89 protein-coding genes and 10 pseudogenes (2 of these 99 cut by a window edge) are annotated in these 115,343 nt (G+C 72.7%); 70 read left to right on the top strand and 29 right to left on the bottom strand.

Annotation, left to right across the window (positions count from 1 at the left end; translation table 11 throughout):
• The 9 genes and pseudogenes from Q3Y56_RS06560 to Q3Y56_RS06520 form a co-directional block, all read left to right on the top strand.
• Window positions 1-473, top strand: partial view of a CTP synthase gene (locus tag Q3Y56_RS06560; RefSeq protein ID WP_304461012.1) — the end only. Its footprint begins 1,204 nt before the window's first position; only the last 473 of its 1,677 coding nucleotides appear in the window; the start codon falls outside the window, past its left edge; its stop codon occupies window positions 471-473.
• A 137-nt stretch (window positions 474-610) separates the two neighbouring features.
• Entirely contained in the window at window positions 611-1,243 is a 633-nt protein-coding gene (locus Q3Y56_RS06555) for an NUDIX hydrolase (RefSeq protein WP_304461011.1), read from the top strand.
• A 2,059-nt stretch (window positions 1,244-3,302) separates the two neighbouring features.
• A complete protein-coding gene (locus Q3Y56_RS06550; protein ID WP_304461010.1) occupies window positions 3,303-6,800 on the top strand; it encodes a tetratricopeptide repeat protein in 3,498 nt (1,165 codons plus the stop codon).
• A 132-nt stretch (window positions 6,801-6,932) separates the two neighbouring features.
• Window positions 6,933-8,048 carry an alanine dehydrogenase gene (gene ald, locus Q3Y56_RS06545; RefSeq protein ID WP_304465492.1) on the top strand — a complete coding sequence of 372 codons (1,116 nt, stop codon included), beginning with the start codon at window positions 6,933-6,935 and terminating at the stop codon, window positions 8,046-8,048.
• Window positions 8,049-8,512: 464 nt separating this feature from the next.
• A complete protein-coding gene (locus Q3Y56_RS06540; RefSeq protein ID WP_304461009.1) occupies window positions 8,513-9,670 on the top strand; it encodes a ParA family protein in 1,158 nt (385 codons plus the stop codon).
• Window positions 9,655-10,233 carry a hypothetical protein gene (locus Q3Y56_RS06535; protein ID WP_304461008.1) on the top strand — a complete coding sequence of 193 codons (579 nt, stop codon included), beginning with the start codon at window positions 9,655-9,657 and terminating at the stop codon, window positions 10,231-10,233. The genes Q3Y56_RS06540 and Q3Y56_RS06535 overlap by 16 nt, the downstream gene beginning before the upstream one ends.
• A gap of 271 nt (window positions 10,234-10,504) precedes the next feature.
• The gene (locus Q3Y56_RS06530) at window positions 10,505-11,590 is read left to right on the top strand and encodes a ScpA family protein (RefSeq protein WP_304461007.1); all 1,086 of its coding nucleotides are present in this window, start codon (window positions 10,505-10,507) and stop codon (window positions 11,588-11,590) included.
• Complete coding sequence (gene scpB / locus Q3Y56_RS06525; RefSeq protein WP_304461006.1) at window positions 11,587-12,264, top strand: SMC-Scp complex subunit ScpB; 678 nt, start codon at window positions 11,587-11,589, stop codon at window positions 12,262-12,264. Before Q3Y56_RS06530 ends, scpB begins: the two co-directional genes overlap by 4 nt.
• Window positions 12,264-13,363, top strand: a pseudogene (locus tag Q3Y56_RS06520) (pseudouridine synthase). Before scpB ends, Q3Y56_RS06520 begins: the two are co-directional and overlap by 1 nt.
• 12 nt (window positions 13,364-13,375) lie before the next feature.
• On the opposite strand, the gene Q3Y56_RS06515 reads toward Q3Y56_RS06520, so the two are convergent.
• Window positions 13,376-13,738, bottom strand: a complete 363-nt coding sequence (locus Q3Y56_RS06515) for a DUF952 domain-containing protein (RefSeq protein WP_304461005.1) — start codon at window positions 13,736-13,738, stop codon at window positions 13,376-13,378.
• A 121-nt stretch (window positions 13,739-13,859) separates the two neighbouring features.
• Between Q3Y56_RS06515 and aroH the strand changes: the two genes are divergently transcribed.
• From aroH to der, 5 genes are all read left to right on the top strand, one after another.
• The gene (gene aroH, locus Q3Y56_RS06510; RefSeq protein ID WP_304461004.1) at window positions 13,860-14,222 is read left to right on the top strand and encodes a chorismate mutase; all 363 of its coding nucleotides are present in this window, start codon (window positions 13,860-13,862) and stop codon (window positions 14,220-14,222) included.
• Window positions 14,219-15,304 carry a prephenate dehydrogenase gene (locus tag Q3Y56_RS06505; RefSeq protein WP_304461003.1) on the top strand — a complete coding sequence of 362 codons (1,086 nt, stop codon included), beginning with the start codon at window positions 14,219-14,221 and terminating at the stop codon, window positions 15,302-15,304. Before aroH ends, Q3Y56_RS06505 begins: the two co-directional genes overlap by 4 nt.
• 123 nt (window positions 15,305-15,427) lie before the next feature.
• Window positions 15,428-16,144, top strand: coding sequence for a (d)CMP kinase (gene cmk, locus Q3Y56_RS06500; RefSeq protein WP_304461002.1), 717 nt, complete (start codon window positions 15,428-15,430; stop codon window positions 16,142-16,144).
• Between the two features lie 86 nt (window positions 16,145-16,230).
• A complete protein-coding gene (locus tag Q3Y56_RS06495; RefSeq protein WP_304465491.1) occupies window positions 16,231-16,830 on the top strand; it encodes a 1-acyl-sn-glycerol-3-phosphate acyltransferase in 600 nt (199 codons plus the stop codon).
• A gap of 49 nt (window positions 16,831-16,879) precedes the next feature.
• Window positions 16,880-18,340 carry a ribosome biogenesis GTPase Der gene (gene der, locus Q3Y56_RS06490; protein WP_304461001.1) on the top strand — a complete coding sequence of 487 codons (1,461 nt, stop codon included), beginning with the start codon at window positions 16,880-16,882 and terminating at the stop codon, window positions 18,338-18,340.
• Between the two features lie 23 nt (window positions 18,341-18,363).
• Here the strand turns inward: der and Q3Y56_RS06485 are convergent, their stop codons facing one another.
• Entirely contained in the window at window positions 18,364-18,714 is a 351-nt protein-coding gene (locus Q3Y56_RS06485) for a hypothetical protein (protein WP_304461000.1), read from the bottom strand.
• Window positions 18,715-18,968: 254 nt separating this feature from the next.
• Window positions 18,969-19,787: a hypothetical protein gene (locus tag Q3Y56_RS06480; RefSeq protein WP_304460999.1), complete on the bottom strand. Its 819-nt coding sequence runs from the start codon at window positions 19,785-19,787 to the stop codon at window positions 18,969-18,971.
• 295 nt (window positions 19,788-20,082) lie between these two features.
• Between Q3Y56_RS06480 and Q3Y56_RS06475 the strand changes: the two genes are divergently transcribed.
• From Q3Y56_RS06475 to Q3Y56_RS06465, 3 genes and pseudogenes are all read left to right on the top strand, one after another.
• Window positions 20,083-21,333 (top strand): glycosyltransferase family 4 protein, encoded by a 1,251-nt coding sequence (locus Q3Y56_RS06475; RefSeq protein ID WP_304460998.1) that lies wholly within the window; start codon window positions 20,083-20,085, stop codon window positions 21,331-21,333.
• A gap of 139 nt (window positions 21,334-21,472) precedes the next feature.
• Window positions 21,473-22,228 carry a hypothetical protein gene (locus Q3Y56_RS06470; RefSeq protein ID WP_369696717.1) on the top strand — a complete coding sequence of 252 codons (756 nt, stop codon included), beginning with the start codon at window positions 21,473-21,475 and terminating at the stop codon, window positions 22,226-22,228.
• Window positions 22,229-22,289: 61 nt separating this feature from the next.
• Window positions 22,290-23,246: pseudogene (locus Q3Y56_RS06465) on the top strand (helix-turn-helix transcriptional regulator); the annotation flags it as partial.
• On the opposite strand, the pseudogene ctaD reads toward Q3Y56_RS06465, so the two are convergent.
• Window positions 23,218-24,926, bottom strand: a pseudogene (gene ctaD / locus Q3Y56_RS06460) (cytochrome c oxidase subunit I). The pseudogenes Q3Y56_RS06465 and ctaD sit on opposite strands and share 29 nt — an antisense overlap.
• 479 nt (window positions 24,927-25,405) lie before the next feature.
• Here ctaD and Q3Y56_RS06455 point away from each other — a divergent pair.
• The gene (locus Q3Y56_RS06455) at window positions 25,406-25,621 is read left to right on the top strand and encodes an I78 family peptidase inhibitor (RefSeq protein WP_304460996.1); all 216 of its coding nucleotides are present in this window, start codon (window positions 25,406-25,408) and stop codon (window positions 25,619-25,621) included.
• Between the two features lie 90 nt (window positions 25,622-25,711).
• Here Q3Y56_RS06455 and Q3Y56_RS06450 read toward each other — a convergent pair whose 3' ends face one another.
• The gene (locus tag Q3Y56_RS06450) at window positions 25,712-26,740 is read right to left on the bottom strand and encodes a phosphatase PAP2 family protein (protein ID WP_304460995.1); all 1,029 of its coding nucleotides are present in this window, start codon (window positions 26,738-26,740) and stop codon (window positions 25,712-25,714) included.
• 284 nt (window positions 26,741-27,024) lie between these two features.
• The gene (locus Q3Y56_RS06445) at window positions 27,025-28,218 is read right to left on the bottom strand and encodes a hypothetical protein (protein ID WP_304460994.1); all 1,194 of its coding nucleotides are present in this window, start codon (window positions 28,216-28,218) and stop codon (window positions 27,025-27,027) included.
• A 306-nt stretch (window positions 28,219-28,524) separates the two neighbouring features.
• Between Q3Y56_RS06445 and Q3Y56_RS06440 the strand changes: the two genes are divergently transcribed.
• Window positions 28,525-30,246 carry an MFS transporter gene (locus Q3Y56_RS06440; RefSeq protein ID WP_304460993.1) on the top strand — a complete coding sequence of 574 codons (1,722 nt, stop codon included), beginning with the start codon at window positions 28,525-28,527 and terminating at the stop codon, window positions 30,244-30,246.
• 131 nt (window positions 30,247-30,377) lie between these two features.
• Complete coding sequence (locus Q3Y56_RS06435) at window positions 30,378-31,565, top strand: acyl-CoA dehydrogenase family protein (RefSeq protein WP_304460992.1); 1,188 nt, start codon at window positions 30,378-30,380, stop codon at window positions 31,563-31,565.
• A 45-nt stretch (window positions 31,566-31,610) separates the two neighbouring features.
• On the opposite strand, the gene Q3Y56_RS06430 is transcribed toward Q3Y56_RS06435, so the two are convergent.
• Complete coding sequence (locus Q3Y56_RS06430) at window positions 31,611-32,045, bottom strand: cell division protein SepF (RefSeq protein WP_304460991.1); 435 nt, start codon at window positions 32,043-32,045, stop codon at window positions 31,611-31,613.
• A gap of 232 nt (window positions 32,046-32,277) precedes the next feature.
• Between Q3Y56_RS06430 and Q3Y56_RS06425 the strand changes: the two genes are divergently transcribed.
• The 4 genes from Q3Y56_RS06425 (at window position 32,278) to Q3Y56_RS06410 (ending at window position 37,345) form a co-directional block, all read left to right on the top strand.
• Entirely contained in the window at window positions 32,278-33,660 is a 1,383-nt protein-coding gene (locus tag Q3Y56_RS06425) for a DUF5685 family protein (RefSeq protein WP_304460990.1), read from the top strand.
• Window positions 33,661-33,922: 262 nt separating this feature from the next.
• Window positions 33,923-34,831, top strand: coding sequence for a S1 family peptidase (locus Q3Y56_RS06420; RefSeq protein WP_304460989.1), 909 nt, complete (start codon window positions 33,923-33,925; stop codon window positions 34,829-34,831).
• Window positions 34,832-35,004: 173 nt separating this feature from the next.
• Window positions 35,005-35,985 (top strand): slipin family protein, encoded by a 981-nt coding sequence (locus Q3Y56_RS06415; protein ID WP_304460988.1) that lies wholly within the window; start codon window positions 35,005-35,007, stop codon window positions 35,983-35,985.
• A gap of 286 nt (window positions 35,986-36,271) precedes the next feature.
• Entirely contained in the window at window positions 36,272-37,345 is a 1,074-nt protein-coding gene (locus tag Q3Y56_RS06410; RefSeq protein WP_304460987.1) for a S1 family peptidase, read from the top strand.
• A 243-nt stretch (window positions 37,346-37,588) separates the two neighbouring features.
• On the opposite strand, the gene Q3Y56_RS06405 is transcribed toward Q3Y56_RS06410, so the two are convergent.
• Window positions 37,589-38,026 (bottom strand): subtilase-type protease inhibitor, encoded by a 438-nt coding sequence (locus Q3Y56_RS06405; RefSeq protein WP_304460986.1) that lies wholly within the window; start codon window positions 38,024-38,026, stop codon window positions 37,589-37,591.
• Window positions 38,027-38,332: 306 nt separating this feature from the next.
• Complete coding sequence (locus tag Q3Y56_RS06400) at window positions 38,333-39,406, bottom strand: DUF3533 domain-containing protein (protein WP_304460985.1); 1,074 nt, start codon at window positions 39,404-39,406, stop codon at window positions 38,333-38,335.
• 201 nt (window positions 39,407-39,607) lie between these two features.
• Here Q3Y56_RS06400 and Q3Y56_RS06395 point away from each other — a divergent pair, with 201 nt between their 5' ends.
• The 3 genes from Q3Y56_RS06395 to Q3Y56_RS06385 all read left to right on the top strand — a co-directional run bounded on the left by Q3Y56_RS06395 (window position 39,608) and on the right by Q3Y56_RS06385 (window position 45,340).
• A complete protein-coding gene (locus Q3Y56_RS06395; protein WP_304460984.1) occupies window positions 39,608-43,300 on the top strand; it encodes a DNA polymerase III subunit alpha in 3,693 nt (1,230 codons plus the stop codon).
• Window positions 43,301-43,815: 515 nt separating this feature from the next.
• A complete protein-coding gene (locus tag Q3Y56_RS06390) occupies window positions 43,816-44,871 on the top strand; it encodes a helix-hairpin-helix domain-containing protein (protein ID WP_304460983.1) in 1,056 nt (351 codons plus the stop codon).
• Window positions 44,872-44,929: 58 nt separating this feature from the next.
• Complete coding sequence (locus Q3Y56_RS06385) at window positions 44,930-45,340, top strand: VOC family protein (RefSeq protein ID WP_304460982.1); 411 nt, start codon at window positions 44,930-44,932, stop codon at window positions 45,338-45,340.
• A 159-nt stretch (window positions 45,341-45,499) separates the two neighbouring features.
• Here Q3Y56_RS06385 and Q3Y56_RS06380 read toward each other — a convergent pair whose 3' ends face one another.
• Window positions 45,500-45,910, bottom strand: a complete 411-nt coding sequence (locus Q3Y56_RS06380; RefSeq protein ID WP_304460981.1) for an organic hydroperoxide resistance protein — start codon at window positions 45,908-45,910, stop codon at window positions 45,500-45,502.
• A 144-nt stretch (window positions 45,911-46,054) separates the two neighbouring features.
• Between Q3Y56_RS06380 and Q3Y56_RS06375 the strand changes: the two genes are divergently transcribed.
• The 3 genes from Q3Y56_RS06375 to Q3Y56_RS06365 all read left to right on the top strand — a co-directional run bounded on the left by Q3Y56_RS06375 (window position 46,055) and on the right by Q3Y56_RS06365 (window position 48,044).
• Window positions 46,055-46,546 carry a MarR family winged helix-turn-helix transcriptional regulator gene (locus tag Q3Y56_RS06375; protein ID WP_304460980.1) on the top strand — a complete coding sequence of 164 codons (492 nt, stop codon included), beginning with the start codon at window positions 46,055-46,057 and terminating at the stop codon, window positions 46,544-46,546.
• A gap of 146 nt (window positions 46,547-46,692) precedes the next feature.
• Window positions 46,693-47,592, top strand: a complete 900-nt coding sequence (locus Q3Y56_RS06370) for an RNA polymerase sigma-70 factor (protein WP_304460979.1) — start codon at window positions 46,693-46,695, stop codon at window positions 47,590-47,592.
• Entirely contained in the window at window positions 47,580-48,044 is a 465-nt protein-coding gene (locus Q3Y56_RS06365) for an SRPBCC family protein (RefSeq protein WP_304460978.1), read from the top strand. The genes Q3Y56_RS06370 and Q3Y56_RS06365 overlap by 13 nt, the downstream gene beginning before the upstream one ends.
• A 77-nt stretch (window positions 48,045-48,121) precedes the next feature.
• Here Q3Y56_RS06365 and Q3Y56_RS06360 read toward each other — a convergent pair whose 3' ends face one another.
• Entirely contained in the window at window positions 48,122-50,032 is a 1,911-nt protein-coding gene (locus Q3Y56_RS06360) for an ABC transporter permease (RefSeq protein WP_304460977.1), read from the bottom strand.
• Window positions 50,033-50,163: 131 nt separating this feature from the next.
• On the opposite strand from Q3Y56_RS06360, the gene Q3Y56_RS06355 reads away from it, so the two are divergent.
• From Q3Y56_RS06355 to ppk2, 3 genes are all read left to right on the top strand, one after another.
• Window positions 50,164-51,450 carry a sensor histidine kinase gene (locus Q3Y56_RS06355; RefSeq protein ID WP_304460976.1) on the top strand — a complete coding sequence of 429 codons (1,287 nt, stop codon included), beginning with the start codon at window positions 50,164-50,166 and terminating at the stop codon, window positions 51,448-51,450.
• The gene (locus Q3Y56_RS06350) at window positions 51,417-52,082 is read left to right on the top strand and encodes a response regulator transcription factor (protein ID WP_304460975.1); all 666 of its coding nucleotides are present in this window, start codon (window positions 51,417-51,419) and stop codon (window positions 52,080-52,082) included. The genes Q3Y56_RS06355 and Q3Y56_RS06350 overlap by 34 nt, the downstream gene beginning before the upstream one ends.
• Window positions 52,083-52,309: 227 nt before the next feature.
• Window positions 52,310-53,200 (top strand): polyphosphate kinase 2, encoded by an 891-nt coding sequence (ppk2, locus tag Q3Y56_RS06345; RefSeq protein ID WP_304460974.1) that lies wholly within the window; start codon window positions 52,310-52,312, stop codon window positions 53,198-53,200.
• Window positions 53,201-53,284: 84 nt separating this feature from the next.
• Here the strand turns inward: ppk2 and Q3Y56_RS06340 are convergent, their stop codons facing one another.
• Window positions 53,285-54,277 (bottom strand): 2-hydroxyacid dehydrogenase, encoded by a 993-nt coding sequence (locus tag Q3Y56_RS06340; RefSeq protein WP_304460973.1) that lies wholly within the window; start codon window positions 54,275-54,277, stop codon window positions 53,285-53,287.
• 238 nt (window positions 54,278-54,515) lie between these two features.
• Between Q3Y56_RS06340 and Q3Y56_RS06335 the strand changes: the two genes are divergently transcribed.
• Both Q3Y56_RS06335 and Q3Y56_RS06330 read left to right on the top strand, forming a co-directional pair.
• A complete protein-coding gene (locus tag Q3Y56_RS06335) occupies window positions 54,516-56,426 on the top strand; it encodes a hypothetical protein (RefSeq protein WP_304460972.1) in 1,911 nt (636 codons plus the stop codon).
• A 55-nt stretch (window positions 56,427-56,481) separates the two neighbouring features.
• Window positions 56,482-57,396 carry a hypothetical protein gene (locus Q3Y56_RS06330; RefSeq protein WP_304460971.1) on the top strand — a complete coding sequence of 305 codons (915 nt, stop codon included), beginning with the start codon at window positions 56,482-56,484 and terminating at the stop codon, window positions 57,394-57,396.
• A gap of 40 nt (window positions 57,397-57,436) precedes the next feature.
• Here Q3Y56_RS06330 and Q3Y56_RS06325 read toward each other — a convergent pair.
• Window positions 57,437-57,571, bottom strand: a pseudogene (locus Q3Y56_RS06325) (chitin-binding protein); the annotation flags it as partial.
• Between the two features lie 174 nt (window positions 57,572-57,745).
• On the opposite strand from Q3Y56_RS06325, the gene Q3Y56_RS06320 reads away from it, so the two are divergent.
• Window positions 57,746-58,726, top strand: a complete 981-nt coding sequence (locus tag Q3Y56_RS06320) for an SMI1/KNR4 family protein (RefSeq protein WP_304460970.1) — start codon at window positions 57,746-57,748, stop codon at window positions 58,724-58,726.
• Window positions 58,727-59,047: 321 nt separating this feature from the next.
• On the opposite strand, the gene Q3Y56_RS06315 is transcribed toward Q3Y56_RS06320, so the two are convergent.
• The 3 genes from Q3Y56_RS06315 to Q3Y56_RS06305 form a co-directional block, all read right to left on the bottom strand.
• On the bottom strand, window positions 59,048-60,397 hold the full coding sequence (locus Q3Y56_RS06315) for a HEAT repeat domain-containing protein (protein WP_304460969.1): 1,350 nt from the start codon (window positions 60,395-60,397) through the stop codon (window positions 59,048-59,050).
• A gap of 327 nt (window positions 60,398-60,724) precedes the next feature.
• On the bottom strand, window positions 60,725-60,853 hold the full coding sequence (locus tag Q3Y56_RS06310; protein WP_304460968.1) for a hypothetical protein: 129 nt from the start codon (window positions 60,851-60,853) through the stop codon (window positions 60,725-60,727).
• Window positions 60,854-60,963: 110 nt separating this feature from the next.
• Window positions 60,964-61,113, bottom strand: coding sequence for a hypothetical protein (locus Q3Y56_RS06305; RefSeq protein WP_304460967.1), 150 nt, complete (start codon window positions 61,111-61,113; stop codon window positions 60,964-60,966).
• A 414-nt stretch (window positions 61,114-61,527) separates the two neighbouring features.
• On the opposite strand from Q3Y56_RS06305, the gene Q3Y56_RS06300 reads away from it, so the two are divergent.
• Window positions 61,528-61,713, top strand: coding sequence for a hypothetical protein (locus Q3Y56_RS06300; protein WP_304460966.1), 186 nt, complete (start codon window positions 61,528-61,530; stop codon window positions 61,711-61,713).
• 322 nt (window positions 61,714-62,035) lie between these two features.
• On the opposite strand, the gene Q3Y56_RS06295 is transcribed toward Q3Y56_RS06300, so the two are convergent.
• Window positions 62,036-62,542 (bottom strand): MarR family winged helix-turn-helix transcriptional regulator, encoded by a 507-nt coding sequence (locus Q3Y56_RS06295; protein ID WP_304460965.1) that lies wholly within the window; start codon window positions 62,540-62,542, stop codon window positions 62,036-62,038.
• A gap of 126 nt (window positions 62,543-62,668) precedes the next feature.
• Here Q3Y56_RS06295 and Q3Y56_RS06290 point away from each other — a divergent pair, with 126 nt between their 5' ends.
• The 3 genes and pseudogenes from Q3Y56_RS06290 to Q3Y56_RS06280 all read left to right on the top strand — a co-directional run.
• A complete protein-coding gene (locus Q3Y56_RS06290) occupies window positions 62,669-63,259 on the top strand; it encodes a malonic semialdehyde reductase (RefSeq protein ID WP_304460964.1) in 591 nt (196 codons plus the stop codon).
• Between the two features lie 53 nt (window positions 63,260-63,312).
• Complete coding sequence (locus Q3Y56_RS06285) at window positions 63,313-64,521, top strand: MFS transporter (protein WP_304460963.1); 1,209 nt, start codon at window positions 63,313-63,315, stop codon at window positions 64,519-64,521.
• A gap of 271 nt (window positions 64,522-64,792) precedes the next feature.
• Window positions 64,793-65,043 (top strand): annotated as a pseudogene (locus tag Q3Y56_RS06280) (transposase family protein); the annotation flags it as partial.
• A 173-nt stretch (window positions 65,044-65,216) separates the two neighbouring features.
• On the opposite strand, the gene Q3Y56_RS06275 reads toward Q3Y56_RS06280, so the two are convergent.
• Complete coding sequence (locus Q3Y56_RS06275) at window positions 65,217-66,209, bottom strand: lytic polysaccharide monooxygenase (protein WP_304460962.1); 993 nt, start codon at window positions 66,207-66,209, stop codon at window positions 65,217-65,219.
• A gap of 177 nt (window positions 66,210-66,386) precedes the next feature.
• Here Q3Y56_RS06275 and Q3Y56_RS06270 point away from each other — a divergent pair.
• From Q3Y56_RS06270 to ddaH, 7 genes and pseudogenes are all read left to right on the top strand, one after another.
• Window positions 66,387-68,080: pseudogene (locus Q3Y56_RS06270) on the top strand (carboxyl transferase domain-containing protein).
• Window positions 68,081-68,177: 97 nt separating this feature from the next.
• Entirely contained in the window at window positions 68,178-69,449 is a 1,272-nt protein-coding gene (locus Q3Y56_RS06265) for an acetyl-CoA carboxylase biotin carboxylase subunit family protein (RefSeq protein WP_304460961.1), read from the top strand.
• 143 nt (window positions 69,450-69,592) lie between these two features.
• A pseudogene (locus Q3Y56_RS06260) lies at window positions 69,593-71,402 on the top strand (IucA/IucC family protein).
• Window positions 71,403-71,445: 43 nt separating this feature from the next.
• Complete coding sequence (locus Q3Y56_RS06255) at window positions 71,446-73,206, top strand: IucA/IucC family siderophore biosynthesis protein (protein ID WP_304465490.1); 1,761 nt, start codon at window positions 71,446-71,448, stop codon at window positions 73,204-73,206.
• A 1-nt stretch (window position 73,207) separates the two neighbouring features.
• A complete protein-coding gene (locus Q3Y56_RS06250) occupies window positions 73,208-74,434 on the top strand; it encodes a type III PLP-dependent enzyme (RefSeq protein WP_304460960.1) in 1,227 nt (408 codons plus the stop codon).
• 63 nt (window positions 74,435-74,497) lie between these two features.
• Window positions 74,498-74,875 carry a GntR family transcriptional regulator gene (locus tag Q3Y56_RS06245; RefSeq protein ID WP_304460959.1) on the top strand — a complete coding sequence of 126 codons (378 nt, stop codon included), beginning with the start codon at window positions 74,498-74,500 and terminating at the stop codon, window positions 74,873-74,875.
• A 38-nt stretch (window positions 74,876-74,913) separates the two neighbouring features.
• Window positions 74,914-75,690, top strand: coding sequence for a dimethylargininase (ddaH, locus tag Q3Y56_RS06240; RefSeq protein ID WP_304460958.1), 777 nt, complete (start codon window positions 74,914-74,916; stop codon window positions 75,688-75,690).
• A gap of 19 nt (window positions 75,691-75,709) precedes the next feature.
• On the opposite strand, the gene Q3Y56_RS06235 is transcribed toward ddaH, so the two are convergent.
• From Q3Y56_RS06235 to Q3Y56_RS06225, 3 genes are all read right to left on the bottom strand, one after another.
• Window positions 75,710-76,312 (bottom strand): hypothetical protein, encoded by a 603-nt coding sequence (locus tag Q3Y56_RS06235; protein ID WP_304460957.1) that lies wholly within the window; start codon window positions 76,310-76,312, stop codon window positions 75,710-75,712.
• A gap of 213 nt (window positions 76,313-76,525) precedes the next feature.
• Entirely contained in the window at window positions 76,526-77,614 is a 1,089-nt protein-coding gene (locus Q3Y56_RS06230; protein WP_304460956.1) for a DUF5925 domain-containing protein, read from the bottom strand.
• A gap of 152 nt (window positions 77,615-77,766) precedes the next feature.
• Window positions 77,767-79,014, bottom strand: a complete 1,248-nt coding sequence (locus tag Q3Y56_RS06225; RefSeq protein WP_304465489.1) for a S8 family peptidase — start codon at window positions 79,012-79,014, stop codon at window positions 77,767-77,769.
• A 228-nt stretch (window positions 79,015-79,242) separates the two neighbouring features.
• Here Q3Y56_RS06225 and Q3Y56_RS06220 point away from each other — a divergent pair, with 228 nt between their 5' ends.
• Both Q3Y56_RS06220 and Q3Y56_RS06215 read left to right on the top strand, forming a co-directional pair.
• A complete protein-coding gene (locus Q3Y56_RS06220) occupies window positions 79,243-80,052 on the top strand; it encodes an SGNH/GDSL hydrolase family protein (protein ID WP_304460955.1) in 810 nt (269 codons plus the stop codon).
• Window positions 80,053-80,252: 200 nt separating this feature from the next.
• Window positions 80,253-80,516, top strand: coding sequence for a hypothetical protein (locus tag Q3Y56_RS06215; protein WP_304460954.1), 264 nt, complete (start codon window positions 80,253-80,255; stop codon window positions 80,514-80,516).
• A gap of 135 nt (window positions 80,517-80,651) precedes the next feature.
• Here the strand turns inward: Q3Y56_RS06215 and Q3Y56_RS06210 are convergent, their stop codons facing one another.
• The 3 genes and pseudogenes from Q3Y56_RS06210 to hmgA form a co-directional block, all read right to left on the bottom strand.
• A complete protein-coding gene (locus Q3Y56_RS06210; RefSeq protein WP_304460953.1) occupies window positions 80,652-81,884 on the bottom strand; it encodes a type ISP restriction/modification enzyme in 1,233 nt (410 codons plus the stop codon).
• Window positions 81,885-81,906: 22 nt separating this feature from the next.
• Window positions 81,907-82,656: a GntR family transcriptional regulator gene (locus tag Q3Y56_RS06205; RefSeq protein WP_304460952.1), complete on the bottom strand. Its 750-nt coding sequence runs from the start codon at window positions 82,654-82,656 to the stop codon at window positions 81,907-81,909.
• 21 nt (window positions 82,657-82,677) lie between these two features.
• Window positions 82,678-84,017, bottom strand: a pseudogene (hmgA, locus tag Q3Y56_RS06200) (homogentisate 1,2-dioxygenase).
• A gap of 132 nt (window positions 84,018-84,149) precedes the next feature.
• Between hmgA and Q3Y56_RS06195 the strand changes: the two are divergent.
• From Q3Y56_RS06195 to Q3Y56_RS06165, 7 genes are all read left to right on the top strand, one after another.
• Window positions 84,150-84,776: a TetR/AcrR family transcriptional regulator gene (locus tag Q3Y56_RS06195; protein WP_304460951.1), complete on the top strand. Its 627-nt coding sequence runs from the start codon at window positions 84,150-84,152 to the stop codon at window positions 84,774-84,776.
• Window positions 84,777-84,892: 116 nt separating this feature from the next.
• Complete coding sequence (locus Q3Y56_RS06190; protein WP_304460950.1) at window positions 84,893-87,118, top strand: molybdopterin oxidoreductase family protein; 2,226 nt, start codon at window positions 84,893-84,895, stop codon at window positions 87,116-87,118.
• Between the two features lie 164 nt (window positions 87,119-87,282).
• Window positions 87,283-88,722: a CitMHS family transporter gene (locus tag Q3Y56_RS06185; protein ID WP_304460949.1), complete on the top strand. Its 1,440-nt coding sequence runs from the start codon at window positions 87,283-87,285 to the stop codon at window positions 88,720-88,722.
• 131 nt (window positions 88,723-88,853) lie between these two features.
• On the top strand, window positions 88,854-89,804 hold the full coding sequence (locus Q3Y56_RS06180; protein ID WP_304460948.1) for a hypothetical protein: 951 nt from the start codon (window positions 88,854-88,856) through the stop codon (window positions 89,802-89,804).
• Entirely contained in the window at window positions 89,794-90,438 is a 645-nt protein-coding gene (locus Q3Y56_RS06175) for a class F sortase (protein WP_304460947.1), read from the top strand. Before Q3Y56_RS06180 ends, Q3Y56_RS06175 begins: the two co-directional genes overlap by 11 nt.
• 86 nt (window positions 90,439-90,524) lie before the next feature.
• Entirely contained in the window at window positions 90,525-91,943 is a 1,419-nt protein-coding gene (locus Q3Y56_RS06170) for an aldehyde dehydrogenase family protein (protein WP_304460946.1), read from the top strand.
• A gap of 95 nt (window positions 91,944-92,038) precedes the next feature.
• Complete coding sequence (locus tag Q3Y56_RS06165) at window positions 92,039-93,121, top strand: zinc-binding dehydrogenase (protein ID WP_304460945.1); 1,083 nt, start codon at window positions 92,039-92,041, stop codon at window positions 93,119-93,121.
• 10 nt (window positions 93,122-93,131) lie between these two features.
• Here the strand turns inward: Q3Y56_RS06165 and Q3Y56_RS06160 are convergent.
• Window positions 93,132-93,778, bottom strand: a pseudogene (locus Q3Y56_RS06160) (TetR/AcrR family transcriptional regulator).
• 80 nt (window positions 93,779-93,858) lie between these two features.
• Between Q3Y56_RS06160 and Q3Y56_RS06155 the strand changes: the two are divergent.
• Together Q3Y56_RS06155 and Q3Y56_RS06150 are read left to right on the top strand one after the other, a co-directional pair.
• Window positions 93,859-95,010, top strand: a complete 1,152-nt coding sequence (locus tag Q3Y56_RS06155; protein WP_304460944.1) for an acyl-CoA dehydrogenase family protein — start codon at window positions 93,859-93,861, stop codon at window positions 95,008-95,010.
• Between the two features lie 33 nt (window positions 95,011-95,043).
• Window positions 95,044-95,703 (top strand): TetR/AcrR family transcriptional regulator, encoded by a 660-nt coding sequence (locus tag Q3Y56_RS06150; protein WP_304460943.1) that lies wholly within the window; start codon window positions 95,044-95,046, stop codon window positions 95,701-95,703.
• A gap of 12 nt (window positions 95,704-95,715) precedes the next feature.
• Here Q3Y56_RS06150 and Q3Y56_RS06145 read toward each other — a convergent pair whose 3' ends face one another.
• Window positions 95,716-96,177, bottom strand: coding sequence for a MaoC family dehydratase (locus Q3Y56_RS06145; protein WP_304460942.1), 462 nt, complete (start codon window positions 96,175-96,177; stop codon window positions 95,716-95,718).
• Between the two features lie 241 nt (window positions 96,178-96,418).
• Complete coding sequence (locus tag Q3Y56_RS06140) at window positions 96,419-97,030, bottom strand: hypothetical protein (protein ID WP_304460941.1); 612 nt, start codon at window positions 97,028-97,030, stop codon at window positions 96,419-96,421.
• A gap of 203 nt (window positions 97,031-97,233) precedes the next feature.
• On the opposite strand from Q3Y56_RS06140, the gene Q3Y56_RS06135 reads away from it, so the two are divergent.
• Window positions 97,234-100,032 carry a penicillin acylase family protein gene (locus Q3Y56_RS06135; protein ID WP_304460940.1) on the top strand — a complete coding sequence of 933 codons (2,799 nt, stop codon included), beginning with the start codon at window positions 97,234-97,236 and terminating at the stop codon, window positions 100,030-100,032.
• A gap of 26 nt (window positions 100,033-100,058) precedes the next feature.
• Here the strand turns inward: Q3Y56_RS06135 and Q3Y56_RS06130 are convergent, their stop codons facing one another.
• On the bottom strand, window positions 100,059-101,462 hold the full coding sequence (locus Q3Y56_RS06130) for an erythromycin esterase family protein (protein ID WP_304460939.1): 1,404 nt from the start codon (window positions 101,460-101,462) through the stop codon (window positions 100,059-100,061).
• 177 nt (window positions 101,463-101,639) lie between these two features.
• On the opposite strand from Q3Y56_RS06130, the gene Q3Y56_RS06125 reads away from it, so the two are divergent.
• From Q3Y56_RS06125 to Q3Y56_RS06075, 11 genes and pseudogenes are all read left to right on the top strand, one after another.
• Window positions 101,640-102,404 (top strand): SDR family oxidoreductase, encoded by a 765-nt coding sequence (locus Q3Y56_RS06125; protein WP_304460938.1) that lies wholly within the window; start codon window positions 101,640-101,642, stop codon window positions 102,402-102,404.
• 112 nt (window positions 102,405-102,516) lie between these two features.
• Window positions 102,517-104,171 (top strand): annotated as a pseudogene (locus Q3Y56_RS06120) (AMP-binding protein).
• A gap of 28 nt (window positions 104,172-104,199) precedes the next feature.
• The gene (locus tag Q3Y56_RS06115; RefSeq protein ID WP_304460937.1) at window positions 104,200-104,793 is read left to right on the top strand and encodes a TetR/AcrR family transcriptional regulator; all 594 of its coding nucleotides are present in this window, start codon (window positions 104,200-104,202) and stop codon (window positions 104,791-104,793) included.
• 112 nt (window positions 104,794-104,905) lie between these two features.
• Window positions 104,906-105,448, top strand: a complete 543-nt coding sequence (locus Q3Y56_RS06110) for a hypothetical protein (RefSeq protein WP_304460936.1) — start codon at window positions 104,906-104,908, stop codon at window positions 105,446-105,448.
• Window positions 105,449-105,575: 127 nt separating this feature from the next.
• Window positions 105,576-109,007: a CHAT domain-containing protein gene (locus Q3Y56_RS06105; RefSeq protein ID WP_304460935.1), complete on the top strand. Its 3,432-nt coding sequence runs from the start codon at window positions 105,576-105,578 to the stop codon at window positions 109,005-109,007.
• On the top strand, window positions 109,004-109,684 hold the full coding sequence (locus tag Q3Y56_RS06100) for a hypothetical protein (RefSeq protein ID WP_304460934.1): 681 nt from the start codon (window positions 109,004-109,006) through the stop codon (window positions 109,682-109,684). The genes Q3Y56_RS06105 and Q3Y56_RS06100 overlap by 4 nt, the downstream gene beginning before the upstream one ends.
• Entirely contained in the window at window positions 109,684-110,349 is a 666-nt protein-coding gene (locus Q3Y56_RS06095) for an RES family NAD+ phosphorylase (RefSeq protein WP_304460933.1), read from the top strand. The genes Q3Y56_RS06100 and Q3Y56_RS06095 overlap by 1 nt, the downstream gene beginning before the upstream one ends.
• A 40-nt stretch (window positions 110,350-110,389) precedes the next feature.
• The gene (locus Q3Y56_RS06090; protein WP_304460932.1) at window positions 110,390-111,550 is read left to right on the top strand and encodes a macro domain-containing protein; all 1,161 of its coding nucleotides are present in this window, start codon (window positions 110,390-110,392) and stop codon (window positions 111,548-111,550) included.
• Between the two features lie 41 nt (window positions 111,551-111,591).
• Window positions 111,592-112,272 carry a VWA domain-containing protein gene (locus Q3Y56_RS06085; RefSeq protein WP_304460931.1) on the top strand — a complete coding sequence of 227 codons (681 nt, stop codon included), beginning with the start codon at window positions 111,592-111,594 and terminating at the stop codon, window positions 112,270-112,272.
• A gap of 236 nt (window positions 112,273-112,508) precedes the next feature.
• Window positions 112,509-113,267 (top strand): protein phosphatase 2C domain-containing protein, encoded by a 759-nt coding sequence (locus tag Q3Y56_RS06080; RefSeq protein ID WP_304460930.1) that lies wholly within the window; start codon window positions 112,509-112,511, stop codon window positions 113,265-113,267.
• Window positions 113,264-114,868: a DUF4189 domain-containing protein gene (locus Q3Y56_RS06075; RefSeq protein ID WP_304460929.1), complete on the top strand. Its 1,605-nt coding sequence runs from the start codon at window positions 113,264-113,266 to the stop codon at window positions 114,866-114,868. Before Q3Y56_RS06080 ends, Q3Y56_RS06075 begins: the two co-directional genes overlap by 4 nt.
• Window positions 114,869-114,883: 15 nt before the next feature.
• On the opposite strand, the gene Q3Y56_RS06070 is transcribed toward Q3Y56_RS06075, so the two are convergent.
• A protein-coding gene (locus tag Q3Y56_RS06070) for an acyl-CoA dehydrogenase family protein (protein ID WP_304460928.1) crosses the window boundary here: on the bottom strand, window positions 114,884-115,343 show its end. It continues 755 nt past the right edge of the window; 460 of the gene's 1,215 nt are visible here — the last part of the coding sequence; the start codon falls outside the window, past its right edge; its stop codon occupies window positions 114,884-114,886.

Genomic DNA, 115,343 nt, shown 5'->3' with positions numbered 1-115,343 from the left:
CGAACTCCACCGAGTTCGAGGCGGCCGCGAGCGACCCGGTGATCTCCACGATGGCGGAGCAGCTGGACATCGTCGCCGGTGAGGGCGACATGGGCGGCACCATGCGGCTGGGCATGTACCCGGCCAAGCTCGCCGAGGGCTCGATCGTGCGCGAGGTCTACGGCGACGAGCCGTACGTCGAGGAGCGCCACCGCCACCGCTACGAGGTCAACAACGCCTACCGCGGTGAGCTGGAGAAGAAGGCCGGGATCCTGTTCTCCGGCACCTCCCCGGACAACAAGCTGGTCGAGTACGTCGAGTACCCGCGCGAGGTGCACCCCTACCTGGTCGGCACCCAGGCGCACCCCGAGCTGCGCTCCCGCCCGACCCGCCCGCACCCGCTGTTCGCGGGCCTGGTGAAGGCGGCCGTCGAGCGGCAGCAGGCGGCGAAGGCCGCGAAGCCCGCGGAGCCCGCGAAGTCGGCCAAGGGCTGACCGATGCAGCCCGCGATGGGCTGACCGATACGGTGGTGAACGCCGGGGTGCGGGTCGCAGCGGCCCGCACCCCGGCGTTTTCCTTCCTGTACGAAGACTGAGGACGCATGGGCGCCTGCACGAAGACTGAGGGACGCATGGGCATCTCCGACACCCAGGAGGAGTGGCAGGTCACCGAGACCGCCACGCCCTTCACCGGCAACAAGACCAGCGTGCGCACGGACCGCGTCGTCATGCCCGACGGCTCCACCGTGACCCGTGACTACCAGGTCCACCCCGGCTCGGTGGCCGTCCTCGCCCTGGACGAGGCCGGGCGGGTCCTTGTCCTGCGCCAGTACCGCCACCCGGTACGGCACAAGCTGTGGGAGATCCCGGCGGGTCTCCTGGACGTCCCCGGGGAGAACCCGCTGCACGCCGCCCAGCGCGAGCTGTACGAGGAGGCGCATGTGAAGGCCGAGGACTGGCGGGTCCTCACCGACGTCTTCACCACGCCGGGCGGCTGCGACGAGGCCGTACGGATCTTCCTGGCCCGCGGTCTGTCCGAGGCCGAGGGCGAGCGCTTCGAGGTCGCGGAGGAAGAGGCCGACATGGAGCTGGCCCGGGTGCCGCTGGAGGAGCTCGTACGGGGCGTGCTCGCCGGCGAGCTGCACAACAACTGCCTGGTCGTCGGGGCCCTGTCGCTCCAGGCCGTGCTGTCGGGCGAGGGTGGTGGCGTGGAGTCGCTGCGTCCGGCGGAGGCGCCGTGGCCGGCGCGCCCGTTCGAGGCGTAGACCGCTCTGACTGACTGAGACTGACTGACTGTCTGCCCGACTGTCTACCGGGGTGCACCTGTCTGCCTGTCTGCCTTTGTCCGGCGGCTCTTCGGGGCCGCCGGACGGCGTGTTCGCCGTCTTCGTGGGTGTTCTTTTCTGACGATCATCGGATCCGATCAGGTGATCTTTGTGCGGTGGCACCGGCCGGGAGTGCCGTGTACCTGACCCCGCGTGAACTACGCTCATACCGACCCGGACCGCGGTCGCGGCGGGCTCGAACGCGCAGGTGGACGGGAGTGGCCCGTGGCGGAGCAGGTGGTCGGCACGGAGGGGGCGTCCGGCACGCCCCGGAACCGGCGGGTTACCGCCGCTGCCCCGAGCGACGAGCGACGTACGAGCGCGGTCGACGGCCCCGCCGATGAGCGGACCGACGGCGTCGGCGACGGTGTCGGTGATGGCGACGGTGTCGGCGTCGGTGACGGCTCTGCATGGGCCGCGACCGGGAAACCGGAGGCCAAGGGGCGGGCCGGTGATGGCGCGGGGAGCCCGGAGGGCTCGGTCGGTTCCCGTCCTGCGGATGGTTCCGTGGCCGCGGATGGCTCGGGTGCTGCGGAGGCTTCCAGCGTCTCGGACAGCGACAACGACGGCGAGAGCGGCCGCGGCCGCGGCGTGGCGCGTACGGGAGCCGGCGCTGACGCGCCGGCCCACAACCGTCGAGCGGCGGCGGCCGACGCACGGGCCGCCGCCGTCGCCGACACGGAGGGCTCCGGCCGCCCGGCCACACCTGATCGCCGCCCGCGCGGGACGCGCGGCACGAAGGGCCGTGCGCGAGCGGCGGCCGCACGGTCGGGTACGGGCGACCCCGGACCTGGGGGCAAGGCGACGCACGACGACCAGAGCCCGCCCGCCGGTGGAGCCGGCGCGCGACGGCCGGTCGCTGAGGAGGAGCGCGGCGCGAGGGACCGAGTGGAGGCGCGCGGCGGGGTCGAGCATCAGGCGCAGGTGCACGGTGCGCAGGAGCGCGATGCGGAGGCGCGCGGCGCGACGGATCGCGGTACGGACGCGCGCGCTACGGATGGTCGTTGTGCGGATGGTCGTGGTGCGGGCGACCGCGGCGGAGCCGAGCGTGCTGCGACGGAGCGCGGTGCGAACGGGGGAAGCCGCAGTGAGTCCCGTGCCGACGAGTACGAGGCAGACGCTCGTAGCGCGGACGGACGGGGCGGACGTGAGCCCGCTGCGGAGGAGGCCCGCTCGGGAGAGCGCCCCGCGGTGCTGCGCCCTGCGGGTGGGCGCGGTGTAAAGGAGGCGGGCGGGCCTGTTGCGGATGGCGGCCGTACGGGTGGGCGTCCTGCGACGGAGCGCTCCGCGGACGTGGGCCGTGCCGTGGAGCGTGGCGCAGGCGCGTGCGGTGCGGACGCGCGCGGGCCGCGCGGGTCCGAATCGGAGGCGGCCCGTCGAGGGGGCGTTCTGCGGATGGGTGCGACGCAGGCGAGCGCATGGCCCAGGTGAGTGGTGGGGATGCGAGCGGTGTGAAGGAGCGCGGCGCTGGGGGGCCTGCCGTGGAGGGTGGGCGTTCCGCGGATGGGCACCGTGTCGGCGAGCGCATTGCCGAGACGGGTGGCGCGGACGCGCGCCGTGCCGCTGAGGGCGGCCCGGGCGAGCGCGGGGAGCAGGGACGGGATGCGCGTGAGCGCGGCATCGGCGAGCGCGGGGCGCGGGGGCAGGATGCGCGCGAGCGCGGTGTGGACGAGCGGCCGACTCAGGGGCCGGACGCGGGTGAGTACCGCATGGGCGGCCAGCTGACGCCGGGGCCGGATGCGGGTGAGCGCCGAGTGGGCGCGCGGCCGGTGCCGGGTGCGGGTGAGCGTCGCGTCGCCGAGCGCCGGGCGCAGGGGCAGGAAGCGCGTGAGCGTGGCCCCGGCGAGCGCGGGGCGCAGGGGCAGGAGGCGCGCGAGCGCGGCACTGGCGAGCGCGGCACGAGGGAGCGTGGCACCGAGCGCGGGGGCCGGGGCAGGTTGCGCGTGAGCGCGGTGTGGGCGGGCGGCCCGGGCCGGAGCCGGACGCGGTTCAGCGCCGCATGGGCGGGCGGCTGGCGCCGGACCCGGAGGCTGGTGAGCGCCGCATGGGCGGGCAGCCGACGCCGGGCCCGGTGGCGAGTGAGCGCCGGGTCGCCGAGCGCCGGTCGCAGGGGCAGGACGCGCGTGAGCGCGGCGCCGGCGGCAGCGGCGCGAAGGGGCGCGGCGGGGATGAGTGCCGCACGTCGGTTGCCGCCGAGCCGAGCGGGTTCTGGGGGCGGTCGCGGGAGCTGTCCGCACTGCGGGAGGACATCGGTCGCCCCGGCCTCGATACGCTCGCCGGCCGCGGCATCCCCCACGGCCGGGTGCTGCTCATCGCCGGGCGGCCGGGTTCGGGGCGGACCGCGCTGGCCGAGGAACTCGTCCGGCAGCTGCGCGACGAGTATCCCGACGGGCTGCTGCGGGCCCGCCTGACGACCGCGGGCGGCGAACCCGTGCTGCCCGCGCGGATCGCCCGTGACTTCCTCCGCTCGCTCGGGGCGCCCATTCCGCCCGGCGCCGACGAGGAGGAGCTCTCCGACCGGTTGCGCGACGCGATGCGCGGGCGGCGGGCGATCGTCCTGCTCGACGACGCCGACAGCGCCGACCAGGTGGAGCTGCTGCTGCCGCACGCCCCCGGCTCTCTGGTCGTGGCCGTCGCGCAGGGGCCGCTCACCGGCATCCCCGACGTCCGGCCGTGCACCCTCGGCGGACTGGAGACCGCGGCCGCCGTGAAAATGCTGGCCAGTGTGGCCGGCCATCGGGTCATCAACGACCCGATCGCCGCGGAGACCATCGTGGAGCTGTGCCGTGCGCAGCCCGCCGCGCTGGCGCTCGTCGGCGGCTGGCTCGTCGCCCGCCCCAAGACCTCCGTCGCGACTGCGGCCAAGGAACTGCGCGAGGTACCGCCCGGCGACGAGGATGCGGCGGACCGGCCGCTGAGCCGCGCCTTCCGGTTGGCGTACGGCGGGTTGCCGCCGCTCGCCGCCCGGATACTGCGGCTGCTCGTCCTCGCGCCGGACGCCACGGTGGACGCGCAGAGCGCGTCCGCGCTCGCGGGCTGCTCGGTACCGACGGCGCAGTCCGCGCTGGAGGACTTCGCGACCTGCGGGCTGCTGCGGCCGCTGCCCACCCAGCCCGCGGCCGTCGGCCGCGCCCCGGCGACCGGTCAGTCCCCGGTGGTCGGTCAGGCCCCGGCGGTCGATCAGTCCTCGGCGGTCAGGTCGGCCCAAGGGGTCGGCTCGGATCGTAGAGTCGGCTCGGCCCAGGGGGCCGGCCAGGGGTCGGTGGCCGGGGCAACCCAGGGAGGCTCGGACCGGGGAGTCGGCCGGCGGTCGGCGGTCGGCGCAACCCAGGGGGCCGTCGCTGTCGCGTCCACCGGCCAGGCCGCGGAGGCGCGGCAGGTCCCGGAAGGGCGCCAGGGCCCGGGGACCGGGGTGCGCCAAGAACCCGCGGTTCGCCAGCCCTCGGCATCTGGTGCTGTCCCTTGGGACGGTCAGACCTCAGCAGCAGGCGCTGCCCCTTGGGACGGCCAGTCCCCGGCAGCCGGCCCCGTCCTCCCTTGGGAGGGCCAGGCCCCGTCGGGCGGTTCTCTTCCTGACCGCGAGCCCGTCTCGTCGGTTGGCCAGGCCGCCGCGGGACCTGGCTCGGCCCCGCGTCCTGACCTGACCTCCGGGGCGGGCCCCGTCCCCGTAACCGGCCTGACCACCGGGGCGGTCCCTGTTCCCGGATCCGGCCCGGTTTCAGGGGCCGGGTCTGTCCGCGGGGTCGGCCCTGCGCCGGGGTCCGGCCCTGGCCCTGAATCCGGCCCGGTCTCCGGGCCCGACTCGGCCCCGCGATCTGGTCTCGCCTCGGAGAGCAGCCGGTCTGGCCTTGCCTCGGGGGACGGCTCTGCCCTTGGGACCGGACCGGCCTCCAGGCCCGTCCCTGGGACCGGACCGGTCTCCGGTCCCGGCCCTGTCCCCGGATCCGGCCCCCTCCCAGGCTTCGGCTCGGCACCCGGGCCTGGCAGGGGTACCGGAGCGGGCTCGGCCCCCCGATCGGGACCCGTACCTGGAGCGGGCCTGTCCTCCGGGCCCGCCCCGGCCTTCGAGTCCGGCCCGGCCCCCGGCCCCGCCTCGGCCCCCGGCCCCGCCTCGGCCCCCGGGTCCGGCTCCCACCCGGACGCCGCCCCAGCCCCCGTACCGGGCGTAGTTCCCGTATCGGGTCCGGCCCCCCGGGCCGCCACGGTCGCAGCCCCCGTATCCGGCCGGGCCCCGGCCCCCGGCCCCGCCCTCAGGCCCGGCCCGGCCGCCGGGCCCGCCACGGCCTCGGCGCCCCGGCCCGGCCCGGCTGCCGGGCCAGCCACTGCCCCGGCCCCCGTATCCCACCCGGCCCCCGTATCCAGCCCGGGCCCCCGGCCCGGCCCCGCCCCCACCCCGCCCACGCGCTTTCAGGTTCCCGGCTGTCTGGAGCCGCTGCTGCACGCCGTGCTGCGTGAGGATGAGCGTCCGGCGGAGGTGCAGTTGGCGCGGGCGCGGGTGCTGGAGCGGAGCGTACGGCTGCTGTACGCCTGCCGGTTGACCGCGGAGTCCGCGGACCCGGCGGCGCGCGAGAAACTGGCGAGCCTGCCGGGATCGCTGCGGTTCCCGTCGCGGGCCGCCGCCGCGCGCTGGCTCGAGGAGCGCGGGCGGGAGCTGCGGGAGGCCGCCAGGATGGCCGCCGATGACGGTCAACTCGACACCCTGGCACGGCGGTTGGTGGCCGCGCTCACCCAGGCGCTGGTCGCGCACCGCGGTGTCGACGACGCCGCGCCGGAGCTGTACGAGCTGCACCAGCTCGTCCTCGAAGTGGCCCGGCGCCAGGATCTGGCGCTGGAGGAGGCCGCGGCGCTGCTGAACCTCGGCGACCTCGACGCACGGGCCGGGCGGCCGGGCGAGGCGCTCATCCGTTACAAGGAGGCGCTGGAGGCGGCGCGGGCGGCGGCCGACCCGTACGCCACGGGCCGGGCGCTGGAGTCGATCGGCGGCACCTACCAGGAGCTGGGCGACTGGCACCGGGCCGCCGACTGGTACGGCCGGGCCCTCGCGCTGCACCTGAGCCGCCGTGAACTCGCCGCGGAGGCCCGGCTGTACGCCCGGCTCGGCGCGGTCCTCAGCTACGCGGGGCAGTGGGGCGACGCGCTGCGGAACTGGCGGGCCGCGGCCGCCGCCGCGCGCCGGCTGGGCGACATGGCGGGGCACGCGCGGGCACTGGGCGAGACGGCGCGGGTGCAGGAGTACGCGGGGCGGCCGCGCGAGGCGCTGCGTACCTGCCTGGAGGCGCTGGAATGCGCGCGGCGCACCGGTGACCTGCGGCTCCAGGCGGCGGTGCGGCTGCGTACGGCGGACACCCTGGAGCGGCTGGGCGACGCCGCCGCGGCCGAGCTGCACCGGAACGCCGCGGAACGGCTGCTGGCCCGCACCGCTGCGGCCGAAGCGGAACCTGAGGGACCCCAAGACGAGCCGACCTGCGAAATCAGTAGTAGCTCCGCGAAAGATTGATGCAAACAAAGGCTAGACACGACGACATCCTTCATTAGACTGGCTGCCATAGCGCGTACCGCTAACCCTTCCGTCATGTAGTTACATGTCGGTATTGCCAGGAATACCCCAGATTCAAGGACCGTGATCGACGTGAAGGTCGGCATCCCCCGCGAGGTCAAGAACAACGAGTTCCGCGTGGCCATCACGCCCGCCGGCGTGCACGAGCTCGTCCGCAACGGCCACCAGGTCTTCGTGGAGCAGGGCGCCGGCCTCGGCTCCTCCATCACGGACGCGGAGTACACCGCCGCCGGTGCGAGCATCCTCGGCACCGCCGACGAGGTCTGGGCCACGGCCGACCTGCTGCTCAAGGTCAAGGAGCCGATCGCGGAGGAGTACCACCGCCTCCGCAAGGGCCAGACCCTCTTCACCTACCTCCACCTGGCCGCTTCCCGTGAGTGCACCGACGCGCTGCTGGAGTCCGGTACCACCGCCATCGCCTACGAGACGGTCGAGACCGCGAACCGCGCGCTGCCGCTGCTCGCCCCGATGTCCGAGGTCGCGGGCCGGCTCGCCCCGCAGGTCGGCGCCTACCACCTGATGCGCGCGGCCGGCGGCCGCGGCGTGCTGCCGGGCGGTGTCCCCGGTGTCGCCGCCGGCAAGGCCGTGGTCATCGGTGGCGGCGTCTCCGGCTGGAGCGCCACGCAGATCGCCGTCGGCATGGGCTTCCACGTGACCCTGCTGGACCGCGACATCAACAAGCTGCGCGAGGCCGACAAGATCTTCGGCACCAAGGTGCAGACCGTCGTCTCCAACGCCTTCGAGCTGGAGAAGGCCGTCACCGAGGCCGACCTGGTCATCGGCGCGGTGCTCATCCCGGGTGCCAAGGCCCCGAAGCTGGTCACCAACGAGCTCGTCGCCAAGATGAAGCCCGGAAGTGTCCTTGTCGACATTGCGATCGACCAGGGCGGCTGCTTCGAGGACTCGCGTCCCACCACGCACGCCGAGCCGACCTTCAAGATCCACAACTCGATCTTCTACTGCGTCGCCAACATGCCGGGCGCGGTGCCGAACACCTCCACCTACGCGCTGACCAACGCCACGCTGCCGTACATCGTGGAGCTGGCCAACCGCGGCTGGCAGGACGCGGTGCGTCGCGACCCCGCGCTGGCCAAGGGCCTCAACACCCATGAGGGACAGGTCGTTTACCGCGAGGTCGCCGAGGCGCACGGCCTGCCGCACGTGGAGCTGGACACGCTCCTCGGCTGACTGATGCGGTGACCGGTGCGGTGACCGATCCGGCCGCGGCCGGGCCCGGTGACGGGTCCTCCCCCTACGCCCTTGAAGGCGTAGGGGGACCCCCAGCCGACCGCGGCGGCGGACCGTAGAGGGTGTCAACCCCGAACGTCAACACGGCGCATGAGGCCGGGTCTTGCCCATGGGCGAGACCCGGCCACAGTCATGCCCGGAACGTGACGCGCCGCAACCGCCGAGCAGGTCAGCCAACTCGCCGCGAATGTAGCTCTTTAGTCGATTCGTACCCGCCACGAGTCAGCCGCGCCGGGGTGGTTACGCCCTTGACATCCGGATGTTCGGTTGCCGACACAACGTGCCGCGTCCGGCGGATTGTGTTGCTGTGAGGCGCCGACACGCCATAGAGTCGCAAACCGTCGGCATGGTGTCACGCTGACCAATCGAGAAATTTCCTGGTCACCAAGGAGGTAGGACGACTTGTGAATGAGTCGACATTTTCTCCCGGGGGTGGTCTACCAGGATCGGCTGCGCGGGGCCAGACCTCTTCGGGGCTCGCGGCTGTCGGCTCCGTCGCTGTCCAGACCTTCGCAACCCACCAGAGCATGACGACAGCCCACCAGAGCATGGACGGCCATCACGTGAACGCCATGGCCGGCGATAAGCGCGGCAACGACCCCGCCCTCGCCGACTACGACGACCTGCCCGACGGGCACTTCTACGACCCCGACGCGGAGTACGAGCCCGACCCGGAGTACGCGGCCACGCTCGCCCCGGACGCCGCCCGCCAGCGCCGCGAGCGCATCGGCCCGACCGGGCGCCCCCTGCCGTACTTCCCCATCCCGGGCCCGCTCACCGACCACGGCCCCGCGAAGATCATCGCGATGTGCAACCAGAAGGGCGGGGTCGGCAAGACCACCTCGACCATCAACCTGGGCGCGGCACTCGCCGAGTACGGGCGCCGGGTGCTGCTCGTCGACTTCGACCCGCAGGGCGCCCTGTCCGTCGGCCTCGGGGTCAACCCGATGGAGCTCGACCTCACGGTCTACAACCTGCTCATGGAGCGGGGCATGTCGGCCGACGAGGTCCTGCTCAAGACGGCCGTGCCCAACATGGACCTGCTGCCCAGCAATATCGACTTGTCGGCCGCCGAGGTGCAGCTGGTCAGCGAGGTCGCCCGCGAGTCCACCCTGCAGCGCGCGCTCAAGCCGCTGATGGCGGACTACGACTACATCGTCATCGACTGCCAGCCCTCGCTCGGCCTGCTCACGGTCAACGCCCTGACCGCCGCGCACAAGGTGATCGTGCCGCTGGAGTGCGAGTTCTTCGCCCTGCGCGGTGTGGCGTTGCTCACCGAGACCATCGAGAAGGTGCAGGAGCGGCTCAACCCCGACCTGGAGCTCGACGGCATCCTCGCGACGATGTACGACTCGCGCACCGTGCACAGCCGCGAGGTCCTGGCCCGGGTCGTCGAGGCGTTCGACGACCACGTCTACCACACGGTGATCGGCCGTACGGTCCGCTTCCCCGAGACCACGGTCGCGGGCGAGCCCATCACCACGTACGCGTCCAACTCCGTGGGTGCCGCCGCCTACCGCCAGCTCGCCAGGGAGGTGCTCGCCCGGTGTCACGCCGAGTGAGTCTGCCGGGCGCCGACGAGCTGTTCCGCACCACCGGGGGGATGGCGCTCCAGCCGTCGTCCCCCCGTCGCCAGGCGAACGGCGAGCCGCGCGTGCCCGCCCCGGCCGGCGAGAGCGACACCACGGCCGTGGACCCGGCCGAGGCCGACGCCACCCCGGCGCCGCCTGCCTCCGGCACGGCGGAGCACGGCGGACGCGAGCCGGAGCACCACGAGGCCGCCGCCGCGACGGGGGAGCGGCGCGGGTCAGCCCAGGACCGCCCCAAGAACCGCCAGTCGCAGGACGGGGCGGCCACGCCGGGGCAGTCCGGCCAGGCCCGCCGCCGTGGCCGCGCCGCCGCGCGCCGCCCCAGCGGACGCGAGCGCCACGACGAGAAGATCACGGTCTACGTCTCCGCCGAGGAGCTGATGGACCTGGAACACGCGCGGCTGGTGCTGCGCGGCGAGCACGGGCTCGCGGTGGACCGCGGCCGCATCGTCCGGGAGGCGGTCGCGGTGGTCCTGGCCGACCTGGAGTCGCGCGGCGACGCGAGCATCCTGGTGCGGCGCCTCCGCGGCCGCTGAGGAACCGGGCGGTAGCCTGCCCGTTCGTAACAGGCCCGCCGCGCCCTCCCCCTGAGGGCACCTCTGAGGGTCCCCCGGACGGAGTCCGGGGGAGGCCGCGCTGGGGGCTGCGGCATGGGAGGTACCCCCCACCCGCACACTGGACCGCGATGCCCACCAACGACGACGCCCCGTCCCCTCCCCCGAGCCCTTGAGGGCGTGGGGAGACCCCCATCCGCGCACACCCCGCCGCGCCCTGGGGCGGGGCCCGCGCACGGGGCCTCTCGCCGGGGTGGCCGCATCCGCCCCGGGGGCCCCGGCGGCCGCCGTCCCGCCCGCCGCGAGCGCCACGTCCGAGTCGCCCCTCACCGCACCGGCCCCTGAGCAGGATGCCGCCACCGAGTCCTCGGAGGCCCCGCCCACTGCGGAGGGGTCCTCCGGGTCGGGCGGGAACGGGGCCGAGCCACCGGCGCCCCACGCGCCCGAGACCGAGCCACCGGCGTCCCGCGCGCCCGAGGCCGAGCCCGCTCCCGGCGACGGCCGGTTCACCGTGCGGCTGGACAACTTCGAAGGCCCCTTCGACCTCCTCCTCCAGCTCATCTCCAAGCACAAGCTCGACGTGACCGAGGTCGCACTGTCCAAGGTCACCGACGAGTTCATGGCACACATCCGCGCCATGGGCCCCGACTGGGACCTCGACCAGACCACCGAGTTCCTCGTCGTGGCCGCCACCCTGCTGGACCTGAAGGCCGCCCGGCTGCTGCCCGCCGCCGACGTCGAGGACGAGGCGGACCTGGCCCTGCTGGAGGCGCGTGACCTGCTCTTCGCCCGCCTGCTCCAGTACCGCGCGTACAAGCGGGTCGCGGACATCTTCTCCGAGCGCCTGGAGGCGGAGGCCAAGCGCTACCCCCGTACCGTGGGGCTGGAACCGCACCACGCCGACCTGCTGCCGGACGTCGTGATCAGCATCGGCGCGGAGGGCTTCGCCAAGCTCGCGGTGAAGGCCATGCAGCCCAAGGCCAAGCCCCAGGTGTACGTCGACCACATCCACGCCCCGCTGGTCAGCGTCCGCGAGCAGGCCGAGGTGGTCGTCGCGCGGCTGCGGGAGCTGGGTGAGGCCACCTTCGCCGTGCTCACCGAGGACGCGCCCGACACCCTCACCGTCGTCGCGCGCTTCCTCGCGCTGCTGGAGCTGTACCGGGAGCGCGCGGTCGTCCTGGACCAGACGGAGGCGCTCGGCGCGCTCACGGTCCGCTGGACCGGAGCGGACGGGGAACAGCCGCTGGTGACCGACGAGTTCGACCAGGAGGCGGCCGCCGGGCGGCGGGGCGGCGAGCAGGACGACGGCAGGACAGCGACCGAGGAGGAGCAGCCATGAGCCATGAGTCGACCGAGGCCGAGGCCGAGGCCGCGGAGGCCCCGGCCGGGGCCTGCGACCTCACCGAGCTCGACCTCAAGCCCGCCCTGGAGGCCGTCCTCATGGTCGTCGACGAGCCCGCCACCGAGGAGCACCTCGCCAAGATCCTCCAGCGGCCGCGGCGCGAGGTCGCCGACGCGCTGCGCGAGCTGGCCGACGAGTACACCGTGCAGCGCCGAGGCTTCGAGCTGCGACTCGTCGCCGGCGGCTGGCGCTACTACACCCGGCCCGCCTACGCGAGCGCCGTGGAGAGCTTCGTCCTGGACGGCCAGCAGGCCCGGCTGACCCAGGCCGCGCTGGAGACCCTGGCCGTGGTCGCGTACCGTCAACCGGTCAGCCGTTCGCGGGTCTCGGCCGTACGCGGAGTGAACTGCGACGGCGTGATGCGCACCCTCCTGCAGCGTGGTCTGGTGGAGGAGGCGGGGACGGAACCCGAAACAGGTGCGATCCTGTACAGGACGACGAATTACTTTCTGGAGCGGATGGGCCTGCGCGGCCTGGACGAGCTCCCGGAGCTCGCGCCCTTCCTCCCCGAGGCGGACGCGATCGAGGCAGAGACGCAAGAGGGTGTGCCGTCGTTCGATCCGGACGCTCCGGACACCGACGCAGACGACACGACGACGACGGAACTTTGATGCGAAGCAGCGGCAGCGGCAAGAACACCGGACGCGGTAACTACCGGGGAGCGGGTGGGGGCACCCCCGGTCGAAGACGGGGGGACAGCGCGACGAAGGGCAGCGCCCTCGCCGTCCACGCCCCGAGGAGCGCCGCTACGACGTCGGCGGTTTCGGCGAGGAGGCCGGCGGTCCCCGCAAGGGCCGCGGCGCGGCGGCCCGCGGCGGCGCCAAGGGCGGCCCGAAGCCCTCGCAGAAGAGCCGGGGCGGCGGCCCCCGCCGCGACGGTGCCCCGGCCCGCCCGCGGGAGCTGGACGCCAGGATCGAGCAGCGCAACCGCGACCGGTACGCGGACAAGCCGCAGATCAAGACCCCCAAGACCTTCCCCGGAGCCGAGCAGGAGGGCGAGCGGCTGCAGAAGGTCCTCGCGCGCGCGGGCATGGGCTCCCGCCGAGCCTGCGAGGAGCTGATCGACCAGCGCCGGGTCGAGGTCAACGGCAGGATCGTCACCGAGCAGGGGCTGCGCGTCGACCCCGAGAAGGACGAGATCAAGGTCGACGGGCTGACCGTCGCCACGCAGTCGTACCTGTTCTTCGCGCTCAACAAGCCCGCCGGGGTCGTCTCCACCATGGAGGACCCCGACGGCCGCCAGTGCCTGGGCGACTACGTCACCAACCGCGAGACCCGGCTCTTCCACGTCGGCCGCCTGGACACCGAGACCGAGGGCATCATCCTGCTCACCAACCACGGGGAGCTGGCCCACCGCCTCACCCACCCCCGGTACGGCGTGCAGAAGACCTACCTCGCCGCGATCCAGGGCCCCCTCCCGCGCGACCTGGGCAAGCAGCTCATGAGCGGCATCCAGCTGGAGGACGGCTATGCCCGCGCCGACCACTTCAAGGTGGTGCAGAACCTCGGCAAGAACTACCTGGTCGAGGTGGTCCTGCACGAGGGACGCAAGCACATCGTGCGCCGCATGCTCGCCGAGGCCGGCTTCCCGGTCGAGAAGCTGGTGCGCACCAGCTTCGGCCCGATCGCCCTCGGCGACCAGAAGTCCGGCTGGCTGCGGCGGCTGACCAACACCGAGGTCGGCATGCTGATGCGCGAGGTCGACCTGTAGGGCCCAGAGGCTCTATGACCAGACGGCGAAGCCGGTCGCCCGCCCGTCCGGCTCCCGTACGACCTCCAGCATCCCCACCACCGCCGCCCGCACGATGTGCCCGTACACGTGCGGGAAGAGGGTGGTGGGCGGCACCCCGGGCGGCGGGGTCGGGTCGGCGCGCTCCCAGCGCACCAGCACGTCCAGCCGGTGCTCGTCGATCATCAGGGCCATCAGCGGGCCCGGGGTGTCCCGGTAGAAGGCGTTGGCGACGGCGAGAGTGGTGTCCTCGTCGGGCGAGCAGTGCACGAACCCGTCCTCGGCCAGCGTCGGCGGGGCATAGGGGCGGTCGGGGGCGACCAGCCAGTCGTCGAGGCGCACCAAGTGGTAGATCATGCTCATGGTTCTACCGGACGGGTCCGCTCCCGTCTCGCAGGACGGTCTTGCGCGGCGGTGCACCGCACCGGCTCGTTAAGCTGATCAGGCACCGGATACGGGACACCCAGGGAGCAGGCACGTGGCGGTACGAGCGGTCCGCGGGGCCGTCCAGCTGGACCGGGACGAAGCGGAGCACATGCACGAGCGGGTCTCGGAGCTGATCACCGCCGTCCTGGAGCGCAACTCCCTGACGGGCGAGGACCTGATCAGCATGTGGTTCACCGCCACCCCCGACCTGCACAGCGACTTCCCCGCCGTCGCCGCGCGCCGGCTCGGGATCACCGACGTACCGCTGATCTGCGCCCAGGAGCTGGACATCGCCGGCGCCATGCCGCGGGTCGTCCGCCTCCTCGCCCATGTCGAGACCGGCCTGGAGCGGTCCGAGGTGGCCCATGTCTACCTCGGCGCCGCCGCGGCCCTGCGCAAGGACATCGCCCAGTGAGAACCGCCCTCGTCATCGGTACCGGACTGATCGGCACGTCCGCCGCGCTGGCCCTGGCCGGCCGCGGGGTCCAGGTGCACCTCGCCGACCACGACCCGGCCCAGGCCCGCACCGCCGCGGCGCTCGGTGCCGGGACGGACGCCGAGCCGGCCGGGCCGGTGGACCTGGCGATCGTCGCCGTACCGCCCGCGCACGTGGCCGAGCACCTGGCCGCCGCGATGCGCCGGGGCGCAGCCCGCGGCTACCTCGACGTCGCCAGCGTCAAGGGCGGGCCGCGCCGCGAACTGGAGGCGCTCGGCTGCGACCTGACCCGCTACATCGGTACGCACCCGATGGCCGGCCGCGAGCGCTCGGGCCCGCTGGCCGCCACCGCCGACCTGTTCGAGGGGCGGCCGTGGGTGCTCACCCCCACCCCCGGCACCGACACCGAGGTGCTCAACCTCGCCCTGGAGCTCGTCGCCCTGTGCCGCGCCGTGCCCGTGGTGATGGACGCCGACGCGCACGACCGCGCCGTCGCCCTCGTCTCGCACACCCCGCAGCTGCTGTCCAGCATGGTCGCCGCGCGGCTGCGGGACGCCGACGAGACGGCGGTACGGCTGTGCGGGCAGGGCATCCGGGACGTGACCCGGATCGCGGCCTCCGACCCCGGGATGTGGATCGACATCCTGTCCGCCAACCCCGGCCCGGTCGCCGACGTGCTCGCCGCCGTCGCCGCCGACCTTGACGAGACGGTCCGCTCGCTGCGGGCGCTGGACTCCGCGGACGAGGACAAGCGCAGCGGCGGCGCCGCCGGGATCGCGGACGTGCTGCGGCGCGGCAACGCGGGCCGCGAGCGGGTGCCCGGCAAGCACGGCGCGGCCCCGACGGCGTACGAGAGCGTCACGGTCCTCATCGGCGACCAGCCGGGCGAGCTGGCCCGGATCTTCGCGGACGCCGGGCAGGCCGGGGTCAACATCGAGGACGTACGCATCGAGCACGCCACCGGGCAGCAGGCGGGCCTGATCCAGCTCATGGTGGAGCCGCGGGCGGTTCCGGGCCTGACCGCGGCGCTGCGCGAGCGGGGCTGGTCGATCCGCCAGTGAAGGCCCCGTGGCCACGGGCTGTCCGGGGCCACCGGCTCACCCAGTAACCTTGTGCAGGGCTCATCGAACGAGCCCGCAAGGACCACTCACCGAGCCCCACCAGCTCACCCCGTGCACAGGAAGGTGTCTGTCACCGTGGAAACCGCCGCCCGGACCGCTCCGGCAGCAGTGATCGTCGCGATCGACGGCCCCGCAGGCACGGGCAAGTCCAGCACCTCCAAGGCCGTCGCCGCCAAGCTCGGCTTCGGCTACCTGGACACCGGGGCCCAGTACCGGGCGATCACGTGGTGGATGCTGGACAACGGCATCGACGTGGCCGACGCGGCCGCCGTCGCCGACGCCGCCGCCAAGCCGGTCATCGTCTCCGGCACCGACCCGGCCGCCCCGGGCATCACGGTCGACGGCGTCGACGTGGCCGGTCCCATCCGCACCCAGGAGGTCACCTCGCGGGTCAGCGCCGTCAGCGCGGTCCCGGAGGTGCGGTCCCGGATCACCGAGCTGCAGCGCTCCATCGCGGCGGCCGCCGAACACGGCATCGTCGTGGAGGGCCGGGACATCGGCACCACGGTGCTGCCCGACGCCGACCTCAAGATCTTCCTCACCGCGTCGCCGGAGGCGCGCGCCGCCCGCCGCAACGGTGAGCTCAAGGGCAAGGGCGCCGCCGACCTGGCCGCCACCCAGGCCGCCCTCGCCCAGCGCGACGCCGCCGACTCCGGCCGCAAGACCTCGCCGCTGGCCAAGGCGGACGACGCGGTCGAGGTGGACACCACCGACCTCACCCTCCAGCAGGTCATCGAGTGCGTGGTCACCCTGGTCGAAGAGAAGCGGCAGGCCAGGTGAGCGCAGCCGCGCCGGGCCAGGCGAGCGCACCCGCGCCGCCGTCCGCCGCCGGTGCCGCGGTCGGCCGCCGGATCGGCATCGGCCTCATGCACGGCCTGTGGAAGCCCCGGGTGCTCGGCGCCTGGCGCGTCCCGGCCGCCGGGCCCGTCATCCTCGCGGTGAACCACTCGCACAACATCGACGGACCGATGCTGATGGGGACGGCGCCGCGCCCGGTGCACTTCCTGATCAAGAAAGAGGCGTTCGTCGGCCCGCTCGACCCGTTCCTGCGGGGGATAGGCCAGCTCAAGGTGGACCGCTCCGGCGCCGACCGGACCGCGATCACCAGCGCGCTGGCCGTGCTGCGCCACGGCGGCGTCCTCGGCATCTTCCCCGAGGGCACCCGGGGCGAGGGCGACTTCGCCTCGCTGCGCGCCGGCCTCGCGTACTTCGCGGTGCGCTCCGGGGCGCCGATCGTGCCGGTCGCGGTGCTCGGCAGCAACGAGAAGCGCGGCCGCGTGATACAGGGTCTGCCGCCGCTGCGCGGCCGGATCGACGTCGTCTTCGGAGACGCCTTCGACGCGGGGGACGGCAGCGGCCGCCGCACCAAGGCCGCGCTGGACGAGGCGACGTTGCGTATCCAGCGGCGGCTGAGCGCGCACCTGGAAAACGCCAGGCGTTCCACCGGGCGCCGGTGTGAGACTTAAGTGATCCGCTCGGATCACCACGGATGACAGACGACAGGAAACAGGCTTCATGAACGACCAGATCCACACCGGCGACGAGCACGGTGAGCTTGGCGACGCCGAGTACGCGGAGTTCATGGAGCTCGCCGCGCAGGAAGGCTTCGACGCCGAGGAGGTCGAGGGCGCGCTGGAGGCGGCCGGGCACGGCCCGCTGCCGGTGCTCGCCGTCGTCGGCCGCCCCAACGTCGGCAAGTCGACCCTGGTGAACCGCGTCATCGGCCGCCGCGAGGCCGTCGTCGAGGACCGCCCCGGCGTCACCCGCGACCGCGTCACGTACGAGGCCGAATGGGCAGGCCGCCGCTTCAAGGTGGTCGACACCGGCGGCTGGGAGCAGGACGTCCTCGGCATCGACGCGTCCGTGGCCGCCCAGGCGGAGTTCGCCATCGAGGCCGCCGACGCCGTCGTGTTCGTCGTGGACGCCACGGTCGGCGCGACCGACACCGACGAGGCCGTGGTGAAGCTGCTGCGCCGGGCCGGCAAGCCCGTCGTCCTGTGCGCCAACAAGGTGGACGGACCCAGCGCCGAGGCGGACGCCGCGATGCTCTGGTCGCTCGGCCTGGGCGAGCCGTACCCGGTCTCCGCGCTGCACGGCCGCGGCACCGGCGACATGCTCGACGCCGTTTTGGAGGCGCTCCCCGAGGCCCCGGCCCAGACCTTCGGCGGCGGCGTCGGCGGGCCGCGCCGGATCGCGCTCATCGGCCGCCCGAACGTCGGCAAGTCTTCGCTGCTCAACAAGGTCGCGAACGAGGAGCGGGTCGTCGTCAACGAGCTGGCGGGCACCACCCGCGACCCCGTCGACGAGATCATCGAGCTGGGCGGCAAGACCTGGAAGTTCGTGGACACCGCCGGTATCCGGCGCCGGGTGCACCTCCAGGAAGGCGCCGACTACTACGCCTCGCTGCGCACCGCGGCCGCCGTCGAGAAGGCCGAGGTGGCGGTCGTCCTGATCGACACCAGCGAGTCCATCAGCGTCCAGGACCAGCGGATCGTGACGATGGCCGTCGAGGCGGGCCGGGCCATGGTCATCGCGTACAACAAGTGGGACACCCTCGACGAGGAGCGCCGCTACTACCTGGAGCGCGAGATCGAGACCGAGATGGGCCAGGTCTCCTGGGCGCCGCGGGTCAACGTCTCGGCCCGCACCGGCCGCCACATGGAGAAGCTGGTCCCGGCCATCGAGACGGCGCTGGCGGGCTGGGAGACCCGGGTGCCCACCGGGCGGCTCAACGCCTTCCTCGGTGAGATCGTCGCCTCGCACCCGCACCCGATCCGCGGCGGCAAGCAGCCCCGCATCCTCTTCGGGACGCAGGCGGGCACCAAGCCGCCGCGGTTCGTCCTCTTCGCCTCCGGCTTCCTGGAGGCCGGATACCGCCGCTTCGTCGAGCGGCGGCTGCGCGAGGAGTTCGGCTTCGAGGGGACCCCGATCCACATCTCCGTACGGGTCCGGGAGAAGCGCGGCCGCAAGAAGTAGCCGCGGCCGGCGACCCGCGGGATTCAGAACCCGCGGGCCCGCCCGTCGCGCGGTGCGGGCGGCAGCGCGGGCCGGTAGCCCCCGCGGTACGGCCGCTCGGGCGGGCGGTCCTCGGACGGCGGCCGGACGACCTCCTGCCGCCGCCACGCCGACTGCCCGGTGCCCGATCCCAGGGCCTCGAACCCGGTGAATCCCAGCTCCTCGTCGCCCGTACGGTCGCCGGGCAGCGCCCGGAACAGCCTGCGGTACTCCGCGTACAGCGCGTCGTAGATCGGCGTGGCCGAGCGCTGCTGGTACTCGGACGACGGGTCCTGCGACTGCCGCATGCCGGGAATCGGATACGGGGAGCGGGAGGCGGGGTCGTATGCGTGCACGTAGGAGCCAACGACCACGTCTTCGGACGGATGCGGTCGTTGCGGCGAATGGGCCACAGGCGCGAAGCGCGTCGGAACCTGCGCCGCTGGGGGTCCCCCCACGCCCTCCAGGGCGTAGGGGGAGGGATGCCACTGCACCTGCGGCGCGGGCCGTGCCGGACGTGGGGGGTACTGGGCCATGTACTCCGGAGGGTGGGCCGACGGCGAATGCCGCGACGGAGGGTACGGCCGCGACGGCTGCGCGGCGGTCCCGGTCATGTGCCCGACAGCGGCATCGCGGCGGCGACGAGCACGCCCCGCGCGGCGGCCCGCTCCAGAGCGTCACGCATCTGGTCCTCACGCGGCTGGTTGCCGATCGCCCCGGAGGGAGCGGCGTAGACCAGCACCGACGGGTTCTTGTTGACCGCCAGCCGCCAGCCCTCGGTCACCGGCATCGGCCGGTGCGCCTGCCACCACGCCGCCTGGGAGCCCGCGCCGTCCGGCATCAGCACCGCGTGCAGCTGCCCCGCGGCCATCAGCACGGACCAGCCGTGGATCGGCGACGGTGCTTGGGCGAGATCGTCGACGGGCAGGAACCCCTGCTCGATGAGGAGCGGAAGGAAGTCGTCCCCCGGGCCGTTGGTGCCGGGCCGGGCGATCGGCGCGGTCGGCTCCACGACCAGCGCCGGGCGCGGCTCACCGTCCATCAGGATGAGTCCGCAGGTCACGTTGAGCACGGCCTGACGGTGCGTGGGCTCCGCCTCGGGCGCCCCGCTCCCGGGCAGTTCGCTCCCGATCGGCGGCGCACCGGCTGGGGATCCGGGCGCCTCGCCGGTGATGGAGTGCACCGCGCTCTGCAACTGGTCCTCGGAGACCGGGACCACCTGCGAGGGGACGCAGGTGGCGTGGGCGAACGCGAGGACGGCGGTCTCCTCGCCGACGAAGAGCACGGTGCTGGTGGGCTCCTGCTCGGTGTCGCCGGGGGTGCGGCAGGAGGTGCAGTCGTATGTGCCCGGGGCGCCGTCACCGGTCAGCAGCCGGTTGGCTTCCTCATCGCCGATCTCGGCACGTACGTCGTCGCTGACGTCGAGCATGCGCGGCACGGTGGCTCCTCGGTCTCGTGCTTCCGCGCCGGGCGATCCGCGGCGCGTACTGTTCAACGCAGGATGAGTGGCCTCGGTCACGCGCGGAGGGCCGACACTGACGCGCCCTCACGAGCCCTGAGGGGAAAGGGTCCGGACAGGTTCCGGATTCGGGCTACCGATTCGGTATCTGTTGTGGAACAAGATGATGATCACACCCAACCTTGCAACCGCTTTGCCGGTCTACCCCAGTGACTACGCGAACGCCCGATGCGTTCGCACAGAAAACGGTGGGGCACGGGGACGGATGCACATCTCATTCCTGATACACAACGCGTACGGGATCGGCGGGACGATTCGCACCACGTACAACACCGCCCGCACGCTGGCGGAGCAGCACGACGTGGAGATCGTCTCGGTCTTCCGCCACCGCGACACACCGGTTTTCGACCCCGGCCCGAACGTCCGGCTGCGGCACCTGGTGGACATCCGCAAGGAGAGCCCGACCTACGACGGCGACGACCCCGAGTACGCCCGCCCCGCACGCGTCTTCCCCAGCGCGGAGGGCCGCTACAAGCAGTACAACGCGCTCACCGACCGCCGGATCGGCGAACACCTGCGGGGGCTGGACGCGGACGTCGTGGTCGGCACCCGCCCGGGGCTGAACGTGCACATCGCCCGCGAGGCCCGCCGCGGCCCGGTCCGCGTCGGCCAGGAGCACCTGACCCTCAGCACGCACTCCCAGGACCTCAAGTACGTGCTGCGCGCCGCCTACCCGCGGCTGGACGCGGTCACCACCGTCACCGAGGCGGACGCGAACACCTACCGCCGCCAGATGCGGCTGCCCGGCGTACGCCTCGAAGCGGTGCCCAACAGCGTGCCCGAGCCCGGCGTCGCGCCGGCCGACGGCACCGGGAAGTGGGTCGTCGCGGCGGGCCGGCTCGCCCCCGTCAAGCGGTACGACCTGCTGATAAAGGCCTTCGCCAAGGTCAGGGCGGAGCGCCCCGACTGGCGGCTGCGGATCTACGGCGGCGGTGGCCAGGAGGCCAAGCTCCGCGCCCTGATCAACAAGCTCGGCCTGTACAACCACGTCTATCTGATGGGCCCCGCCAACCCGCTCGACCCCGAGTGGGCCAAGGGTTCCATCGCCGCCGTCACCTCCAGCCTCGAGTCCTTCGGCATGACCATCGTCGAGGCGCAGCGCTGCGGCCTGCCCGTCGTGGCGACCGACTGCCCGCACGGCCCGGCCGAGATCATCGAGGACGGCGTGGACGGCCGACTGGTGAAGTCCGGCGACGTCGGCGCCATCGCCAAGGGCCTCCTCAGCCTGATCAACGACGACGAGCTGCGGCAGCGGATGGGACGGCAGGCGCTGGAGCGCTCCGCCCGCTTCGACCCGTCGAACGTCGCCGGGCGCTACGAGTCGATGTTCGCCGACCTCGTCGCGCGCGGCGGGCTGCGCGGCGCGCTGCACCGCACCCGCGGCACCCTGCTCAGCGGCGCGTTCGCGACCAAGGACGCCGGCCGCTCGGTCTTCCGGAAGGCCCACGCCGCGTGACCACCACGACGCCTTCGCCCGCCACGACCCCTTCGCCCGTCCCCGCATCGTCGCCCGACCCCGCCGAGGAGCCCACCGCCGTGTCCGTCCCGCCCAGCGCCGACTGCCTCGCGGACCCCGCGGGGGACTGACCTTCGACGTGGCCGACTGGCGGCCGGCCGCCGGCAGGACCGGGTACCTGGTCCTCGTGCCGCGCGACGCCGACACCGCCACCGACGAGGTACGGCTGCCGCTCGCCCCGGGCGCCGACGGGCGGCTGCGCGCGGTGCTGGCCGCCGCCGCGACGCTGGCCGAGGGCCGCTGGGACCTCCACGTGGCCGCGGACGGCACCGACCCGCAGCGGCTCCTGCCGGGTATGAACGACCTGCGCGCGCTGGTCGACCGCACCCCGGAGCCGGGCACCGGACCGCTGGCGGTACGCATCCCGTACGCCACCAAGCACGGCAACCTCTCGCTGCGCAGCTGGCTGCGGGCCGCCCACGCCGAGGCCGGCGACCTCCGGATCGACGGCGGCACGCTGGCGGTCACCGGCCGCCTGCACCGGATCGGGAACCAGGGCGGCCTGCTGGCCGGGGCGGTCGTCGAGGCCCGCCGCCGGAGCGACAAGCAGGCCCTCACGGCCCCGGTCACCGCGGACGGCGACGGCTTCGCCTTCACCCTGGCGTACGCCGACCTGGCCGCGGCCTGGAGCGGCGAGGCGGACGTGTGGGACCTGTGGCTGCGCCCGGCGGACCGCGACCCGGTGCGGATCGCCCGGATCCTGGACGACATCGCCGACAAGAAGCCGATCTTCACCTACCCGGCGCGGAAGGCCGACGCCCCGCAGGGTGCCGTGAAGGCCGTCCCGTACTACACGGTGGACAACGACCTGTCGGTGCGGGTCCAGGCCGCGTAGGGGCTGTTCAAAAGGCCGTCGCGGACAGCGGTTGTCCGCGACGGCTGGCAGACTCCGGGGCATGTTGGAGACCTCGGCACGCCTGCTCCGCCTCCTGTCGCTCCTCCAGGCCCATCGCGAATGGTCGGGCGCGGATCTCGCCGACCGGCTCGGGGTGACCGCGCGCACCGTCCGCCGGGACATCGACCGGCTCCGCGAACTCGGCTACCCCGTGCACTCGGCCCCCGGCACGGCGGGCGGCTACCGGCTCGGCGCGGGCGCCCAGTTGCCGCCGCTGCTGCTGGACGACGAGGAGGCCGTGGCGGTCGCCGTCGGGCTGCGGCAGTCGGCGGGCGGCGGCGTCCAGGGGATCGAGGAGACCTCCGTGAGGGCGCTGGCCAAGCTGGAACAGGTGCTCCCCGACCGGCTGCGCCGCCGGGTGAGCGCGCTGACCGCCTTCACGGTCCCGATGGTCGGCCGCGCCGCGGGGCCGGGCGCCGACCCGGCGGTCCTCACCGAGCTGGCGAGCACCTGCCGGGACAGCGAGCGGCTGCGCTTCGAGTACCGCGACCACGGTGGCGGCACCACCCGGCGGACCGTGGAACCGCACCGGCTGGTGTGCGCGCAGCGCCGCTGGTACCTCGTGGCCTGGGACGTGGAGCGGGAGGACTGGCGTACGTTCCGGGCCGACCGCATCACGCCCAGGCCGCCGCACGGGCCGCGCTTCACCCCGCGCCGCCCGCCCGCCGAGGACCTCGCCGCCTACGTCTCCGAGGGCGTGTCCACCCGCGCGTACACCGAGCGGGCCACCGTGCTGCTCAAGGTGTCCGCCGAGGTGGCGGCGGAGGGCGTCTCACCGACCGCCGGGGTGCTGGAGCCGGTCGACGAGCGCAGCTGCCTGCTGCACACCGGCGCGCACAGCCTGGACGTGATGGTGATCCACATCGTGCTGCTGGGCTACGACTTCGAGGTGCGGGAGCCCGCCGAGTTGACCGAGCACGTCCGGCGGATCAGGGACCGCCTGGATCGGGCCCTGGGCTGACCCGGCCCCGCGGGGGCGGCTCCAACTCCTCCCGGTCCAGCGCCGCCACGTCCGGGTGGTGCAGGTCGAAGGCGGGGGACTCGGAGCGGATCCGGGGCAGGGAGCGGAAGTTGTGCCGGGGCGGGGGACAGGACGTCGCCCACTCCAGCGACCGGCCGAAGCCCCACGGGTCGTCGACGTCGACCTTCCGGCCGTACTTGGCGGTCTTCCAGACGTTGTAGAGGAACGGCAGCGTCGAGATGCCCAGCAGGAACGAGCCGATGGTGGACAGCGAGTTGAGCAGGGTGAAGCCGTCGGCCGCCAGGTAGTCGGCGTAGCGGCGCGGCATGCCCTCGACGCCCAGCCAGTGGTGCACCAGGAAGGTGGCCTGGAAGCCGGTGAACAGCGACCAGAAGTGGATCCGCGCCAGCCGCTCTTCGAGCATCTTGCCGGTGAACTTCGGCCACCAGAAGTAGAAGCCCGCGAACATCGCGAACACCACCGTGCCGAAGACCGTGTAGTGGAAGTGGCCCACCACGAAGTAGGTGTCCGTGACCTGGAAGTCCATCGGCGGCGAGGCCAGGACGACGCCGGTCAGCCCGCCGAACAGGAAGGTCACCAGGAAGCCGACGCACCACAGCATCGGCGCCTCGAAGGACAGCGAGCCGCCGATCATCGTGCCGATCCAGTTGAAGAACTTCACTCCCGTGGGCACCGCGATGAGGAAGGACAGCAGCGAGAAGAAGGGCAGCAGCACTCCTTGGGTGGCGAACATGTGGTGCGCCCAGACCGTCATCGACAGACCGGTGATCGCCATGGTCGCGCCGATCAGCGGCAGGTAGCCGAAGATCGGCTTCCGGGAGAAGACCGGGATGACCTCCGTGATGATGCCGAAGAACGGCAGCGCGATGATGTACACCTCGGGGTGGCCGAAGAACCAGAACAGGTGCTGCCACAGCAGCACCCCGCCGTTCGGCGCCTCGAAGACCACCGCCCCGAACCGCCGGTCCGCCTCCAGGCACAGCAGCGCCGCCGCCAGCACCGGGAAGGCCATCAGGACCATGACGGTGGTGAACAGGACGTTCCAGGTGAAGATCGGCATCCGGAACATGGTCATGCCGGGCGCGCGCATCCCGATGATGGTCGCCAGGAAGTTGACCGAGCCCAGGATCGTGCCGAAGCCGGACAGCGCCAGCCCCATGATCCACAGATCGACGCCGATGCTGTTCGAGCGGACCTTGCTGTTGAGGGGGCGTACGCGGTCCAGCCGAAGTCCGCGGCCCCCTCCGGCACCAGCAGGCCGCCCACCACCATGAGGCCGCCGAAGAGGAACAGCCAGTACGAGAGCATGTTCAGCCGCGGGAAGGCGACGTCCGGCGAGCCGATCTGCAGCGGCACGATCTCGTTGGCGAACCCCGCGAAGAGCGGTGTCGCGAAGAGCAGCAGCATGATCGTCCCGTGCAGCGTGAACGCCTGGTTGAACTCGTGCTGGGAGACGATCTGCAGGCCGGGGCGGGCGAGCTCCGCCCGCATCACCATCGCCAGCACCCCGCCGACCAGGAAGAACCCGAAGGCGGTGATCAGATACAGATGCCCGATCTTCTTGTGGTCGGTGGTCGTCAGCCAGTCGATGACCACCTTGCCGCGCCGTGGCTGTCGCACCTGGTCGGCGGCCGCCTGCGCGGTGTCCGTACCCATCGGGCTCCCTCGGCGTCAGCTGGCGGCTTGGGTGAGATCAGACATGATGCGCGGTGTATCGCCCGCTTTGCGAGGAGCCTCACTCTCCCGTGGCAATAACGGTCCGAGTGGCTCAAGGTGGCACGTTCCGTACGCATCGCCCACCGTTTTTCGTGCGGTCGCGGAATTCCCCGTGGACACGTTGATACGGAGATCGGAAGATGGCGAATTCGGCGGCCTGCGGGGGTAATCGCGGAACGGAAGTCCGGCCTTCTCCGCGCGGCCGAAAACCCACTTACGGGTGACCCGGCGAGCGCTGAACCGGGCGGAATTTTCTGTGACACAAGTGTGACCAGTGGTGGGCCTGGAGCGCATGGGACCGTGCTCCACCCCGCGCTCGGCCCGTGCTCCGCCGGCTCTCGGCCCGCGCTCCGGCCGGCGGTCCGCCACGCCCCGGCCCGCGCTTCCGTCGTGCCGCGCGGCGGCCTACGGTGGCTGACATGGCACCGATACCCACGCCCGCACCCGAGCCCGACGACGCTCCCGACGGCTACGTCGGCCTGGACGCCGGCACCGCCGAGCGGCAGGCACGCGACCGCGGCTGGAGCACCGTCCGGACGCTGCCGCCCGGCGCGATCATCACCATGGAGTACGTCCGGGGCAGGCTCAACTTCGAGGTCGGCGACGGCGTCGTACGGCGCTGCTGGAAGGGCTGAACCGCATATGGCCGGGCCCCGGAGCTCCTGTGGAGGTCCGGGGCCCGGCCATATGCGAAGCATGCCTGCCGGCGGTGCGTACGTACGGCGTCAGCCGCCTGCGGCGCGGCTGCGGCCCGTGGCGGGCCCGACCGGGGTCGCGGCGCGCGGCGTACGGTCCGCGTGCGGAGGCCGACGGCTGCCGGTCGGCGTGACGGGGGTCCGCTCCGAACGGGCCGTGTGCGGGCGGGCCGGATGGTGCGGCCAGCCGTCCGGGACGCGTGCGCCGAGGGCCCCGACGGCCACCGTCTCGCGGGCCGGTACGACGTCGTCCCCGGCGCTGCGCGGCGTGGCCACGGTGCCCGCGACCTGCGGTGCGACGGGCGCGGGGAGGACCACCGGGGCGGTGGATCCGATGCGCCGCAGCCGGTGCCACAGCGTGCGCAGTATCCACTCGGCCCGGGCCATCGAGGGCTCCAGCCAGGGCAGGGCGAGCAGGACCAGCAGACCGGCGGCCCAGCCGAGCAGGACGTCGCTGACCCAGTGGGTACCGAGGTAGACCGTCGTCATCCCCACGCCCAGGGCGAGCATCGCCGAGATGACGGAGGCGATTCTGCGGGCCTGCGGTGTGGTGGCCAGATAGGCCAGGACCCCCCAGGTGACCACGGCGTTCGCCGTGTGACCCGAGGGAAATATATCGCCGTCGCCCCACATCTCGTTCGAGCCGACGGTCGTCGCGTAGTGCGGGCCGAGACGGCCCATGCCGAGCTTCGCCGCGCCGACGGTGGCGTTCAGCAGGAGCAGCGACGTGCCCAGCACCAGCAGGGGGCGCAGGGTGCGCTGCCGCCAGCAGCACCAGCCCAGCCAGGCGGTGACGGCCACCGCCGTCGGGCCGCGCTGCCCCATGACGACGAAGTAGTCCAGGAAGGTGTGGAACTCCGGCCACTGCTTGTACGGCCGGAAGAGCATGACCTGCCAGTCGAGCTTCACCAGCCACGAGGTGGTGAGCACGCCGATCACGGTCGCCGCGTAGACAGCGAGCGTCGACCCGAGGAGCCAGCGGCGGGTCCGGGTCATGCGCGGCCGCACGGGATCGGTGGGGCGTCCCTCCGTGCGGGGGAGCTTGTCATCGGTACGCACTCAATCGACGTTACATTGCGTGACAGGTGACTTCCGCACGATCAGGTCGCTTTGTGATGACGATGTGATGTGGAGTGCGTCTCGTCCAAGGATTTGGAATCAGCCATTCCGCGAAATCCGCAAAGCTCTACACGATTCACTGGACCCGTCATCGAAGGCGTCTCCTATCCCTTCTTATGCTTTTCGTGTGACGCGGTTTATCGGCCATTAGCCGTACCGTTCCACGGTGTTTCCCCGCCCGTCGCCGACTTGATCGCTTCCGGACAGGCCGCCGGATCCACGGTTCACGGCGGGCCGGAGCCGTGCAGCCAGAACGCCCCGTACACCGCCGACGCCAGCCCCACCGAGCCGAGGGCCAGCGCCGTCCTGGCCGGGTGCAGCCGGGCGAGGGCGACCGCGAGCGGCAGCAGGAGGGGGAAGGCCGGCATCAGCAGCCGCGGCTTGGAGCCGAAGTACCCCTTCGCGGTGAGCGCGAGCAGCAGCACCACGCCGCCGTAGACGAGCAGCGGTACCGGCTGCCGCTGCCGTATGCACAGCGCGTACAGCCACAGCAGCAGCCCCACGCCGAGCAGCAGGCCGACCCCGGCCGCGATCGCGCCGCCGGTCAGCCGCTCTCCGACGAACGCGGCGAACGCCAGCCCGCCGTCGAAGCCGTTCCCCCAGCCGCCCTGCACATCGAGATAGCCGGTGAGGCTGCCGGTCCGGTCGCCCACCCATGCGAAGTAGGCCAGCCAGCCCAGCGGTGCGAGCGCGACCGCGGCCGCCATCCGCCGCTCCTCGCGCCAGGCATCCCGCCACCGCCCGTCCCGCCACCGCCGGTCCCGCGCCAGCTCGGCCGCGGCGGTGAGCCACACGGCCGCCACCACCGCCGCGCCCACCGGGCGGGTGAGCCCGGCCAGCGCGGCGAGCACCCCCGCGGTGAGCCACCGCCGCGCCAGCAGCGCGTACACCCCCCACGCCGCCAGGGCGGTGAAGAGCGACTCGGAGTACGCCATCGACTGGACGATGCCGACGGGCAGCACCGCCCACAGCACGACCAGGACCACGCCCGCCCGCCGCCCCGCCACGCGCTCGCCGACCGCGAAGACGCCCCAGGCCGCGCCCAGCGAGGCGACCGCGCTCACCGCCAGCCCGGCGTCCGCCGCGGACAGCGGGGAGACGGCCGATATCAGCCGCTCCAGCCAGGGCAGCAGCGGGAAGAACGCCAGATCGGAGTGGACCGAGCCGTCGGGCAGCCGGAGCGTGTAGCCGTAGCCGTCCTCCGCGATCCGCGCGTACCACAGGGAGTCCCAGCGGGCCGAGAGCAACTGGTGCGGACTCCGGTCCGCCACCGCGCCCCAGACCGCCAGAACCGCGATGCCCAGCAGCCGCGTCCCCGTATACGCCAGCAGGGCGGGAGCGGCCCGGTGCAGCGCGGTACGCACCGCGTCGCCGCCGGGGCTCCGCACGGTGGCGGGCGGGTGGGCCAGATCGGTCATGATCTTGATTATCCGGCATGGCCGCGTGCGCCCCGCCCACCTGTGGATAACCGCGGAGCACCGGAGAAGGTCATGGCCGGGCGGTCGGAGGACGTGGTTCGAGGGACAAAAGGGAACGCCAGTGCGAACGCGCCGGTCAGCCGGGCTGCGACGTCGGTCTCAAGATGACCTGCGGCACACGACCCGCACCCGGACTCGCGTACTCTGACGTCTCACTCGCCTATGCCACCGGGCCGCCGGGACCGACGCTTCGACGTTCGCGCCTGGCCCGGACTCGGCGCGAGGGCAAGACAGGGAGGTGTGTACATGTCCGGGACGACCACGGCCGGCACTCGGCGGGCGGCGGGCGTTCCCCGGCATCGGCGCGGCGCGGGCGCGCTCGGCGGAGGCAACCGCTGGGTGGTGCTCGTCGTCCTGTGCGTCAGCCTCCTGCTGGTGGCCGTCGACGGCACCGCGCTCCACGTCGCCGTCCCCGCCGTCAGCGAGGACCTGCGGCCCGGCGCGATCGAACTGCTGTGGATCATCGACGCCTACCCGCTGGTCTGCGCCTCGCTGCTGATCCTCTTCGGCACCCTCGGCGACCGGGTCGGACGACGGCGCATCCTGCTGCTCGGCTACGGCCTCTTCGGCGTCGCCTCGGCACTTGCCGCGTTCGCGACCACCCCCCAGATCCTCATCGTCGCCCGCGCCCTGCTCGGCGTCGGCGGGGCGATGATCATGCCCGCCACGCTGTCGATCCTGCGACAGGTCTTCCCCGACCGCCGCGAGCGCGCGCTCGCCATCGGCGTCTGGAGCGCGGTCGCCGGTATCGGCGCCGCGGTCGGCCCGCTGCTCGGCGGCTTCCTGCTGGAGCACTTCTGGTGGGGCTCGGTCTTCCTGATCAACATCCCGCTGATGGTGGTCGCCCTCCCCGTGGGCCGCTGGCTGCTGCCGGAGTCCGCCGGTGACCGGGACGGTCCGTGGGACGTGGTCGGCGCGCTGGTGGCCGCGTTCGGACTGGCCGGCGTGGTCCTCGGCGTGAAGCGGATGGGCAGCGGGGAAGAGCTGACGGAGCCCGCCACCCTCGGCCCGCTGCTGCTCGGCGCCGTCCTGCTGGCCCTCTTCGTACGCCGCCAGCGCCGCCGCGCCCACCCTCTGGTGGACCTCCATCTCTTCGCCCGCCCCGCCTTCGGGATATCCGTCGGCTGCATCGTGCTGGCGCTGCTCGCCCTCGTGGGCCTGGAGCTCGTCGCGGCCCAGTACCTCCAGCTCGTCCTCGGACTCACTCCGCTGGAGACCGGCCTGCGGCTGCTGCCGCTCACCTTCGCCGCCATGGCCGCCGGTCTCGTCGGGTCCCGGATGCTCGACCGGCTCGGACCGCGCGCCATGGTCGCCCTCGGCTTCGCCCTCACCGCGGCGGCCGTGCTCAGCCTCACCCTCATGGGGCAGTCCGACCGGCCCGCGCTCCTCATCGGCGGTTTCGTCGCCCTCGGCTTCGGCCTGGAGACGACCCTCTTCGGGGCATACGAATCCATGCTCAGCGAGGCCCCGGCCCAGTCCGCGGGCGGTGCCGCGGCCATCGGCGAGACCTCGTACCAGCTCGGCGCGGGCATGGGGATAGCCCTCCTCGGCAGCGTCATGAACGCCGCGTACGCGCCCGGCGTCACCTCCGTGGACGGCGTCCCACGCCACGACTCCATCGCCGCCCGCCAGTCGCTGGCCGAGGCGTACGAAGTCTCCGACAAGCTCGGCGGACCGGCCGGAAGCGCCCTGCGGGTGGCAGCCCGGGAGGCGTTCGTCCACGGTCTGCACGTCACCCTCGCGGTCAGCGCGCTGCTGCTGGTCCTGGGCGCTGTCGCGGCGCTCCGGCTGCCTCGGACGATGGAGTGCGGTGCGGACTCCGGCGAGAAGGACACCGCGGTGCCCGCCTCCGGCACAGAGCCCGGCAGGGAATCCGGCACCGCATCCGGCAGGGAGGACGTCCTGCCCGGCGCGGAGGACGCGCCCACGGCCGCCCGCGCCCCGGTGACCGTGGAGCCCTCGGGCTGAGCGCCCCGTCGGGGTGAGCCAGGGCGCCTCGGCGGCGCCCCCGCAGGCTGAGGCGGGCGGGTCTGGACGGCACGGGTTACCCAGTCGTAACGTCAGGCGAGCCGTGAAGATCCCCAGCCGGAGGCGAATCCATGTCCACGCGTAGCCTGCCGCCGTTCGACCCGACCGACCCGCTGGGCATCGACGACCTCCTCGATCCCGAGGAACTCGCGGTTCGGGACACCGTCCGCCGCTGGGCCGCCGACCGCGTCCTGCCGCACATCGCCGACTGGTACGAGCGCGGTGAGCTGCCCGGCATCCGCGAGCTGGCCCGCGAGCTCGGTTCGATCGGCGCGCTCGGCATGTCCCTGGAGGGGTACGGCTGCGCGGGCGCGAGCGCCGTCCAGTACGGCCTGGCCTGCCTGGAGTTGGAGGCGGCCGACTCGGGGATCCGGTCGCTGGTCTCCGTCCAGGGTTCGCTCGCGATGTACGCCATCCACGCCTACGGGTCCGAGGAGCAGAAGCGCCAGTGGCTGCCGCGCATGGCCTCCGGCGAGGTCATCGGCTGCTTCGGCCTGACCGAGCCGGACCACGGCTCGGACCCCGCGGGCATGCGCACGTACGCCAAGCGCGACGGCGCCGACTGGGTGCTGACCGGCCGCAAGATGTGGATCACCAACGGCTCGGTGGCCGGGGTCGCGGTGGTCTGGGCCCGTACCGACGAGGGCATCCGCGGCTTCGCGGTGCCCACGGACGCCCCCGGCTTCTCGGCCCCCGAGATCCGGCACAAGTGGTCGCTGCGCGCGTCCGTCACCAGCGAGCTGGTCCTGGACGAGGTGCGGCTGCCGGGCGACGCCGTCCTGCCGGGAGTCACCGGACTGCGCGGGCCGCTGAGCTGCCTCAGCCACGCGCGCTACGGCATCGTGTGGGGTGCGATGGGCGCTGCCCGGTCCTCGTTCGAAAGCGCCCTGGAGTACGCCAGGAGCCGGGAGCAGTTCGGCAGGCCCATCGGCGGATTCCAGCTCACCCAGGGCAAGCTGGCCGACATGGCGGTCGAACTGCACAAGGGGATCCTGCTCGCCCACCACCTCGGGCGGCGGATGGACGCGGGGAAGCTCCGCCCGGAGCAGGTCAGCTTCGGCAAGCTCAACAACGTGCGGGAGGCGATCGAGATCTGCCGCACGGCGCGGACGATCCTGGGCGCCAACGGGATCTCGCTGGAGTACCCCGTGATGCGGCACGCGACCAATCTGGAATCGGTGCTCACCTACGAGGGCACGGTGGAGATGCACCAACTGGTGCTGGGCAAGGCGCTCACCGGCCTCGACGCGTTCCGGTGAACCGGTTCCGCGCGCGGATTTCGGTGAGCCGCCCCGCCCCGCTGCTCAGCTCTGATTGAAGAAGCCGCCGGACGCACGGCCGGCGTCGCCGCTCACGATCTGGTAGTCCGCGGGCGTCAGCAGGAAGACGCGGGTGGCGACGCGCTCGATCGAGCCGCGCAGCCCGAACGTCAGACCCGCCGCGAAGTCCACGACGCGCTTGGCGTCCCCGGGCTCCATGCTCGTGAGGTTCACGATCACCGGAACGCCGTCCCGGAACAGCTCGCCGATGGTGCGGGCGTCCCGGAAGCCGTCCGGGGTCACCGTCGCGATACGGGTGCCCTGGTCCTGCGCGGCCTCGTCGGCCACCCGCACCCGAGGGTCGGTCACCCAGGCGTCGCTGGGCTCGGGCCCCTCGGCGTAGTCGTCGTCGTAGTAGCGCTCGTCATCGCTGTCGTCGACGAGGCCAAGCCAAGCACTCGCCTTGCGCACCGATCCCATGGACGCCTCCTCTCACCAACGGTGTGTATTGTCTCCTCCCCTCTATCGTCCTCCATGACGTGGATGATGTGCCAAGTGGTTAGCCGTCGTACAGGGGATTCGTGACGGTACTGGTGCAGAACGGCTGCCGGTCGCTCAGAGTTCCTGCTGCGTAGGGGGCCTGAGGCGGCAATGAGTAAACTCCGCCGAGCCGGACGGGTGACGTCGGGGACGTCTGGGTGATGGGGGGAGTATGTTCGGAATAATTCGGCCTTGCCGGCATCGGCTGTCGGAGACGCTGCGCACGGAGTGGATGGCGCATCTGTGCGGGTTGTGCCTCGCGTTGCGCGGTACTCACGGGCAGTTCGCGCGAGTGGCCACCAACTACGACGGCCTGGTCATCTCGGTTCTGACGGAGGCTCAGTCCGAGCGGCCGGGCGCCGCGGGCGGCTGGCGGCGCACGGCCGGGCCGTGCCCGCTGCGCGGAATGCGTACCGCTCCCGTCGCCAAGGGTGAGGGTGCGCGGCTGGCCGCGACCGTCTCGCTGGTGCTGGCATCGGCGAAGGTACGGGACCATGTCGCCGACCGGGACGGGATCCTGGCGCGCCGTCCGATCGCCGCCGCGGCCCGCCGGGTGGCGGCGAAGTGGGATCGGGCCGGTGCCCGGTCCGGTGCGGACGTCGGCTTCGACACCGCCGTGCTGCTCGACGCGGTCGGCCGGCAGGACGCGCTCGAACGGGCCGCGGGGCCCGGCACGCCGCTGCTGGAGATCACCGAGCCGACCGAGACCGCGACGGCCGCGGCCTTCGGCCACACCGCCGTACTGGCCGGCCGTCCCGGCAACATCGCGCCGCTGGAGGAGGCGGGACGGCTCTTCGGGCGGCTCGCGCATCTGCTGGACGCGGTGGAGGACCTGCACGAGGACGCGAGGACCGGGGCGTGGAACCCGATCGCGGCGACCGGCACGGACCTCGCCGAGGTGCGCAGGCTCTGTGAGGACGCCGTGCGTGGGGTGCGATTGGCGCTGCGCGACGCTGAGTTCACCAAGGGTGCGGGCAAGCTGACGCACGTGCTGCTGGTGCACGAACTGCGCTACGCGGTGGACCGGGCCTTCGGCACGACGTGCTCGGGCGCGGCACCGGGCACTCACGGCATGCACAGCACACACGGGGCGCAGGGCACGCACGGCACGCACGGGGCGCAGGGCACGCACGGCTCGTACGGTGCGCACGGCTCGTACGGTCCCGCTCAGCACCCGGGCTGGACGGATCCGCAGGCGCCGCCCGGCAATCCGTACCAGCCGGGCTATCCGTACCAGCCGGGATACCCCGGTGGCCCCGGTGATCCCTACGGTCCGCACGGCCCGGGGCCGGGTGGTCCCGGCGGTCCGGGCGGCCCGCCGCCGGGTCCGCCGGGCCGCAGGCGCGGGCTGATCGCCGGCTGCCTGGTCTGGGCCGGACTCTGCTGCACCTGCCAGATCTGCTGCCGCGACCCGTACCACGATCCGTGGTCCGGGCAGGAGCGCGAGGGCTGGTGCCACAAGTGCGATTGCGGTGACTGTTGCGATTGCTGTGACTGCTGCAACTGCTGTGATGGCTGCGGCGATTGTGATTGCGGCTGCGACTGCGGTTGCTGAACTCCCCGCAGGGGTCGGCTCATTGGAGTGCCAGGGCGAGCTGTCCGTCCGTATACGGACAGCTCGCCCTCTTCCGATGTGAGGTCTTGCGCGGTCCCGTTGAATGCGCGAATACTTCCGGCAGCGCTTGTCAGGAGCACGTCGAAAGCGGAGTCGTCGTGTGTCCCCTGGCTGCGCCTCACGGGCCCTCCGCTCATTCGGGCCCCTCCTGCCCGAAGGCGGGCAAGGAGGGAGGGCCCCCGATTCCCCCTCGGAGGAAGAGTTGAGGATCAAGCGCAACACCCCCCGCGCCGGCGTCGCGAGACGCGCCAAGCTCATCGCCGCCGCATCGGCGGCCGTGGCCGTCGCGGCGATCGCCGTGCCGTCCGCGGCCAACGCGTCGGACGACCCGGCGAAGACGTTCAGCGCGTCCGAGGCCAAGGCCGCGAGCGCCGCGGTACTCGACGCCGATGTCGCCGGTACCGCCTGGTATGTCGACAAGGCCACCAACACCCTTGTCGTCACGGCCGACAGCACCGTGAGCCAGGCCGAGATAGCCAAGATCAAGAAGACGGCCGGCGCGAACGCCGACGCGATCGAGATCAAGCGCACTCCGGGTACGTTCGACAAGCTCATCTCCGGCGGCGACGCCATCTACGCCTCCAGCTGGCGCTGCTCGCTGGGCTTCAACGTCCGCAACAGCAGCGGAGCCAACTACTTCGTGACGGCCGGGCACTGCACCGACGGTGCGGGCACCTGGTACTCCAACTCCGGCCGCACCACGGTCATCGGCCCGACGGCCGGCTCCAGCTTCCCGGTCAACGACTACGGCCTGGTCCGCTACAGCGGCTCCGTCACACCCTCGGGCACCGTCGGCAGCCAGGACATCACGCGCGCGGCCAACCCGACCGTCGGGCAGACGGTGACCCGCCGCGGCAGCACCACCGGAACCCACAGCGGCCGGGTCACCGGCTTGAACGCCACCGTCAACTACGGCGGAGGCGATGTCGTCTACGGCATGATCCAGACCACGGTCTGCGCCGAGCCGGGCGACAGCGGCGGGCCGCTCTACTCCGGGACCACCGCGCTGGGCCTCACCTCCGGCGGCAGCGGCAACTGCAGCTCCGGCGGCACGACCTTCTTCCAGCCGGTCGTCGAGGCTCTGAACGCGTACGGCGTGAGCGTCTACTGATCGCCGCGCCCCACGAGTCGTGACGGAGCCCCCGCCCGGTGCACAGGGCGGGGGCTCAGCGGCGTCCTGGCCCGTTCCCACGGTCCTCCCCGCCCGGTCAGGGTCAGGACTATCGTGGACAAAGCGGACCCCTCCGGGGTCCCGGAAGAGGTACGGACGGGCAGGTGGCCGTGATGGTCGAGGAGCTCGTGACAGCGGGTGCGCTGGCGCTCTCGGGCGCGGCGGTCTACGCCGCGGCGGCCGCGCGCGTGGTCAAGCAGTACGAGCGGGGCATCGTCTTCCGGCTCGGCAAGCTCCGCTCGGCGGTCCGCCAGCCCGGATTCACGATGATCGTCCCGGTCGTCGACCGGCTCCGCAAGGTCAACATGCAGATCGTGACGATGCCCGTGCCCGCCCAGGAGGGCATCACCCGCGACAACGTGACGGTGCGCGTCGACGCCGTCGTCTACTTCAAGGTCGTCGATCCGGCCGACGCGATCGTGCAGGTCGAGGACTACCGCTTCGCCGTCTCGCAGATGGCGCAGACCTCGCTGCGCTCCATCATCGGCAAGAGCGAGCTGGACGATCTGCTGTCCAACCGGGAGAAACTCAACCAGGGCCTGGAGCTGATGATCGACAGCCCGGCGGTGGGCTGGGGGGTGCACGTCGACCGCGTCGAGATCAAGGACGTGTCGCTGCCCGAGACCATGAAGCGGTCGATGGCCCGGCAGGCCGAGGCCGACCGCGAGCGGCGGGCGCGCGTGATCAACGCGGACGCGGAGCTCCAGGCGTCCCACAAGCTCGCGGAGGCGGCGGCGCAGATGGCCGACACCCCCTCGGCGCTGCAACTGCGGCTGCTGCAGACCGTGATGGCCGTCGCCGCCGAGAAGAACTCCACTCTGGTCCTGCCCATCCCGGTGGAGCTGCTGCGCTTCCTGGAGAGGGGGGCCGAGGAGAGGGGCGGCGAGAAGGGCGCCCACCACGGCGAACGGCACACCGAAGTGGAACCGACCGAACGGCACACCGAAGCGGAGCCGACCGAGCAGCACGCCGAAGCGGAGCCGACAGGGCAGCGCACCGAAGTGGAACCGGCCGGGCGGCACGCCGAAGTGGAGCCGGGCGGGTCGTACACCGAAGCGGCGGGCAGTCGGATACCGGAAGCGGAAGGGCGGTAACCGGACAGGCGCAGCCGTCACCGGCTGTTCAACCCACCGTCGCACCCTGTGCCCGCGTCATGACTGACATGCGCGGGCACCGGCATGCCCGGGGCGGTGCCGGGACGTCTTGACTTCCGCTTGAGCGACCAGAACGCGACCTTGTGTGCGCCCGTGCGCCCTCGGAATACTTCAATGAAACAAGTTGGCATGGACGCGACTTCCTGTGGGCAGACGCTCTCGTGCCGGCAGGTCCTCCGGGCCGGGCACCCCACCGCCGGGCCCATCCCCCACTGGAGGTACTGAGTTGAAGCACGGACGCATATCCAAGCGCCGCACCGTCATCGCCGGAGCGGGGGTGGCGGCCCTGGCCGTCGCGACCCTCACCCTGCAGAACGCCAACGCCGCGCCCGCCGCCCACCCGGACGCCCTCTCGGCCGCCGCGGCCGGAAAGCTCTCCGACCGGCTCGCCTCCACCCTCGGCGGCGACACGGCCGGTTCCTACTACGACGCCGAGGCCAGGAAGCTCGTCGTCAACGTCGTGGACGAGGCGGCCGCCGACGCGGTGCGCGACGCGGGCGCCGAGGCCAAGGTCGTCACGCACACGCTGGCTCGGCTCGACGCGGCGCGTGCGACGCTCAAGGCCAAGGCCGCCATCCCGGGGACGGCCTGGGCGATGGACCCCAGGACCAACCAGGTCGTCGTCACGGCGGACAGCACGGTCACGGGCGACCGGCTGGCCAAGCTCGAAAAGGTCGCGGACTCCCTCGGCGACACGGTCCGGGTGCGCCACTCGGCCGGGAAGTTCCAGACCCGGATCGCGGGCGGCGACGCCATCTGGGGCTCCGGCGCGCGCTGCTCGCTGGGGTTCAACGTGGTCAAGGACGGACAGCCGTACTTCCTGACCGCGGGGCACTGCACCGAGGCGGTCCAGAGCTGGTCCGACTCCCAGGGCGGCGAGGAGATCGGCGCCAACGAGGGCAGCAGCTTCCCGGGCGACGACTACGGCCTCGTGAAGTACACCGCGGACATCGAGCACCCGAGCGAGGTGGACCTGTACAACGGCAGCAGCCAGCCCATCACGCAGGCCGGTGAGGCCACGGTCGGCGAGAAGGTGCAGCGCAGCGGCAGCACGACCCAGGTGCACGACGGCGAGGTCACCGCCCTCGACGCGACCGTCAACTACCAGGAGGGCACGGTCGAGGGCCTGATCCAGACCACCGTCTGCGCCGAGCCCGGCGACAGCGGCGGCTCGCTCTTCGACGGTGAGAAGGCGCTGGGTCTGACCTCTGGAGGCAGCGGTGACTGCTCCTCGGGCGGTGAGACCTTCTTCCAGCCGGTGACCGAGCCGCTGGAGGTCTACGGCGCCGAGATCGGCTGACGCGGACGGCCGCCGGGCCGGCGCGAGCCGGCCGCGGGGGCCGGCCGCACGGAGACCCCGGCCGCGCACGACCGGCCCGCGCACGCATCGGCCGTGGGCGGACCGGCCGCGGACTACCGGCCGCGGATCGGGAGGCCCCGGACACCCCACTTGTGTCCGGGGCCTCCCCCTGCGCGGGGTGGCAGGTCTCTCGCGAGCCGGAGCCGACCGGAGCCGACCGGGGGTCGGTCGGAGTCGGCCGGGTCAGAACGAGAACACCACGGACCGCAGCGACTCCATCGTGCAGGCGTTCCCGTAGGTCCTGGAGTAGTCGACCCGGCGGCCGTCCCACACGCCCTGGGCGGTGACGACGATCGGCCGATAGTCCTTCGTGCAGGCCCGGCCGTCCGATTCCGGCGTCGGCAGCTCGGCGAACCGGCCGTCGACGCCGTAGAGTGCGGCACACGCTCCAGAGGCGTCCGGGTGTGTCCCGCCGGCCTTGGGGCGGCAGTTCAGCGTCACCGCGCGCTGCACCGTGGCCGTCTTCGCGTCGTCCCCGCTGCCGATGGTGAGGACCAGTGCCGAGGGTGCGTACAGGCTGCGCGGCTTTGCCGGCTCGGCGTTCGCGGTGCTGCCGGCCGCTACGAGGCAGCTCATCGTCAGGGCGGCGCCGAGACCGATCGCTCCAGCGATCTTCCGCATTCCGAACACTCCCTTGCTCGTGGTTGCAGATACCGGACAGGTGTCCGGGACTCGGAGTCTTGCTCAAGTGCCCCGGAAGCGCACGATTGAACGGCCACTTCCGGTCACTGTCGGCAATTACATGGTGGCTGATTGTGTCAATCCGATGGCTGGTATCTCTGTGTAGATCGGTGACCCACAATGCGTCACACCCGACCTGGCCAGCCGTCCGCTCGTTCGTTGAAATCCGCACACCTGTCGGAGTCCGGCGCCGACGGCCCCGGGCCGGTCGGTGAGGCTCGACCGGAAAGCATCGCTCCTGCGGCGTCAGAGGTGCGGGCTGCCGGGGACGGGCGGCACCAACTGCACGCCGCGCCCGGGGCGGCGGCCGCGCAGCACCGAGGCGACCAGGGTGACGGCCGTGCCCGCGACCGCCCAGGCGGAGAGCACCAGCAGCGGACCGGTCACCCCGTTCCCGCGGAAGTACGCGATCGAGCGGGCCGTCCACGTGCCCGCGCCCGGCGGCAGCGCCGGCCCGATGGCGCGCCAGAAGTCCGGCAGCAGCGGGTAGGGGTACGCGCCGCCCGCGCTCGGGTTGCCGAGCACGACGATCAGCAGGATCGCCAGGCCGATGCCCACCACGCCCGCGATCGCCTGGCACGCGAGGGTCGCCGCCCCGACCGCGAAGACCACCAGCGCGCCCAGCCCCCACAGCGCCCAGGCGCTGCCCGGCAGTGCGTCGAGGATCGGGCCCGCGATCACCGCGCCGCCCAGGCCCGCGAGGGCCGAGTACAGCGCGAGCCCGCCGAGCCGGATCACCGCCCGGCGCGGGGTGGCGGGCCGCGCCCCGGCGCTGATCGCCATCGCCGCGGCGCACAGATAGCCGCCGACGCACCAGCCGACCACCAGGTAGAACGAGGTCAGCCCGCGTGCGTCGCCCTTGCTCACGGGGACGGCGTCGACGGTGCGCACGGTGCGGCCGCGGGCCTTCTCGACCGCGGTGACGGCCTGCTCGACCGCCGCGGAGAGCGAGGCGCCCGCGCCGCTCGCGACGAACAGCCGGTCGGTGGTGCCGGCCGGGTCGGCGACCAGCGCCGCGTCGACCTCCCGGTGCCTGAGCTTCCGGACCGCCGCGGCCTCGCTGCCGACCGCGCGCGCGTCGAACGGCTCGCCCGGCAGCGCGTCGAGCTCGCGCACCAGCCGGTCGGCGGCCGGGCCCGGGGCGACGGCGGCGAGATCGACGCGCTCCGGCCTCGGGTTGTGGAAGGCGCCCACGTACGAGGTGATGAAGGCGAGCTGGAGCAGCAGCACGCCGACCATCAGCAGGGCGGCGCGCGTCGTCACCCCGTCTGCGCCTGCGGCGCGGTAGGAGAGGTGGGTGGCGTTGCTCGTAGGGGTCATACGCCATGGTGTGCGGCCCGAACAGGCCCCCGCAGGCGGCGCGGGCCGTTCAGGTGCGGGCTGAACAGGCGACGGGCGTCACCCGATGCCGTCCCGTCCCCCCGCCCGCGTATCGCACGAACGTTCGAAAAGTGGTCTATGGTGTTGGGGAGGGGATAGAGGCAGGCTGGTCAGGGGGTGAGTGAGGAGCAGGAGGTGCGGATGCCAGGCTTCACGCATCTGCACACCGCGTCCGGGTTCTCCATGCGGTACGGAGCCGCCCACCCGGAGCGGTTGGCGCGGCGCGCCGCCGAACGCGACATGGACGCGCTCGCCCTGACCGATCGCGACAGCCTCGCCGGGGCCGTGCGGTTCGCCAGGGCCGCCGCCGAGGCCGGGATCCGGCCACTGTTCGGCGTGGACCTGGCGGTACGGGAACCGCGGCGGACCGGCGGCCCGGACGGCGGCTCCCGGCGGCGCACCCCCGTGCGCGGCGGGGCGTTCATCGACGAGTCCACCCCCCGTGCGGTCTTCCTCGCCCGCGACGGCGCGCCCGCCTGGGCGGCGCTGTGCGGACTGGTCTCCGCCGCCCACGCGTACCTGGACACCGGGTCCCACACGCGGCCTGCCGACCCCTCGCGCTGGTCCGCCGACGCGCACCGGGCCGGCCCCGCCCCCGCCCACCACGACGAGCGCCCCCTGCTGCGCTGGGAGGACCTCGAAAGCGCGGCGTCCGGCGCGCTCGCCCCGCTGACCGTGCTGCTCGGCCCGGACTCCGACGTGGGCCGGGCCCTCGCCGCCGGGCGTCCGGACCGGGCCGAGCGGCTGCTGGCGCCCTGGCGCGAACTGTTCGGTGACGCGCTGCGGCTGGAGGCCTTCTGGCACGGGCGGACCGGCACCGGCCCCGGTTCGCTGCGGCTGGCCGCCCGTACCGTCGGCTTCGCCGCCGACCAGGGCGTACGGGCCGTCCTCAGCAACGCCGTCCGCTACGCCGACCCCGGCCAGGGCCCGGTCGCCGACGTCCTGGACGCCGCCCGCCGGCTCGTCCCCATCGACTTCCGCACCCCCGGCGCGCTCGACAGCGGCGAGGGCTGGCTCAAGGGCCCCGCCGACATGGCGCGGACCGCCGAGCGCGTCGCCGAGGCGGCCGGATTCCGCCGCGCCGCCGCGCACCGGCTGCTGGAGCAGACCCAGGACACCGCCGCCGCCTGCCGGGTCGACCCCGAGGACGACCTGGGGCTCGGCAGCGTCCACTTCCCCGAACCGCACCTGGTCGGCGCCGGGCACCGGACCGCGATGCGCGTGCTGCGCTCCCGCTGCGCCGCCGCCATGGTGCTGCGCGCTTACGACCGCGACGAGCGGCGCTGGCGGCGGCTGGAGGACGAGCTGCGCACCATCGAACGGCTCGGCTACGCCACGTACTTCCTCACCGTCGCCCAGGTCGTCGACGACACCCGCGCCCTGGGCATCCGGGTCACCGCGCGGGGCTCCGGCGCCGGCTCCATGGTCAACCACCTGCTCGGCATCGCCCACGCCGACCCGGTCGAGCACGGGCTGCTGATGGAGCGCTTCCTGTCGGTGCGGCGGCAGGCGCTGCCCGACATCGACATCGACGTGGAGTCCGCCCGCCGCCTCGACGTCTACCGCGCGATCTTCGACCGCTTCGGCGCGGCGCGCGTCGCGACCGTCGCGATGCCCGAGACCTACCGGGTGCGGCACGCGGTACGGGACGTGGGCGCGGCCCTCGGCATGGATCCGGCCGAGGTGGACCGGCTCGCCAAGTCCTTCCCGCACATCCGGGCCCGGGACGCGCGCGCGGCCATCGCGGAGCTGCCCGAACTGCGGGAGGTACGGGAGGCCACGGCCGCGCAGAAACGTTACGGCGCCCTCTGGGAGCTGGTGGAGGCGCTCGACGCCCTGCCGCGCGGTGTCGCCATGCACCCGTGCGGCGTCCTGCTGTCGGACGCCGGGCTGCTGGCCCGCACGCCCATCGTGCCGACCAGCGGCGAGGGCTTCCCGATGTCGCAGTTCGACAAGGACGACGTCGAGGACCTCGGGCTGCTCAAGCTCGACGTGCTCGGGGTGCGGATGCAGTCCGCGATGGCCCACGCGGCGCGGGAGGTCGAACGCGTCACCGGGCGGCCGCTGGACCTGGACGATCCGGCGCAGGTGCCGCCCGGCGACGAGGCCACGTACCGGCTGATCCGCTCCACCGAGACGCTGGGCTGCTTCCAGATCGAGTCGCCCGGCCAGCGCGATCTGATCGGCCGGCTCCAGCCCGCGACCTTCCACGACCTCGTGGTCGACATCTCGCTGTTCCGGCCGGGACCGGTCGCCGCCGACATGGTGCGGCCCTTCATCGCCGCCCGGCACGGCCGCACCCGGCCCCACTACCCGCACCCGGACCTGGAGGAGGCACTGCGCGAGACCTACGGCGTCGTCGTCTTCCACGAGCAGATCATCGAGATCCTCTCGATCATGACCGGCTGCGGGCGGGACCTCGCGGACGAGGGGCGGCGCGCGCTGTCGGACCCCGCGCGGCAGGGCCGGGTCCGGGCCTGGTTCCACGCGGAGGCGGCGCGGCGCGGCTACAGCCCGGAGGTGCTGGCGCGCACCTGGGAGATCGTCGAGGCGTTCGGCTCCTACGGTTTCTGCAAGGCGCACGCGGTCGCGTTCGCCGTGCCCACGTACCAGTCGGCCTGGCTGAAAGCGCATCATCCGGCGGCCTTCTACGCCGGGTTGCTCACCCATGACCCCGGGATGTACCCCAAGCGGCTGCTGCTGGCGGACGCGCGGCGGCAGGGGGTGCCGATCCTGCCGTTGGACGTGAACCGGTCCGACACGGCCTATCGAATCGAACTGATGTCCGGTAAGGGTGGCGAAGGGGGAGGCGGCAGCGGGCAAGGCGGCGAGGGAGGCAGTGACCGGGGAAGTGTGGGGCTCCGGATGGCGCTGTGCGACGTACGGGGCATCAGTGAGGCGGAAGCGGCGCGGATCGCCGCGGGACGGCCGTACTCCTCGCTCCAGGACCTGTGGCTGCGGGCCCGTCCGGGGCGGCCGGTCGCCGAACGGCTCGCGGAGGTCGGCGCGCTGGACGGCTTCGGCGCGAACCGCCGCGACCTGCTGCTGCACATCGCCGAACTGCACCGCCGGGCCTCCTCGCGCGGCGGCGGGGCTCACGGCGGTCAGCTGCCGCTCACCGAGACCGGCCCGGCCGCGCCCGCCGGGCTCCCGGACCTCGACGCGGCCGAACGCCTCGACGCCGAGCTCGGCGTCCTCGGCATGGACGTCTCACGGCACCTGATGGGGGATCACCGCGCGTTCATGGAGGAGCTGGGCGTGGTCCCGGCGAAGCGGCTGCGGGTGGCCCGGCACGGCGAGACCGTCCTGGTCGCCGGGGCCAAGGCCGCCACCCAGACGCCCCCGATCCGCTCCGGGCGCCGCGTCATCTTCGTCACCCTCGACGACGGCACCGGCCTGGTCGACCTCGCGTTCTTCGACGACAGCCACGCGACGTGCGCGTACACCGTCTTCCACTCCTGGCTGCTGCTCGTACGGGGCGTGGTCCAGCGGCGCGGCCCGCGCAGCCTCAGCGTTGTCGGCTCGGCCGCGTGGAACCTCGCGGAACTGGCCGAACTGCGGCGCACCGGCGGCCTGGAGGCGGTCGCCGCACGGCTGGCGGCGGCGGCTCCCGCAGGGGCGTCCGCGCCGCCGTCCGAAGGCCGGGACGCCGCCCCCGGCGAGGCTCCCGGCGAGGCTCCCGGCGAGGAGGAGGCCCCCGCGGACACGGCGCGGCGCATCCACCTGCCCACCGGCTACGAGATGCACCCTTGGGCCGACCTGCGCCCCGCAGGCGAAGGCGCGGCCACGGGGCGCAAGTTGTGGCACTCCAGCCCGGGGAGCGCGGGACGATGACGCGCCGACCAGCTCACGTACCCCACCCGCCGTCCGACCGGCCGCGGTCCACGGCGGCGGCCGGGTATGCCGCGCGGGGGGACCTGGCGGGCCCGATGGCTCCTGTGGCTCCGGCGGACCCGGTGATCTCGGCGGCCCCGGCGGCGGTCGCGGCGGTCGCGCGCGGTCGGAACGCGTCCGCCGCCTCGGCCGCCGGCGTCACGGCGGGTCCGCCCCCGGCGCCCCCTACGACGGCCGGCGGCCGCGGGCTGCGGGCGGTCGGCGTCACGCCCAAGCCGTCCGGCGCACCACGGAGTACGGGCGACGGCCCGGGGGCGCGGCTGCCGGTACGCGGCCGAACCGCGGTCCGTACGGCCCCGGCAGCGGAGGCCGCCGGGGCTCCGGGGCGCGGGGCGACTCCGGCGGACGTGGCCCGGGCCGCGGGACGAGGTGCCGGACGGGCCGCAGGGCGGGCCCCGGGGCGGGACGCAGGTCGGGTCACTGGACAGGGCGCGGGACTGGGCGCGGGTCGGGCCATGAGTCAGGCCACTGGACAGGCCACGGCGCGGGGCGCGAGACGGGATGAGCCGGGCGTGCTGTATGTGCGCTTCCATTCCGCCGACGGCGCCGAGCCCGGTGCGGACATCTACGAGGGGCTGCTCGGCCTGCTCGCCGAACTGACCCCCGTGGTCGAGGCGCTGCCGCCCGACGCCGCGCTGGCCGATGTCCGGGGCGCGCTGCGCTACTTCGGCCGGGACGCGGCCGGGCTGGCGGAAATCGTACGGGTCCGGGCCCTGGCCCGGTACGGCGTCGACTGCACCGTGGGAGTCGCCGCCAACCCGCTGCTCGCCAGGATGGCCGCCGTCGCGCACCTGGAGGAGGGCGGTGGGCCCGGTGCGGTCCGCACCGTTCCCGGTACTCCGGAGGCGGTCGCCGCCTTCCTCGCGGACAAGCCCGCGGCCGCGCTGCCCGGCGTGGGACCGGCGACCGCCAGGGCCCTGTGCGCGTACGGGCTGGACAGCGTCGACCGGATCGCGGCGGCCCCGCTGGCCACCCTCCAGCGCATCCTGGGCGCGGCGGCCGGGCGGCGGGTCCACGAGCGGGCGCACGGGACCGACCCGGCGCCGGTCACCCCGAACGCCTCCGCCCGCGCCATGGCCGCCGAACACCGCTTCGGCCACGACGAGCTGGACCCCGGCCGCAGGCGCCGCGCGCTGCTCACCCTCGCCGACGGCCTCGGCGTACGGCTGCGTACGAGCGGCCAGGTGGCCCGCACCCTCACCCTCACCGTCCGCTACGCGGACCGCTCCTCGACCACGCGCTCCCGGACCCTCCCCGAACCGACCGCGCACACCCCGGCACTGACCGCCGCCGCGTACGCGCTGCACGCGGGGCTCGCTCTGGAACGGGCGCGGGTACGGTCCGTGGCGCTGCGGGCCGAGGGCCTCATGGACGCCGGACTCGCCGCGCACCAGCTGACGTTCGACCCGGAGGACGACAAGGCCCACCGCGCCGAGGCCGCCGCCGACCGCGCGCGGGCCCGCTTCGGCGCGGGCGCGGTGCGGCCCGCGTCGTTCCTGGACGCGGCGTGACCCGGCTCCGGCTCCCGGCCCCGTACCGACGGCTCCCCGACGGCTCTACCATCTGGCCATGATCGCTGAACTGCAGTGCGTGGTGCTGGACTGCCCCGACCCGGTGCGGCTCGCCGAGTTCTACGGGTCGCTGCTCGGCGGCACCGTCAACCAGCCGGATCGGCGGTGGTCCCTCGACGACGACTGGGCCACGCTGCACGCGCCGTCCGGCCTCGTGCTGGCCTTCCAGCGGGCAGCGGACTACCGCCCACCGCGCTGGCCGGACCCGGCCCGCCCTCAGCAGTTCCATCTCGACTTCGGCGTTCCGGACCTGGATCGAGCGCACGAGCAGGTGCTGGCCTTGGGCGCGACGCCACTGGACGGCGGTGAGGGTGCTGACGGCGCCGATGGCGGTGACGGCGCCGATGAGCAGCCCTGGCGCGTCTACGCGGACCCGGCGGGGCACCCCTTCTGCCTGGTCCGCCACTGAGCGAGCGGACCGGGGTACTGCTCAACGTGCCCGCCGCGCGAGGAACCGCCCGCGGCCGACGGCATGCTGACCTGACCCGAGGCCGCCGACACGCGAGCCCCGCCTCCTGCGGGGGCGGAGGCGGGGACTGTCGCGGGCGGAGGCGATCCGGCCGTCCGGCTACTCGACGACGAGCTCCACCGGGATGTTGCCGCGGGTCGCCTTGGAGTACGGGCACACCTGGTGGGCCTGCTCGACCAGGGCGCGCCCGGTCTCGCCCTGCAGGGACTCCGGCAGCTCGACGCGGAGCGTCACCGTGATTCCGAAGCCGGACTCGTCCTTGCCGATGCCGACCTCGGCGGTGACCGACGCGTCCTTGGTGTCGATCTTCGCCTGGCGGCCGACGACGCCGAGTGCCCCGGCGAAGCAGGCGGCGTAACCGGCGGCGAAGAGCTGTTCCGGGTTGGTGCCCTGGCCGTTGCCGCCGAGGGCCGGCGGCGGGGCCAGCGGCAGGTCCAGCTGGCCGTCGGAGCTCACGGCCCGTCCCTCGCGGCCGTTGGCCGTCGCCACCGCGGTGTACAGCGCGTCCATGAAGTCATTCCCCTTTGTGGTGCGTGATGCGTGTGTGCTGCGGGTTTGTGGTGCGCGACGGGTGTCGTGCTGCGTGCCCGTCACGCGACACCCTGAACGGTAGTGCACAACTCAGTTGTGCGCAATTAAAAGGTACGCTGGGGCATGGCACGCCACCCCGACACCACCGACCCGGCACACCACCCGGCCGTATCCGAGGAGCAGGACCTGCTCCGCCTCGACCTGCAGATCTGCTTCGCGCTGCACGCCGCCTCGCGTGCCTTCGGCGGCGTGTACCGCCAGGTCCTCCGTGAGACCCGGCTCACCTACCCGCAGTACCTGGCGATGCTCGTGCTGTGGGAGCACGGCGAGATGCCGGTCAAGCAGCTGGGCGAGTATCTGCGGCTGGACTCCGGGACCCTCTCCCCGCTGCTCAAGCGCATGGAGGCGGCCGGACTGGTGCAGCGGGAGCGCAGTGCCCATGACGAGCGCTCGGTGAACGTCCGGCTGACCGCGGAGGGCGCGGCGCTCAGGGCGGACGCCGAGGCCGTGCCGCGCAAGGTCATCGCCGCCAGCGGCCTGGACCCGCGTGACCTGACCGACCTGCGGACCCGGCTGCACCGGCTCACCCAGGCGCTCGACTCTGCTTTGGAGTGACGCCGCCCTGGAGCGACGCCGCCGTCAGCGCCGGCGGGACCGGCGCTGACGGCGCTGACGGCGTTGTGAAGTGAATCACGGTCGCGGGCTGTCACGGTTCGCCGGTGCGCGGTGTCTCGATGGGCGTCCGAGGAAAGGGGCCGGCCATGGCTGAGGACGCATTCACCGAGCACCGTCCGCTGCTGTTCACCATCGCCTACGAGATGCTGGGCAGCGCCACCGACGCCGAGGACGTGCTGCAGGAGAGCTACCTGCGGTGGCGCGCGGTCGATCCGGCCGCGGTCGAGCATCCGCGCGCCTACCTGGTCCGCGTGGTGACCCGGCAGGCCCTCAATCACCTGCGGGCGGTCAGGGCGCGGCGCGAGGAGTACGTCGGCACGTGGCTGCCCGAGCTGATCCGCACCGCACCCGAGGTGAGCGACGACGCGATCCTGGCCGAGTCCGTGTCGATGGCCGTGATGCTGGTCCTGGAGACGCTGAACCCGACCGAACGCGCGGTGTTCGTGCTGCACGAGGTGTTCGGCTACACCCACGGCGAGATCGCCGCCTCGATCGGGAAGACCGAGGTCACCGTCCGGCAGATCGCCCACCGCGCACGCCGGCACGTCCACGCGCGGCGCCGCCGCTTCGAGCCCGGTTCCGACGCCACCCAGGAGATCGTCCAGCGGTTCCTGAACGCGGCCGCGACCGGCGCGGTCCAGGCGCTGATGGACCTGCTGGCGCCCGATGTCGTACAGATCTCCGACGGCGGCGGGAAAGCGGTCGCCGCCCGTCGCCCGATCACCGGCCGCGCCGACGTCGCCCGGTTCGTCCTCGGCGTGGCCCGCACCAGCCTCACCGCGGCGACCCGCATCGAGCACGCCACCTACAACGGCATGCCCGCGGCCCGCTGCCTCACCGGCGGTGAACTCGACTGGCTGCTCGCCTTCGAGATCCTGGGCGGACGGATCACCGGCCTCTACGTCATGCGCAACCCGGACAAGCTGCACCGCGCCGAGACGGTGCACCCACTCGACAGAGGAGGACACCAGCCGTGGAAACCATGACCGTCGAACGCGTCATCGACGCCCCGATCGACGACGTGTTCGCGTGGCTCACCAAGACCACCAACTACACGCACTCGCCCCTGGTGCTGCGCTGCCGCCTGACCCGCCGCGGCGAGGCCGCGCCCTACGGCGTCGGCGCCGTACGCAGCCACCTCTGGCTGATCGGCTGGTTCCGGGAGCGCATCACGCACTACGACCCGCCGTACGCCACCGAGTACGTCGTCGAGCGCAGCCTGCCGCCGTCCCGGCACGAACTCGGCCGCATGACGTTCACCGAGGTCGAGGGCGGCACCCACGTCCGCTGGACCACCCGCGCCGAGATCCCCGTCCCGTTCCTCGGCGCCCTCCTCACCCGGCGCCTCGCGCGGCCGATCATCACCCGCACTTTCCGCAACATCCTCGACACCGCCCATACCGCACTGGCCCAACACCCCACCCGGAACCGAACATGACGACCGCGCGCGCCAAGCCGACGTAACCATCACGCGGGCCCGATCGTCGGCGCCCCACATGAGCGAACAGCTCCGGCCTAACGGGCTGCCGCCGTCACCGGGCGACGGCGCAGGGCCCAGGCGGCGGCCAGCGCCGCGCACGGTGCCGCGATCAGCACGCACGCCCCCGTCACCAGGCCGAGGGGCCGCCAGGGCACGGCCAATGGCGCGTCGACCCCGAGCAGTGCCAAGGCGGCGTGCATGGTGCCCAGTTGGATGGCGGCCACCGCGCAGCCCAGTACCGCGCCGACCGCCACCACCAGCACCGACTCCGTGGTCACCAGCCGTATCACCTGCGCTCGGGTGGCGCCGGCCAGGCGCAGCAGGGCCAGCTCGCGGCGCCGGTCGGCGGTCGCCATCACGAGGGTGTTGGCGAGCGCGATGCCGGTGTAGGTCAGGGCGAGACCCAGGACCAGGACCGTCCGCAGCCAGGCGATCCGGCTCGCGGCGGGGGCGGTGGCGGCCAGCCATTCCTCCCGTGTGGCGACGGTGGTACCGAACGGGCGCGCGGCGGCGCGGAGCAGGTCGGGGGTGGTGGCGTCGGCCGCGGCGGCGAGTCTGATCTCGATGCGGTCGACGCGGGCGCCCGGGCCGTTGCGGGCGGTGACGTACAGCCCGTTGTCGCCCAGGCCGTCGCGCAGGACGGCGGCCACCCGCAGGGTCGCCCGGCTCCCGTCCGCGCGTACCACCCGTACCGGGGCGCCGATGGTGGTCCGACCCCACTCCTCAGGCAGCACGATGCCGTCGTCGTCCAGTGCGGACACCGATCCTTTGAGCACCGGCAGCCGGGCGGTGGTCGCCAGGGCGGCCGGATCGGCCGTCCTGGCCTCGGACCTGACCACCGTGCCGTCCGGTTCGATCAGTGAGAGCTCTGTGGGGGCCGTGGGGGAGACGATGACGCCCGGGACGGCGCGCAGCGCGGCGGCGAGGGCATCGGGGGAGGAGGGGGCATCGGGGGAGGAGGTGTGCGGTACGGCGACGAAGTCGGCGGCGGTCCGCGAGCGGGCCTCGGCCGTGCGGGCGGCGCTCACCGTCTCCAGGGCCCCGGCCAGCGAACCCGTCAGCGCCACCGACACCAGCACGGGCGCGGCGACGGCGCCCGTTCGGCGCAGCGCCGCCGAGGCGCATCCGCGCACCAGCCGCCCGGCGTACGAGGTCCAGCGGGCCGGCAGCCAGGTGAACGCGCGCAGCAGTGGGCGTGCCAGGACGGGCGAGAGCAGGCCGCACGCCGAGATCAGCACCATCGGCTGCACGGTGTACGTCTTGCGATGCAGGAGATCGGCGGGGTCGGTGACCAGGGCGGTGACGGTCAGGGCGGCGGCGGTGAGGAGCAGCCCCAGGCCCCAGAACCAACGGCCCGCGGTCATCACCCCGGCGTCGAGGTCCGCGGTGCGCAGCGCGTCCAACGGCCCGAGCCGGCCCGCGCGCCGGGCGGCCACCGCCACCCCGGACAGGGCCACCAGCAGGCCCGTCCAGAATGCGGCGTGCAAGGGCCAGTTCTGCTGCCCGAGCGTGATGTCGGGCGGCGCCATGCCGACGTCCGCGAGCCGGCGCACCATCCGGGGGGCCGCGAGCCGGCCGAGTGCGCAGCCGGTGGCGGAGGCCGCGATGCCGAGGACGAGCGCCTCGGCGAGGACGGTGCGGCGCACCTGGGCGCGGGTGGCGCCGGCGAGGCGCAGCAGGCCGAGTTCGCGCCGACGCTGTGCCACCACGTACGAGAAGGTGGACGCGACGACGAACGCCGACACGAACGCGCTCACCCCGCCCGCCGTACCGAGCGCCGCCACCAGCGACACCACGGCCTCGCCGCCGGGCAGCGCCATCGCGGTGGCCAGCCCGAGCAGCATGACCGTCATCATCGCGACACCGAGCGCGAGGGCGGTGAACGCTCCGATGAGCGAGACCCAGCGGGCCCGGAGGGACTTCAGTGCAATCGGCAACATCCTCATGCCGCAAGCCAACCGGCCGGAGGTGGGGTGGATCAGTGGTGCAGGGGCCACTGTGAAAGGTAGAGCCTGCTCTACCGCGCGACGGGCGGGTCGGTGCCTAGGGTGGGAGGTGGCTCGGAAGAGGGGGGCGGATGGGCGGGAACGGCGTCTGGCGCGAGGTGAAACGCCCGGGGTTTCTGCGGTCGGCGATGCCGTGGCGGGCGGCCGGGTACCTGCTGGTGAGCGGGGCGGCCGGGGTGCTGCTGTGCGCGGGGTTGCTGGTGGCGACGGTTGCCGCCGGGGTGTTGGCGGTGGTGCTGGTGGGGCTGCCGCTGCTGGCGGGGCTGGCCCTGGTGGGGGTGCCGTTCGCGGCGTGGGAGCGGTGGCTGTTGCGGCTGCTCGACGGCACGCGGCTGGCGGATCCGCACCAGCTGCCGACCCGCCCTGGGCTGCCGGCCTGGCTGAGGCTGAGATACCGGGAGCAGGCGACCTGGCGGGAGTTGGGCTTCACCGTGCTGGCCGCGTTCGTGCTGTGGCCGATAGACCTGGTCGTGGCGGGCTGTGCGCTGGTGGTGCCGGCGTACTTGCTGGCGGCGCTGCCTCTGCTGCTGGCGGACGGCGAGCAGGTGAACGTCCTGAAACTGTGGGAGGTCCATTCGCCGGTCGTGGCAGGCGGGTTGGGGATCGTCGGGCTGGCCGCGCTCGCGTTGTTCGCGTATCCGCTGACGGCGGTGGCGGCGGGCCGGGCGGCACTGGTCCGGCTGCTGCTGTCGCCGGGTGGGCAGGAGCTGCGGATCGGGGAACTGGTCAGCTCCCGGGCGAGGCTGGTGGACGCCTTCGAGGCGGAGCGGCGCCGGATCGAGCGCGATCTGCACGACGGCGCCCAACAGCGGCTGGTGGCCCTTTCGATGACGCTGGGGCTGGCCCGGCTGGACGCCCCGCCGGGCAGTGCGCTCGCCGCCCAGCTGGCCGCCGCGCACCGGGAGGCGGACGAGGCCCTCTCCGGGCTGAGAGAGCTGATCAACGGCATCCACCCCCAGGTGCTCACCGACCGCGGCCTGCCGGACGCCTGCGCGGATGCCGCCGACCGCTCGCCCGTACCCGTCGAGGTCCGCTTCGACCTGCCTGGACGGATGCCGCCGGCGGTCGAGTCGGCCGGCTACTTCGCGGTGTCCGAGGCGCTGGCCAACATCGCCAAGCACAGCGGTGCCGGAGCCGCCCGGATCGAGGGGCACTACGCTGACGGGCTGTTGACGATCGACGTGTCGGACGACGGGGGCGGCGGCGCCGACCCGGCCGACGGCACCGGGCTCACCGGGCTGGCCGACCGGGTCTCGGTGGTGGACGGCACGCTGACGGTGAGCAGCCCGCCCGGCGGCCCGACCCTGCTGCGCGTGGAGATCCCTTGCACCCCACTGATCCCGACCCGCTCCGGATAGTCCTGGCCGAGGACGGCGTGCTGCTGCGCGAGGGGCTGATCGGCCTGCTCGCCCGCTTCGGCCACCGGGTGGTGGCCGCGGTGGGTGATGCCGACGCCCTGCACGCCGCCGTCGCCGAGCACGGGCCGGACATCGTGATCACCGATGTGCGGATGCCACCGGGACAGACGGACGAGGGGCTGCGCGCCGCCGTCGCCCTGCGCGAGCAGCGGCCGGGGCTGCCGGTCCTGGTCCTCAGCCAGTACGTCCAACGCTCCTACGCCGCAGACCTGCTGGACTCCGGGGACGGCTCGGGCGTCGGCTATCTACTGAAGGACCGGATCGGCCAGGTCGAGGACTTCCTGGCGGCGGTCGGCACGGTGGCGGCCGGGGGCGCGGTGGTCGACCCGGAGGTGGTGCGCCAGTTGCTGCGCCGTCGCCGGGACCCGCTGGAGCGGCTGACCCCACGCGAGCGCGAGGTGCTGGCGCTCATGGCCGAGGGCCGGTCCAACGCGGCGATCTGCCGCGAGCTGGTGGTGTCGGATGCCGCGGTGGGCAAGCACATCGGCAACATCCTGATGAAGCTGGACCTGCCCCCGGCCGAGGAGACCCACCGCCGGGTGCTGGCGGTGCTGGAGTTCCTGCGGGCCTGAGCGCTTCCCCTGCCGTATCGCCCGCGAAGGCCGATCCGGTCCGGCTCCGTCGCCACCGATATGAACCGCTCAGGTGCGGCTTCGCGTAGCGCGGGGCCGGGCCGCGACGAGAGCAGCGCGGAACCGCTGACGAGGGAGCGCAGCCCGGTGGGCGGTCGGTCGCCCGACCGGCCATGCTGGACCCGTCGGCCGGTGCGCCCGGCGGAGAGCCGTGGGAGGCGAGCAGGATGCCCGGAAGGAAAGGGACGGAACGGGGTGCGCGGCCGAACGGGGGCGCGCCTCGCCGGCTGCCCCGGGCGGCGTACGACAAGGAGCTCTTCCGCCTTCAGATCGAGCTGGTCAAGCTCCAGGAGTGGGTGCGGGCCGAGGGCGAGCGGCTTGTGGTGGTCTTCGAGGGGCGTGACGCGGCGGGGAAGGGCGGCACGATCAAGCAGGTCACCGCACGCCTCAACCCACGCGTCGCCCGTGTCGTCGCCCTGCCGGTGCCCACCGAGCGCGAGCGCACCCAGTGGTACTTCCAGCGGTACGTCGAGCAGCTTCCGGCCGCGGGAGAGATCGTGCTGTTCGACCGCAGCTGGTACAACCGGGCCGGCGTCGAGCGCGTCATGGGCTTCTGCACGCCGGAGGAGTACCGGCGCTTCCTGCGCCAGTGCCCGGTCGTGGAGCGCATGCTCGTGGAGGACGGGATTCTGCTGCGCAAGTACTGGTTCTCGGTGAGCGACGCCGAGCAGGAGCGGCGCTTCCGGAAGCGGCTGGACGACCCGACGCGCCGTTGGAAGCTCTCCGCGATGGATCTGGAGTCCTTCACCCGTTGGGAGGCGTACTCGCGGGCGAAGGACGAGATGTTCGCGCGCACCGACATCCTCGAGGCGCCCTGGTACGTGGTGGACAGCGACGACAAGCGCTCGGCGCGGATCAACATGATCGCCCACCTGCTCTCGACCGTGCCGTACGGCGAGGTCGAGCCGCCGCGGCTGCGGCTGCCGCCCCGGCCCGCGTCCACGGGGTACCGGCGGCCACCCAGAGACCTCCAGACCTACGTGCCCGATCACGCGGCCACGGTGCTGAAGCGCTCCGCTCAGGGAGACGGGGAGGACACCGAGGACGACGGCGGTTGACCGCCGGGTGCTCGGAGGCGCGACAGTGAGGAGGCGACCGCAAGGAGAGTCAGCGGGGTCGCCCTCGTGCCGCACAGCGCCTGGCTAGGCGGGCAGGAGCAGGTTCTCGCTGGTGCGTCCGGCCATATAGTCCTCCACGTTGCGCACGGTGGTGGCGATGATCTGACCGACGGCGTCACGGGTGAAATACGCCTGGTGGGAGGTGACCAGCACGTTGCGGAAGGTCATCAGCCGGGCCAGGACGTCGTCCGTCATCACCTCCATGGAGTGGTCGACGTAGAAGACCCCGGCCTCCTCCTCGTAGACGTCCAGCCCCACTCCCGCGAGCCTGTTCCGCTTGAGCGCGGCCACCAGCGCGGACGCGTCGATCAGACCACCCCGGCCGGTGTTGATCAGGATCGCGTCATCCTTCATCAGGGCCAGCGCGGCCCCGTCCACCAAGTGGTGCGTCTCGGGGACCAGGGGCACGTGGAGGCTGACCAGGTCGGCTTCGGCAAACAGCCGCTCTTTGGGTGCATAGGCCATGCCCAGGGACAGGCAGTCCGGGTTCTCGGCCAGATCCCAGCCGAGCAGCCGCATCCCGAAGCCGTGCGCGATCTTGCTGAAGGCGGCCCCGATCCTGCCGGTGCCCAGTACCCCCGCGGTCCGTCCGTGGAAGTCCCAGCCCATCAGGCCGTTCAGCCGGAAGTCGAACTCCCGGGTCCGGCCGACGGCCCGGACTGTTCCGCGGTTCAGGGCCAGTGCCAGCGCCCAGGCGAACTCTGCCACCGCGTACGGGGAGTAGGAAGCGACCCGTGCCACGGTCAGGCCCAGCTCGCGGGCGCGGCCGAGGTCGATGTTGTTGTAGCCGGTCGCACGCTGCGTGATCATCCGAGTCCCGCCGGCGGCCAGCGCGTCGAGCACCTCCGCGCCCAGCGTGTCGTTGACGCTGCTGCTGACGATCTCGAATCCGGCCGCCGCCGCAGCCGTGTCCCGGTGGAGGAACGCCTCCAGACACCGCACACCGTGCCGCCCGCGGAACGCCTCCTCCAGCAGTGGCCGCTCGTCGGCGATGACCCCGAACGCGATGACGTCCATCCGGTCCTCCTCCGGCGCCCGCTGCCACATAACCGATCGAAGCGGCTGAAGCGGACCTTACCGCTGACGCCTATCGCGGAAGCGGAGGCGCATCGCCGCGGTGTGCGGCCCACCCGTGGTCTCCTCGTCGGCACGCGGCATTCGCTCGTTCAGCGGCCTTCCCGTGTACGGCTGCGGGTTAGCAATCCAGCGTCGGGCCTCGTCTGGGATGGAGGCCGTGTACCCGAGGGAGACCGTCGTGGCAGAGCCGATTTCGAAGTTCGACCCGGCAGGCAAGGCAACGATTCTCAGTTACAACGTTCCCGAGCCGACGTCCTACAGCGGTCGCAACATCATCGCGCTCGACCTCGACGACCCCACTGCTTGGTTCATCGACGACGCGTTCCGCGCTCCCGATCGCACGCCCACAGGGGCATTGAGCGCCACGGCCGTCGATGTGGCTCGTCAACTGCGTACGGGAAACCTCAAGATGTTTCCCGGCATCAAGAACCCGGCGGCTACCCACGCAGGTCTCTTCGCCTCGCACAGCGCGGTTGCCGGCAGTTCCGGCGGGCTCGATACCGCGACCACGAGCACCATGGCCCAGGCGCTGCGCAGAGGGGCGGTGAGCCCGGATCTCACGGCCCTCGCAGCAGTCAAACCGCCTACTTCTGCTCCTCCTGCTCCACCGCCCAGTGGGCCTTCTGGGCCCGTGGTCTCAGCCGGAAGTACCGAAGAGGGCGCGCAGCTGGCGGAGGCTGCGGAGGTCACGCACCTGGCGCAGGCCGTACGGGGGTCGATTCTCTCCCAAGCCGCGCTGGGGGACCATCGCACGCGGCCGCAGATCACCGACCTGGACGTTTCCCACGTCGCGGAGATGCTTCAGACCGGCAAACGCCTTGCTGTCCACCGCACCATGTGGGGCGACTACGCTCACACATTCCTCCCGGACCCCTTCCCGTCTACGACGGGTGACCTGCCCGGCGGCCAACCGCAGATCGCCCTGGTGGAGATGTACCGGCTCTCCACGTTCGCGGGCCAGTACGGCGCGGGGCGGACCTTGAAGACGTTCACGCTGCTCCCGGGCGAGAAGACCACGATCAGCATCAAGACGTTCCGCAAGACCGAGACCGACAGCAAGTCGGCGTCCAGCATTCTGGACTCGTTCTCCAAGGAGAGCGCGGACGACTTCGAGACCACCATTCAGAAAGAGAACTCGGACAAGCAGGCACAGCAGAAAAGTCTGGAATGGCACGTCGAAGCAGAGGCGGAGGCGTCGTGGGGCTGGGGCAACGCCAAGGTCAGCGGTGGGGTCAAGGGCGCCACCGCGTCCCAGCGCGAGCAGTTTGCCAGGAACATGAGCAACGCCGTGAACAAGCATGCGAACAAGGCGTCGGCCAAACGCGATGTTCAGGTGAACACCTCTCAGGAGGTCAAGACGGAGAGTGGCGAGGAGACCTCGATCACCCGCCAACTGGAGAACATCAACGTCGGCCGAACCTTGAACTTCGTGTTCCGCCAGATGAACCAGGAGTACATCACCATCCTTCACCTGGTCGACGTGCGTGTCGGGTATTGGAACGGCTACGGCGAAACCGTGGAGGAAGTGCCGCTGTCCGGGCTGGACAAGATTCTCAACGCCTACGTCAAGGAGGAGAAGAGGGATGATCTGCGGAAGATCATCCTCGCTCAGCTCTCCACGATCTTCGACCACGAGGACGAGTTGGTCACTCCCTCGATGGTGGAGAAGCGGCAGATCGACGCGGGTGACAGCTATCTTCGCTGGCGGAAGGGTGTGACCAGCACGTACGAGGACGTTACCGGGAATGAGATCACCGTGCCCGGTGTCATCCTGAACGTCGACAAGGTCGTCCTGCGCACAGAGGGTGTCGTGGTCGACGCCCTCCTCGGCCAGGGGAACGCGCTCGACGACTACTCGCAGGGGCTACAGGCCAGCGCTGTGCGGCAGCGGGTACTCGGCAACGATCGCGAAGCCCTGGGCCAGCAGATCGTCACCGACTCCAACGCGGCCAAGGCGAAGCTCTACAAGGACGTTTTCCCCATGGGCGTCCCCCTGCCCGGAAAGATCTCGGTCTCCGCCTCCGACTCCGGAGTCACGGTCTCCACCACGCCGACCCCCGACGGCGCCCGCGCCGGCAGTAGTGCCTGAACTACTCGGGTCACCGGGTGCAGAGGCATCCGAACCGCGAGGAAGGTGATGCGCCGTGACCGACCCCATCCTGCCGCTCGCCGCACTGCAGGGCAGCGCAGTCGACCAGAGCGCGCAGGTTCTCGCGCCGACAGCGCTCGTGCAACCGGCTGTCATCACCCCCAACGCCGGGCAGGCCGTGCTGCTGATCGAACAGCCCAAGCCGTTCGAGGTCTTCTCCATCGACACGACCCCAGCCATGCCGTCCATTCAGTGCCGTGCACGTATCGGCGGGGTCAAGCCCGACCCCACGCCCACGGTGCCCTTCAACTGGCGCATCGAGATTATCGAACCTCCTAGCGCGGGTACCTGCCCGAGCGCGGGAGTGAAGTGCGCCGCCGGCGACCAGGCGTTCGGCGTCGTAGGAGGGGCCTGGACACCGTCTTTGACGACGTTCCAAGGCGGTGACGTTCGCATCAAGGCGACCGCGACGATGTCCGGCAATGTCCTGGAAGCAGAGGTACGGGTGCTCATTCTCGGAAAGAATCCGGCACCCCGGGACGTTTACGCCATGTGCGGTGGCAGGAACACGGACATGGGTAGGATCCTCTGCCACGAGAGCGGGCTCAGGCAGTTCGGGGACAACGGCTATCCCAAACTCGGCCGGGGAGGCGACGTCGGGATCTCGCAATTGTGCCTCCCGGCCGCCTCGTGTGAGCAACGCTGGAACTGGCGCGCCAATGTAATGGAGGGCATCAGGATTTTCGGCCTCCACAAGGCGGCCGCCAGGGCCTACCTGGACGGACACAAGGCGGACGGCAAATGGCCGAACGAGCGTGGCATGACCGATGAGCAGGTCCTGCAACGCGAGGCCATGCAACGCTACAACGGAAAATCCTATTGGATCTGGGATGAGATCGCGGGCCTTTGGAAGGTTGTTGACAAGCAGAAATACCCGGATGTGGTGCTTGCTCACACGGATTGCCCATAGGCATGACAGCCACCCACCCGCCCCGCGCGGTTCTGCCGGGTCAGGTGCGGCTGCGTGCAGCGCGGCGGCGGGCCCCGACGAGGAGGGGCGCGGAACCGGTGGCGAGGACGGCGGCGCCGCCGACCGCCAGTGGCGCGGTCGCGGAGTCCCCGCCGGTCTCGGCGAGGCGTTCGCCTTGCGGAGCAGGGGCGTTGGGGGACTTGTGCTGTGTGGCTTCTGCCTCAGAGGACCCCACAACCGCCTGATGCGCCCCCGTGCGACAGGACGCCCGCACCACCCACCCGGTGGGCGCGGGCGTCCTAGTGTGAGGCCCACCGTCCTCCATCCGACCAGCAAGGAGCACCAGGCCGTGAACGCCGAGATCGCCCAGCACGTACGCGACACTGCCGCCCAGCTCGGGGCCGGGGTGCCCTACGCCCTGAAGGTCATGGCTGGCCAGCTGGCCGACGACCCGGACATGGGCCAGCCCTCGGGTCTGCCCGGCATCCTCACCGTGATGGTCGACGGCGATCTGTTCGAGGACTGCCCCGCCCTGGCCGTCGGTTACATCCGCGAGCCCGACCGGATCGAGATCCGGTACGTGAACCCGGCCCCATCCGCCGAGCCCGCCGCGGACACCCAGGCTCAGGCCCAGGACCAGCATGCCGACCCTGCCGCGGACACCCAGGACCAAGACCAGGACCAACCTGCCGACCCTGCCGCCGACACGGTCACCGGACGGGTGATCGCCGACGCCTGGCAGCGCATCACCCGCTGGCTCCAGCACAACGCCCCCGACTCCCACGCCGCGCTCCGCGCCGGCGTGAGCCCCACCACCATCACCGCCCTGGAACACGACCTCGGCATCCAGATACCCGCCGACCTGCGAGCCTTGTGGTTCCTGACCGCAGGCGACGACGGGGTCAACGGCGCGGGATGCCTGCCCGGCAACCAGGCCCTGATGACCCTGGACGCCGTAGCCGCCTTCTACGGGCAGCAGATGGACTCCCAAGCCCACCAGGACACCCTCAACGCCCGCCGCCCCGAATGCGACCGGATCACCGTGTGGAAGGCAGCCTGGATTCCGGTTGTCTCCTACGGCGCGGCTGACCGCACCTCGGGCCTGTACCTGGACGCCGCGACCGGCTACCTGGGCCGCTGGTCCCGCTACAACGAAGGCCCCGGCGACGAGCTCGACACGCTGGCCACCTACCTGGAAGACGTCGCCGACATGCTCGAAGCCCCGGCCCTGGCCACGCGGGACAAGCCCGGCCTGGTCGGTGGGGCACTGGTGTGGGGCAGCAGGCTCGACCCCGCGCAGGAAGACCGGTGGCAGCCCCTGACCGGATGACCACGGGAAGGGGGCCAGCCCACAGGGCTGGCCCCCTTCCTGCTTCACGTGCCGGCCCTCATGGGGCGCACTCGTGGACCTCATCAGCCTTCCACTACGCGGTCGGCCCGGCGTCGTTGGCCTGCCCGTCCGTCCACTTCACGTTCGAGGTCACACACGAGCTGCACGACGACCCGACGTCCCACTTCATCGTGACGCCTTCCAACGCCGCGTCCACGGAGACCGGCACGATGGCGATCGCCAGATCGAACTCCGCGAAGTCCGACCCGAGTCTCTGACTCGGCGGGGACCGGCAGCCCGGCTGTCGTCAGTAGCAGGCCGCTATTGGGGTGGCGTCCGTGGTGAAGGCCGCGGAAGGACGACCGTGAGGATCGCGCGGCGGGTGTGGAGCGCGGCGGACAGGAGGCGTTCGTCCAGTTCCATCTCGGCGTCGGGTGTGGAGTCGTTGACGGGGATGCGGGTGCGCCGGTCGATGATCGCCGTCACGGCCGGCAGCGCGGGCAGCGCGTGACGCCCCATCCGCGCGAGACCCGCCAGGTAGGACTCGCCGACCGTGTACTCGGCCAGGTGCGGTGTCATCAGGGCGAGCAGGCGGGGCAGCGCGGAAGGCCCAGCGTGCCGGAGCCACAGCGGGGCGCATTCCGCCTGCGAGCGGCCGGGGTGACGGAAGGTGAGGTTGTACAGCTGGGCCGCCTGCCGGAAGGTCAGCGGGCCGGCGTCCAGCAGGGCGCTGAAGATCGCGGTGGCGTGCTTGAGGCGGGCGATGCCCACTGGCTTGGTGGCGAGGAGCGCGGCGGCGGACGCGCTGTCGTACACCGGCGGATCCGCGGACGGGGACCGGCGGGGTTGCGGGGACGGCGTGAACGGGAGCCCGGCGATGAGGGCCCCGTGTGTCCGCCGTGCCGCCTCGGAGATTGAGGCCGTCCTGAGGGCGTCCGCGATGCCTGGGGTGGTTTCCTGGCCGTGGTACCGGAGGAGCAGCGGCAGCAGTGTGACCGGGGCCGCCCGCCAGTTGTGGCACGCCTCTCGGGAGAGGCCGGCGCCGATGTCCCGGGTGGCGGGGTCGGCGAGAAGTCGGGCCACGAGGGCGTAGGTGTGCCGCTCGCGCCCCAGCCTGTACAGCACCCAGCCCCAGAGGTGCCCGATGTCCGCCAGGTGGAGTGCGGCCTCCCGGGCGTCGGTGAGGAGCGCCGCGTCCAGGGCGGGCCGTCGCGCGGGCGGAGCTGCCCGCAGGGTCTCCAGGTGGGCGAGGAAGCGGACCGCTGCGAGGCGGTCGGTCCTCAGTCGGGCGACGGCGGGGCCGAGCGCCCTGGCCAGGACGGTACGCACCACAGGGTCGGTGAGATCGCCGAGGGTGGTGAGGACAAGGTCGGGCTGCCCGCAATGCCCGACGAGGTATGCGGCCCTGCGCCGTACCTCCTCGTCGGGGTCGCCGAGCCGGGTCAGCGCGGCTTCGACGGCCTCGGGCCAGGGCCGTTCGCCGGTCAAGCTGCAGAGGAGGTCCATGGCCTCGCGCCGTACGAACGGCTCTCCGGCGTGGGCGAGCCGGAGAAGCCGGATGGCGACGGGGCCGGTGCGGTCGGCGCGTACCGCGTCGAAGACCGCGATGCGGGAAGGGTGGGCAGGCATCGTGGCGGTCCCGTCGGCCACGGCCGCGTCCAGCCACTTCACCGACCGGGGCGGAGGCCGCCCTTCCGTGCTGAAGATTCGATCACGCTGCCGATCTTGTCACACGGGCACCGGCTAAGCCAGGGCGCACCGGCCTGAGTGTGGTACATGGCGAAACCCGCCAAGTGAGGCGCTCAGTCACGGCCATCCGTTCGGCGACGGCTTCCGATGCCGTCGTCCATCGCGGCGGCATGGCGTAACTCCCCCTGGGGCCACCATCGTTGGCCGACGCTGAGCGGCCGCCGATGGCTCGTGGCCGACCTGAGCGCCGTTCCGACGTCGAGGACCGACTGTGTGAAGCCCCCGCTCGGAGGGAGCGGGCGCAAGCCGTCATGCCCCGTGGGCTGTGCTCCATCCCGTGATCCGGTAGCGCTGGAGCTGGAGCTGGTGCTGGGCGGTGAAGCCCATGACCCACTTCTCGCCCGTCGAGTCGATGACGATCAGGCGGCGCGGCGCCACTGGAACGCCTCGCAGACGCGATGGGTGTGGCACGGGCAGTGCGGACAGTCGACTGGCGTCGGGCGCAGGGTAGTCGGGGCTGCAAGGCTCGGGGAACGGGCAGTCGTCCGTCATGCCTTGGTCTCCGCGGCGTCCATGTGGATCAGGACCGAGGCCGCCTTGTGGAGGCTCTCGGACAGAGCCCGGGCTGCGTCGCGCGCTTCGCCGAGGTGGCGAAGGGCTTCTTCGGCGGCCAGGCCGGGTTCGGTGCCGTCGTCCATCCGGAGCACGCCGTGCGCAGCGTCTGGAGACCACCCGGGAGACCATCCTGGAACTGACCGCCGAAGACGGCACCGCGCCACCCGAACCGCTGCCTCCCGGATACCGCCAGATCCTGGCGCTCTTCGAACAGACCACAGAAGGACTCGCGCCAAAGAGGTCTGTCGGGCGCTCAGACTCGGCACCGAGGCACGGCACACCGAAAACGCCCGCGCCAAGCTGAAACGTCTGGTGACCCGCGACATCCTCACCGAACCCGAACCCGAACCCGAACCCGAACCCGAACCCGAACCCGAACCCGGGCTGTTCACCCTTGCCAAAGCAGCACCAGCCACCTGCGACTGAGTGCTTCACTTGGCGGGTGAGCGCCCGAGTCGGCGGGGCTGAGTGTTTCAGTCGGCGGGTGCGGTGAAGCCGTGCGTTCTCCGACGGCTCAGTGGGGTGCCGCCGAGGGGCTCGAGTACTTCACCACCGTCGGCCTCGATGTCGACGTCGCCGGGCTGCGACGCGACTACCCCGAAGTCGGCTGGCACAGCTTCGCCGACTGGGCCGCCGGCCAGGAGTGGTCCGCACTCCTGGCTCCCACCCCGGCACATCAGTGAGATCCCTGCCAAAAGCGCGCACCCGCCCTTGCTTCTGAAGGGGCATCAGCGTGAAGCCCATCGGCTACTGGCTCAACCGCACGGACAAAGCCCTCACCCGCCACATGGACGACATGCCGGCGGGGTCGGGCTCACCCGGATCGCCTGGCAACCCCCGATTGCCGTCAGCGCCTGGCCCGCGTCGCCGAGCGCGTCGACACGTTCCGCACACTCTCCACCGCCGGCATCCCGGCAAAGACCGCTGCGGTACCAGGCCCTGGCCGGCGGGCTGGGGGATCACCGCCCGGGATGCCGCGCCGGCGCAGGCATGGCGCGCGTGGGGTCAGGTGATCGAAGTGTCTCCGAGGGCCTCGCTGATCTCACGCAGCGCGTCTGCGGCCCGTGTGATCGTCTCGCGGTCGACGTCGGCCAGCAGCCGCTCGTAGTTGCGCAGGTGGTCGACCATCGCGGAGTCGATGACGGCGGCGCCGTGCTCGGTAAGGCGGATGTACACGATCCGGCGGTCACTGCCCTCCCTGACCCGCTCGACCAGGCCTTTCGCCTCCATCTTGTCGATGCGGTTGGTGATGGCGCCGGAAGTCACCATGGCGGCCTTGAGGAAGGCGCCGGCGGTCAGTTGGTACGGCGGGCCGGAGCGCTTGAGTGTGGTGAGCACGTCGAACTCGCCGTAGTCCAAGCCGTGCTGGGTGGCCGTCGTCCTGCAGCTCTTCTCGACCACGCGCGCGAGTCGCTGAATCCGGGCCAGTGCGTGGACCGGCCACAGGTGGGGGGTCAGGTCGGGGCGCTCCTTCTCCCACTGCCCGACGATCGCGTCCACGGCATCGCTCATCACGACTCCTCCCTGTTCATCTCAGCGAACACAATCTCAATGTTAAGACACTTGACGTTGAGATGATAGCCGTGCTTTTATCTCAACGTTGAGATTGTTAACGCTGAAGGACTGGAGCGGCACACCATGAGCCTCGTACTCGACCCCACAGCCCAGGACCTCCTCTTCCGGGAGGCCCGCACCGCCGGCACCTTCGCCGACGAGCCGGTGACCGAGGAGCAGGTGCGCGCCGTCCACGACCTCGTCAAGTACGCCCCCACCGCCTACAACACCAACCCTCTGCGGGTGATCCTCGTGCGGTCCCCCAAGGCCCGGCGGCGACTGGCGGCACTGATGGACGAAGGGAACCGGGCCAAGACGGGGGCGGCGCCGCTCGTCGCGATCCTCGCCACCGACAACGAGTTCCACGAAGAACTCCCCTCGCTGCTCCCGCACTTCCCGCAGGCCGGGGAGACGGTCTTCGCCGAGCGCCCGGTGCGCGAGAGGACCGCGCTGCTCAACGGCGCGCTCCAGGCCGCGTACTTCCTCCTCGGCGTGCGCGCCGCGGGCCTGGCCGCAGGCCCGATGACCGGCTTCGACCACGCCGGCCTCCAGAAGGAGTTCCTGGACGACGACCACACCCCGCTGATGGTCGTCAACATCGGCAGGCCGGGCGAGAACGCGTGGTACCCGCGCTCCCCGCGCCTCGCCTACGAGGACGTCGTCACCACCGTCTGAACCTCCCCCTGCCTCCTGCTCCTGCCTCTGCTCCTTTGTCGATGGAGACCGCCATGTCCTTGCTCACCCGTACGAAGGCCGCTACGACGACCCCTTCCCCGGTATCGTCTCCGCCTCCGGTCCTGTGGCTCGCACTGCTGGCCACGCCGGTCGCTCTGAGCGCCAACAGCCCGGTGCTGATCCTCCCGGAGATGGCGGCCGCGCTGAACGTCCGTACCGCCACGGTCACCTGGATCGTCACCGCTTTCGCCTGGGCGATGGCCGTCGGCACCCCGCTGATGGCGAACGTACTGCGCCGCCGTGGCCTGCGCACCGCCCTGCGCACGAGCGCCGCGGCCGTCGTGGTGGGCACGGTGCTGGTGGCCTTCTCACCCTGGCTGCCCCTCGTGATGGGCGGCCGCGCGGCCCAGGCCGTGGGCGGCGCGGGTCTGGTGACCGTGGCGATGAGCCTGGCCGGCTCGGCCCGACGGATGGGCGTCATCACGGCAGGCTTCGGAGTCCTGGGCGCGGTCGGTCCGCTGCTCGGCTCGCTCATCGCCGAGACCGTCTCCTGGCGCCTCTCGCTCTCCGTGTCCGCGCTCGGACTGCTGGCCGTCCCCGCGGTACTGCGACGGGCGGACACCACGGCCCCCACGACGCGAACGCCCTTCGACGCCCGCGGCGCCCTGCTCCTCGTCCTGACCGCGACGGCGCTGGTGTTCCTGCCGCGCTACCCGCTGGCAGCCCTGCCCGCCGCGCTCCTGGGAGCCGTACTCCTCGGCCTCCACGTACGCGCGGTCCCCCACGGCTTCGCGCCCCTCGCGGTGCTCCGCAGCCCGGTGTTCGCGGTGTCCGCCCTGCTCGCGATGGCCCTGTCGACCTCGTACTTCACCCTGCTGTTCACGATCCCCCAGCTGCTTCGCGACCGCACCGACTGGTCGGTCCCGGCCATCGGCGCGGGCCAGATGGCCGCCCTGCTCGCCGGCTCCCTGCTCTCATGGCTCCTCGCGGCCGCGTCCGCCCGGATGAACCGCCCCCGGGTCATCACAATCCTCCTCGTCCTCGGTGCCCTGGCCCCCTCACCACCCTCCTCACCCCCTGGGCCCCCTTGCTCCTCCTCGCCGCCTCCCTCGCGGTCTTCGCCACGACGGCCGGCAACGGAGTCCTCGCGGTGCACGCCGCCCAGGCCACTCCCACCCCCGACCGCCCCACCACCATCGGCCTCTTCAACCTCGCCTACCAACTGGGCGGTGCCTTCGGACCGGCCCTCGCGGCCCTGCTGACCCTGGGGACATGAGCCCAGCCGGCGAAGTGCCACGACGGCAACAGACACCCCATCGCCCGTCCACACCGCCGCACAACCCAAGAATGGCCGTCCGGCCCGCCACACGCGGGACGGACGGCCTCGCTGAGGCGGCGCGAGGCGAGACAACCGACGCGTCCGCGCTGCGCGGGCCGCAGGTCCAGTTCATGGACGCCGCGTACGGCGACATGTGGCCGGGCCACCGACGGGCAGACGGGGAGCCCACCACACCTCAGTGAGACGATCTTGCTGTGGCTGGTGTGATCACGACGTCCGAGCCGTCCTGGATAGCCCGTTCACCGGGCTGAGCCTGCATCAGTTCGGCAAGCTGATCACCGCGTTGCGGCGCGAGGGTACGGACCCGGTGCGCAAGGGTCGGCCCTGGAGCCTGCCGCTGGAAGACCGGGTCCTGCTGGTCGCCGCGTACTGGCGCACGAACCTCACCCTGTGGCAGTTGGCACCGCTGTTCGGGGTGTCGACATCGGCCGCCGACCGCATCATCCACGCGCTGCGGCACACCTATGCCAGCGTCCAACTCGAAGCCGGCGAGTGGATCGTCTCCCTCGCCCGCTGGCTCGGGCACGCCGGCCCCGGCTTCACACCGGCGTCGGAACGGGGGCGTGATCACTGCGCTGGACTGACCCCGGCCTGTCAGTCAGTCGTGGCTTCGCCGGGTCAGCTGCGGCTTCGGGCGGCGCGGCGGCGGGCCGCGACGAACAGCAGGGCGGATCCGGCGGCGAGGACGGCGGCGCCGCCGACCGCCAACGGTGTGGTCGTGGTGTCGCCGCCGGTCTGGGCGAGGCGTTCGCCCTGCGGAGCAGGGGCGTTGGCGGGATTCTCCTGTCCGGGGTCCGCCTTCGCGTGCTTCACCTCCGGAGCGTCCCCGTTGCCGCCGTGGCCGTGGCCCTCGCCGTCATGGCCGCCGTGGTCGCCGCCTCGGCCGTGGTGGTCGACCGTCGACTTGCCGGCCTCCTTGGTTATCTGCTGCTCACTGGGGGCCTCCGGCGCCGATGCCGGGACCTTGCCCGAGGTGCCGCCCATGACCACGTCCGAGCAGGTGTAGAACGCCTCCGGGCTGTCCGAGCGCTGCCAGATGCTGTAGATCAGATGGCGGCCGGACCTCTTCGGGACCGTGCCGGAGAAGACGTAGCTGCCGTTCTCCAGCTTGGGGTCGGTGACCTTCGCGAACGGCTCCGCTTCCAGGTCCGACCACTTCAGCGGCTTCGTCGGGTCGTACCCGTCCTTGGTGATGTACAGCTCGAAGGTGCCCCGGTGCGGGGCGGTCGCGCGGTACCTGAACGTGTGCGCGCCGGCGGCGAGATCCGTGGCGGGCCAGTCGGCGCGCGGCAGATCCAGCCCCTTGTACTTCTCCCGGCCGGCGCTGCACAGCTTGCCGTCCGGGATGATCTCCCGGTGCCGCCCTGCGGCGTCGCCGATGTTGACCTCGTTCCAGTCGTACAGCGGCTGGGTGCCGCCGGCCGCGACCATGGCCGTGCAGGCCGCCGAGTCGGGGCTCTCCGGACCCTCCGCGAAACAGGCGGCCACCCGGCTCACCGGGTCCGACATGGAACCGTGCGCGTCGGCCGGGTCGGCGCTCAGGGCCGTCAGCGCGAGCGGCGCGACCCCGAGCAGGGTGATTCGGGCGGCGGCCTTGCGGTGAACGCGCATGGGGGGCTCCTCCAGGGGTGGGGGTGGGAGGAGCAGCACGCTAGCCGCGGCCGCCCCGCCGTTCCGCCGGTTCCGGGCGCCGGAGCCGATCCTTATGGTGCGCTTAAGGGAGCGCTGAGTCTGCGCTCAGGTCGGCCGCCGGAACGGCCGCCGTGGCATGGTGGGCGCATGAGCGGCATGAGCGGAACGCCCGGGCGCGTCGGCGCGCGTCAGCTGATCGAGACCGTGGCAGACCCGGGTACCTGGCGGTCCTGGGACGAACCGGTCGCCGTCGCCGGCGACGACCCCGACTACCGTGCCGACCTGGAGCGGGCGCGGGCCCGGACAGGGCTGGACGAGTCCGTCGTCAGCGGGGAGGGGCGCGTCGCGGGGCGCCGGGTGGCGGTCGTCGCCTGCGAGTTCGGCTTTCTCGGCGGCTCGATCGGCGTCGCGGCGGGGAGCGGCTGGTACGGGCCGTGGAGCGGGCGACGCGGGAACGGCTGCCGCTGCTGGCCGCGCCCGCGTCGGGCGGCACCCGGATGCAGGAGGGCACGATCGCGTTCCTGCAGATGGTGAAGGTGGCGGCGGCCATCACCGAGCACAAGGCGGCCGGACTGCCCTATCTCGTCTATCTGCGCCACCCCACGACCGGCGGGGTGCTGGCCTCCTGGGGGTCGCTGGGCCATCTGACCGCCGCCGAGCCGGGCGCCCTGATCGGATTCCTCGGCCCGCGCGTGCACCAGGCGCTGTACGGCGAGGAGTTCCCGGCGGGCGTGCAGACCGCCGAGAACCTGCTGGCGCACGGACTGGTCGACGCGGTGCTGCCCGCCGAGCAGGTGGCGGAGGTGACGGCGCGGGCGCTGCGCGTGCTGTCCGCGGACGCCGCCGACGAGGGGCGTGGTCCGGCTCCGGCTACCCGGGGGGCTGGTCCGGCTCCGGCCGACGAGGGGGCTGGTTCGGCTCCGGCCGACGAGGTGGCTGGTTCGGTGCCGGTGCCCGAGACGGGTGGTTCGGTGCCGGTCGCCGAGACGGGTGGGCCGGTGCCGGTGGTCGAGGCCGGGGCGGGTGGCCCCGGGGTCGGGTCCGTGGCCGCGCCCTCCGCCGAGGAGTCGATCCGGCGCTCGCGCCGGCCCGAACGCCCCGGCATCCGTGCCCTGCTGCGCGCCACCGCCGAGGACGTGACCCCGCTCAGCGGTACCGGCGCGGGTGAGCACGACCCGGGGCTCCTGCTCGCCCTGGCGCGGGTGGGCGGGACGCCCTGTGTCGTGCTCGGCCACGACCGCGACGGGCGGCACCCCGCCGACGGGCCCGGACAGGCGCTCGGCCCGGCCGGGCTGCGGACCGCCCGGCGCGGGATGCGAATCGCCGCCGAACTGGGGCTGCCGCTGCTGACCGTCGTGGACACCGCGGGCGCCGCCCTCAGCCGCGAGGCCGAAGAGGGCGGCCTGGCCGGGGAGATCGCCCGCTGCCTGGCCGACATGGTGACGCTGCCCGCCCCGACGCTGTGCCTGCTGCTCGGGCAGGGCGCGGGCGGCGCCGCACTGGCCCTGCTGCCCGCCGACCGGGTGCTGGCGGCACGGCACGCCTGGCTCTCCCCGCTGCCGCCCGAGGGCGCGTCCGCGATCCTGTACCGGACCACCGACCGGGCGTACGAGATCGCCGGACGCCAAGGAGTGCGCTCCGCCGACCTGATGGCCCACGGCATCGTGGACCGCGTCATCGAAGAGGACGCGGACGAGGACAGCGGGACCGGTACGTCGTCGCCCGCTCACTTCCTCGCCCGGCTCGGCCGCGCCCTCGGCGCCGAACTCGCCGCCCTGCGCGCCCAGGACGAGGGGGAACGGCTGGCCGCCCGCCGCGCCCGGCACCGCGCCATAGGGTTGCCCGGATGACGTACTCCCCGCGGCGAGTTGACGGCGAAAGGGGCTAAACGGGCATGTCGCGCCGCCGAATTGGCGGCATTAGGCATGCCTAACCTAATCTCTCCCCGTGCACGAGAATGATCACGACGCGGCCCGGCGCCGGCCGCGCCCCACGCGACGGCTCCAGCTCCTCGCGCTCAATCCCACCGACTCCGTCACCGAGGGCTTCCTGCCCGCCGCCGCCCGGCTCGGCCTGGCCGTCACCCTGCTCACCGACCAGCCGGCGGCACACGAGCGCGCGTACCAGCGGTACGCGGCCGCCGGCGGCCTGCTGCCCGACCTGACCGTCACGGCCTGCGACGTACGCGACTTCCGCGAGGTCATCGGTCGGATCGCCGCCGGACCCGGCCGCCCCGACGCCGTCTTCACCAACAGCGACCACCTCCAGACCCAGGCCGCCCTCGCCGCCGACTTCCTCGGCCTGCCCGGCAAGGACTGGCGGGCCGCGCTGCGCACCAAGAACAAGGCCCAACTGCGCCGCAGCCTCGCCGAGTCCGGCACCGACGCCGTCTGGTCCGCGGAGCTCGGCCCGGACCGGGACCCGGCCGCGCTCACCGCCCTCGACCCGCCGTACCCCTGCGTCGTCAAACCCCGCGAGGGCGTCGCCAGCGAGGACGTCCGGCTCGTCGCCGACGCCGGTGAACTCCTCGCCCGCTGCCGGGAGATCCGCACCCGGCGCCCAGGGGAGGCACTGGTCGTGGAGGAGTTCCTGCACGGGCCGCTGCAGACCCTGGAGACCCTGGGAGACGGCCGCACCCTGCACGCCTACGCCTCGTTCCGCACCGAGCTCTCGCCACCCCCGCACTTCATCGAGGAACGCCTCGTCCTGCTCCCCGAACCGCCGCAGCCGCACACCGCCCAGGTGCTGGACCAACTGCACGCGCTCGGGGTCGGCTTCGGTGCCTGCCACACCGAGTACGTCGTCCAGGGCGACCGCGCCCGCCTGATCGAGGTCAACTACCGCGCCATAGGCGACCAGTGCGACCTGGTCCTCGCCGGGCTGCTCGACGTCCCGCTTTTCGAGCACATCCTCCGCACCCACCTCGGCGAGCCGCTGCCGGACGACCTCGGCGCGCGGACCGACGCGCGGGCCCGCCTGGAGTACGTCACGGCCGACCGCGGCGGCAGGTTGGTCTCCGCCCCCGCCGCGAGCGTGCGCGAGACCGACGGGGTGCGGCTGGACTACCGTCCGCTGCGGGAGATCGGCGAGGAGCACCCGCTCCACCACACCAACCGCGACTTCCTGGGCGTGCTGCGCGCCACCGGCACCGACCAGCGGCGGATCGACCGGGCCGTCGCGGAGTTCCTGGCCGCGCAGCGATGGGAGATCGTGCCATGAAGCCCCAGCGGCCGACATGCGGCCCCGCGCCTCGTCCCGTGCCCGGCCCTGCGCCCCGCCCCGTATCTCGCCCCATGGCCGCCCCCGTCGCGTCCGATGACGCACACGCCGCCGCCGCGTCCGGCGGGCCGAGCGTCGCGGCCGTGCCGGACCGGCCCGCCGAACCCGACGATCACGAACGCCTCCTCCTGCGCCGCGTTCTCGGCACCCTCCTGCGCGAGGACGCCTACGGGCTGCGCACCCGCGCCCGCCCGCTTCGGCGCGCCGACGGCGACTGGCTGGGCGTCCCGCTGGGCCCCGCGGCCGGACACCTGCTGCTGCCGGTCGGCCCCGACGGCTTCCAGGGCGACCTGGCCGTACGCCTCCCGTACGCCGAGCACCAGCCGGACGGCGATCCCGCGCTCACCCCGCCCGCCACCCTCGAGACTCTCGACGCCGTCCTGGACCGCGTACGCCGGATCACCGCCCCCGAAGACCACGACCGCTACGACGGCTTCGCCGCCGAATGCCGAGCCGAGCTGGCCGCCTTACGGCTGCACGCCCGGATCCGCCCCGGCGTCGTCGGCCGGTTGGCGCGGACCCACGGCGACCGGCCCGCCGACCACTGGCACGGACTGACCGGGTCCCTCGCCTACGACACCCTCGCGGCCTTCCAAGGCCACCCCGTCCACCCCGCCGGCCGCGCACGCATCGGCCTCACCCCCGACCAACTGCCCGCCTACGCCCGGAGTTCCATCCGGCCTTCGCGCTGCGCTGGGTCGCGCTGCCCCGCGCGGCCGTGACCGGCGACACCGCCCGGCTGCCCGCCTGGTGGCCCACCCCGGGTGGCCTCGGGCTGCCCGCCCTGGACGGCACCCATCTCGCGCTGCCCGTCCACCCGCTGGCCGCGGGCCGCGCGCTGCCCGCGGCCCTGCGCGCCGCGGGCCTCGCCGACGACGCCCACCTCGCGGACCGGGCTCTCGTCGACGTACGGCCCACCCTCTCCACCCGCACTGTCGCCACCGTCCACGACCCGGCGACCCACCTCAAACTGCCCCTGCCCACCGCGACCCTCGGCGCGCTCAACAGGCGCACCATCAAACCCGGCACGCTCACCGACGGCGCGGTCGCGCAGCGGCTGCTGGAGGCGGTCGCCGCCCGCGAACCCGTCCTCGCCCGCACCCTGCTGCTCGCCGACGAGACGACCCGCCTGCACGCCGACCACGAGTTCCTGGCCGCGCTCATACGGCGCTACCCGGCCGGTCTCGACCACTGCCAGGTCGTGCCCGTCGCCGCGCTCCTCGCGCCCACCCCCGACGGCACCCTGGTCGCCGACGCGCTCGCCGACCGCTTCTACGGCGGCGACCTCACGGCCTTCCTCGACGCGTACCTCACCGCGCTGTTCGCCGTCCACACCACCCTCTTCGCGTACGGCGTGGCGCTGGAGGCGCACCAGCAGAACACCTCCCTCGTCCTCGACGAGACCGGGCTGCGGCTGCTGGTCAAGGACCACGACGGGCCGCGCGTCCACCCCGGCCGGCTCGCCGCCGCCCTCGGCAACGCCCAGACGCGGGACGGCGGGGACCCGGCGCGGGCCGCGGACCTGTGCGGCGGGTTCGACGACCGAAGGATCCTGGTGGCCGGGGACGACGCGCTGACCGACGTCTTCACCACCATCACCGTCCACCTGTGCGCCGCCGCCCCGCTCCTCGAACTCGCCGCACGCGGCCGGGCGGGCCGCACCCCCTGCTGAACCTGCTGCGCCGCCGCCTCGGCGAGGCCGTCGACCGGCTCGACGGCCGGCCGGACGCCCCCGGCGCGGCACTGCGCGCCCGTGTCCTGGACGCCGGACGGCTGCCCGTCAAGGCGATGGTGACCGCGGGCTCCCTCTACCCCAAGGAGCGCTCCGGTGCCGCCGACATCAACAAGCACTACACCAGCGGGCCGAACTACCTGCGGGCAGCCGCCCGATGACCGCCCCTCAGCCCGCCCCCCGCAGGAGCCCCCGATGCCTCTCATGCCTCTCACCCCTACGGCCCTGATCAGCGCCGACGACGTCGTCGCCCACACCCTCCTCAACTGCCTGCTGCGCGAGGTCTCGGGACGCGAGCACCAGACGGCCGTGACCGACGGCCACCTGCTGCTGCGCCTGCCGAACACCGGCGTCATACTGCGCGTCGCCCTGCGCCGCACCTCCCTCATCGGCGCCCACCGGTTCACCGGACCGGTCACCGAGCAGCGCCCGGACGGCTGGGCCGAACTGCCCTGGCACGCCCTCGCCGCCCGGATCCACCGCGAGCTGCGGCGGCGCACCGGCGTGGCCAACGACGAGTTCCTGGCCCAGGTCGCCGCCAGCCACCAGGGCGTCAGCGCCGCCCTGGACCGTCCGGCGCCCCGCTCCGAGCCCGCCGACCCGTATCTGGAGTCCGAACAGTCCCTCGTCTTCGGCCACCGCTTCCACCCCACCCCCAAGGCCCGCACCGGCAGCCCCGAGCAGTGGCGGGCCTACGCCCCCGAGTCCGGCGCCCGCTTCCCCCTGCACCACCTCGCCGTACGCGCCGACCTCGTACGGGAGGAGACCGCCACCCGCGACGCGCTCACCGTGCTCGACCGGCAGGGGCGCGCCCCCGACGGCTACCGGCTGCTGCCCGCCCACCCCTGGCAGTACGCCATGCTGCGCGACCACCCCGCGCTGCGCGCCGCGCTCGCCCGCGGCGACGTGCTCGACCTGGGGCCCGGCGGCCGGGAGTTCGCCGCGACCGCCTCGGTCCGCACCCTGTACGACGGCCGGGACTTCCTCAAGTTCAGCCTCCAGGTGCGCATCACCAACTGCCTGCGCAAGAACGCCGACTACGAACTCTCCGGCGCCGTCGCCCTCACCCGGCTGCTGGAACCCGTCGCCACCGACCTCGCGGCCCGCTTCGCCGGCTGCGAGCTGCTGCGCGAACCCGGCTACCGCGCCCTCGACCTGGGCGACCGCGCCCTGCTGGAGGGGTTCGGCGTCATCGTCCGCGAAGGGCTCACCGCACGGCTGCGGCCCGGTCTGACCGGACTGCTCGCGGCGGCCGTCGCCGACGAGTACCCCACCAGCCCCGCCCACGTCTCCCGGCTGCTGGCCGGCGCGGACGCCGCGGCCGCGCTCGCCTGGTGGAACGCCTACGTCGGCCTGCTCGTCCCGCCCGTGCTGGCCGCCTATCTCGACCACGGCGTCGTCCTCGAACCCCATCTCCAGAACGTCGTCGTCGGCGTCGACTCCTCCGGCACCCCCCGCCAGGTCCTCTTCCGCGACCTCGAAGGCACCAAGCTGCTGCCCACCCACCACGCCGCCGCCCTGGCCGCACTGCCCGCGCACGTGGCCCGGCCGCTCACCTACGAGCCCGATCGCGGCTGGGACCGGGTCGTGTACTGCCTCCTGGTCAACCACATCGCCGAAGTGCTCGCCGCGCTCGCCGACCTCCACCCGCAGGCCGAACCCGCGCTGTGGAGCGCCGTCCGCCGCGTCCTGGCCGAGCGCGCCGAGGCTCACGGCCGACCGCCCGGTCTCACCGCGCTGCTCGCGGGCGCGCCCCTGCCCGCCAAGGCCAACCTGCTGACCCGCTGGGACCGCAAGGCCGACCGCGACGCCGGCTACGTACGGATCGCCAACCCCCTCGCACCGGACCTGCTGTCCGAAGCCGCCCGGTACGGCACGGTCGCGGCCCCCGTCCCTGCCCCCGCCTCCGCCCCCGCCTCCGCCTCCGCCTCCACCCCCGCCTCCGCCTCCGCCCAAGGAGCCTGATGTGATCACCGAACCGGTCGCCGCACTCGCCGCCGGCCTCACCGCCGACGACCTGCCCGCGTACGTCTACGACCTGGCGGAGCTGGCCGCGCACGCGGAGGCGGTACGGGCCGCCCTGCCGCCCGCCGTCGAGCTGTACTACGCGGCCAAGGCCAACCCGGCGCCCGAGATCCTGCGCACCCTGGCCCCCCATGTCACCGGCTTCGAGATCGCCTCAGGCGGGGAACTCGCCCACGTCCACCGCGCCGTGCCGGAGCTGCCCCTCGCCTTCGGCGGCCCCGGCAAGACCCCCGCCGAGCTGCGGCTCGCCCTCGGACTCGGCGTCCACCGCGTCCACGTGGAGAGCGAGTCGGAGCTGCGGCAGCTGGCCGACCTGGCGGAGAGCCTGCCGGACGGGCTGCCGAACGGGCGTACCGGCCGTGCCGTCGACGTACTGCTGCGCGTCAACCTGCCCGCAGACGAGGGCACCTTGGGCGGCGCCGCCCTGGAAGGCGCCGCCCTCGCCATGGGCGGGCGGCCCAGCCCCTTCGGCCTCGACCCGGACCGCCTCGCCGCCTGCCTGCCGCTGCTCGCCGCCTCCCGGGCGCTGCGGCTGCGCGGCATCCACGCCCACCTCGCCAGCGGCCTCGACGCGCCCGCCCAGCTCGCCCTGGCCGAGCGGATCACCGGCTGGGCCCAGGACCTGTCCGACCGGCACGGCCTCGGCCTGACGGAGGTCAACATCGGCGGCGGCATGCATGTCGACTACGCCCGCCCGGCGGAGCGCTTCGACTGGGCGGCGTACGGCAAGGGCCTGGCCGCCCTCGCCGACCGGCACCCGGGGCTGACCCTGCGCATCGAGCCCGGCCGGTCGCTGACCGCCTACTGCGGCTGGTACGTCACCGACGTCCTGGACGTACGGCACAGCGGGGGCGAGGCGTTCGCCGTCCTGCGCGGCGGCACCCACCATCTGCGCACCCCGGCCGCCAAGCAGCACGACCACCCCTTCCGCGTGCTGCCGGTCGACCGGTGGGACCACGCCTGGCCCCGCCCCGGCGTCCGCGGCGAACCGGTGACCCTCGCCGGGCAACTGTGCACCCCCAAGGACATCCTCGCCCGCCGGGTGCCGGTCACCGGGCTGCGCGCCGGTGACCGGATCGCGTTCAGCCTCGCGGGGGCGTACGCGTGGAACATCTCGCACCACGACTTCCTGATGCATCCGGCGCCGGGCTTCCACTACCTGGGTTAGGCGCGGGGTGACCGGCGGCACAATGGGCATGACCACCCCGCACACCTCCCGGGAGTACCCACCGTGGACCTGCACATCACCGTCGACCCGGACTCCGCGACCGCCCCGTTCGAGCAGATCCGCGCGCAGATCGCCGAGCAGGCGCGGTCCGGCGCGCTGCCGGTGGGCTACAAGCTGCCGACCGTGCGCGGCTTCGCGGAGGACCTCGGACTCGCCGCGAACACGGTCGCCAAGGCGTACCGCGCGCTCGAGGGCGACGGGGTGATCGAGACCCGCGGCCGGCACGGCACCTTCGTCGCGGCCGCCGGTGACGCCGCCGCGCGCGAGGCGGCGCACGCCGCGGCGGCCTACGCCCAGCGGGCGCACCGGCTCGGCCTGGACCGGGACGCCGCGCTCGCCGCCGCGGCGGACGCGGTGCGGGCGGTCTACGAACAGCACTGAACCCCCGGACCTGTTCCCACACTCGCGCAAGGAGCCCCATGACCAGCAGGAAAGCCCTCATACGGCGGCCGAGTCCGCGACTCGCCGAAGGACTGGTCACGCACATCGACCGCACACCGGTCGACACCGCGCTGGCGCTGCGCCAGTGGCAGGCGTACGTGGCGGCCCTCGAAGCGTACGGATGGCAGACCGTCGAGGTGCCCCCGGCCGACGACTGCCCCGACGGCGTCTTCGTCGAGGACACCATGGTCGTGTACCGGAACGTGGCGCTGATCGCCCGCCCCGGCGCGGACTCCCGCAGGCCGGAGACGGCCGACGCGGAGGCGACCGTGACCGCGCTGGGCTGCTCGGTCAACCGGATCCGGGAGCCGGGCACCCTCGACGGCGGCGACATCCTCAAGATCGGCGACACGGTCTACGTGGGACGCGGCGGACGCACCAACGCCGAAGGGGTACGGCAACTGCGCGCGGCCTTCGAACCGCTCGGCGCGCGCGTCGTCGCCGTACCCGTCACCAAGGTCCTGCATCTGAAATCGGCGGTCACGGCCCTCCCGGACGGCACGGTCATCGGCCATCCGCCGCTCGTCGACGACCCCGGCGCGTTTCCGCGGTTCCTGGCCGTACCCGAGGAGTCCGGCGCCCATGTGGTGCTGCTCGACGGCGGCCGGCTGCTGATGGCCGCGAGCGCGCCGCGCAGCGCGCGGATGTTCACCGACCTCGGCTACACGCCGGTGCTCGTGGACATCAGCGAGTTCGAGAAGCTCGAAGGCTGTGTGACGTGCCTGTCCGTGCGGCTGCGGGACCTCTACGAGTAGGGCCGGTAGGGCGCGGGGGTCAGTGGTGCCCGGTGCTGCCGGGCTTCGTGGGCTTGGCCTTGGGCTTCGGGCAGTGCACCTTCGGGTGCCACATCGCCGTCATGCCGTTGGGGTTCTTGTGCCAGATCCAGGCGTGCAGGTCGTAGTGGACCGGCATGGCGGGGTTGTGGCCGGGCATCGGGCCGTCCAGCCCGCGGCCCAGGATGCGCGGACGGTCCTCGTCGGTGTTGACGTTGTCGTCCCGGTCCCAGACGACCCACTCCACGGCACCCAGTTTCCGCTTGGCGTGCTTGTCCTTGGCGGGCAGGTAGACGAGCATGGCGGGCTTCGCCGGATCGACGGAGCCGATGTACGCGTCCTTGACGTAGTGGTAGCCCATCGCGCCCTCGTCCGACTTGATGCAGATGTCGGTGTGCTTGTAGCCCGCGGCGATGGCCTTCTTCTCGTCGCGGAACCGGGCGGTTGCCTTCTTCGCCACGGCCAGGTCGCGCAAGAAGTCGTCGGAGTGGTGCCCGCCGGAGCGGTGCGGGTCGTCCGAGGCGGGGACGGCCGGGCCCGCGGCGAGGGCCACCGCGACGAGTGCGGGCAGCGTGAGCAGGGCGGCCAGAGGACGTGCGCGCATGGTGCGGCTCCTGTTCGGTGATCACCGGAGGGTCGGTCAGGAGCAGCCTGTACAGGGCGGCCGCGTTCCGCACGCCGGGCTACGCCGTTGCGCTTACGGGCCCGCCGCCGTACCGCGTGCGGGCCCGCCGCCGTACCGCGTGCGGGCCCGCCGCCGTACCGCGTGCGGGCCCGTCGCCGTACCGCGAGCGGGCGGGCCCGCGACCGGGTGTGCTCACAGGTAGAGTCCGGCGTCCGCCTGCCCGGACTGGGACGGCACCGACGCCGGGCCCGCGCCCCTGCGCAGCGCGAACAACTCGGCCAGCGTCGCCCCGTCACGGCCGACCCCGTCCGCACGGCCGAGCCAGCGCACCGCCTCCGCCCGGGTGAGGGCGCCCACCTCGATCCGGGCCAGGCAGCGGCCCGGCCGCACCACGGCCGGGTGCAGCCGCTCCAGGTCCTCGTTGGTGGTCACGCCCACCAGCACGTTGCGCCCCTGCCCCAGCAGCCCGTCGGTGAGGTTGAGCAGCCGGGACAGCGCCTGTCCCGCGGCGTGCCGGGCCTCGCCCCGGATCAGCTCGTCGCAGTCCTCCAGGAGCAGCAGCCGCCAGCGCCCGCCGCCGGTGCCCTCGTCCTCGCCGATGGCGATGTCCATCAGATAGCCGACGTCGTTGAACAGCCGCTCCGGATCCAGCACGCAGTCCACCTGGCACCAGTCCCGCCAGGAGCGGGCCAGGGTGCGCAGCGCGGAGGTCTTGCCGGTGCCGGGCGGCCCGTGCAGGAGCAGCAGCCGGCCCGCGATGTCGTCCGGGGTGACCTGCATCAGCGTGTCCATGGCCCCCGCGACCGGCGCCGTGTAGTTGCCGCGGATCTCCTCCCAGGTGCCGGCGGAGATCTGCCGGGTGGTGCGGTACGGGCCGCGGCGCGGCGAGACGTACCAGAAGCCCATGGTGACGTTCTCGGGCTGCGGCTCCGGCTCGTCCTCGGCGCCGTCCACCGCCTGCCGCAGCACCCGCTCGGCCAGCTCCTCGGCGACCGCGGTCACGGTCACGTCCGCACCGCGGTTCCACCGCGAGACCAGCACTGTCCAGCCGTCGCCCTCCGCGAGGGTCGCGCTGCGGTCGTCGTCCCGTGCCGAGCGCAGCACCGCCGCACCGGGCGGCAGCAGGCTGGCGCCGGACCGCACCCGGTCCACCGAGTGGCTGCGGGCGAACGGCTGCTCGCCGGTGGTGAACCGGCCCAGGAACAGGGCGTCGACGACATCCGACGGCGAATCGCTGTCATCCATGTTCAGCCGGATCGGCAGGGACTTCTCGGGGCACATGCACGCCATGATCCGGCAACCGGTCCGTTCGCGTACATCTTTTTACGGTCCCGGGGGCCGTACGGAGCAGTGGGCGCCCACTGCTCCGTACGGCCCGCTCGGGCAGCCGCTCAGGCCACCTGGTGAACCGTTACTGCACGACTACGGGACGATCACTGCACGATCTTGAGGAGCTTGTTGGGCGAGCCCGTGCCGGGGCTGGTGACCTTGCCCGACGTCGCGCCGTTCACCAGCGCCGAGGCCACCTGGGCGGGGCTGGCGCCGGTGTGCCCGGACAGGTACACGGCGGCCGCGCCCGCGACGTGCGGGGTGGCCATCGAGGTGCCGGAGATGGTGTTGGTCGCCGTGTCCGAGGTGCGCCAGGCCGCCGTGATGCCGGAGCCGGGGGCGAAGATGTCCAGCCGCGAGCCGTAGTTGGAGTAGCCGGCGCGGGCGTCGGTGCTGGTGGTGGCGCCGACGGTGAGGGCTTCGGGGACGCGGGCGGGGGAGTAGTTGTTCGCGTCCGCTCCCGAATTGCCGGCGGCCACCGCGTAGGTGACACCGCTGGCGATGGAGTTCTTGACCGCGTTGTCGAGGGCGGTGCTGGCGCCGCCGCCCAGGGACATGTTGGCCACGGACGGGCCGCTGTGGTTCCGGGTGACCCAGTCGATGCCCGCGACGACCTGGGCCGTGGTGCCCGAACCGCTGTTGTTCAGCACCCGTACGGCGACGATCTTCGCCTTCTTGGCGACGCCGTAGGCGGTGCCGGCGGAGGTCGAGGCGACGTGCGTGCCGTGGCCGTTGCCGTCCTGGGCGACGTTGTCGTTGTCCACGGCGTCGTAGCCGTTGACGGCCCGGCCGCCGAAGTCGCTGTGGCTGACGCGGACGCCGGTGTCGATGACGTAGACGGTCGCGCCGCTGCCCGCGCTGTCCGGGTAGGTGTACCTGCTGTCCAGCGGCAGGCTGGTCTGGTCGATCCGGTCCAGGCCCCAGGACGGCGGGTTGGTCTGGGTCGCGTCGATCGAGACCCGGGTGTCCTGGATCACCTGGTCGACCGCCGGGTCGGCGGCGAGTCTGCGTGCCTGGCGCTCCGTCAGTCTGACCGCGTAGCCGTTCAGCGCGGCCCGGTACGTGCGCTCCACCTTGCCGCCGTACCCGGATATCAGGCTCTTTCCTTCGGTCGAGGCGGCCTTGAGGCCGGCGCTGCCGTCCAGCGTGACGATGTAGCTGCCCTTGACCGCGTCGGGGGAGTCGGCGCCGATGACGACGCCTTCCGCGGGTGCCGCGTCCGCGGGGAGCGCGGTGACCGTGCCGAGGACGGTGGCGGCCGCCGCGGCGACGAGCGCCGCCGACAGCTTCCGTGTGGGGTGAGTGGTGCGCGTGGTGCCAGTGGTGCCGGTGGTGCCCGTGGTGGTACGCATCACTGCCATCGCGAGGGGTCCTCCTCATCGGTGGCGCGCCGTGGTGCGCGCGCAAGTGGGGGGCTGCGCACGGAGCGTGCGCATGTCGGAGGCCGGTGGACCCGACCTCGTTCAAGTTCAAAGTTTCCCCGTCGATGCGCATAGAACAAAGGGATCTGCGGGATGACATATCCATGTCATCAATCCGCAATGAACGGAGACAGCGGAGATCCAGCTCAGGGAGGTTCGATGAAACTGCCCCGCTTCATGGCCACCGCGTGTTCCCTCATCCTCGGCTCCGTCCTCGCCCTCACCGGCTCGACCGCGGCACACGCGTCGGAGACGGCGGCGGGACCCGTCTACGTCGCGCTCGGTGACTCCTACTCGTCCGGCGTCGGTGCGGGCAGCTACGACAGCGCCAGCGGCGACTGCCGGCGCAGCACCAAGGCGTACCCCGTGCTCTGGGCCAACGCCCACGCCCCGGCCGGCTTCCACTTCACCGCCTGCTCCGGCGCCCGCACCGACGACGTCGTCGCCAAGCAACTCGGCCCGCTGAGCAGCGGTACCGGCCTGGTCAGCATCAGCATCGGCGGCAACGACGCGGGATTCGCCGACGTGATGACGACCTGTGTCCTCAGCTCCGACAGCGGTTGCCTGGACCGCATCAACAAGGCGCGCACGTACGTGACCGACACGCTGCCGGGCAAGCTCGACACCACGTACGACGCGATCCGCGCCAAAGCGACCAACGCCGAGGTCGTGGTGCTCGGCTACCCCCGCTTCTACAAGCTGGGCGGCAGCTGCGCGGCGGGACTGAGCGAGACCAAGCGCGCCGCCATCAACGACGCCGCCGACTACCTCAACTCCGTGACCGCCAAGCGCGCCGCGGACCACGGCTTCACCTTCGCCGGGGTCGCCTCGGCGTTCGGCGGACACGAGATCTGCTCCGGCGACTCGTGGCTGCACAGCCTGGAATGGCTCAGCATCACCGAGTCCTACCACCCGACGGCGTCCGGTCAGTCCGGCGCCTACCTCCCGGTGTTCGACGCGGCGGCCTGACCCCGGTGCACTCCGTCACATGAGTGAGGAGGCCCCGTACGTCGGCACCGGGGCCTCCTTCGTGGTACGTGTGTCCGTGCTACGTATGTCAACACCCTTGACGTCGCGGTCAATCCACCACCTGGGATGCGCGGGTGACGATTCGGGGAGGTAGGGTTACTCTGCCCGGGGCGGGTGCCTTCGTACGGGTGGGGAGTGTCATGGATCAGATAACGGTTCGCAGCAGGCCACGGGTGCCTGCCATCAACTGCGGAAACGGTGCGTCAAGTGCGCGCCTGGACCGCCATCTCGCCGTGCTCGGCGGTCCTGCCGTGCCGCGGCAGACGGCGGAAGGCGCCACGGTGCTGATGCAGGAGCTCACCGCCCGCGACCATGTGCGCAGGACGGAGAGCCGGAGCGCCAGGGTCTCGCTGTTCGCCCCGCTGCGGCGGCTGCGGCGTTCCCTGTTCGGCAACCGCGGCTGAACCCGGCGGGGCCGACCCCGCCGGCATCCGCCGACCCGTCCTGGGCACAGGGGAAGCCGGTTCCGCTCCCAGCCGGTCCCCTCGCCGAGGCGGCCGCCTCCGCGCTCGGGTAAGCCCTTCGGGGAGGCGGCGGCGTCACAGCAGCGCGAACTGCCCGCCCGGGCCCTCCTCGTGATGGTCCAGCACGGATGCGGGCTGCCGGGCCCGGTGCGGGACCGGCAGCACCCCCGCCGCCCGGAGTTCCGACGCACTCAACCGCGGCCCGGCCGCGAGCCGCTCGACCAGCTCGCGCCGCCGCGGGGCCAGTTCGGCCAGCAGCGTCACCACGGTGATCAGCTCCAGCAGCTCCGAGGTCCATTCCTGGGGCCATCCCGGCGGGCCGATCGCCTCCAGCGTGTCCGGCTCGGCGGGCCGGGTGCGCCGCTCGAACCAGGTCTCCAGCACCCGCGCACCGCTCGCGTGGACCTCCCACGCGTCGTGCGCCACCGGCCCGATGCGGCCGGTCCCCATGCGCAGCATCCGCTCCTCGGGGTCGTAGGCCAGGTCGCCGGGGAGCGGCCGGGCCGGAAGCGCCGCCCGTACGTATGGCCGCCGACCGCCCGGCAGCCGCGGCCGCTCACCGCCGTGGCCCCGGGTGTACAGCCACAGCACCCGCCGGCCCAGCGCCACCCCCGACTCCCACATCCCGGGATCGGCGGTGAGCGGGACGGCGCACCCCGGGGCGCCTCGTGTGGGTCCGGCGACCGCGGCGATCCACGCGAGGACCTCCTCGGCGGTGACCAGGCGGCCCGACTCCCGGCCGAGAAGGTCCAGCAGCCCGGGTGCCAGATTGGGCTCACGGCCGCCGGGGCGCCGGTACAGCGGGCGGATCCGCCCGGCGCGGCCGGCGGGGGCATGGCCGTCGGGCAGCAGCGCGGAGAAGGACAGCCCCGGCGCCGGCGACCCGCCGCCGTCGCCGCCGGTGGCGGCACCCGTCTCGACGGCGAACACCTGGTGCGCGTCGGCGACCCGCCACAGCTCCGGCCGGGCCGCGTCGATCAGCCGGTGATCCGGTATCAGCCACAGCCGGTCGAACGGCCCGTGCGCGACCCGCACCGGCTCCGGGCACCGGCCGTCCTCGACCGCCAGCGGGACCGTGGACGTGCGCTGCCCCGGCAGTTGGGGGACGGCGATGTGCGGCGTACGGGCCCGACTCGGCCGGAACAGGGCCGCGCGCCCGGCCCCCTCGGCGGCCATCAGCCGGTCCCACCGCCGACGCAGCGACGCGGCGTCGGGCCCCATGACCCACGCGCGCCCGAGCCGCAGGGGCGCGACGGACCAGGGCATGAGATCGGCCAGCAGCGGTGGGTTCCCTGTCACGCGGCGCATGGTATCGATGGGCCTGGAGACATCAGTGCGCGTCGACCGTCACGGTGAAGGAGAACCGGTCCCCCCGGTACCGGATCCGGGCCACGTCCACCACCCGCCCGTCCTCGTCGTACGTCACCCCCGTGTAGTGCAGGATCGGGCTGAGCAGCGGGACGTCCAGCAACCGCGCCGTCTCCGGATCCGCCAGCCGCGCCTCCACGGTGTCCGTGATCCGGCTGATCCGCACCCCCACCGCGTCCCGCAGCACCTTCGTCATCGGCCAACGGGCGAGGTCGGCCAGGTCGATGCGCTCGGCGAGTTCGGGACGGACCAGGTTCTCCGCCCAGTTGGTCGGCTCACCGCTCTGCCCGTCCGAGCGCAGCCGCCGGTAGGCCATGGCCTCCGTCAGGTCGGGGAAGTGCTCGGCCAGTTCGGCGGGGACCGGCTCCGGGCCGTACCCCAGCACCACCGTGCGGTCGCCCGACTGCTGCGCCACGATCGCGTCCACCGAGCCGAGGAGCCGCACCGGCGCGCCGCGCCGGGCGTTCGGCTCGATGAACGTGCCCCGCCGCCGGTGCCGGCTGATCAGCCCCTCCGCCTCCAGCTCCTTCAGCGCCTGCCGCATGGTGAGCACGCTCACCCCGTAGTGCTCGGCGAGCCGGTCCTCGGTCGGCAGCCGCAGCGGCTCGTCCGGGCGGCGGCCCAGTATCGAGGCGCGCAGCGACTGCGAGACCTGGTACCAGAGCGGGAGCTTGCGGTTCAGGGCGAGTGAGTCGGGGGCGAAGGTGGTCATGGCGGCGGCCTCCGGTCACGGTCACGGGCGGAAATGGCGCTCCAGACCCTGCCACACGTCGTCGTAACGTGCCTGGAGGTGGTCGGCCCCGGCCGCCTGCGGGGTGAGTGTGACGGGCCACCGCGTCTCGAACATGAAGGCCAGCCCGTCGTCGATCTTCTGCGGGCGGAGCTCGGCCGCGCTCGCCCGGTCGAACGTCTCCCGGTCCGGGCCGTGTGCCGACATCATGTTGTGCAGCGACCCGCCGCCGGGGACGAACCCGCCCTTACCGGCCTGCTTGGCGTCGTACGCGCCCTCGATCAGGCCCATGTACTCGCTCATGACGTTGCGGTGGAAGTACGGCGGCCGGAAGGTGTCCTCGCCCACCAGCCAGCGCGGCGCGAAGACCACGAAGTCCACGCCCGCGAGCCCGGGGGTGTCCGACGGCGAGGTGAGCACCGTGAAGATGGACGGGTCCGGGTGGTCGTAGCTGATGGAGCCGATGACGTTGAAGCGGTGCAGGTCGTAGACGTACGGCACGTGGTTGCCGTGCCAGGCGACGACGTCCAGCGGGGAGTGGTCGTAGGTCGCCGACCAGAGGTTGTTGCAGAACTTGTTGACCACCTCGACCGGGCCGTCGGTGTCCTCGTAGGCGGCGACGGGGGCGAGGAAGTCCCGCGCGTTCGCCAGCCCGTTGGCGCCGATCGGGCCGAGGTCGGGGAGGATGAACGGCCGTCCGTAGTTCTCGCAGACGTAGCCGCGCGCGTCCGCGTCGAGCAGCTCGACGCGGAACCGCACCCCGCGCGGGATGAGCGCCACGTGCCCGGACTCGGCGCGCAGCAGGCCGAACTCGGTGCGCAGCAGCAGCCCGCCGCGCTCGGGGACGATCAGCAGTTCGCCGTCGGCGTCGCTGAAGACCCGGTCGGTCATGGACGCGTTGGCGGCGTACAGGTGGATGGCCATTCCGCTGCGCTGGGCCGCGTCGCCGTTGCCGCCCAGGGTCCACAGCCCGGCGAGGAAGTCGGTGCCCTCGGGCGGCTGCGGCAGCGGGTCCCAGCGCAGCCGGTTGGGATCGGCGACGCCCTCGGCGAAGGGCGCGCCGCTCAGCCCGCCGTTGTCGATCCGTACGAAGGGCGGGTGCGCGGCCGACGGCCGGACCCGGTACAGCCAGGAGCGGCGGTTGTGGCCGCGCGGCTCGGTGAACGCGCTGCCGCTCAGCTGCTCCGCGTACAGCCCCAGCGGCGCGCGCTGGGGGAGTTCCGCCCGATGGGCAGCGCGCCGGGAACGGCCTCGCTGCTGTGCTCGTTGCCGAAGCCGGGGGAGTACGTCAGCGCCTCCGCCGTCTTCCTCGCCCGGTCCGTGCCCGTGTCCGTGCCGCTCATCGCCCGCTCCCGCCGCTCAACGATTCCTATGTCAGACCATAGGAATCGTTGCGGTCCGCGTCAACGACGCCCGATCGGATCAAGCCGTACGAGGGGGGCGCCATGCGGGCCGGGGGCGGGCAGGATGGGACGGTGTCCACCTCGCACCTCCGCCGCGCGCCCGTCCAACGGCGCAGCGCAGAACGCCTCGGCCGGATCCTCGACGCGTGCGCCGAGCTCCTCGACGAGACCGGCTACGAAGAGCTGAGCACCCGCGCCGTCGCCGCCCGCGCCGGTGTCCCCATCGGCTCCGTATACCGCTTCTTCGACAACAAACGCGCACTGGCCGAGGCGCTCGCCCAGCGCAACCTGGACCGGTACGCGGCCCGGATCGACGCCGCGCTGGCCGCCTCGGGCGTCGCCGGCGGCGGCGACTGGCGCCGGGCCATCGAGGTGGTGGTCGACGAGTACCTGGCGATGAAGCGCGGGGCGCCCGGCTTCGCGCTGATCGAGTTCGGCACGTCGGTGCCCGCCACCGCCCCGGCGGACCAGCCCAACCACCTGGTCGCGGACCGGCTGCGGGCCCTGCTCACCCGGCGACTGGGCCTGGACGACTCCGGCGAGCAGGGCGAACGGCTGAGGGTCGCCGTCCTGTTGGCCGTCGAGGCGGCCGACGCGCTGCTGAGGCTCGCCTTCCGGGTCGATCCGGAAGGCGATCCGGTCATCGTGGCCGAGACGAAGGAGCTGCTGCGGGCGTATCTCGCGAGGGTCCTGGACTGACCGCCGCCGGGCGGCGGGCCATCCGGGGGCCCGGCGGAAAAGCTTCCGCGCGGCGCATACCGACCGGTATGGTCAAAGCGCGTCACCGCTGCCGCCGCCGTCCCCGGGAGGGACCGATGAGCCGTACCGCCCTGCGCGTCTGCCCGCTCTGCGAGGCCACCTGCGGGCTCAGCCTGACCATCGAGGGGAGCCGGGTCACCGGCGCGCGCGGGGACCGCGACGACGTGTTCAGCCGGGGCTTCATCTGCCCCAAGGGCGCCGCCTTCGGTGCCCTCGACGCGGACCCGGACCGGCTGCGGCGGCCTCTGGTGCGGCGCGCCGGGCGGTTGGCGGAGGCGACCTGGGACGAGGCGTTCGCCGCCGTGCGCGCCGGACTGCGCGCGGTCTCGCGGGAACACGGGCCGCAGGCGACCGCCGTCGTGCTCGGCAACCCCATGGTGCACACGGTGGCCGGCGGCCTCTACCCGCCCCTGCTGATCGGGGCGCTGGGCACCCGCAACGTCTTCACCGCCAGCACCCTCGACCAGATGCCCAAGCACGTCTCCAGCGGGCTGCTCTACGGGGACGCGAACGCGCTGCCCGTCCCCGACCTGGACCGCACCGACCACCTGCTGATCATCGGCGCCAACCCGGTCGACTCCAACGGCAGCCTGTGCACCGCCCCCGACTTCCCCGGCAAGCTCAAGGCGATCCGGCGGCGCGGCGGGCGGATCACCGTGCTCGACCCGCGGCGCACCCGTACCGCCAGGATGGCCGACCGGTACATGGCCGTACGCCCCGGCGCGGACGCGCTGCTGCTCTTCGCGATGGTGCACGTGCTCTTCGCCGAGGACCTGGTGGACCTCGGCGACCTGTCCGGCCATGTCACCGGAGTCGAGGACGTCCGCGGGCTGGCGGCGGACTTCACCCCCGAGGCCGTCGCCGAGGCGTGCGACGTGCCCGCCGACGACATCCGCACGCTCGCCCGTGAACTCGCCGCGGCCGAACGGGCCGCGGTCTACGGGCGGCTGGGCAGCTGCACCGTCGAATTCGGCACCCTGACCAGCTGGTTGGTGGACGTGCTGACCATCCTCACCGGCAATCTCGACCGGCCCGGCGGCCTGATGTTCCCGCTCGCGGCCACCGCCCGCGCCGAGCGCCCGCCCGAGCCGGGGAAGGGCTTCGCGCTCGGCCGCTGGCACAGCCGGGTCAGCGGCCACCCCGAGGTCAAGTCCGAGCTGCCCGCGGTCGCGCTCGCGGAGGAGATCGAGACGCCGGGGGACGGCCAGGTGCGCGCGGTGGTCGTGGCCGGCGCCAACCCCGTGCTGTCCGCCCCGGACGGGGACCGGCTGGACCGGGCGCTGGCCGGGCTGGACTTCATGGTCAGCGTCGACCCGTACCTCAACGAGACCTCGCGGCACGCCCATGTCGTGCTGCCGCCACCGCCGCCCAGCCAGAGCCCGCACTTCGACTACGCCTTCAACGCCCTGGCCGTCCGCAACCAGGTCCGCTACTCGCGCCCCGCCGTGCCGCTCGCCGAGGGCGCGCTCAGCGAGGCCGCGATCTTCGCGCGCCTGGTGCTGTGCGCGAGCGACCAGGAGGGCGACCCGGAAGCGGTCGACGCGATGGTCGTCGACGCCGCCCTCGGCAAGGCAGTCGCCGACCCGCTCTCACCCGTCCACGGCCGGGTCCCCGCCGAGCTGGGTGCCCGGCTCACCGGGGAGACCGGCGCCGAGCGGCGGCTGGACACGATGCTGCGGCTCGGCCCGTACGGGGACGGCTTCGGCGCCGACCCCGAGGGCCTGAGCCTGGACCGGCTCCTCGCCCACCCGCACGGCATCGACCTGGGGCCGCTGCGCCCCCGTATCCCCGCCCTGCTCAAGACCCGCAGCGGAACGGTCGAACTCTGCCCGGAACCGATCGCCGCCGACGTGCCGCGGCTGCGCCGCGCGCTCGCCGCGCGGACCGCCGACCAACTCGTCCTCATCGGCCGCCGCCATCTGCGCTCCAACAACAGCTGGATGCACAACGTCCCCGTGCTCGTCGGCGGCAGCAACCGCTGCACCCTCCAGGTGCATCCGGCGGACGCGGCGCGGCTCGGCCTGACCGACGGCGGGCGCGCCCGGCTCAAGGGTGACGGCGGCGAGCTGGAGGTGCCGGTCGAGATCACCGACACGGTACGGGCCGGAGTGGTGAGCCTGCCGCACGGCTGGGGCCACGACCGGCCCGGCACCCGGACGGCGGTGGCGGCGGACCACGCGGGCGTGAACGTCAACCAGCTGCTGGACGGCTCCCGTCTGGACCCCCTGTCGGGCACGGCCGTCCTCAACGGCTACCCGGTCCAGCTGGCCCCCGTCACCTGATCCGGCAGGACTCCGCACCTGATCCCGTCGACACCCCTCACCTGACCTGGGGTTCTGCGCTTATTGCTCACGCGTCAAGACCTTGTTAACGCAAAGTTGCGGCCCCTACGGTCACCTCACCGCCATCCCCGGGCGGAGTTCGACGGTGAACGTGAGGAAACCGCATGCTGACAATCCTCGGATTCGGCATGATCGCCACCTTCCTGGTGCTGATCATGCTGAAGAAAATGTCCCCCCTGGCGGCGCTGGTGCTCATCCCCGCGCTGTTCTGCGTCCTGGTCGGGAAGGGGGCCCACCTCGGGGACTACGCGCTCGACGGTCTGGGCAGCCTCGCGCCGACCGCCGCGATGCTGATGTTCGCCATCATCTACTTCGGCGTCATGATCGACGTCGGCCTCTTCGATCCGATCGTCCGCGGCATCCTGCGGTTCTGCAAGGCGGACCCGATGCGGATCGTGGTCGGCACCGCCGTCCTCGCCGCGATCGTCTCCCTGGACGGCGACGGCTCCACCACCTTCATGATCACGGTCTCCGCGATGTACCCGCTCTACCGCCGGCTCAAGATGAGCGTGGTGGTGATGACCGGTGTCGCCGCCATGGCCAACGGCGTCATGAACACCCTGCCGTGGGGCGGCCCCACCGCCCGCGCCGCCACCGCCCTCAAGCTCGACGCCAACGACATCTTCGTGCCGATGATCCCCGCGCTCGCCGTCGGCCTGCTCTTCGTCTTCGTCCTCGCCTACGTCCTCGGCCTCCGCGAGCGGCGGCGGCTGGGTCTGCTGACCCTCGACGACGTCGCGGAGCAGGCAGAACAGGCGGAGCAGCTGCTGGTGCCGGCCGGTGACGCCCCCGGCGGAGCGGCCCGTTCGAAGCGGCCGACCGGCGGCGCCGGGACCGGCGCGGACGCGGACGGCGCGGCCGAGGGCCCCGAGACGGACGCGGACGAGGCGTCCGGCGACGGCTTCCAGGGCCTGGACCCGCACCGGCCCACCCTGCGCCCCAAGCTCTACTGGTTCAACGCCGCGCTCACCGTCGCGCTGCTCACCATGATGATCATGGAGACGCTGCCGATCCCGGTGCTCTTCCTGCTGGGCGCCGCCATCGCGCTCACGGTCAACTTCCCCCACATGCCCGACCAGCGGGCGCGGATCGCCGCCCACGCGGAGAACGTCGTCAACGTCTCCGGCATGGTCTTCGCCGCCGCCGTCTTCACCGGCGTCCTCTCCGGCACCGGCATGGTCGAGCACATGGCGCGCTGGCTGGTCGACGGCATCCCCGACGGCCTGGGCCCGCACATGGGCATCGTCACCGGCGTCCTCAGCATTCCGCTGACCTACTTCATGTCCAACGACGGCTTCTACTTCGGCATCGTGCCGATCCTCGCCGAGGCGGGCGCCGCACACGGCGTGGACTCCATGGAGATCGCCCGCGCCTCGCTGGTCGGCCAGGCCCTGCACATGTCGAGCCCCCTGGTGCCCGCCGTATACGTCCTCGTGGGCATGGCCAAGGTCGAGTTCGGCGACCACACCCGCTTCGTCGTGAAGTGGGCGGCGCTCACCTCGCTGGTGGTCCTGGCGGCGGGAGTCCTGTTCGGGATCATCTGACGCGAATGCTATGCGCTGATTGAGGGATTATCGGGTATCTATTGGCGCTTTATCGTTTCTCTTCCAAGTCTGCGTGACAGGTAGTCACTCGATCGATGTGTACGAAATCCCAGGCTTGAAGGAGCGCACGCGTGTCCACTTCAGTACCCCTTCCCCCCCTCGGAACCCGCCGCAGCGCCGCCGCTCTCGCCGCCCTCGCCTGCGGAGCCGCCACCTGGATGGCCGCACCGGCCGCGGTCGCGGCGCCCGGTGACAACGGCGACGTCAAGGTGCACAGCGCCGGGACCCCCGTCACCGATCAGCGCAACGAGACCCGAGTCTGCGGCTTCTACCTGGCCGGGCTCGACTTCGACACCGTCCAGGAGGTCAACTGGGCGATCGTCCCGCAGGGCGAGGACGCCCGGTCGCGCGGCCTCTCCGGCGGCATCAGCCTGGCGGGCGGCATGGGCCGCACCGACGAGCTGTCGCTGCCCGACGGCACCTACCGGCTCACCTGGAACATCGAGGGCCAGACCAGGGCGGGCAAGCAGAAGGTGTTCAACGTCGACTGCGCCTCGCAGGGCAAGGCCGCCCCGCGGCCCGCGGCGGGCAGTGAGAACGACGCACTGAGCCAGGACGCCGAGGCCTCGGACCCCGCCGAAGGCGCTCAGGGGACCGCCGATGAGGGGTCCGCGGACGACGCCGCCACCGGCACCACCGGCACGGCCGCCGAGGAGGGCACCGCCCAGGAAGGGGCGACTGAAGCGGGCACCGCGGAGGAGGGCGCCACCGAGGAGGGCACGACGGAGGAGGGTGCCACGGAAGAGGGCGCCGCCGGTGCCGAGCGCAACGCCGACGACAGCATCGCGGCCGGCGCCGACACCAAGGCCGACCTCTCCTCCGACGACGCGGCCGACACCCGCGACTCGGCCAACGTCGCACCGCGCGGCCCGGTGGGCGCCGGCGGCGGCGGCGAGTCGGGCGACTCCGGCTCCGGCCTGTCCGCGGGCCTCATCGTCGGAGTGGCGGGCGCCGGGACGGCCGGTGCTGCCGGACTGTTCCTGCTGCGCCGCGCCCGGCGCCGCCCCAACGGTGTCATCTGAGCCGCGGCCGACGCCGCGTTTCCAGGGTCGCGTCCGCCTCCTGCTGGTCCTGGCGGGCGCGATCCTGGCGCTGGTGGCGGGTGTCTGGGCGCTGCACCGGGTGTCGTCCCGGGGGCCCGTCACCGACAACGCGCCGGCGGCGCCGCGGCACGCGCCGCTGCCTCGGTCGCCCGCGACCGGCATCTCCATTCCCGCGCTCGCCCTGGAGGCGCCGGTCACCCGCCTCGGACTGGACACAGAGGGCCGGATCGCCACCCCGTCGGTGGACGAGCCGCGGCTCGCGGGCTGGTACGAGTACGGCCCGGCGCCCGGCGAGATGGGCACCGCCGTGGTCGTGGGCCACCGCGACACCCGCACCGGGCCCGCGGTCTTCCTCAACCTGGACGACCTGCGGCCGGGCGACGTGATCGACGTCCTCCGGGAGGACCAACGCACCGCGGTCTTCACCGTCGACGCCGTCCGCACCATCGGCAAGCACGCCTTCCCCGACGACCGGGTGTACGGCCCGCGCGGACGCCCCGAGCTGCGGCTCCTCACCTGCGGCGGCACCTTCGACCAGCGGCGCGGCTACGCCGCGAACATCGTCGTCTTCTCCCATCTGACCGGGGTCAAGCAGACGTCGGCGAGGGCGTGATCGACGGCACGGGAACCCCCTCTGGCACCGCAAAACTACCGGCGTTAGTTTGGCGGGGTGACGAACTGCCGCGCGGGAGGGACCCCATGACCGTCCACGACGGGATGTACATCGGCGGCCGCTGGCGGCCCGCCGCGGGCCCGGACACGATCGAGGTCGTGAACCCGGCCGACGAACAGGTCATCGGCAGCGTCCCGGCCGGGACCGCCGAGGACGTCGACGCCGCCGTACGGGCCGCCCGCGCCGCGTTCCCCGGCTGGGCCGCGACTCCGCCCGCCGAGCGTGCCGCCCTGCTCGGCGCGTTGCGCGACGAACTGGCCGCCCGCCGCGACGAGATCGCGACCACGGTCACCGCGGAGCTCGGCGCGACGCTCGCCTTCGCCCAGGCGGTCCACGCGGACCTGCCGATCGCGGTCACCGGGTCGTACGCGCGGCTCGCCGCCGAGCACTCCTTCGAGGAGAAGATCGGCAACTCCACCGTGCTGCACGAGCCGGTCGGCGTCGTCGCGGCCATCACCCCGTGGAACTACCCGCTGCACCAGATCACCGCCAAGATCGTCCCGGCGCTCGCGGCGGGCTGCACGGTCGTCCTCAAGCCGGCCGAGGACACCCCGCTGGTGGCCCGGCTCTTCGCCGAGGCCGTCGACGCGGCGGGCCTCCCGGCCGGGGTGTTCAACCTCGTCACGGGCCTGGGCCCGGTCGCGGGCCAGGCGCTGGCCGAGCACCCGGAGGTGGACCTGGTCTCCTTCACCGGCTCCACCGCCGTCGGGCGGCGGATCGGCGCGATCGCCGGCGGCGCGGTCAAGCGCGTGGCACTCGAACTGGGCGGCAAGTCGGCGAACGTGATCCTCCCGGACGGGGACCTCGCGCGCGCCGTCACCACCGGTCTCGCCAACGTCTTCCGCAACTCCGGCCAGTCCTGCAACGCCTGGACCCGGATGCTGGTGGACGCCGACCGGTACGACGAGGCCGTCGCGCTCGCCGCGCAGGCGGCCGCCGCGTACGTCCCCGGCGACCCGCACGACCCGGACGTCCGGCTCGGCCCCGTCGTCAACGCCGCCCAGCGGGACCGGGTGCGCGGCTACATCGAGCGCGGCCTCGCCGAGGGAGCGCGGCTCGTGGCGGGCGGACCGGAGACCCCCGACGGGCTGGAGCGCGGCTACTACGTCCGGCCGACCGTCTTCGCCGACGTCACCGAGGACATGGCGATCGCGCAGGAGGAGATCTTCGGCCCGGTCGTCGCGATCATGAAGTACACCGACGAGGACGACGCGGTACGGATCGCGAACGGGACGGTGTACGGGCTGGCGGGCGCGGTCTGGTCGGCGGACGAGCAGGCGGCCGTGGCGTTCGCCCGCCGCCTGCACGCCGGCCAGGTCGACATCAACGGCGGCCGCTTCAACCTGCTTGCCCCGTTCGGGGGCTACAAGCAGTCGGGGGTGGGCCGGGAGCTGGGCGTACACGGTATGACCGAGTACCTCCAGACGAAGTCCCTCCAGCTCTGACACCGCTGCCGCCCTGTCCGCCGTTCCCTTGCTCTCCTCAGTCGCCGGACGGGCTGCGCATTGCCACCACCCAGCCGCCGCCCAAGGAGACGCACATGGTCCGCGCCGCAGTCCTGCCCGCCATAGGCGCCCCGCTCAAGGTCGCCGAGATCGACCTCCCCGACCCCGCCCCCGGCCAGGTCCGCATCCGGCTCGCCGCCGCCGGGGTCTGCCACTCCGACCTGTCTCTGTCCAACGGCACCCTGCGGCAGCCCGTGCCCGCCGTCCTCGGCCATGAGGGCGCGGGCACCGTCGTCGCCGTCGGCGCGGGCGTGACCGCCGTGGCCCCGGGTGACCCCGTCGTCCTCAACTGGGCACCCGCCTGCGGCGGCTGCCACTTCTGTGGGCTGGACGAGCCGTGGCTGTGCGCCCACGCGGGCGCCGCCGCCGAGGCGCCGTACGCGACCCTCGCCGCCGACGGCAGCGCGCTCTACCCGGGGCTCGGCACCGCCGTCTTCGCCGAGGAGACCGTGGTGCCCGAGCGCGCCGTGCTGCCGCTGCCCGCCGGGGTGCCGCTCGCGGACGCGGCCCTGCTCGGCTGCGCGGTGCTCACCGGGTACGGCGCGATCCACCACTCCGCCCGGGTGCGCCGCGGCGAGTCGGTCGCGGTCTTCGGGGTCGGCGGGGTGGGCCTGGCCGTGCTGCAGTCCGCCCGGATCGCGGGCGCGGGCACCGTCGTCGCGGTCGACGTCTCCCCGGCCAAGGAGGACCTGGCCCGTGCGGCCGGAGCCACCGAGTTCGTCCTCGCGGGCGACGACACCGCCAAGCGCATCCGCAAGCTGACCGGCGGCCACGGGGCGGACGTCGCCGTGGAGTGCGTCGGGCGCGCCGAGACGATCCGTACGGCGTGGTCGTGCACGCGCAGAGGTGGCCGCACCACGGTCGTGGGCATCGGCGGCAAGGACCAGCAGGTGTCGTTCTCCGCCCTGGAGCTGTTCTATTTCGGCCGCACGCTCTCCGGCTGCGTCTACGGCGACAGCGACCCCGCCCGGGACCTGCCGGTGATCGCCGAACATGTCCGTGCCGGACGGCTCGACCTCGGGGCCATGGTCACCGAGCGGATCGGCCTGGACGGCATCCCCGCCGCGTTCGACGCGATGCTCCAGGGCCGCGGCGGCCGGGCCCTGGTGGTCTTCTGAGCAGGCGCGGCTAGGTCGCGTTCGCCTGCGGCAGCTGTGCGTACTGGAGCGCCAGCCCGTCCAGCAGCGCCGCCAGCCCCGTCTCAAAGGCGCCCTCGTCCACCCGCTGCTGATGGTCCGCCAGCAGATGGGCCTGGCCGAGGTGCGGATAGTCCGCCGGATCGTAGGCGGTGGCGTCGTCGACGAAGCCGCGGGCGAACGAGCCCAGCGCCGACCCGGCGACGAAGTAGCGCATCAGCGCGCCGATCCGGGTGGCGTGGGCGGGCGGCCAGCCCGCCTGGACCATGCAGCCGAAGACGGCGTCGGCCATCCGCAGCCCGGCCGGGCGGCGGCCGGGGCCCTGGGCGAGGAACGGCACGATGTGCGGGTGGTCCGTGAGCGCCGAGCGGTAGGAGCGGGCCCACTCCAGCAGCGCGGTACGCCAGTGCGTCCCCCGTCGAACATCGAGATGTCGACCTGCGCCACGACCGTGTCAGCGACCGCGTCGAGGATCTCGTCCTTGGTCGTGAAGTGGTTGTACAGGGAAGGGCCGCTGACGCCGAGTTCGGCCGCGAGCCGGCGGGTCGAGACCGCCTGGAGCCCCTCCGCGTCCACGAGCGCCAGTGCCGCCGCGACGATGCGGTCGCGGCTGAGCAGGGGTGTCCGGGGGCGGGCCATGCGCCACATGGTAGAGGCTTCCGCCGGAAAACTAGCGCTGATAGTTTACGCGGCAGACGAGACGCCTACGGAGGTGCGCCATGGATCTCGCGCTCAGCGAGGAGCAGACCGCGGTCCGCGAGCTCGCCAGGGACTTCGTCGCCCGCGAGGTCGCTCCGCACGCCGCCGAATGGGACCGCGCCGAGAGCGTGGACCGCGGCATCGTGGGCAAGCTCGGCGCGCTGGGGTTCCTGGGGCTGACGGTCCCCGAGGAGTACGGCGGCTCCGCGGGCGACCACCTCGCCTATGTCCTGGTCACCGAGGAACTCGGCCGCGGGGACTCCTCCGTACGCGGCATCGTGTCGGTCTCGCTCGGCCTCGTCGCCAAGTCGATCGCCGCGTGGGGGAGCGAGGAGCAGAAGCGGGAGTGGCTGCCGCGGCTGTGCTCGGGGGAGGCGGTCGGCTGCTTCGGCCTGACCGAGCCCGGCACCGGCTCCGACGCGGCGAACCTCACCACGCGCGCGGTGCGCGACGGCGGAGACTACGTCATCACCGGCACCAAGATGTTCATCACGAACGGGACCTGGGCGGACGTGGTGCTGCTCTTCGCCCGTACCGGAGCCGAGCCCGGCCACCGGGGCGTCAGCGCGTTCCTCGTCCCCGCCGACGCCCCGGGGCTGACCCGGCGCACCGTGCACGGCAAGCTCGGGCTGCGCGGCCAGGCCACCGCCGAACTGGTGCTGGACGGCGTCCGGGTCCCGGCCGCGGCGCGGGTCGCGGACGAGGGCAAGGGCTTCTCGGTCGCCATGTCCGCCCTGGCCAAGGGCCGGATGTCGGTGGCCGCCGGATGCGTGGGCATTGCGCAGGCATGCCTGGACGCCGCGGTGGGGTACGCCGGAGAACGCGAGCAGTTCGGCAGGCCCATCGCCCACCACCAGCTCGTGCAGGAACTGCTCTCCGACATCGCCGTGGACGTCGACGCGGCGCGGCTGCTCACCTGGCGGGTCGCGGACCTCATCGACCGCGGGCGGCCGTTCGCCACCGAGTCCTCGGTGGCCAAGCTGTACGCGAGCGAGGCCGCCGTGCGCTGCGCCAACAACGCCCTCCAGGTCTTCGGCGGCTACGGCTACATCGACGAGTACCCGGTCGGGAAGCTGCTGCGCGACGCCCGGGTGATGACCCTGTACGAGGGCACCAGCCAGATCCACAAGCTGCTCATCGGCCGCGCGCTGACCGGCGTCTCGGCGTTCTGAGCGCTTGCTCACCCGCCATGTAGGGTGAGCGCCATGGACACGGAGGCGGACGGGCCCGAGGTGAACGGGACCGAGGCGGCGGACGGGGCCGAGCAGTGGGCCGGCATCACGCCGGACGCGGCCCGGCGGCTGGTGATCGCCGCCGTGCACGCCTTCGCCGAGCGCGGCTACCACGCCACCACCACCCGCGACATCGCGGGCCGGGCCGGAATGAGCCCCGCCGCCCTCTACATCCACTACAAGACCAAGGAAGAGCTGCTCTACCGGATCAGCAGCGTCGGCCACCGGCTCGCCCTCGGCATCGTCCGGGACGCGGCGAACGGCGGTGGCGGTCCCGCCGAGCGGCTCGCGGCCGCCGTACGGTCCTTCGTCCGCTGGCACGCCGAGCACCACACCACCGCGCGCGTGGTCCAGTACGAGCTGGGAGCGCTCGCCGAGGAGCACTACGCGGAGATCATCGGCCTGCGGCGGGAGATCGACGGCGCGGTGCGCGCGATCCTGGACGACGGGGTCGCGGCGGGGGTGTTCGACGTGCCGGACGTCTCGGGCACCACGGTCGCCGTGCTGTCGCTCTGCATCGACGTGGCCCGCTGGTTCAACCCGGCGGGGCGGCGGACCCCCGACGAGGTCGGGGAGCTGTACGCGGACCTGGTCCTGCGCATGGCCGGCGCGGACGGCGCGGGGCGCCCGTAAGCCTCGCGGGGCTCAGAGGTAGAAGCGGCTGACGGACTCCGCCACGCACGCCGGCTTCTCCCCGCCCTCGCGCTCCACGGTCACCACGGCCGTCAGCTGGACGCCGTCCTTCACCTCGGCCACCTCCGCGATCCGCGCCGTCGCGCGCAGCCGGGAGCCGACCGGGACGGGGGAGGGGAAGCGGACCTTGTTCACGCCGTAGTTCACGCCCATGCGCACACCCTCGACGCGCAGCAGCCGCGAGGTGAACCACGGCAGCAGCGACAGGGTCAGGTAGCCGTGCGCGATCGTCGTGCCGAACGGTCCGGAGGCCGCCCGCTCCGGATCGACATGGATCCACTGGTGGTCGCCGGTCGCCTCCGCGAACCGGTCGATCCGCCGCTGGTCGATCTCCAGCCACTCGCCGGGGCCGATCTCCTCGCCGACCGCGGCCCGCAGCTCGTCGAGGGAAGGGAAGATCCTGGGCGCTGCCATCCGGTGCCTCCTCGGCGGGTCAATGCGGCGTCTCACTTCGGTGAGCCACTTCGGAGCCGTCTCGTCGAGCCATCTCGTCGAGCCACTTCGGTGGCGCACTCACTAAGCGCTTGCTCAGCATGCTCACGTGATCGTCGCGTGTCAACGCCCGGCCATCCCGGCCGTCGTGTCGTCCCCGCCGGTCGCGGGCCCCGCCGCGCCGTTCCCCCGGCCGGTGCGCGGCGGGGCCTGGCGGCCGTGCTCACACGGTCGCGTACCGCCGGCTGTGCGCCAGGCGCCTGGCCGCCGTCAGGGCCGCGGCCGTGAGGATCGGCGTCGGCACCACGATGCCGCAGCCCGTGCACACCGGACCGGCCCACGGGGAGTGGTCGAGGTCCTCCCGCCAGGCGAGGTGCTCCTCGGCGCAGACCGGGCAGGCTCCGGCCGGCCGGCCCTCCATCGCCTGGATCATCCGGCGCAGCACGGCGGCCAGCCGGCCGCGCGGATGGGCCGTGGGGCTCTCGCACGGGACGATGTCGCACCCGCCCCAGGTGCGCAGATGCCAGTCGTCGACAGCGCTCGGCTGCCGGATTCCCTCGTGCTTCTCCTGCCTGCGCCGCTCGGCGAACTCGGCCTCGTAGGCGAGCCACAGGGCGCGGGCCTCCTCCAACTCCTCCAGCGCGCGGACCAGCCGCGCCGGATCGGGGTCCCGGTCCTCCGGGGCGATCCCGGCCCGGGTGCACAGATGGTGCCACGTCGCCCGATGGCCGTAGGGTGCGAACCGCTCAAGGCACTTGCGCAATGCGCTACGTCGCTGCGCGATGTGTCTCTCCGGATCGCGCACCTCTCGTGCGAGCGCTCTGAAACCGGCCATTCTTCCCACCTCCGCTGGTGCGGAACCCGACTCGTCGTCGGTGAGACGTACGGCGCCGCACTAAGGATCCCGGAAACCCGGTTGCGACAGGGAATGGCCGAAGTCGTATGCAAGAGATGACGGCCGCTCATCTTCCCGATGCGGCATACCGCCGGTAACCTCCAACGCGTTCGGCATCCGCGCATGTGGCGTGAGGAGCGGGAATGCGACGACGTACCCGTACGCTCAGGAGCATCGCCGGCGCCGCCCTGCTGGCCCTGGGCGCGACCCTCGCCACCCCGCTGCCACCGGCGGCACAGGCGGCCGACCCCGTCACCGACTACTGCCAGGGCCGCTGTTCGGACATCCTGCCGCCCGGCGCGAACGGCAACGCCACGCTGGCGGAGATCCTCGCCCACAAGGTGTTCGGCACGCGCCCCGCGCACAACGACGACCAGCTCGCGCCGTACGACAAGCTCGTCGGCGGCCACCCCACGCTCACCGACGCGTCGCTGACCGAGTTCTTCAACGACGCGTCCTTCGGCGTCCCCGCCGACCAGGTGGCCTCGGTCACCAGGCCGCGGGACGACGTCACGATCACCCGGGACAAGAGGACCGGCGTCCCGCACATCCAGGGCACCACCCGTGAGGGCACCGAGTTCGGCGCCGGATATGCCGCCGCACAGGACCGGCTGTGGCTGATGGACCTCTTCCGGCATGTGGGGCGCGGTGAGCTGACCCCGTTCGCGGGCGGCGCGGAGTCCAACCAGGGCCTGGAGCAGGACTTCTTCCGGCAGGCCCCGTACACCGAGGCCGACTACCAGGCCCAGATCGACCGCATCCTCGCGACCCAGGGCGAGCGCGGCAGGCAGGCCATGGCCGACGCCCAGGCGTACGTCGACGGCATCAACGCCTACCGCGAACAGGCCAAGAACGGCCGCTACTTCCCCGGCGAGTACGTCCTCACCGGGCACGTCGACGCCATCACCAACGCGGGCGAGATCCAGCCCTTCAAGCTCACCGACCTGATCGCCCTCGCCTCCGTCGTCGGCGCGCTCTTCGGCAACGGCGGAGGCGGCGAGGTGGAGTCCGCGCTCTCGCTGCTCGCCGCCCAGCAGAAGTACGGCATCGCCGAGGGCGCCCGGGTGTGGGAGTCGTTCCGCGAGCGTGACGACCCCGAGGCCGCCCTGACCGTGCGCGACGCCGCCTTCCCGTACGCCGGCAAACCGGCGGACCCCAAGGGCACCGCCCTGCCCGACCCCGGCTCCGTGACGCCGGAACCGCTCGTCTTCGACCGCACCGGCAGCGCCGTCACCCGCGCCACGAAGCGCGTCAAGGCCCCCGCGACCCTCGACGAGCTGCGCGGCATCTACGACGACGGCGTGCTGCCCGCGGACCTGTTCAGCCGCAAGCACGGCATGTCCAACGCCCTCGTCGTCTCCGGAAAGCACACCGCCAGCGGCCACCCGGTCGCCGTCTTCGGCCCGCAGACCGGCTACTTCGCCCCGCAGCTGCTGATGCTCCAGGAACTCCAGGGGCCGGGCATCAGCGCGCGCGGCGCCTCCTTCGCGGGCGTCGGGATGTACGTCCAACTGGGGCGTGGCCAGGACTACGCGTGGTCCGCCACCACCTCCGCCCAGGACGTCACCGACACCTACGCGGTGGAGCTGTGCTCCCCGGATGGCGGCACGCCCGCCAAGGACGCGACGCACTACCGCTACCACGGCGCCTGCCTGCCGATGGAGAAGCTGGAGCGACGCAACGCCTGGAAGCCGACCGTCGCCGACCCCACCGCCGAGGGCTCGTACCGCATGCAGGTGCACCGCACCCGGTACGGCCTGGTGACGCATCGCGCGACGGTCGACGGCAAGCCCGTCGCGTACACCTCCCTGCGCGCCACCTACCGCCACGAGGCCGACTCCATCATCGGCTTCCAGATGCTGAACGACCCCGGACACGTGCGGGACGCCGCGTCCTTCCAGAGCGCGGCGCAGCACATCAACTACACCTTCAACTGGTTCTACGCCGACTCCCGGCAGACCGCCTACTACAACAGCGGACTCAACCTGGTGCGCGCCGCCGACGTCGATCCGTCCCTCCCGGTCAAGGCCGAAGCGCCGTATGAGTGGCGGGACTTCGACCCGGCCCTCAACACCGCCGCCTACACCCCGCCCGCCGAGCACCCCCAGTCCGTCGACCAGGACTACTACACCAGCTGGAACAACAAGATCGCCAAGGGCTACACCGCGGCCGGGTTCGGCAACGGCTCCGTGCACCGCGGGAACCTCCTCGACGACCGCGTACGCGAGCTGGTCGAGCGCGGCGGCGTCACCCGGGCCTCGCTGACCCGGGCCATGGCCGAGGCCGCCGTCACCGATCTGCGCGGCGAGGACGTACTGCCCGAGCTGCTGAAGGTGGTGCGCGGCGCACCGGTCGACGACCCCCGGCTCGCCACCGCCATCGGGCAACTGGACTCCTGGCGGGCCGCCGGGGCCCAGCGGCGCGAGACGTCGCCGGGCTCGCACACCTACGGGCACGCCGACGCCGTCCGCATCATGGACGCCTGGTGGCCGCTGCTCGTGGAGGCCGTCTTCGCGCCCGGACTCGGCCCGGACCTGTACGACCGGCTGCGCGCCAACCTGCCCATCGACGAGTCTCCGTCGGCCGGGCACGGGCCCACCGGCTCCCATGCCGGGTCCTCCTTCCAGTACGGCTGGTGGTCCTACGTCGACAAGGACCTGCGCGCGGTCCTCGGGGAGGAGGTCAAGGGCGGCCTGGCCAGGCCGTACTGCGGCGCGGGCGACCTGGCGGTCTGCCGCGGCACCCTGCTGGCCACCCTCAAGCGGGCGCTGGACAAGCCCGCCACCGAGGTCTACCCCGCTGACGCCCACTGCGCGGCGGGCGACCAGTGGTGCGCGGACGCGATCATCCACCGCGCCCTCGGCGGGATCACCCAGCCCCCGGTCAACTGGCAGAACCGGCCCACCTACCAGCAGGTCGTGGAGTTCCCCGCACACCGCTGAACGCGCCCGCCACCGCCGGGCCGGACTCAGTGCGGCAACCGGTCCGCCGCCCGGACCTCGTGCAGATGGATGAGCAGGTCGAACGAGCGCGCCAGCGCCACCTGGGCGTCCGGCCAGGGATAGGCGGTGCCGATCGCGCGCGTCGGCCGGGCGACGCCGAGCCAGTCGCGCGCCTCGGTGGGAGCGGTGCGCATGTCCAGCAGATAGTCGTCGTAACCCACCCGGTCCAGGGCGGGCTCGTTGTTCCCAGGGGCGGCGGCCCCGAGGCTGATCTTCCGGACCTCCTCGTCGACCAGCGGGTCATCGGCCTCGGTGGCGTTGAACGAGCCGTGGTGGAAGGAGAACCCGACGTTGACGTAGTCCGGGCCGAGACGGTCGCGCAGGAAGCCGCCTTGCGTCTTGGGGTACCGGTCCGGGTAGACCGACTCGTAGCCGACGTGCCCGTTGTGCGCGGACAGCATGACCTTGTCCCCGGTCCGCTCCTGCCACCACAGCGTGTTCTCGGCCATGGTCCGGTCGCGGAAGACCATCGCCTTCGCGAGTTCGCCCGGGTCCTTGGGGTCGAAGGCGTACAACCGGGCCGTCTGGTCGAGGGCCGTCGCGTGCCGCAGCGCCCACGCGTACCCGTCATGGGCCGCCCGGCCGGACGCGGGACGGGCGCGCCGCAGCAGCTCCAGCGCCCGTCCCGTCCGCGATGCCATCGCGCGCCGTTCGGCCGGCGGCTTGGCCAGATAGGCCCTCATGTATGAATAGGTGTCCGTGGCCGGGCGCAGACCGCGGTAGAGCCTGGTGACCTCGGGTAGCAGCTCGGGGCGGGCCTGGCGGAGGTACGCGGTCACCCTGTCGTAGAGCTCGGGCCCGGCGTACGCGGCGTCGTTCCCCATGAACCGGACCGGGTCGTGCGGGTGGGCCCGGTTGTACGTGCGCATCCATTTGACGAGGGACAGGTATTCGCGCGTGTTCCAGAAGAGGTAGGACTCCTGGAAGTCCTCGCTCATGATCCGCCGCGGGTCGCCCTCGCCGTGCAGCACGTACTCGTTGAGCCGCAGCCCGGTGCTCCAGGGCGCCTCCAGCGCGTAGGTGCGAAAGCCCTTCTGCGTGACGAGGTACCGGAAGACGCGGTGCTTCATGGTGAAGAACTCGTGCGAGCTGTGGGTGGCCTCGCCGAACCCCGCGATCTTCGCGTCCCCGAGCATGGGCCCGAGCGGCCGCAGGTCGTCCAGCGGACCGGACGGTTTGGTGGACCGCAGGGGATGGGCCGCGCGCTCGATGGCGGCGACGGCGCCGTCCTCGCCCACCTCGGGCGGAGGGGCCGCGTCCTCCCGGCGCTCCCGGGGCGGGGAGGCCGCCGACGCCGGTAACGCGGCGGTCATGAGCACTCCCAGACAGGCCGTCAGTGCCGTGACGAAGACGAGCTGATGTCGCTTCATGGATCGATGCCGTTTCATGGCTCAAGGGTCCTTGGGGGCGGTGGGCGGGACCATCCCGTATGTACCCGTCTTGAGGTGGAGCCAGCACCACCGTCATCCGGTCGGCCCCCTTCCACCACGGCAAACCGACTGGTTAGTATGCGAGCCGGTCGAGCCGGACGTGAGGGAGATCCAGACGTGGAAACCGTGCACGGCAAGGGCGTCGTCGTCACCGGAGCGGGGGGCGGCATCGGCGCCGCCCTCGCCCGCCGATTCGCCGCCGAAGGCGCCCGGGTCGTGGTCAACGACCTCGACGCCGCCAAGGCCGCGGCGGTCGCCGGCGAGATCGGCGGCACGGCCGTCCCCGGCGACGCCTCGGCGATCGTCCCCACGGCCCGCGAGGCCCTGGGCGGCACCGTCGACATCTACTGCGCCAACGCCGGAATCGCCCTCACCGGCGGCCCCGAGGCCCTCGAAGAGGTGTGGGCGAGCGCTTGGGACGTCAACGTCATGGCCCATGTGCGGGCCGCCCGCGACCTGCTGCCCGACTGGCTGGAGCGCGGCGAAGGACGCTTCATCGCCACCGTCTCGGCCGCCGGACTGCTCACCATGGTCGGCTCCGCGCCCTACAGCGTCTCCAAGCACGCCGCGCTCGCCTTCGCCGAATGGCTCTCCGCGACCTACCGGCACCGCGGCGTCCGGGTGCACGCCGTGTGCCCGCAGGGCGTCCGCACCGACATGCTGCGTTCCGCCGGACCCACCGGCGACCTGGTGCTCGCACCCACCGCGATCGAGCCCGAGGAGGTCGCCGAGGCGGTCTTCGCCGGCATGGCCGCCGAGCGCTTCCTGATCCTTCCGCACCCCGAGGTGGGCCGCTTCTACGCGGCCCGCGCCACCGAGACCGACCGCTGGCTGGAGAAGATGAACCACATCCAGCGCACGGTGGAGGAGAGCACCGGCTGAACGATGCCCTCCGGTTCCTTACGTACCATCGCACCGCCAGGCGCCGACGTCGGCCGGGGACGGCCCGCACTCGGCACCCCCTCCGGCAGACAGCAGACAAGGGGCCGTACCCATGACCTCGTACCAGGACCAGCCGTGGCTCGCGCGACTCAACGACGTGCAGCGGGCGCCCGTGCGGCCGCGCCCCAGCGTGCTGCACGCCTTCCGGGACGCCCTCCGGGCCGCGCCGGACCACCCGGCGATCGCCTACTTCGACGGCCGGTTGAGCTACCGGGAGGTCGACGCCCTCACCGACGCGGTGGCCGGACACCTGGCCGGTCGCGGCTTCCGGCCCGGCGACCGGCTCGCGGTCATGCTGCAGAACACCCCGCACTTCGTGCTCGCGCTGCTCGGCGCGTGGAAGGCGGGCGGCGCGGTCGTCCCGGTGAACCCGATGTACAAGGCGGGCGAACTGGCCCACATCCTGCGGGACGCCGACGTCACCGCGCTGGTCTGCGGCGACCGCGCCTGGCGCGCCTACGTCCGCGACGTGGCCGCCGACTCGCCGGTGACCTTGGCCTTCACCGCCCGCGACGGCGACTTCCAGACCCGCGACGACGTACGGGTGCTCCAGCCCGGAAGCGCCGCCGCGGATCCGCCGGACGGTGCCGAGGACCTCCTCGCCGTCGCGCGCCGCGGCGCCCGGCCCCCGCCGCCGTCGACATCACCCCCGACGACATCGCGCTGATCAGCTACACCTCCGGAACCAGCGGCGCGCCCAAGGGCGCCATGAACACCCACGGGAACCTCGTCTACAACGCCGACCGGCAGCGCGTCGGCCATGCGCTGCCCGACGGCGCGACCTTCTTCGCCCTGGCCCCGCTGTTCCACATCACCGGCATGGTCTGCCAGCTCTCCGCCTGCTTCGCGGGCCGCGGCACCCTGGCGCTGGCCTACCGCTTCGAGCCCGGCGTCGTCCTCGACGCCTTCGCCGAGCACCGCCCCGTCTACACCGTCGGCCCGTCCACCGCCTTCATGGCGCTCATGGCCCACCCCCAGGCCGGCCGGGATCATTTCAGCTCCTTCCAGATGGTGTCCTCCGGCGGTGCGCCGCTGCCGCCCGCCCTGGTCGAGCGGTTCCGGTCGGAGTACGGCCTGTATCTGCACAACGGATACGGCCTGACCGAGTGCTCCGCGCCGTGCGCCAGCGTGCCGCGCGGGGTCGAAGCACCGGTCGACCCGGTCTCCGGCACCCTCGCGGTCGGCGTCCCCGGTCCCGACACGGTGGTGCGGATCATCGACGACGGCGGCCGGGATGTGCCCTTCGGGGAGCCCGGCGAGATCGCCGTACGCGGCCCCATGGTCGTCCCCGGCTACTGGCGCGCCCCGGAGGCCACCGCGGCGGCCCTGCCCGGCGGTGAGCTGCGCACCGGCGACATCGGCTTCATGGACGAGGGCGGCTGGCTGTACGTCGTCGACCGCAAGAAGGACATGATCAACGCGTCCGGCTTCAAGGTCTGGCCCCGCGAGGTGGAGGACGTGCTGTACACCCATCCGGCGGTCCGCGAGGCCGCTGTCGTGGGCGTCCCCGACCCCTACCGGGGCGAGACGGTCAAGGCGTACGTCAGCCTGCGGCCGGGCGCGCGGGCGGCGGGTGAGGAACTGTCCGGGTACTGCCGGGAGCGGCTCGCCGCGTACAAGTACCCGCGCGAGGTGGAGATCCTCCCCGAGCTGCCGAAGACCACCAGTGGGAAGATCCTCCGGCGGGAACTGCGTTCCCGTAGGTAAGCGCACGGACGAGAGGCAGGTGGCGACGATGGCCAGAACGACGGACGGCGATGCGAAACCGGTTCCACAGCGGCTCCTGGCCGCCGCCACTCGCCTCTTCGCCGAGCGCGGCTACGACCGCACGTCGGTCCAGGAGATCGTGGAGGCCGCAGGCGTCACCAAGGGAGCCCTCTACCACTACTTCGGCTCCAAGGACGACCTGCTGCACGAGGTGTACGGCCGGGTGCTGCGCCTCCAACAGGAGCGCCTGGACGCGTTCGCGGACGCCGACGCCCCGGTGGAGGAGCGGCTGCGCGACGCCGCCGCCGACGTCGTGGTCACCACCATCGAGAACCTCGACGACGCCACGATCTTCTTCCGGTCGATGCACCACCTCGGCCCCGAGAAGCTCAAGCAGGTACGGGCCGAGCGGCGCCGCTACCACGAGCGCTTCCGGGAACTGATCGAGGAGGGTCAGCGCAGCGGGGTGTTCAGTGACGCCACCCCGGCCGACCTGGTGGTCGACTACCACTTCGGTTCCGTCCACCACCTGGGCGCCTGGTACCGGCCGGACGGCCCGCTCACGCCGCAGCAGGTCGCCGACCATCTGGCGGACCTGCTGCTGCGTGCGCTGCGGCCGTAGGTTCGCCTCCTTCGCCCTCCGGCGGCACGGCCCTAGGCTGACCGGCGGACGAACACGGGCGTCGAACCGGGGGCCGGGCGGGATGGACACGGGCAGCGCGACGGCACTCTGCGTGGCTGTCGTCGGTGTGCTGGGGACACTGCTGTCCGCCGTGCTCACCCAGCGCGCGGCGGATCGCACTCGGCAGCGCGAGCTGGAGTACGCGGACCGGCAGCGGGCGAAGGAGCTGGAAGCACAGGAGCGCCGGGCAGCGGTGGAGATGAGGCGCGAGGCCTATGTCGTGTTGAACACCGCCGCCCGTCAGTATGCTGCCGCGCTGACGGACATGATGCACGCCCTCCTCAAACCGGTGGGCACCGATGACGCGAGCCATCGGCTGACCGAGGCCCGCGACGCCCACCGGGACTGCTACGCCGAGGCCCAACTGCGGGTTCCGGACCCGATACTCGACCTCGCACAGGGCGTCAACCGGTCACTGAACACCACCTACGGCATGCTCAAACGCCTCGACAACGGTGACCTGCGGCCCGGGGACTCACTCGACGAGGTCCGGGCGGCGATCGACCGGATCCGGGGCGAACTGCAGCTCATGCGGCGGCAGATGCGCATCGACCTCGGGGTCTCGTCCGCGGCGGGGCCTGGCAACGAGGACTGAAAGGGTCGACTCCCGGTCTGCTTCTGGTCGCATTCCGTCCGCTCCCGCCGAACCGGCCTTCCGGTCTTCGAGGACCGGGCATCCTGGGAACACCAAGATGACTGATCGGGCGGCGGAGCGGGGCGCGATGACCGATGGCAGGGGCGGAATACGGGGGCTACGAACCTGGGCGCGGGATGCCATGGCGCGGGCCGATCTGCTGATCCCGTTCCACCGGGTGCAGCCGACGGCACGGGGCGGCGTCGTCCTCGACCAGGCGCTCCTCGATCAGGCCGTGGAGGAGTTGACAGAGCTGGAGAGGCTGCTGGGCGCGGAGGAGCCACATCGGATCGCGGTGGTGGCCCGACTGGGAGCCCTCCTCACCTCCCGGTACACCATGAGTGGGGCTGCCGAGGACCGCGAGCGAGCGCTCGTGCACCTGCGCCGTGTCCGCGAGCCGGACTCCCAGGCCCCCCGGTGGGAGCGGCAGTGTGCGGCGCTGTGCCTGCTGCTCTTGATGGCACCGCATGGTGGCGGAGGTATCGGGTCGGCGCCCGGATTTCCGGCAGCGATGAACTGGTCCTTGACACAGATCGGACGCTCGGGCCTGGCCGAGGTGCCTGCGCTCCTGGCCGACATCGAGGACCTTCCGATGCCGCCCGAACTACGCGCCGTGATCGAGCAGTTGGCGCCGGTGGCGGCTCTGGCCGAGGAACTGTTGCGGCCCGGCGCCGTTGCCGACGCCATGACGGAGCAACGCCTGTGGGAGGCCATGCCCGCCGACTTCCCCTACAAGGACGAGCTCCGCGGGCCGGCCGCATCCATGGGACCGCGGAACGCTCCTGGGGCGCCCTCGTCTCCACGGTCCGGGGCGGTTGGTGGCAAGCAGCCGGACCGGGACCCGGTGGGTTCACCCGGCCAGGCCAAGAAGCCGGGTTCCGAGAGGAGTTCTGACGGGAGTCCCGGCGGGTTCTCCCCCGAGATCTCCTCCGCGCTGCTCGCGACCGCGGCGGCGCTCGGCACCGGCGATCCGGCACTCCTGGACACCGCGGTGCGTGAGATCACCGAGGTCACGGAGCGCCTGCCCCAGGACCACGCGATGGCACTGAGCATGAAGGCCATGCGCGCCGCCCTGCTGCACAGCGCGCACACCACCGGCGGCAGTCTCCAGGACGGTGACTTCGCGCATCGTGTGACCGAGGCGATGAAGGCGGGTCTGGCGGAGGCCGCGCCCTCTTCCGGCCCGGATGCCGACGCCCTCGACGCGATTCGTGTCCTCTCCGCGCTCTCCCGGACATCGCGCGCCGAACAGTCAGGGGATCTGGCCGAGTTGGAAGCGATCCTCAACGAACTACTGGGCCTCCACGCGCGCGTACCGAAGTCACACGCCTCCTCGATTCTCGTTCCGCTGGCGCTGAGCCAGGTGTATCAGGCGCGTGGCGCCCTGCTGGGGGACGAGTCGGAGAGCCTGCGAGGGCTCGCCCACCTGGAGGAGTGCGCGCAGTCGGCGCCGCCGCCGTGGAACGAGACGATGGGCGGGTTGATCCGCCAGGCGAAGCTCATGCGCGGGCACTACGAGAGCGATCCCGCGCTGATCGAGGAGAGTCTCCACGATCCGGTCACAGGGGATCAGGCCATGCCCGTGCGGCGCCAGGTCGAGGAGCAGCGTACGGCGCTCGGCCTGCTCGAGCGGTACGAGCACACCGATGACCCGGCCGATCTCGACCAGGCCATCGCGCGCTTGGAGCGCACCCGTGAACGCGCCCGGCAGGGCCAGGATGCGATCTTCGCGGCGGATGCGCTGTGGCATCTCGTCAGGGCGTACTGGCTGCGGTGGTTTCGCACGCAGAGCCCGGAGGAGCTGCACGCCGCCACGGATGCGGGGCTGGACGCCTTGCACGCCGTCTCGGCCGACGTACTCCTGCAGGCGGGCTCCGAACACGGCCTGCTGGTGGCCAGATCCGCGGCCGACCGGGGACACATGACCGCACGGACGGCGATCGGCTGCGGTCGCCTGGAGGCGGCGGTCACCGCCCTGGAGCTGGGCCGGGCACTGGTCCTGCAGGCCGCCTCGACCTCCGCGGGAGTGCCCGAGCTGCTTGAGGCGCGCGGCCACCGGGAAATCGCCGACACCTGGCGGCGGACGGCCCCCGACACGCAGGCGGAAGGCGGCCGGCTCCTTCCCAGCAGTCTGCGCCGCCGGGCCCTGGAAGCGCTCGGCTACCGGCAGCACGGTCGGCAGAGGGACCTGTTCGCCACCCCGACCACGGCCGAGCTGCGCGCGGGTGTCGCGGCGGGCGGCGCCGACGTACTGGTCTACCTGCTGCCCGGAAAGGGCGAGGCCCACGGGGTGGCGATCGCCCTGGGGCCGGACCTGGAGCCGACGGCGCTTGACCTTCCCCAGCTGTTCAGCTCGCCGAGTGGGCCGCTGGCGGAGTACCTGAACGCGGCGGCAGCCCGTTCCCGAGTGGGCGGCGACGTCGCCGAGCGCAGGTGGGAGAGGGTCCTGGACCGCCTGTGCGACTGGGCTTCGTACACGGTGGTGGAACCGCTGATGCGGCAGATCGAGGACCGCCTCACCGCCGACGCGGAGGGGAACGCCGCCCGCAGCACGCGCGGCCCTCTCCGCGTGGTGCTGGTGCCCTGCGGCAATCTCGGCGTCGTCCCGTGGCACGCCGCGCGCCGTCACGAGCGGAGTAACTACCGCTACGCCTGCCAGGACCTGGTGCTGACCTATGCGGCATCGGGCAGTCAGTTCCTCGCGGCGGTGAGCCGCGACCGGATCCCCGTGGACGCGGCACCGGTGCTGGTGGCCGATCCCCGGATGGACCTGCCGCACGCGGAACGGGAGATCATCGCCCTGCACAGCGCGTTCTATCCGCAGGCACGGCTCTACGGGGAGTTCTACGAGCCTCCGGTTCCGCCGCGGGCGCCCGGCACGCCGGAAGACGTGCTGGGCGCGCTGCCCGGGGCCTCGTTGCTGCACGTGGCCTCGCACGGGTCCGCCGGGCCGCGGCCGACCGTTTCGGCGCTCTGCCTGGCGTTCCCCGACGACGGCGCCCCATGGTCCGCCGATCGGGGCGGGCCGGGGACCGTGCCGGACGAGGGCATGCTGACCGTGACCCGGCTGCTGGATCTCACGGACGACGGCATCGCCGGCCCCGTCGGCGCCGCCGCATCGGGCAGCGGCGGCCCGCTGGTCGTACTGAGCGCCTGCGAGACGGACCTGAGTACCCGTGATCACGATGAGGCGCTGACGCTGACCACGGCGTTCGTGGCACGCGGCGCACGGAACGCGGTGGGGTCGCGGTGGAGAACGGACGACAGCGCCTCGGCGCTGATGATGGCGGTCTTCCACCACTTCCTTTCGGTCGAGGGCCAGGGTCCGGCGGACGCCCTGCGGTCGGCGCAGCTGTGGATGCTCGACCCCGAGCGCAAGGTTCCCGAAAGCGTCAGCGGCCATGTGGCCCGTGAGGCGCAGCTACCGGGCCTGGACCGGATTCCGGCGTGGGCCGCCTTCGTCCACCAAGGGCATCCAGGACCGGCACCGGATTCCGCGGCCATGGAGGGGAGCGCATGAGTCCCGAGGAACTGCTCAAGGTGGTTCGCCTGCGGTGGGATGACATCCGTGCCGCGCTCGACGAGGAGCAGCGCGCGCTGCTCATGGCCAGGCTCGGCGCGCTTGCCGAAGCCCCGCAGCAGGACGCACGGGCGGTGCGCAGGGCCGTGCGGGGGGTGGAGCACGTGCTCCTTGCCCTTCCGCCGGGACATCCGGTGGCTGCCGCTCTGGACGGCACCCGGCTGGCGGGCCCCGCGACCGCCGGGCCCCGGGTCGTGGAGCTGGCACGGGAACTGCACGCACGGCTGACGACGGCCGACCGCCCCGGAGGGCCGGTGGACGCCGACGACCCCGGCGGGATCATCGCCGCGGCGCGGAAACGGCTTCTGGCCCAACCGTCGTTGTCGGCGCAGGAAGTCCGCAATCGGTGCGACAGCACGGACGGGCTCATCCGGCTCGACGATCCGGAGGCCGGAGCCCGTTACCCCGCGTTCCAGTTCACCGGTGACAGCGGCGGGCCGATGCCGGTCGTACGACGGGTCAACCGGCTGCTGGGGGCGGAGAACGACCCCTGGGGAGCGGCCGACTGGTGGCTGAGCGGCAATCAGTGGCTCGGCGGGCGGCCCGCGTCGCTCCTCGGGCACCTGCCGGAGGAACTGCTGACCGGTGCGGCCTCGGCGATGCTGGAGGGGGACTGATGCCCGACCGCTTCCCTCCCACGGCGTACCGGATGACGCCCCGACTGTGCACGCTTCCGGCCGGTACCGCGTTGTGGCGGTGCCACAGCAGCAAGCGGCCGGCCGAGGCGTTCAACCCGGTCGCCGCGGACTCGCACTTCGGCGGCAACCGCTTCGACGGCACCCCCGAGGACCCGTACCCGTTCCTGTACGCGGGCTCCGAACCGGCCACCGCACTGGCGGAGGTGCTGCTGCGTTCGCTGGCCTTCGACACGGACTCCGGCATACGGCTGGTACCGCGCGCCTGGGTCGTGGGCCGCTCGCTCACCCTGCTGCGGACCCGAGTAGATCTACGGCTCATCCAACTGCTGTCCGAGGAGGACCTGGCCGCCGTGTGCCAGGACTCCTGGCTACTCGAGGCGGAGGGCGCGGGCTACGCGCAGACCCGGCGCTGGGCGAGTGAGCTGCGTGCTCAAGTCACAGAGGCACAAGGCATGGTGTGGCATTCCCGGCGGCACCGGCCGCGGCGGGCGGTGGTGCTGTTCGGGGACCGCTGTGGTCAGGACCCGCTCAAACCCGACCCGGGATGCGGGACGACCGACCTCGGGGCACCGGCCGGGAGCGCGCTGGCGAACCGGCTGCTCGCTCCGCTGCGCGCGGCAGTGATCCCCGGAAAGTCCCGTTGACCGCTTGCGGCGGTTTGTCGCGCGGAGCATCCTTACCGCCATGCCACCGGAGACGGCTGTGCCGGCCCAGCCGGTCGACCACGCATCGATCGTCCGTGACCTCAGGGCGGTGCGCCGTGCCGGGATCATCCGGCTGCGCGCGCTGGAACTGCCGGCTCTCGAGCGGGCTGCCGCGGTCACGGACGCCGACGCGCCGCCCGCTTCGGCGATCGAGCGGCTGCTGCGGCTGTCGGTGGCGCGCCTGGACGCGGGAAGTCTCCGCGAGGCGGCCGAGTACACGCTGGGGCTGGCGCCCGGCACCCGCGACTGGCCGGGCGCCGACCGGCGCAGGCGCTCCGCCGGGGTCTACGGCGTCAGCGTGGAGCGGTTCCGCAAACACCACGAGGCCATGGTGCTGGGCCAGGTCGCGGAGCACATCGCGCAGTTGACGGGGCACGCCGCCCCGCCAACCGGAAGCTCCCCGGACACCCATCGGTCGTTACGGACGCGCGCGGGGCGGCGAACCGTTGCCGCGACCCTGCACATCCACCCCGTTGATCTCCTGCGCGACGTGGATGTCATCGTCTCTCCCACGAACACCTATCTCGCGCTGCCCGAGGTGTTCAAATCCTCGGTGTCGGCCTCACTGCGCCGGGCCGGTGCGCGGCGCGGCGTGACCGGGGAACTGGTGGCGGACCGGATCCGCGACGAACTGCGGGACTGGGCCTCGCGGCAGGGCACGTCGGGGCGTCCGGTGCTGCCCGGCACCGTCGCGGCCACGGGGCCCGGGGCCCTCGCCGAACAGGGCGTACGCCGCATCTACCACACGGCCGTCGCAGTACCCCGGGCCGGGACCAACGACTACGACGTGCTGCCCACCGATGTGACCCGGGCTGTGACCCGGGCGCTGGCGCTGCTGGCCGAGGAGAGTGGCCGGTTCGACCCGCCGCTGCGCTCGCTGTGCCTGCCGCTGATCGGTTCCGGCCGTGGCGGGCTGTCCTACCAGCAGAGCATCCACGCGATCTGGGCGGCCCTGGAGGCGGAGCTGGCCCGTGGGACGGACTTCGACCTCCATGTGATCGTGCGTCAGCCCGCCGCAGCCGATGTGCTGGTACGGGCACTGGGCGGCGATGGCCCGGCCGGTATCCGCCCCGATTCCAGCCGGTCCGCGCCCAGCCCCTCTGGTGTACTGGAACCAGGCATCCGAACTACCTGTACATGAGCGCCAGTTGACGAAGAGAACAGAAACGGGGGCCGATCGACATGGCGGAGACGAAGGGCATTCTGCTGCCCGCCTATGTGCTGGCTGACGAGTCGGGCTCGATGGGGCCGTACAGAGAGGCGCTGTCCGACGGCCTGGTCTCCTTGTGTGAAGGGCTGAGGGCCGAGCCGATGATCGCGGCCAAGCTGCGGTTGTCGGTGCTCGGCTTCTCCGACGACGTGCAGGTCCGTCTCGCCGTGTCCGATATGCGCACCGAGACCAGCCTGCCTCAGGTCACCATTCGGGGACTGACCAACTACGGGGCGGTGTTCGACGATCTCCTGGACCGGATTCCGGTCGATGTGCAGGGGCTGCGCGGTGAGGGGTACAAGGTGCACCGTCCGGTGGTCTTCTTCCTCAGCGACGGGCAGCCCACCGACGGCGACGGCTGGCGCCTTTCGCACGCCACGCTGATTGACAAGGCGCGGACGCCGGTCGCTCCGAACATCATTGCCTGCGGGATCGGTGACGCGGAGGCACGGACGATGGTGGAGGTGGCGACCCGCCCGGAGTTCGCCTTCATCGCGAAGGCGGGGACCGATATCGGCCGGGCGATCTCGGAGTTCTTCCATGCGCTGACCACGAGTCTGGTCGCGTCGGGACATGCCTTGAACTCGGCCAGCCCGCAACTCGTGGTCAATCGTCCGGACCAGTTCACCATGGCCATTGACGAGGTCGGGTAGTGAGGCGTTCAGGGAGGAAAGATCGTACCGAGGTGCCGTCCGTGCCGGTTGCTCCGCCCCCGCCCCCGCCCCCGCCTCCCGTCCCACCCGACCCGCCGTATCCGCCGGTGGCCGCGCCGTGGCGCCGGATCGCGGTGGGTACGGCCGGTCCTGAATTCGAGGCGCGGGCACCGGGCCAGTACGCGTTCGACTTCCCGGACAGCGAGTGCGACGGCTGGTCGGTGCCTGGGCTCACCATGCGGTTCGCCTCGGTTCGCGGCGCCAAGCACCGCTACTACCGGCAGCCCCGGCAGGATGCGGCCCGGGCAGCGGTCCATGAGGCCACGGGCAGTATCGCGTTCGCGGTCGCCGACGGTGTCTCCAGCGCTACGAACCCCGAACTCGGGGCCGTAGAGGCATGCCGGGCCGCTGTTGACACGTTGCTTCACCTGCTGGACCGGACGCAGGAACCGCTGGACTTCCGGCTCGTCGCCGACCACGCGGCCGAACGGCTGCGGCAGGTGGCTCGGCGGCGCCTGGGTGGCAGGGAGCCGGACGCGGCCGAGGTGGCCGGCCTGTACGCGACGACGCTGGTGACCGGCGTGGTACGTCCCGATTCCGAGGGGGCCCTGGCCGATATCTGCCGTGTCGCGGACTCCGGGGCCTGGGCACTGGACACGGCGAGCGGGCGGTACGAGTCATTGTTTGATGCGAAATCCGGCTCGGACGCCGTGGTCGTATCGAACGAGGTGACGCCCCTTCCGTACGTGCCCGACGTGATCGAACAGGCTGCGATCCACCTGACGTCGCGTCAGGTTCTCCTCGTCGGAACCGATGGATTCGGGGATCCGCTCGGTGACGGCGATGGGCAGGTCGGCACGTTGTTCGCCGCCCACCTCGCCGAACCGACCCCGCCGCTCTGGCTCGCGCACCTGCTGGACTTCTCCCGGGAGACCTTCGACGACGACCGGACCCTGCTGGTGATCTGGCCGCACGACTCGGCAGGACGGCGATGAGCTCACAGCCCGTCTCCGTCATCGATCACAGCACGCTCACCCTGGGGCGCCGGCTCGGTCAGGGCGGCCAGGGCACGGTCTACGAGGTGCCCCAGAGGGTGATCAACAGGGCGGACGGCGGCGGCTGGCCGGTGGTGTACAAGGAGTACAGCGCGGCCGTGCTGCCCGAGCTCGACGCGGCAGCGCTGGAAGCGAGCGTGGCGCTGGTCGGCGAGCTGAGTGCCACGGACGCCCGCTGGCTGTGCGAGAAGACGGCTTGGCCCGCCGCGGTGGTCAAGCGCCACCATCAGACCTGCGGGTTCCTGATGCGTGCCGTTCCCGAACGCTTCCGGTTCACGTTGCGGGGACTCGGCGGCGCTGCCACGGGGACCGAGCGGCTTGCCAACCTGGAGTACCTCCTCAACGACGACTCCTATGTCGCCGGCATCGGCCTGACCGTCAGCGAACGGGACCGGCTCGCCGTCCTGAAAGACTTGGCCGGCACGCTCACCCGGCTTCACCGCATCGGCATCACCGTCGGGGACCTCTCCCCGAAGAACCTGCTGTTCGCGACCGCCCCGCAGGCCGAGTGCTTCCTCATCGACTGCGATGCCATGCGGTTGCGGGGCGCCACGGTGCTGCCCCAGGCGGAGACGCCGGACTGGCAGGTCCCCGACGGCGAGGAGAAGGCCACTCGGGCCAGTGACGTGTACAAGTTCGGGCTGCTCGCGGTCCGGCTCTTCGCGCGTGACCAAACAGCCACCGATCCCGCCGCCCTGGCTGCGGTGCACCCGGAGCTCGGCGACCTGGCCCGCGCCGGCATCGACCCGGATCCCAGCCGTCGGCCCGCACTCAGCCGCTGGGCTGAACAACTGGCCGCAGTCCGCTCGACGGCATCGGCTGTTCCTGCCGCGGCGCCCAGGCCCGGACGGCAACCGAATCCGTCGGGCTCCGGCCCAGGTGCGGGGAATGCGCCGAGCGGCCCGACGGTCAGGCCCGGCCCCGGCGCCCACGTGCCGGGTACAGCCGTTGCCGGTATCGCGGCCGCCATCGCGGTCCTGGTCTTCGGCCTCTCGCACGTCGACGACTCCTCGCCCGGCGATTCCGAGGCCCGCCCACAATCCGACGTCTCCGCGCCTCAGTGGACACCCGACGAGGACGCACCCACGCTGGACCAGTCGGAGCCCGACGAATCCGAGCCGGAGTACACCACTCCGGATCCGGAGCCCTCGTACGACCCCCCGGACCCTGACCCGACGTACGACCCCCCGGACCTCGAACCGACGTATGACCCCCCAGACCCTGAACCGACGTACGATCCCCCGGAACCCGAACCGACGTACTACTACGGCGCCATAGCGGTGTCGAGTGACGGAAGCATCGGGAGGTCCTGGGACTACAGCTCCAGGAGCGCTGCCGAGGAGGGAGCAAGGGACGGCTGCCCGCGAACGGACTGCAAGGTCCTGACGACGTTCGTCAACGGCTGCGGTGCCGTCGCGCACAACCCCAACACCGGTCAGTACTGGGGCGGTCATGGGGCCACGCGGAACGAGGCCGTGAACAACGCCATATCCAACGCGGGCGGCGGCCGATGGATCACTTCGGTGTGCACCCGGCGCTGAGCTTGTTTCGTGGGTTTACGCGTACTTCCTCAATTCACGTCGCGCCAGCGACCGCTGGTGCACCTCGTCCGGGCCATCCGCCAGCTGGAGCGTCCGCGCCGCCGCCCACAGCTCCGCCAGCGGGAAGTCCTGGCTGACGCCGCCCGCGCCGTGCAGCTGGATCGCCCGGTCCAGGATGCCCACGACCGTACGCGGCGTGGCGATCTTGATGGCCTGGATCTCGGTGTGCGCGGCGCGGTTGCCCACCGTGTCCATCAGCCAGGCCGTCTTGAGGACCAGCAGCCGCAGCTGCTCCACGGCGACCCGGGAGTCGGCGATCCACTCCTGGACCACGCCCTGCGCCGCGAGCGGCTTGCCGAAGGCCGTACGGGAGGTGGCGCGGCGGCACATCAGCTCGATCGCCCGCTCGGCCATGCCGATCAGCCGCATGCAGTGGTGGATGCGGCCGGGGCCGAGCCGGGCCTGCGCGATGGCG

The organism is Streptomyces sp. XD-27 (assembly GCF_030553055.1).
Classification (GTDB): Bacteria; Actinomycetota; Actinomycetes; order Streptomycetales; family Streptomycetaceae; genus Streptomyces.
This window is presented reverse-complemented; position numbering and strand designations above follow the sequence as displayed.

Excerpts from the sequence above, each read along its gene's own strand:
- Q3Y56_RS06555 (WP_304461011.1), top strand. The coding sequence starts at position 611 with ATGGGCATCTCCGACACCCAGGAGGAGTGGCAGGTCACCGAGACCGCC.
- Q3Y56_RS06550 (WP_304461010.1), top strand. The coding sequence starts at position 3,303 with ATGGGCGGGCGGCTGGCGCCGGACCCGGAGGCTGGTGAGCGCCGCATG.
- scpB (WP_304461006.1), top strand. The coding sequence starts at position 11,587 with ATGAGCCATGAGTCGACCGAGGCCGAGGCCGAGGCCGCGGAGGCCCCG.
- Q3Y56_RS06515 (WP_304461005.1), bottom strand. The coding sequence starts at position 13,738 with ATGATCTACCACTTGGTGCGCCTCGACGACTGGCTGGTCGCCCCCGAC.
- Q3Y56_RS06495 (WP_304465491.1), top strand. The coding sequence starts at position 16,231 with ATGCACGGCCTGTGGAAGCCCCGGGTGCTCGGCGCCTGGCGCGTCCCG.
- der (WP_304461001.1), top strand. The coding sequence starts at position 16,880 with ATGAACGACCAGATCCACACCGGCGACGAGCACGGTGAGCTTGGCGAC.
- Q3Y56_RS06480 (WP_304460999.1), bottom strand. The coding sequence starts at position 19,787 with ATGCTCGACGTCAGCGACGACGTACGTGCCGAGATCGGCGATGAGGAA.
- Q3Y56_RS06475 (WP_304460998.1), top strand. The coding sequence starts at position 20,083 with ATGCACATCTCATTCCTGATACACAACGCGTACGGGATCGGCGGGACG.
- Q3Y56_RS06455 (WP_304460996.1), top strand. The coding sequence starts at position 25,406 with ATGGCACCGATACCCACGCCCGCACCCGAGCCCGACGACGCTCCCGAC.
- Q3Y56_RS06445 (WP_304460994.1), bottom strand. The coding sequence starts at position 28,218 with ATGACCGATCTGGCCCACCCGCCCGCCACCGTGCGGAGCCCCGGCGGC.
- Q3Y56_RS06440 (WP_304460993.1), top strand. The coding sequence starts at position 28,525 with ATGTCCGGGACGACCACGGCCGGCACTCGGCGGGCGGCGGGCGTTCCC.
- Q3Y56_RS06435 (WP_304460992.1), top strand. The coding sequence starts at position 30,378 with ATGTCCACGCGTAGCCTGCCGCCGTTCGACCCGACCGACCCGCTGGGC.
- Q3Y56_RS06430 (WP_304460991.1), bottom strand. The coding sequence starts at position 32,045 with ATGGGATCGGTGCGCAAGGCGAGTGCTTGGCTTGGCCTCGTCGACGAC.
- Q3Y56_RS06425 (WP_304460990.1), top strand. The coding sequence starts at position 32,278 with ATGTTCGGAATAATTCGGCCTTGCCGGCATCGGCTGTCGGAGACGCTG.
- Q3Y56_RS06415 (WP_304460988.1), top strand. The coding sequence starts at position 35,005 with ATGGTCGAGGAGCTCGTGACAGCGGGTGCGCTGGCGCTCTCGGGCGCG.
- Q3Y56_RS06405 (WP_304460986.1), bottom strand. The coding sequence starts at position 38,026 with ATGCGGAAGATCGCTGGAGCGATCGGTCTCGGCGCCGCCCTGACGATG.
- Q3Y56_RS06400 (WP_304460985.1), bottom strand. The coding sequence starts at position 39,406 with ATGACCCCTACGAGCAACGCCACCCACCTCTCCTACCGCGCCGCAGGC.
- Q3Y56_RS06395 (WP_304460984.1), top strand. The coding sequence starts at position 39,608 with ATGCCAGGCTTCACGCATCTGCACACCGCGTCCGGGTTCTCCATGCGG.
- Q3Y56_RS06390 (WP_304460983.1), top strand. The coding sequence starts at position 43,816 with ATGAGTCAGGCCACTGGACAGGCCACGGCGCGGGGCGCGAGACGGGAT.
- Q3Y56_RS06385 (WP_304460982.1), top strand. The coding sequence starts at position 44,930 with ATGATCGCTGAACTGCAGTGCGTGGTGCTGGACTGCCCCGACCCGGTG.
- Q3Y56_RS06380 (WP_304460981.1), bottom strand. The coding sequence starts at position 45,910 with ATGGACGCGCTGTACACCGCGGTGGCGACGGCCAACGGCCGCGAGGGA.
- Q3Y56_RS06375 (WP_304460980.1), top strand. The coding sequence starts at position 46,055 with ATGGCACGCCACCCCGACACCACCGACCCGGCACACCACCCGGCCGTA.
- Q3Y56_RS06370 (WP_304460979.1), top strand. The coding sequence starts at position 46,693 with ATGGCTGAGGACGCATTCACCGAGCACCGTCCGCTGCTGTTCACCATC.
- Q3Y56_RS06360 (WP_304460977.1), bottom strand. The coding sequence starts at position 50,032 with ATGAGGATGTTGCCGATTGCACTGAAGTCCCTCCGGGCCCGCTGGGTC.
- Q3Y56_RS06355 (WP_304460976.1), top strand. The coding sequence starts at position 50,164 with ATGGGCGGGAACGGCGTCTGGCGCGAGGTGAAACGCCCGGGGTTTCTG.
- ppk2 (WP_304460974.1), top strand. The coding sequence starts at position 52,310 with ATGCCCGGAAGGAAAGGGACGGAACGGGGTGCGCGGCCGAACGGGGGC.
- Q3Y56_RS06340 (WP_304460973.1), bottom strand. The coding sequence starts at position 54,277 with ATGGACGTCATCGCGTTCGGGGTCATCGCCGACGAGCGGCCACTGCTG.
- Q3Y56_RS06305 (WP_304460967.1), bottom strand. The coding sequence starts at position 61,113 with ATGGACGACGGCACCGAACCCGGCCTGGCCGCCGAAGAAGCCCTTCGC.
- Q3Y56_RS06295 (WP_304460965.1), bottom strand. The coding sequence starts at position 62,542 with ATGAGCGATGCCGTGGACGCGATCGTCGGGCAGTGGGAGAAGGAGCGC.
- Q3Y56_RS06290 (WP_304460964.1), top strand. The coding sequence starts at position 62,669 with ATGAGCCTCGTACTCGACCCCACAGCCCAGGACCTCCTCTTCCGGGAG.
- Q3Y56_RS06285 (WP_304460963.1), top strand. The coding sequence starts at position 63,313 with ATGTCCTTGCTCACCCGTACGAAGGCCGCTACGACGACCCCTTCCCCG.
- Q3Y56_RS06275 (WP_304460962.1), bottom strand. The coding sequence starts at position 66,209 with ATGCGCGTTCACCGCAAGGCCGCCGCCCGAATCACCCTGCTCGGGGTC.
- Q3Y56_RS06255 (WP_304465490.1), top strand. The coding sequence starts at position 71,446 with ATGCCTCTCACCCCTACGGCCCTGATCAGCGCCGACGACGTCGTCGCC.
- ddaH (WP_304460958.1), top strand. The coding sequence starts at position 74,914 with ATGACCAGCAGGAAAGCCCTCATACGGCGGCCGAGTCCGCGACTCGCC.
- Q3Y56_RS06235 (WP_304460957.1), bottom strand. The coding sequence starts at position 76,312 with ATGCGCGCACGTCCTCTGGCCGCCCTGCTCACGCTGCCCGCACTCGTC.
- Q3Y56_RS06230 (WP_304460956.1), bottom strand. The coding sequence starts at position 77,614 with ATGTGCCCCGAGAAGTCCCTGCCGATCCGGCTGAACATGGATGACAGC.
- Q3Y56_RS06225 (WP_304465489.1), bottom strand. The coding sequence starts at position 79,014 with ATGCGTACCACCACGGGCACCACCGGCACCACTGGCACCACGCGCACC.
- Q3Y56_RS06220 (WP_304460955.1), top strand. The coding sequence starts at position 79,243 with ATGAAACTGCCCCGCTTCATGGCCACCGCGTGTTCCCTCATCCTCGGC.
- Q3Y56_RS06215 (WP_304460954.1), top strand. The coding sequence starts at position 80,253 with ATGGATCAGATAACGGTTCGCAGCAGGCCACGGGTGCCTGCCATCAAC.
- Q3Y56_RS06210 (WP_304460953.1), bottom strand. The coding sequence starts at position 81,884 with ATGCGCCGCGTGACAGGGAACCCACCGCTGCTGGCCGATCTCATGCCC.
- Q3Y56_RS06205 (WP_304460952.1), bottom strand. The coding sequence starts at position 82,656 with ATGACCACCTTCGCCCCCGACTCACTCGCCCTGAACCGCAAGCTCCCG.
- Q3Y56_RS06190 (WP_304460950.1), top strand. The coding sequence starts at position 84,893 with ATGAGCCGTACCGCCCTGCGCGTCTGCCCGCTCTGCGAGGCCACCTGC.
- Q3Y56_RS06185 (WP_304460949.1), top strand. The coding sequence starts at position 87,283 with ATGCTGACAATCCTCGGATTCGGCATGATCGCCACCTTCCTGGTGCTG.
- Q3Y56_RS06170 (WP_304460946.1), top strand. The coding sequence starts at position 90,525 with ATGACCGTCCACGACGGGATGTACATCGGCGGCCGCTGGCGGCCCGCC.
- Q3Y56_RS06165 (WP_304460945.1), top strand. The coding sequence starts at position 92,039 with ATGGTCCGCGCCGCAGTCCTGCCCGCCATAGGCGCCCCGCTCAAGGTC.
- Q3Y56_RS06155 (WP_304460944.1), top strand. The coding sequence starts at position 93,859 with ATGGATCTCGCGCTCAGCGAGGAGCAGACCGCGGTCCGCGAGCTCGCC.
- Q3Y56_RS06150 (WP_304460943.1), top strand. The coding sequence starts at position 95,044 with ATGGACACGGAGGCGGACGGGCCCGAGGTGAACGGGACCGAGGCGGCG.
- Q3Y56_RS06145 (WP_304460942.1), bottom strand. The coding sequence starts at position 96,177 with ATGGCAGCGCCCAGGATCTTCCCTTCCCTCGACGAGCTGCGGGCCGCG.
- Q3Y56_RS06140 (WP_304460941.1), bottom strand. The coding sequence starts at position 97,030 with ATGGCCGGTTTCAGAGCGCTCGCACGAGAGGTGCGCGATCCGGAGAGA.
- Q3Y56_RS06135 (WP_304460940.1), top strand. The coding sequence starts at position 97,234 with ATGCGACGACGTACCCGTACGCTCAGGAGCATCGCCGGCGCCGCCCTG.
- Q3Y56_RS06130 (WP_304460939.1), bottom strand. The coding sequence starts at position 101,462 with ATGAAGCGACATCAGCTCGTCTTCGTCACGGCACTGACGGCCTGTCTG.
- Q3Y56_RS06115 (WP_304460937.1), top strand. The coding sequence starts at position 104,200 with ATGGCCAGAACGACGGACGGCGATGCGAAACCGGTTCCACAGCGGCTC.
- Q3Y56_RS06105 (WP_304460935.1), top strand. The coding sequence starts at position 105,576 with ATGACCGATGGCAGGGGCGGAATACGGGGGCTACGAACCTGGGCGCGG.
- Q3Y56_RS06100 (WP_304460934.1), top strand. The coding sequence starts at position 109,004 with ATGAGTCCCGAGGAACTGCTCAAGGTGGTTCGCCTGCGGTGGGATGAC.
- Q3Y56_RS06095 (WP_304460933.1), top strand. The coding sequence starts at position 109,684 with ATGCCCGACCGCTTCCCTCCCACGGCGTACCGGATGACGCCCCGACTG.
- Q3Y56_RS06090 (WP_304460932.1), top strand. The coding sequence starts at position 110,390 with ATGCCACCGGAGACGGCTGTGCCGGCCCAGCCGGTCGACCACGCATCG.
- Q3Y56_RS06085 (WP_304460931.1), top strand. The coding sequence starts at position 111,592 with ATGGCGGAGACGAAGGGCATTCTGCTGCCCGCCTATGTGCTGGCTGAC.
- Q3Y56_RS06080 (WP_304460930.1), top strand. The coding sequence starts at position 112,509 with ATGCGGTTCGCCTCGGTTCGCGGCGCCAAGCACCGCTACTACCGGCAG.
- Q3Y56_RS06075 (WP_304460929.1), top strand. The coding sequence starts at position 113,264 with ATGAGCTCACAGCCCGTCTCCGTCATCGATCACAGCACGCTCACCCTG.